Annotated in this window: 112 protein-coding genes (1 of these 112 running past the window's edge); 17 read left to right on the top strand and 95 right to left on the bottom strand. The window is 42.1% G+C overall.

Annotation, left to right across the window (positions count from 1 at the left end; translation table 11 throughout):
• Window positions 1–349 precede the first annotated feature (349 nt).
• The 7 genes from IGI82_RS08275 to IGI82_RS08245 form a co-directional block, all read right to left on the bottom strand.
• A complete protein-coding gene (locus tag IGI82_RS08275) occupies window positions 350–1,450 on the bottom strand; it encodes a glycerol dehydrogenase (RefSeq protein WP_034857973.1) in 1,101 nt (366 codons plus the stop codon).
• Between the two features lie 187 nt (window positions 1,451–1,637).
• Window positions 1,638–2,807, bottom strand: coding sequence for a molecular chaperone DnaJ (gene dnaJ / locus IGI82_RS08270; RefSeq protein ID WP_005225937.1), 1,170 nt, complete (start codon window positions 2,805–2,807; stop codon window positions 1,638–1,640).
• A gap of 126 nt (window positions 2,808–2,933) precedes the next feature.
• Window positions 2,934–4,763 (bottom strand): molecular chaperone DnaK, encoded by a 1,830-nt coding sequence (gene dnaK, locus IGI82_RS08265; protein WP_005225936.1) that lies wholly within the window; start codon window positions 4,761–4,763, stop codon window positions 2,934–2,936.
• Window positions 4,764–4,815: 52 nt separating this feature from the next.
• The gene (gene grpE / locus IGI82_RS08260) at window positions 4,816–5,403 is read right to left on the bottom strand and encodes a nucleotide exchange factor GrpE (protein WP_167822821.1); all 588 of its coding nucleotides are present in this window, start codon (window positions 5,401–5,403) and stop codon (window positions 4,816–4,818) included.
• 38 nt (window positions 5,404–5,441) lie between these two features.
• A complete protein-coding gene (gene hrcA, locus IGI82_RS08255; RefSeq protein WP_005225934.1) occupies window positions 5,442–6,485 on the bottom strand; it encodes a heat-inducible transcriptional repressor HrcA in 1,044 nt (347 codons plus the stop codon).
• Window positions 6,486–6,668: 183 nt separating this feature from the next.
• A complete protein-coding gene (gene hemW / locus IGI82_RS08250) occupies window positions 6,669–7,859 on the bottom strand; it encodes a radical SAM family heme chaperone HemW (protein ID WP_086295222.1) in 1,191 nt (396 codons plus the stop codon).
• Window positions 7,860–8,300: 441 nt separating this feature from the next.
• Window positions 8,301–8,948, bottom strand: a complete 648-nt coding sequence (locus IGI82_RS08245; protein ID WP_087627395.1) for a hypothetical protein — start codon at window positions 8,946–8,948, stop codon at window positions 8,301–8,303.
• Window positions 8,949–9,065: 117 nt separating this feature from the next.
• Between IGI82_RS08245 and IGI82_RS08240 the strand changes: the two genes are divergently transcribed.
• Complete coding sequence (locus tag IGI82_RS08240; RefSeq protein ID WP_438842029.1) at window positions 9,066–9,932, top strand: aldo/keto reductase; 867 nt, start codon at window positions 9,066–9,068, stop codon at window positions 9,930–9,932.
• Between the two features lie 137 nt (window positions 9,933–10,069).
• On the opposite strand, the gene iadA is transcribed toward IGI82_RS08240, so the two are convergent.
• The 4 genes from iadA to truB form a co-directional block, all read right to left on the bottom strand.
• Window positions 10,070–11,254 (bottom strand): beta-aspartyl-peptidase, encoded by a 1,185-nt coding sequence (iadA, locus tag IGI82_RS08235; protein ID WP_438842028.1) that lies wholly within the window; start codon window positions 11,252–11,254, stop codon window positions 10,070–10,072.
• 30 nt (window positions 11,255–11,284) lie between these two features.
• On the bottom strand, window positions 11,285–12,976 hold the full coding sequence (gene yfcC, locus IGI82_RS08230) for a putative basic amino acid antiporter YfcC (RefSeq protein ID WP_170927566.1): 1,692 nt from the start codon (window positions 12,974–12,976) through the stop codon (window positions 11,285–11,287).
• Between the two features lie 239 nt (window positions 12,977–13,215).
• Window positions 13,216–14,169, bottom strand: a complete 954-nt coding sequence (gene ribF / locus IGI82_RS08225) for a riboflavin biosynthesis protein RibF (RefSeq protein WP_170927522.1) — start codon at window positions 14,167–14,169, stop codon at window positions 13,216–13,218.
• Between the two features lie 2 nt (window positions 14,170–14,171).
• Entirely contained in the window at window positions 14,172–15,098 is a 927-nt protein-coding gene (truB, locus tag IGI82_RS08220) for a tRNA pseudouridine(55) synthase TruB (protein WP_438842027.1), read from the bottom strand.
• Between the two features lie 122 nt (window positions 15,099–15,220).
• Between truB and IGI82_RS08215 the strand changes: the two genes are divergently transcribed.
• The gene (locus IGI82_RS08215; protein WP_438842026.1) at window positions 15,221–15,799 is read left to right on the top strand and encodes a phosphatase PAP2 family protein; all 579 of its coding nucleotides are present in this window, start codon (window positions 15,221–15,223) and stop codon (window positions 15,797–15,799) included.
• A 51-nt stretch (window positions 15,800–15,850) separates the two neighbouring features.
• Here the strand turns inward: IGI82_RS08215 and rbfA are convergent, their stop codons facing one another.
• The 12 genes from rbfA to IGI82_RS08155 form a co-directional block, all read right to left on the bottom strand.
• Entirely contained in the window at window positions 15,851–16,201 is a 351-nt protein-coding gene (gene rbfA, locus IGI82_RS08210) for a 30S ribosome-binding factor RbfA (RefSeq protein ID WP_005225925.1), read from the bottom strand.
• Between the two features lie 33 nt (window positions 16,202–16,234).
• The gene (infB, locus tag IGI82_RS08205; protein WP_005225924.1) at window positions 16,235–18,967 is read right to left on the bottom strand and encodes a translation initiation factor IF-2; all 2,733 of its coding nucleotides are present in this window, start codon (window positions 18,965–18,967) and stop codon (window positions 16,235–16,237) included.
• Between the two features lie 12 nt (window positions 18,968–18,979).
• A complete protein-coding gene (locus IGI82_RS08200; protein WP_015509584.1) occupies window positions 18,980–19,282 on the bottom strand; it encodes a YlxQ-related RNA-binding protein in 303 nt (100 codons plus the stop codon).
• A complete protein-coding gene (gene rnpM, locus IGI82_RS08195) occupies window positions 19,275–19,571 on the bottom strand; it encodes an RNase P modulator RnpM (protein WP_005225922.1) in 297 nt (98 codons plus the stop codon). The genes IGI82_RS08200 and rnpM overlap by 8 nt, the downstream gene beginning before the upstream one ends.
• Before the next feature lie 16 nt (window positions 19,572–19,587).
• Window positions 19,588–20,802: a transcription termination factor NusA gene (nusA, locus tag IGI82_RS08190; protein WP_060792086.1), complete on the bottom strand. Its 1,215-nt coding sequence runs from the start codon at window positions 20,800–20,802 to the stop codon at window positions 19,588–19,590.
• Window positions 20,803–20,823: 21 nt separating this feature from the next.
• Window positions 20,824–21,297, bottom strand: a complete 474-nt coding sequence (gene rimP, locus IGI82_RS08185; protein ID WP_005225920.1) for a ribosome maturation factor RimP — start codon at window positions 21,295–21,297, stop codon at window positions 20,824–20,826.
• Window positions 21,298–21,504: 207 nt separating this feature from the next.
• Window positions 21,505–21,846, bottom strand: a complete 342-nt coding sequence (locus IGI82_RS08180) for a DUF2752 domain-containing protein (protein WP_225582180.1) — start codon at window positions 21,844–21,846, stop codon at window positions 21,505–21,507.
• Window positions 21,843–22,277 (bottom strand): DUF4234 domain-containing protein, encoded by a 435-nt coding sequence (locus IGI82_RS08175; protein WP_034857985.1) that lies wholly within the window; start codon window positions 22,275–22,277, stop codon window positions 21,843–21,845. The genes IGI82_RS08180 and IGI82_RS08175 overlap by 4 nt, the downstream gene beginning before the upstream one ends.
• Before the next feature lie 151 nt (window positions 22,278–22,428).
• Window positions 22,429–24,369 carry a threonine--tRNA ligase gene (thrS, locus tag IGI82_RS08170; protein WP_438842025.1) on the bottom strand — a complete coding sequence of 647 codons (1,941 nt, stop codon included), beginning with the start codon at window positions 24,367–24,369 and terminating at the stop codon, window positions 22,429–22,431.
• Between the two features lie 311 nt (window positions 24,370–24,680).
• Complete coding sequence (locus tag IGI82_RS08165; RefSeq protein ID WP_005225916.1) at window positions 24,681–24,857, bottom strand: 2-hydroxymuconate tautomerase; 177 nt, start codon at window positions 24,855–24,857, stop codon at window positions 24,681–24,683.
• 88 nt (window positions 24,858–24,945) lie between these two features.
• Window positions 24,946–25,443: an ASCH domain-containing protein gene (locus IGI82_RS08160; protein ID WP_081116852.1), complete on the bottom strand. Its 498-nt coding sequence runs from the start codon at window positions 25,441–25,443 to the stop codon at window positions 24,946–24,948.
• A complete protein-coding gene (locus IGI82_RS08155; RefSeq protein ID WP_438842024.1) occupies window positions 25,413–26,285 on the bottom strand; it encodes an aminoglycoside 6-adenylyltransferase in 873 nt (290 codons plus the stop codon). The genes IGI82_RS08160 and IGI82_RS08155 overlap by 31 nt, the downstream gene beginning before the upstream one ends.
• Window positions 26,286–26,425: 140 nt before the next feature.
• Here IGI82_RS08155 and helD point away from each other — a divergent pair, with 140 nt between their 5' ends.
• Window positions 26,426–28,705 carry an RNA polymerase recycling motor HelD gene (gene helD, locus IGI82_RS08150; protein WP_438842023.1) on the top strand — a complete coding sequence of 760 codons (2,280 nt, stop codon included), beginning with the start codon at window positions 26,426–26,428 and terminating at the stop codon, window positions 28,703–28,705.
• Window positions 28,706–28,762: 57 nt separating this feature from the next.
• Here helD and IGI82_RS08145 read toward each other — a convergent pair whose 3' ends face one another.
• From IGI82_RS08145 to fabT, 24 genes are all read right to left on the bottom strand, one after another.
• Window positions 28,763–29,422, bottom strand: a complete 660-nt coding sequence (locus tag IGI82_RS08145) for a hypothetical protein (RefSeq protein WP_005225912.1) — start codon at window positions 29,420–29,422, stop codon at window positions 28,763–28,765.
• A 215-nt stretch (window positions 29,423–29,637) separates the two neighbouring features.
• Entirely contained in the window at window positions 29,638–30,360 is a 723-nt protein-coding gene (locus IGI82_RS08140; protein ID WP_005225911.1) for a YebC/PmpR family DNA-binding transcriptional regulator, read from the bottom strand.
• Window positions 30,361–30,439: 79 nt separating this feature from the next.
• Entirely contained in the window at window positions 30,440–31,606 is a 1,167-nt protein-coding gene (locus tag IGI82_RS08135; protein ID WP_087627388.1) for a nucleotidyltransferase, read from the bottom strand.
• Window positions 31,607–31,633: 27 nt separating this feature from the next.
• Window positions 31,634–32,362 (bottom strand): class I SAM-dependent DNA methyltransferase, encoded by a 729-nt coding sequence (locus IGI82_RS08130; protein ID WP_087627387.1) that lies wholly within the window; start codon window positions 32,360–32,362, stop codon window positions 31,634–31,636.
• On the bottom strand, window positions 32,362–32,703 hold the full coding sequence (gene rsfS, locus IGI82_RS08125; protein WP_034695537.1) for a ribosome silencing factor: 342 nt from the start codon (window positions 32,701–32,703) through the stop codon (window positions 32,362–32,364). Before rsfS ends, IGI82_RS08130 begins: the two co-directional genes overlap by 1 nt.
• Window positions 32,704–32,714: 11 nt before the next feature.
• The gene (gene yqeK, locus IGI82_RS08120; protein ID WP_005225907.1) at window positions 32,715–33,314 is read right to left on the bottom strand and encodes a bis(5'-nucleosyl)-tetraphosphatase (symmetrical) YqeK; all 600 of its coding nucleotides are present in this window, start codon (window positions 33,312–33,314) and stop codon (window positions 32,715–32,717) included.
• Window positions 33,304–33,945: a nicotinate-nucleotide adenylyltransferase gene (locus IGI82_RS08115; RefSeq protein ID WP_005225906.1), complete on the bottom strand. Its 642-nt coding sequence runs from the start codon at window positions 33,943–33,945 to the stop codon at window positions 33,304–33,306. The genes yqeK and IGI82_RS08115 overlap by 11 nt, the downstream gene beginning before the upstream one ends.
• A 12-nt stretch (window positions 33,946–33,957) precedes the next feature.
• Window positions 33,958–34,269, bottom strand: a complete 312-nt coding sequence (gene yhbY, locus IGI82_RS08110; protein ID WP_005225905.1) for a ribosome assembly RNA-binding protein YhbY — start codon at window positions 34,267–34,269, stop codon at window positions 33,958–33,960.
• Between the two features lie 15 nt (window positions 34,270–34,284).
• Window positions 34,285–35,403 carry a ribosome biogenesis GTPase YqeH gene (gene yqeH / locus IGI82_RS08105; RefSeq protein WP_438842022.1) on the bottom strand — a complete coding sequence of 373 codons (1,119 nt, stop codon included), beginning with the start codon at window positions 35,401–35,403 and terminating at the stop codon, window positions 34,285–34,287.
• Between the two features lies 1 nt (window position 35,404).
• Window positions 35,405–35,929: a YqeG family HAD IIIA-type phosphatase gene (locus IGI82_RS08100; RefSeq protein WP_375820073.1), complete on the bottom strand. Its 525-nt coding sequence runs from the start codon at window positions 35,927–35,929 to the stop codon at window positions 35,405–35,407.
• A 359-nt stretch (window positions 35,930–36,288) separates the two neighbouring features.
• Entirely contained in the window at window positions 36,289–37,014 is a 726-nt protein-coding gene (locus IGI82_RS08095) for an amino acid ABC transporter ATP-binding protein (RefSeq protein ID WP_005225901.1), read from the bottom strand.
• 16 nt (window positions 37,015–37,030) lie between these two features.
• Window positions 37,031–37,720 carry an amino acid ABC transporter permease gene (locus tag IGI82_RS08090; RefSeq protein WP_005225900.1) on the bottom strand — a complete coding sequence of 230 codons (690 nt, stop codon included), beginning with the start codon at window positions 37,718–37,720 and terminating at the stop codon, window positions 37,031–37,033.
• A 22-nt stretch (window positions 37,721–37,742) separates the two neighbouring features.
• Window positions 37,743–38,588, bottom strand: a complete 846-nt coding sequence (locus IGI82_RS08085; protein WP_015509574.1) for a transporter substrate-binding domain-containing protein — start codon at window positions 38,586–38,588, stop codon at window positions 37,743–37,745.
• A 190-nt stretch (window positions 38,589–38,778) separates the two neighbouring features.
• Window positions 38,779–39,564 carry an acetyl-CoA carboxylase carboxyl transferase subunit alpha gene (locus IGI82_RS08080; protein ID WP_015509573.1) on the bottom strand — a complete coding sequence of 262 codons (786 nt, stop codon included), beginning with the start codon at window positions 39,562–39,564 and terminating at the stop codon, window positions 38,779–38,781.
• Complete coding sequence (gene accD, locus IGI82_RS08075; protein WP_005225897.1) at window positions 39,557–40,426, bottom strand: acetyl-CoA carboxylase, carboxyltransferase subunit beta; 870 nt, start codon at window positions 40,424–40,426, stop codon at window positions 39,557–39,559. The genes IGI82_RS08080 and accD overlap by 8 nt, the downstream gene beginning before the upstream one ends.
• Window positions 40,427–40,438: 12 nt before the next feature.
• The gene (locus IGI82_RS08070; RefSeq protein WP_005225896.1) at window positions 40,439–41,803 is read right to left on the bottom strand and encodes an acetyl-CoA carboxylase biotin carboxylase subunit; all 1,365 of its coding nucleotides are present in this window, start codon (window positions 41,801–41,803) and stop codon (window positions 40,439–40,441) included.
• A gap of 7 nt (window positions 41,804–41,810) precedes the next feature.
• Window positions 41,811–42,239 carry a 3-hydroxyacyl-ACP dehydratase FabZ gene (gene fabZ, locus IGI82_RS08065; protein WP_005225895.1) on the bottom strand — a complete coding sequence of 143 codons (429 nt, stop codon included), beginning with the start codon at window positions 42,237–42,239 and terminating at the stop codon, window positions 41,811–41,813.
• A 4-nt stretch (window positions 42,240–42,243) separates the two neighbouring features.
• A complete protein-coding gene (accB, locus tag IGI82_RS08060; RefSeq protein WP_438842021.1) occupies window positions 42,244–42,726 on the bottom strand; it encodes an acetyl-CoA carboxylase biotin carboxyl carrier protein in 483 nt (160 codons plus the stop codon).
• Window positions 42,727–43,965 carry a beta-ketoacyl-ACP synthase II gene (gene fabF, locus IGI82_RS08055; RefSeq protein ID WP_005235583.1) on the bottom strand — a complete coding sequence of 413 codons (1,239 nt, stop codon included), beginning with the start codon at window positions 43,963–43,965 and terminating at the stop codon, window positions 42,727–42,729.
• A 12-nt stretch (window positions 43,966–43,977) separates the two neighbouring features.
• Window positions 43,978–44,715, bottom strand: coding sequence for a 3-oxoacyl-[acyl-carrier-protein] reductase (gene fabG, locus IGI82_RS08050; RefSeq protein ID WP_008378189.1), 738 nt, complete (start codon window positions 44,713–44,715; stop codon window positions 43,978–43,980).
• Between the two features lie 9 nt (window positions 44,716–44,724).
• Window positions 44,725–45,648, bottom strand: coding sequence for an ACP S-malonyltransferase (gene fabD / locus IGI82_RS08045; protein ID WP_005225891.1), 924 nt, complete (start codon window positions 45,646–45,648; stop codon window positions 44,725–44,727).
• 123 nt (window positions 45,649–45,771) lie between these two features.
• Window positions 45,772–45,996 (bottom strand): acyl carrier protein, encoded by a 225-nt coding sequence (locus IGI82_RS08040; RefSeq protein WP_005225890.1) that lies wholly within the window; start codon window positions 45,994–45,996, stop codon window positions 45,772–45,774.
• Window positions 45,997–46,048: 52 nt separating this feature from the next.
• Window positions 46,049–47,011 carry a beta-ketoacyl-ACP synthase III gene (locus IGI82_RS08035; RefSeq protein ID WP_005235580.1) on the bottom strand — a complete coding sequence of 321 codons (963 nt, stop codon included), beginning with the start codon at window positions 47,009–47,011 and terminating at the stop codon, window positions 46,049–46,051.
• A 9-nt stretch (window positions 47,012–47,020) separates the two neighbouring features.
• Window positions 47,021–47,461: a fatty acid biosynthesis transcriptional regulator FabT gene (gene fabT / locus IGI82_RS08030; RefSeq protein ID WP_008378199.1), complete on the bottom strand. Its 441-nt coding sequence runs from the start codon at window positions 47,459–47,461 to the stop codon at window positions 47,021–47,023.
• Between the two features lie 320 nt (window positions 47,462–47,781).
• On the opposite strand from fabT, the gene IGI82_RS08025 reads away from it, so the two are divergent.
• Window positions 47,782–48,723: a GIY-YIG nuclease family protein gene (locus tag IGI82_RS08025; protein WP_438842020.1), complete on the top strand. Its 942-nt coding sequence runs from the start codon at window positions 47,782–47,784 to the stop codon at window positions 48,721–48,723.
• A gap of 68 nt (window positions 48,724–48,791) precedes the next feature.
• On the opposite strand, the gene IGI82_RS08020 is transcribed toward IGI82_RS08025, so the two are convergent.
• The 7 genes from IGI82_RS08020 to IGI82_RS07990 form a co-directional block, all read right to left on the bottom strand.
• Window positions 48,792–49,022, bottom strand: a complete 231-nt coding sequence (locus tag IGI82_RS08020) for a YkuJ family protein (protein ID WP_005225886.1) — start codon at window positions 49,020–49,022, stop codon at window positions 48,792–48,794.
• A gap of 83 nt (window positions 49,023–49,105) precedes the next feature.
• Window positions 49,106–49,981 (bottom strand): NAD(P)-dependent oxidoreductase, encoded by an 876-nt coding sequence (locus IGI82_RS08015; RefSeq protein WP_016610191.1) that lies wholly within the window; start codon window positions 49,979–49,981, stop codon window positions 49,106–49,108.
• Window positions 49,982–50,055: 74 nt separating this feature from the next.
• Window positions 50,056–51,288 carry a glycosyltransferase family 4 protein gene (locus IGI82_RS08010; protein ID WP_005225884.1) on the bottom strand — a complete coding sequence of 411 codons (1,233 nt, stop codon included), beginning with the start codon at window positions 51,286–51,288 and terminating at the stop codon, window positions 50,056–50,058.
• A gap of 31 nt (window positions 51,289–51,319) precedes the next feature.
• Window positions 51,320–52,330 (bottom strand): glycosyltransferase, encoded by a 1,011-nt coding sequence (locus tag IGI82_RS08005; RefSeq protein ID WP_087627382.1) that lies wholly within the window; start codon window positions 52,328–52,330, stop codon window positions 51,320–51,322.
• Between the two features lie 266 nt (window positions 52,331–52,596).
• Complete coding sequence (gene ptsP, locus IGI82_RS08000) at window positions 52,597–54,324, bottom strand: phosphoenolpyruvate--protein phosphotransferase (protein WP_005225882.1); 1,728 nt, start codon at window positions 54,322–54,324, stop codon at window positions 52,597–52,599.
• Window positions 54,324–54,590, bottom strand: a complete 267-nt coding sequence (locus IGI82_RS07995; protein WP_003126335.1) for a phosphocarrier protein HPr — start codon at window positions 54,588–54,590, stop codon at window positions 54,324–54,326. Before IGI82_RS07995 ends, ptsP begins: the two co-directional genes overlap by 1 nt.
• Window positions 54,591–54,750: 160 nt before the next feature.
• Window positions 54,751–54,942, bottom strand: coding sequence for a hypothetical protein (locus tag IGI82_RS07990; RefSeq protein ID WP_005225880.1), 192 nt, complete (start codon window positions 54,940–54,942; stop codon window positions 54,751–54,753).
• Between the two features lie 270 nt (window positions 54,943–55,212).
• On the opposite strand from IGI82_RS07990, the gene IGI82_RS07985 reads away from it, so the two are divergent.
• Both IGI82_RS07985 and IGI82_RS07980 read left to right on the top strand, forming a co-directional pair.
• Window positions 55,213–57,477, top strand: coding sequence for an AAA family ATPase (locus tag IGI82_RS07985; RefSeq protein ID WP_438842599.1), 2,265 nt, complete (start codon window positions 55,213–55,215; stop codon window positions 57,475–57,477).
• A 148-nt stretch (window positions 57,478–57,625) separates the two neighbouring features.
• Window positions 57,626–57,937, top strand: a complete 312-nt coding sequence (locus IGI82_RS07980) for a DUF1827 family protein (protein ID WP_005225878.1) — start codon at window positions 57,626–57,628, stop codon at window positions 57,935–57,937.
• 162 nt (window positions 57,938–58,099) lie between these two features.
• Here IGI82_RS07980 and IGI82_RS07975 read toward each other — a convergent pair whose 3' ends face one another.
• Together IGI82_RS07975 and IGI82_RS07970 are read right to left on the bottom strand one after the other, a co-directional pair.
• Window positions 58,100–59,419, bottom strand: a complete 1,320-nt coding sequence (locus tag IGI82_RS07975; protein ID WP_438842598.1) for a helix-turn-helix domain-containing protein — start codon at window positions 59,417–59,419, stop codon at window positions 58,100–58,102.
• 473 nt (window positions 59,420–59,892) lie between these two features.
• Window positions 59,893–60,360, bottom strand: a complete 468-nt coding sequence (locus tag IGI82_RS07970; RefSeq protein WP_438842019.1) for a hypothetical protein — start codon at window positions 60,358–60,360, stop codon at window positions 59,893–59,895.
• 1,031 nt (window positions 60,361–61,391) lie between these two features.
• Here IGI82_RS07970 and IGI82_RS07965 point away from each other — a divergent pair.
• A complete protein-coding gene (locus IGI82_RS07965) occupies window positions 61,392–61,901 on the top strand; it encodes a hypothetical protein (RefSeq protein WP_016610200.1) in 510 nt (169 codons plus the stop codon).
• A gap of 20 nt (window positions 61,902–61,921) precedes the next feature.
• Entirely contained in the window at window positions 61,922–62,980 is a 1,059-nt protein-coding gene (locus IGI82_RS07960; RefSeq protein WP_438842018.1) for a hypothetical protein, read from the top strand.
• A 182-nt stretch (window positions 62,981–63,162) separates the two neighbouring features.
• Here the strand turns inward: IGI82_RS07960 and IGI82_RS07955 are convergent, their stop codons facing one another.
• The 8 genes from IGI82_RS07955 to IGI82_RS07920 all read right to left on the bottom strand — a co-directional run bounded on the left by IGI82_RS07955 (window position 63,163) and on the right by IGI82_RS07920 (window position 72,371).
• On the bottom strand, window positions 63,163–63,777 hold the full coding sequence (locus IGI82_RS07955; protein ID WP_438842017.1) for a hypothetical protein: 615 nt from the start codon (window positions 63,775–63,777) through the stop codon (window positions 63,163–63,165).
• A 749-nt stretch (window positions 63,778–64,526) separates the two neighbouring features.
• Window positions 64,527–66,107 (bottom strand): peptide chain release factor 3, encoded by a 1,581-nt coding sequence (locus IGI82_RS07950; RefSeq protein ID WP_005225872.1) that lies wholly within the window; start codon window positions 66,105–66,107, stop codon window positions 64,527–64,529.
• Window positions 66,108–66,298: 191 nt separating this feature from the next.
• Window positions 66,299–67,114: a MetQ/NlpA family ABC transporter substrate-binding protein gene (locus tag IGI82_RS07945; protein WP_208773287.1), complete on the bottom strand. Its 816-nt coding sequence runs from the start codon at window positions 67,112–67,114 to the stop codon at window positions 66,299–66,301.
• A 5-nt stretch (window positions 67,115–67,119) separates the two neighbouring features.
• Window positions 67,120–67,788, bottom strand: a complete 669-nt coding sequence (locus IGI82_RS07940; protein ID WP_010748069.1) for a methionine ABC transporter permease — start codon at window positions 67,786–67,788, stop codon at window positions 67,120–67,122.
• Window positions 67,775–68,500 (bottom strand): ATP-binding cassette domain-containing protein, encoded by a 726-nt coding sequence (locus IGI82_RS07935; protein WP_438842016.1) that lies wholly within the window; start codon window positions 68,498–68,500, stop codon window positions 67,775–67,777. The genes IGI82_RS07940 and IGI82_RS07935 overlap by 14 nt, the downstream gene beginning before the upstream one ends.
• A 10-nt stretch (window positions 68,501–68,510) precedes the next feature.
• Window positions 68,511–69,527, bottom strand: coding sequence for a lipoate--protein ligase (locus IGI82_RS07930; RefSeq protein ID WP_438842015.1), 1,017 nt, complete (start codon window positions 69,525–69,527; stop codon window positions 68,511–68,513).
• Between the two features lie 239 nt (window positions 69,528–69,766).
• Window positions 69,767–71,143, bottom strand: coding sequence for a hemolysin family protein (locus IGI82_RS07925; protein ID WP_005225867.1), 1,377 nt, complete (start codon window positions 71,141–71,143; stop codon window positions 69,767–69,769).
• Between the two features lie 112 nt (window positions 71,144–71,255).
• Window positions 71,256–72,371: an AI-2E family transporter gene (locus IGI82_RS07920; RefSeq protein WP_077454400.1), complete on the bottom strand. Its 1,116-nt coding sequence runs from the start codon at window positions 72,369–72,371 to the stop codon at window positions 71,256–71,258.
• A 143-nt stretch (window positions 72,372–72,514) separates the two neighbouring features.
• Here IGI82_RS07920 and IGI82_RS07915 point away from each other — a divergent pair, with 143 nt between their 5' ends.
• Complete coding sequence (locus tag IGI82_RS07915) at window positions 72,515–72,949, top strand: GNAT family N-acetyltransferase (RefSeq protein ID WP_016610225.1); 435 nt, start codon at window positions 72,515–72,517, stop codon at window positions 72,947–72,949.
• Window positions 72,950–73,016: 67 nt separating this feature from the next.
• On the opposite strand, the gene IGI82_RS07910 is transcribed toward IGI82_RS07915, so the two are convergent.
• The 4 genes from IGI82_RS07910 to recX form a co-directional block, all read right to left on the bottom strand.
• The gene (locus IGI82_RS07910; protein WP_438842014.1) at window positions 73,017–73,979 is read right to left on the bottom strand and encodes an N-acetylmuramoyl-L-alanine amidase; all 963 of its coding nucleotides are present in this window, start codon (window positions 73,977–73,979) and stop codon (window positions 73,017–73,019) included.
• Window positions 73,980–74,139: 160 nt separating this feature from the next.
• Window positions 74,140–74,673, bottom strand: coding sequence for a nucleoside tri-diphosphate phosphatase (gene ntdP / locus IGI82_RS07905; RefSeq protein WP_005225863.1), 534 nt, complete (start codon window positions 74,671–74,673; stop codon window positions 74,140–74,142).
• A gap of 93 nt (window positions 74,674–74,766) precedes the next feature.
• Window positions 74,767–75,918, bottom strand: coding sequence for an A/G-specific adenine glycosylase (gene mutY / locus IGI82_RS07900; RefSeq protein WP_016610228.1), 1,152 nt, complete (start codon window positions 75,916–75,918; stop codon window positions 74,767–74,769).
• Entirely contained in the window at window positions 75,911–76,705 is a 795-nt protein-coding gene (recX, locus tag IGI82_RS07895; protein ID WP_034858009.1) for a recombination regulator RecX, read from the bottom strand. Before recX ends, mutY begins: the two co-directional genes overlap by 8 nt.
• A 114-nt stretch (window positions 76,706–76,819) precedes the next feature.
• Between recX and rlmD the strand changes: the two genes are divergently transcribed.
• A complete protein-coding gene (rlmD, locus tag IGI82_RS07890; RefSeq protein ID WP_081117300.1) occupies window positions 76,820–78,196 on the top strand; it encodes a 23S rRNA (uracil(1939)-C(5))-methyltransferase RlmD in 1,377 nt (458 codons plus the stop codon).
• 71 nt (window positions 78,197–78,267) lie between these two features.
• Here rlmD and IGI82_RS07885 read toward each other — a convergent pair whose 3' ends face one another.
• From IGI82_RS07885 to IGI82_RS07870, 4 genes are read right to left on the bottom strand one after another with little or no spacing between them, the layout of a single operon-like run.
• Window positions 78,268–78,822: a hypothetical protein gene (locus IGI82_RS07885; protein WP_438842013.1), complete on the bottom strand. Its 555-nt coding sequence runs from the start codon at window positions 78,820–78,822 to the stop codon at window positions 78,268–78,270.
• Between the two features lie 16 nt (window positions 78,823–78,838).
• Window positions 78,839–80,044 carry an ABC transporter permease gene (locus tag IGI82_RS07880; RefSeq protein ID WP_438842012.1) on the bottom strand — a complete coding sequence of 402 codons (1,206 nt, stop codon included), beginning with the start codon at window positions 80,042–80,044 and terminating at the stop codon, window positions 78,839–78,841.
• A complete protein-coding gene (locus tag IGI82_RS07875; RefSeq protein WP_438842011.1) occupies window positions 80,041–80,715 on the bottom strand; it encodes an ABC transporter ATP-binding protein in 675 nt (224 codons plus the stop codon). Before IGI82_RS07875 ends, IGI82_RS07880 begins: the two co-directional genes overlap by 4 nt.
• Window positions 80,699–81,928 (bottom strand): efflux RND transporter periplasmic adaptor subunit, encoded by a 1,230-nt coding sequence (locus tag IGI82_RS07870; RefSeq protein WP_438842010.1) that lies wholly within the window; start codon window positions 81,926–81,928, stop codon window positions 80,699–80,701. The genes IGI82_RS07875 and IGI82_RS07870 overlap by 17 nt, the downstream gene beginning before the upstream one ends.
• Before the next feature lie 244 nt (window positions 81,929–82,172).
• On the opposite strand from IGI82_RS07870, the gene IGI82_RS07865 reads away from it, so the two are divergent.
• Window positions 82,173–83,318: a sensor histidine kinase gene (locus tag IGI82_RS07865; protein WP_438842009.1), complete on the top strand. Its 1,146-nt coding sequence runs from the start codon at window positions 82,173–82,175 to the stop codon at window positions 83,316–83,318.
• A gap of 18 nt (window positions 83,319–83,336) precedes the next feature.
• The gene (locus IGI82_RS07860; RefSeq protein WP_005225854.1) at window positions 83,337–84,014 is read left to right on the top strand and encodes a response regulator transcription factor; all 678 of its coding nucleotides are present in this window, start codon (window positions 83,337–83,339) and stop codon (window positions 84,012–84,014) included.
• Window positions 84,015–84,159: 145 nt separating this feature from the next.
• On the opposite strand, the gene glyS is transcribed toward IGI82_RS07860, so the two are convergent.
• The 5 genes from glyS to IGI82_RS07835 all read right to left on the bottom strand — a co-directional run bounded on the left by glyS (window position 84,160) and on the right by IGI82_RS07835 (window position 91,468).
• Entirely contained in the window at window positions 84,160–86,232 is a 2,073-nt protein-coding gene (glyS, locus tag IGI82_RS07855) for a glycine--tRNA ligase subunit beta (RefSeq protein ID WP_213335162.1), read from the bottom strand.
• 1 nt (window position 86,233) lies between these two features.
• Complete coding sequence (glyQ, locus tag IGI82_RS07850) at window positions 86,234–87,145, bottom strand: glycine--tRNA ligase subunit alpha (protein ID WP_422700539.1); 912 nt, start codon at window positions 87,143–87,145, stop codon at window positions 86,234–86,236.
• 15 nt (window positions 87,146–87,160) lie between these two features.
• Window positions 87,161–87,400: a hypothetical protein gene (locus tag IGI82_RS07845; protein ID WP_015509542.1), complete on the bottom strand. Its 240-nt coding sequence runs from the start codon at window positions 87,398–87,400 to the stop codon at window positions 87,161–87,163.
• Window positions 87,401–87,698: 298 nt separating this feature from the next.
• Window positions 87,699–89,456 (bottom strand): glycoside hydrolase family 35 protein, encoded by a 1,758-nt coding sequence (locus IGI82_RS07840; protein WP_231473551.1) that lies wholly within the window; start codon window positions 89,454–89,456, stop codon window positions 87,699–87,701.
• Window positions 89,456–91,468 (bottom strand): beta-galactosidase, encoded by a 2,013-nt coding sequence (locus IGI82_RS07835; protein ID WP_438842008.1) that lies wholly within the window; start codon window positions 91,466–91,468, stop codon window positions 89,456–89,458. Before IGI82_RS07835 ends, IGI82_RS07840 begins: the two co-directional genes overlap by 1 nt.
• Before the next feature lie 121 nt (window positions 91,469–91,589).
• On the opposite strand from IGI82_RS07835, the gene IGI82_RS07830 reads away from it, so the two are divergent.
• A complete protein-coding gene (locus IGI82_RS07830; RefSeq protein ID WP_087627360.1) occupies window positions 91,590–92,396 on the top strand; it encodes an AraC family transcriptional regulator in 807 nt (268 codons plus the stop codon).
• On the opposite strand, the gene recO is transcribed toward IGI82_RS07830, so the two are convergent.
• The 9 genes from recO to IGI82_RS07785 form a co-directional block, all read right to left on the bottom strand.
• Window positions 92,390–93,163, bottom strand: a complete 774-nt coding sequence (gene recO / locus IGI82_RS07825) for a DNA repair protein RecO (RefSeq protein WP_005225847.1) — start codon at window positions 93,161–93,163, stop codon at window positions 92,390–92,392. The two genes, IGI82_RS07830 and recO, sit on opposite strands and share 7 nt — an antisense overlap.
• 93 nt (window positions 93,164–93,256) lie before the next feature.
• Window positions 93,257–94,156 (bottom strand): GTPase Era, encoded by a 900-nt coding sequence (gene era / locus IGI82_RS07820; protein ID WP_438842007.1) that lies wholly within the window; start codon window positions 94,154–94,156, stop codon window positions 93,257–93,259.
• A gap of 34 nt (window positions 94,157–94,190) precedes the next feature.
• Window positions 94,191–94,580, bottom strand: a complete 390-nt coding sequence (locus tag IGI82_RS07815; protein ID WP_170927563.1) for a diacylglycerol kinase family protein — start codon at window positions 94,578–94,580, stop codon at window positions 94,191–94,193.
• Window positions 94,564–95,040 carry an rRNA maturation RNase YbeY gene (ybeY, locus tag IGI82_RS07810; RefSeq protein ID WP_005225844.1) on the bottom strand — a complete coding sequence of 159 codons (477 nt, stop codon included), beginning with the start codon at window positions 95,038–95,040 and terminating at the stop codon, window positions 94,564–94,566. The genes IGI82_RS07815 and ybeY overlap by 17 nt, the downstream gene beginning before the upstream one ends.
• On the bottom strand, window positions 95,040–97,241 hold the full coding sequence (locus IGI82_RS07805; RefSeq protein WP_438842006.1) for an HD family phosphohydrolase: 2,202 nt from the start codon (window positions 97,239–97,241) through the stop codon (window positions 95,040–95,042). Before IGI82_RS07805 ends, ybeY begins: the two co-directional genes overlap by 1 nt.
• Window positions 97,242–97,262: 21 nt before the next feature.
• Window positions 97,263–98,237 (bottom strand): PhoH family protein, encoded by a 975-nt coding sequence (locus IGI82_RS07800; RefSeq protein ID WP_005225842.1) that lies wholly within the window; start codon window positions 98,235–98,237, stop codon window positions 97,263–97,265.
• Window positions 98,238–98,408: 171 nt separating this feature from the next.
• Window positions 98,409–98,858, bottom strand: coding sequence for a GatB/YqeY domain-containing protein (locus IGI82_RS07795; RefSeq protein ID WP_438842005.1), 450 nt, complete (start codon window positions 98,856–98,858; stop codon window positions 98,409–98,411).
• A gap of 33 nt (window positions 98,859–98,891) precedes the next feature.
• Window positions 98,892–99,068 (bottom strand): 30S ribosomal protein S21, encoded by a 177-nt coding sequence (gene rpsU / locus IGI82_RS07790; protein ID WP_002356740.1) that lies wholly within the window; start codon window positions 99,066–99,068, stop codon window positions 98,892–98,894.
• A 160-nt stretch (window positions 99,069–99,228) separates the two neighbouring features.
• On the bottom strand, window positions 99,229–99,660 hold the full coding sequence (locus IGI82_RS07785) for a Fur family transcriptional regulator (protein ID WP_005225833.1): 432 nt from the start codon (window positions 99,658–99,660) through the stop codon (window positions 99,229–99,231).
• 95 nt (window positions 99,661–99,755) lie between these two features.
• Between IGI82_RS07785 and IGI82_RS07780 the strand changes: the two genes are divergently transcribed.
• Window positions 99,756–100,643, top strand: coding sequence for a pyruvate, water dikinase regulatory protein (locus IGI82_RS07780; RefSeq protein ID WP_010748043.1), 888 nt, complete (start codon window positions 99,756–99,758; stop codon window positions 100,641–100,643).
• Between the two features lie 84 nt (window positions 100,644–100,727).
• On the opposite strand, the gene thrB is transcribed toward IGI82_RS07780, so the two are convergent.
• The 6 genes from thrB to trxB form a co-directional block, all read right to left on the bottom strand.
• On the bottom strand, window positions 100,728–101,597 hold the full coding sequence (gene thrB, locus IGI82_RS07775; protein ID WP_005225831.1) for a homoserine kinase: 870 nt from the start codon (window positions 101,595–101,597) through the stop codon (window positions 100,728–100,730).
• Complete coding sequence (gene thrC / locus IGI82_RS07770; protein WP_005225830.1) at window positions 101,594–102,652, bottom strand: threonine synthase; 1,059 nt, start codon at window positions 102,650–102,652, stop codon at window positions 101,594–101,596. Before thrC ends, thrB begins: the two co-directional genes overlap by 4 nt.
• 2 nt (window positions 102,653–102,654) lie before the next feature.
• Window positions 102,655–103,905 carry a homoserine dehydrogenase gene (locus IGI82_RS07765; RefSeq protein ID WP_438842004.1) on the bottom strand — a complete coding sequence of 417 codons (1,251 nt, stop codon included), beginning with the start codon at window positions 103,903–103,905 and terminating at the stop codon, window positions 102,655–102,657.
• Between the two features lie 116 nt (window positions 103,906–104,021).
• Window positions 104,022–104,315 (bottom strand): ArsR/SmtB family transcription factor, encoded by a 294-nt coding sequence (locus IGI82_RS07760; protein ID WP_005225828.1) that lies wholly within the window; start codon window positions 104,313–104,315, stop codon window positions 104,022–104,024.
• A 247-nt stretch (window positions 104,316–104,562) separates the two neighbouring features.
• Window positions 104,563–106,290: a phospho-sugar mutase gene (locus tag IGI82_RS07755; RefSeq protein ID WP_005225827.1), complete on the bottom strand. Its 1,728-nt coding sequence runs from the start codon at window positions 106,288–106,290 to the stop codon at window positions 104,563–104,565.
• 147 nt (window positions 106,291–106,437) lie between these two features.
• A complete protein-coding gene (gene trxB, locus IGI82_RS07750) occupies window positions 106,438–107,370 on the bottom strand; it encodes a thioredoxin-disulfide reductase (protein ID WP_015509534.1) in 933 nt (310 codons plus the stop codon).
• A 185-nt stretch (window positions 107,371–107,555) separates the two neighbouring features.
• Here trxB and IGI82_RS07745 point away from each other — a divergent pair, with 185 nt between their 5' ends.
• Window positions 107,556–108,941, top strand: coding sequence for an MATE family efflux transporter (locus tag IGI82_RS07745; protein ID WP_010748039.1), 1,386 nt, complete (start codon window positions 107,556–107,558; stop codon window positions 108,939–108,941).
• A 152-nt stretch (window positions 108,942–109,093) separates the two neighbouring features.
• A complete protein-coding gene (locus IGI82_RS07740) occupies window positions 109,094–109,564 on the top strand; it encodes a glutathione peroxidase (RefSeq protein WP_005225824.1) in 471 nt (156 codons plus the stop codon).
• A 234-nt stretch (window positions 109,565–109,798) separates the two neighbouring features.
• On the opposite strand, the gene IGI82_RS07735 is transcribed toward IGI82_RS07740, so the two are convergent.
• Both IGI82_RS07735 and IGI82_RS07730 read right to left on the bottom strand, forming a co-directional pair.
• Complete coding sequence (locus IGI82_RS07735) at window positions 109,799–111,232, bottom strand: 6-phospho-beta-glucosidase (protein ID WP_008378424.1); 1,434 nt, start codon at window positions 111,230–111,232, stop codon at window positions 109,799–109,801.
• Between the two features lie 20 nt (window positions 111,233–111,252).
• Entirely contained in the window at window positions 111,253–112,644 is a 1,392-nt protein-coding gene (locus IGI82_RS07730) for a 6-phospho-beta-glucosidase (RefSeq protein WP_005225822.1), read from the bottom strand.
• 260 nt (window positions 112,645–112,904) lie between these two features.
• On the opposite strand from IGI82_RS07730, the gene IGI82_RS07725 reads away from it, so the two are divergent.
• Window positions 112,905–113,825 carry a MurR/RpiR family transcriptional regulator gene (locus tag IGI82_RS07725; protein ID WP_438842003.1) on the top strand — a complete coding sequence of 307 codons (921 nt, stop codon included), beginning with the start codon at window positions 112,905–112,907 and terminating at the stop codon, window positions 113,823–113,825.
• Between the two features lie 78 nt (window positions 113,826–113,903).
• Here IGI82_RS07725 and IGI82_RS07720 read toward each other — a convergent pair whose 3' ends face one another.
• On the bottom strand, window positions 113,904–115,343 hold the 3' portion of the coding sequence (locus tag IGI82_RS07720; RefSeq protein ID WP_074535726.1) for a beta-glucoside-specific PTS transporter subunit IIABC. Its footprint extends 480 nt past the window's final position; only the last 1,440 of its 1,920 coding nucleotides appear in the window; the start codon falls outside the window, past its right edge; it ends in the stop codon at window positions 113,904–113,906.

Here is a 115,343-nt window from a genome sequence, read left to right as displayed (position 1 = left end):
ATTTGCAATCATCAGCCGTCGCCAATGAAAGCGGTAAAAAACAGCAAACAAAAAGGGGTACTGACTATTACATCAGTACCCCAAAAAAATGTCGTCTTATCCGGATAGAAGTGAATCACTAAAGAAACTTCAGCGATCTTATGCGACAAAGGAACTAATAATAGGCATGACAAATCGGTATGCTGCTTTTTGCACCATACAACAACAACAGGTAGTTTGTGTGTTGACGTTTGTCATGTCTTGTTCCCTCCTTTAATTTGCTTGTTATCAAAATAGCACGACTCTTTTTTATTGTCAAACGTTTTTTGAAATCACCGAGCACACATTGATGATCTTTAATAAAATAACATTATAGAGGATAGTAAGCACTCACATAGGCATCCACGGCTTTGATCGCTGCTGCAACATCTTCTGCAGAAACCGGAAATGGCATATTGTGGATCGTTTCCCCTTCGATGGTTGCTTGCTCGCCAATTTTTAATAGGTCTGCATCGCTGGCTTCCGCAAGATGCATGTCGGATAATGTCGTCGGTAATTCTAATGCCTGATACAATTCTATATATTGGTCGAGCTCTTCAGGATCTGCATTTTCCAGCATCAATTGTGTGAGTGTTCCGTAAGCAACCTTCTCACCATGGGTCAGATCATGAACGTCTCCTTCAAGGGCTGTCAAGCCATTATGAATCGCATGAGCTGCTGCCAGACCTGCACTTTCAAAGCCTAATCCACTAAGCAAAGTGTTTGCTTCCACGATTTGTTCAAAAGCTTCGGTAACGACTTGTTTTTTATTCGCTTGATAGGCTTTTAAGGCATTCTCAAAAAGGATCTCTTCGCATTTTTCAGCGATCGCCATGCTGGCAATTGGTTGCACCCCGCCGACCATATTTTTACTATGGCTTCGAGCAACAGCACGTGCCTCGACATAGGTTGCGAGTGCATCCGCAATACCAGCGGCTAGTAATTTGGCAGGCGCTTTGGCAATCACAGCGGTATCCACTAAGACAAGTTCAGGATTTTTGTTATAAAAACGATACTTTTCAAAACGACCTTCATCAGTATAAATAACAGAAAGTGCCGAAGTTGGTGCATCAGTGGAGGCAATCGTTGGCAAAACAGCAATCGGTATTTTCAATTCATCCGCAACAGCTTTCCCAGTATCGATGGCTTTCCCACCACCTAATGCGGCAATCACTTCGATTGATTCACTTTTGGCTTTAGAGACGATACGATCGATTTCATTTGCAGAAGCTTCTCCACCAAAAATTTCTTTTACCGGTTCTAACTCGGCTGCTTTCAGGTTCTCAAATAGTTCTTCACCGGCAATTTTCCAAACAGTTTCATCGGTCAAAAGAAGCACTTTCTTTCCTAAATCTTTGATATGGGATAACCCATGCTTCAAGACCCCTTTTCCTTGAACGTATCGTGACGGACTCGCAAATATTCTTTCCATTGTATCTCCTCCTTTAATTGGTCTACTTTTATTGTGACACACTAAGCAAGCGATTTCAAAGGAAAAGAAAAAAAGATGGCCAAGAAGATTCGATTCTTGCCCATACTGCACATTTATAGCCATACAAACACTCATGCCCTTATAAAACGGATGGTTTTATAAGGGCATGAGTTGGATTTTTTCATGGTTATTTCTTTTTCCCACCAAAAGCATCTTTCATTTTATCAAAAAATCCTTCTGGTTGTTGTTCGTTCGTTTCATGGCCACTGGCTTTTGCATAAGCCCGCAATGCCTCTTTTTGTTCCTCATTTAAGTTCTTAGGTGTGATCAGCTTCACTTTGACCTGTTGATCGCCATTGCCGCCTCCCCGTAAGCGAGGGGCTCCCTTACCGCGTAAGCGGAAGTTTGTGCCTGTTTGCGTACCAGCTGGAATTTTTAATTTCACATTCCCATGAACCGTTGGTACATTGACTTCGTCGCCTAAAGCAGCTTGGACAAAGTTTAACGGCAGTTCGTAATAAATTTCCGACCCATCACGGTCAAAAATATCACTTTCTTCCACTCGGAAAACAACGTACAGATCACCATAAGGACCACCATTGGTGCCAGCTTCTCCTTGACCAGACAAGCGCATTTGTTGTCCATCTTCGACACCTGCAGGTACGTTGACTTTCACACTGTGTTTTTTCTTTTCATGGCCAGTACCATGACATGTTGTACATGGTTCTTTGATTTCTTTCCCAGTTCCATGACAAACATCACAGGTTTGACGGCTCATCACACGACCAAGCGGTGTTTGACGTTCAACATTGATGGTACCTGCACCATGACATTTATGACAGGTTTCTGGTGAAGTACCTGGTTTTGCCCCGTTCCCACCGCAGGTATGACAGGTTTCTTCACGATTGTATTGAACAGTTTTTTCCACTCCGAAAATCGCTTCTTCAAAGGAAAGATCAACCGCATATTGCAAGTCCGCTCCTTGTCGAGGTGCATTAGGATTGGCTGCTCTGCCGCCTCCACCACCGAAAAACGATTCGAAAATGTCTTCAAATCCACCAAAACCGCCACCGGAGAATCCGCCACTGTTAAAGCCGCCGAATCCACCGCCATAACCGCCTCCGTAGTTCGGATCGGTACCAGCATGACCATACTGGTCATAAGCAGCTCTTTTTTGGGAATCACTTAATATTTCATAGGCCTCAGAAATCTCTTTAAACTTTGCTTCTGCATCAGGTTCTTTATTGATGTCTGGATGATATTGTTTTGAAAGCTTACGATAAGCTTTTTTGATTTCGTCATCCGAAGCCCCTTTTTGTAGACCTAAGACCTCATAATAATCTCTTTTGTCTGCCATTGGCTTCCCTCCACTATATTCTTGCGTCTCTCGTATTTTAGCATATAATTCGCTCTAGAAAAATACGTTTCGCAAATTCATAAGAAAAAGCCAAAGCGGTGACTTTGGCTTTTTCACAAACAGCGATTATTTATCGTCACCGTCTACTTCTTCAAAGTCGGCGTCAACCACATCGTCTGCGCCGCCTTGTGCAGCTTCTGGATTTTCTTGTGCTTGTTGTTGTGCTGCTTGTTCGTATAATTTAACAGTTAAGTTTTGTACGATTTCATTCAAAGCATCACGTTTCGTTTTCATTTCTTCTAAGTTGTTTGCTTCAAGTGCAGCTTTCAACTCATCACGAGCTTCTTCCGCTTTTTTGACTTCGTCTGCATCCACTTTGCCTTCAAGCTCTTTCAATGTTTTATCAACAGTGAACAACAAAGCATCGACGTCATTGCGTAGATCAACTTCTTCTTTGCGTTGTTTGTCGGCTTCAGCGTTTGCTTCAGCATCTTTTACCATGCGTTCGATTTCTTCATCTGATAAACCTGAAGATGATTTGATCGTGATTTTTTGTTCTTTTTGTGTACCTAAATCTTTTGCAGAAACATTGACGATCCCATTTTTATCGATATCAAATGTTACTTCGATTTGAGGGATGCCACGAGGTGCTGGTGGAATATCCGTCAATTGGAATCTACCTAATGTTTTGTTGTCAGCTGCCATTGGGCGTTCTCCTTGCAAGACATGGATATCAACGGCTGGTTGATTGTCTGCTGCAGTTGAGAAGACTTGTGATTTACTTGTAGGGATCGTTGTGTTACGATCGATCAGTTTTGTGAAGACGGCACCCATTGTTTCGATACCTAATGATAATGGTGTAACGTCTAGTAAGACGACATCTTTCACATCACCTGTGATCACGCCACCTTGGATCGCAGCACCCATCGCTACCACTTCATCTGGGTTTACTGATTTGTTTGGTTCTTTATTGGTTTCTTTACGAACAGCATCAACTACTGCTGGAATACGTGTTGAACCACCAACTAAGATGACTTCATCGATTTCTGATTGTGACAAGCCAGCATCTTTCAAAGCTTGGCGTACTGGAATTTTTGTCCGTTCGACTAGGTCTGCGGTCAATTCATCGAATTTCGCACGAGTCAAGGTCATTTCCAAGTGCAATGGACCAGCATCACCAGCTGTGATAAATGGCAAGCTGATTTGAGTACTTGTTACACCTGACAAGTCTTTTTTCGCTTTTTCAGCAGCATCTTTCAAACGTTGCAAGGCCATTTTGTCTTTTCCAAGATCAATGCCGTTTTCTTTTTTGAATTCTGCTACCATGTGGTCGATGATTTTGTTATCAAAGTCATCCCCACCTAGGTTGTTGTCCCCAGCAGTTGATAATACGTCAAAGACGCCATCCCCTAATTCAAGGATCGATACGTCGAAAGTACCACCACCTAAGTCAAAGACTAGGATTTTTTCATCTTTATCTGTTTTATCTAACCCATAAGCTAAAGCTGCGGCAGTTGGTTCGTTGACGATCCGTTCTACTTCAAGACCGGCAATTTTACCAGCATCTTTGGTTGCTTGACGTTGCGCATCGTTGAAGTATGCAGGAACAGTAATGACTGCTTTTTCAACTTTTTCACCTAAATAGTCTTCAGCAAATCCTTTGATGTATTGAAGAACCATTGCGGAAACTTCTTGTGGTGTGTAAGATTTGCCTTCAACTTCTACTTTGTATCCAGCTTCACCCATATGGCGTTTAATAGAAGAAATCGTATTCGGGTTTGTTACTGCTTGGCGTTTTGCAACTTCCCCTACTTGGATCTCACCGTTTTTGAATGAGACAACAGAAGGTGTGGTACGGTTTCCTTCTGGATTCGTAATGATTTTTGCTTCGCCGCCTTCAAGGACAGCAACAGCTGAGTTTGTTGTTCCTAAGTCGATACCGATAATTTTACTCATAAGTAATACACTCCCTTTTTTAATTTAAACATCTACTTATAGATAGAAAGAACTATTGTGCAACGATGACCATGCTTGCACGCAAGACACGATCATGCAATTTATACCCTTTTTGCAAGACAGTAACGATTGTGTCTGCCGGTGTTTCATCAGAGGCAGGTACAGTCTGCACCGCTTGATGCAAGTTCGGATCGAACATTGCACCTTCAGCAGGAATCTCTTCGATTCCCTCTTCTTTTAAGGCTTGACGCAGACTTTCAAGAACCATTTCAACGCCTTTTTTCAAATTCGCAGCTTGGTCTTGATCGACATCTGCTGCCATCGCTCGTTCCAAATTGTCGATTGCTGGCAACAGTTTTTTGCCAAGATCTTGCGAGCGGTATTTTTGTAAAAGTTCCCGCTCGTTGCGGTTACGTGAAGTGATATTTGCGATCTCTGCACGAGCACGCAGGAATTGATCTTCCAATTCGTTATTCTTTTCTTGCAAAAGTTCCAATTCGCTTTTTCCCACTGCTTCTTCCTCTGGTTGAGGAGTCTGTGCTTCAGTTTCAGTTGATTCATTTGAAGATTCAGTTGTTTCTGCGGTTTCTTCAGCAGTTTTATCTAATTCTTCATCTAAACGCTCTTCTTTTTCCGTCACGTTTCAACCATCCCTTCTACGATTTGTTTCATTGCCGCTTATTCATTGGCAGCGTCTAATGCGCGATAATAATCGGCCAATTTTTTTGCTAACTCGCCTCGAAAAACTTCCATCAATCCAAACATCCGTGAATACGGCATACTTGATGGACCTAATAAAGCGATCGTTCCTTGTCCATGACCTTCGATTTCATAGCTGGCTTGGATCAAACTCATATTTTGTAACAAGTCGTTGCCAAGCTCAGAGCCGATTCTGATTTGAATCGCAGAATCTCTTGGCGCCAGCAGCTGTGTCAGCTGATCTGCGTTTTTCATAAATGAATACATCGATTTGAACTGACTAACATCTTGCGTCGGTTCAAAATCCAGAAGATTCATTCGCCCGCCGACGAAGATTTTTTCTTCAAAAATATGGCTCAGCATCGTATCAAAGAGATCAACGATTCCGTCAGTCGTTTGAAAATACTTATGCAGAATCATAGGAATCTCGGTTCTTAATCGATGGTAGACCGTCATTAGAGGTTCACCGATCAATTTGTCGTTGATGATCCTTACCATTTTTTCCAAATCTTCGCTGCTCATCGATTCAGGAAGAGTAAAGACTTGATTTTCGACATTTCCTTTATCCGTCACGATGATCGCGATGATCTGTCGTGCATTCAAAGGGACGATTCGAAAGCCCGTCAATTTCCTTTCCTTCATATCTGGTCCGAGAGACAACGCTGTATAGCTAGTCAAGTTGGACAAGATCGTGGCAGACTGCTGGATGATTTCATTGATTTCATGAAAATCTTTTCCAAAAGAATGACGAATGGTTTGAATTTCGTTTTGGTCAACTTCAGATGGCTTCAATAAGTGATCAACGTAATAGCGATACCCTTTTATTGATGGCACACGCCCTGAAGATGAATGTGTTTTTAGCAGAAGTCCAGCTTCTTCCAGCGCCTTCATCTCATTACGAATGGTGGCAGAGCTAGCTTCAACCCCATCTTCCATCAATCGCTTCGAGCCCGTGGGCTGACCAGTATTCGTATAGTTTTGGATGATGAGGTGTAAAATCATTTGTTGTCTAGGTGTCAACATTTTATCCACTCCTCCGTTAGCACTCATTCCTATTAAGTGCTAACACGATTATAAATATACCATATTTGCTAGGAATGTCAAGTATTTGCATCACTTTTTTAGCACTCTTTCTAAGAGAGTGCTAAAAAAAGAAATCAAAAAAAGAAGTAGCGCGAAATGGCTACTTCTCTTCCTTGTTCTTTCTTATTTTTCTCCATCCAAGAGAAATGCTTCAAACACTTCGTTGCCAATGAACATCCCAGCTTTCGTTAAAAAGACACGATCACCTTGACTAGCCAACCAGCCTTTTTGAATCAACTGTTCGCTAGTTGAACCATAGATTTCCTGAAAAGACTTCCCGAATTTTTCTGCAAAGCGTATTTTTGAAATGCCAGCCTTTTTACGAAGGCCTAAAAACAGTTCCTCTTCCATTTGATTACTGGTTGTCAATTCTTCGGTTTCATGGATTGGCAATTGATTTTCCTGTAATGGTTTCAAATAATGCTGGATTGGACCTTTGTTCTTGTAGCGGGTCTGTCCAAGATACCCGCTGGCGCCTGCCCCAAAGCCAAAATAATGTTCATTGTTCCAATACACTAGATTATGCAAGGACTCATACCCTGGTCGTGCAAAATTACTGATTTCATATTGATTCAAGCCAGCTTTTGTCATCGCGGCGATCGCCTCATCAAACATCTGCGTTTCAGCTTCTTGAGAAGGCAGCGCCATTCTCCCTTGGCGAACCCAGTTCATAAACATGGTTTTGTTTTCTAAAATCAAGGAATACATCGCATAGTGAGGCAACCCGAGATCAATCGCTCGCGTCAGTGTATCACGGAAGCTTTCTATGCTTTGTCCCGGAAGTGCATAAATCAAATCGATCGTCACATTCTGAAAATCATGTTTTTCCAGCAGCTGAATGGTTGAATAAACATCTTCAGCGGTATGCTTGCGGCCAATTTTTTTAAGCAAGCGATTATCAAAGGTTTGGACCCCCATCGACAAGCGAGTGACTTGATGGTTTTTCAAAACCAGCATTTTTTCTTCACTCAAATCACCAGGATTTGCTTCCACGGTAAACTCTTTGGTTGTGTGGGTCGGCAGCAATTCATGCACACCTGAAAGCAATCGATCCAGCTGGTTCGCCGAAAGCGACGTTGGCGTCCCGCCGCCGATATAAATTGTTTCCGCCTCATTGATAGGCTGACGCAAGAGGGTCAGCTCAATTTCTTTTAGTAACGCTTCGATGTACTCATCCACTGGCTGCCCTTCTAAAAACACTTTGTTGAAGTCACAGTAATAGCAGATATGTTCACAGAATGGTATATGTATATACGCAGAAATATTTTGCGCGCTTTTTGTAGATGGATCGTTTATTGTTTGACCTTCAGGCATTCCTAAGTGATTCTCCTCTACCTTCTTTTTACTCCCATCGCTGAGAGCATCGGCACTCATTGTAGCATAGTTCTTAGAATTCTCCTATCACTTGGACTATTTTGGGCAAGAAAAAACACCACTTCCAAGAAGTGATGTCTTCAAATAGTCATAGCAAAAATTAAGAGCACTACTCTTATTAAGTACGGTAAAATACCGCTTTTGTTCTTATCCCACCCAGAAAAAAATCTGTTTGTTACAAGAACTAACACTTCCCCCAAACTGTTAGCGCCACAATAGATAAGCTGTTGCTGACGGCTTACTTAACAAGAGCAGGACTCTTATTCTTGAAAGACAATTGCTTGTCTTATCTGACTTAAGTATACCTTTTTTAAAAAATTAAGTCCTATCATCTTTTTCACCAGTCTATGAAAACGATGAGAATTATCCCCTTGGCGACCGTTATAGAATGTGCAGCAAAATATCGATCAGATAGCGGATCAACCGATACGCAATAAATAAGAAGAAAATATTTCCCAGCAAGAATTGAAAAACATTGCCGATCGATCCCTTAAAGGAGCGAAAGCTGAAATAACGCGACCAACGATTGAACCCGTTTTGGCGATTTCGTTTCAAACGATACGCTTCATCATACTTCATTTCCAAGAGGTCATAGTAAAAAATCATCAAGGGTTGTTGCACAAAGAAAACTTTTTTATAGCCTGCCATCAACGTGTACTGCTTATTATTGGAAGGGAAGTTGCGATTGCCGTTTTTCTTCACGCGCATCGTTGTTCCATCGTTCATTGGGAACGCATAATGATCCTCGAATTCTGTCAGTTGATGAATTTGCGGCACCTGATTTTCTTCTTCAAAAGCACGTACGACCTCACTCGCCTTCTGATAAAGTGAAACTAGCCACGCCATCATCCCTAGCAAAATACCTAACAAGATGATGTTTAAAAGCAAACTTTCTTGTAACAAAAATAAATAACCTAAGATAATCAAAATCGCCACACCAAGGGCAATCATTCTTCTACGGAAATAACTGCGATACATCAACTCAAAAGAGCGCCGATAATAGGCAAAATCTTCTTTTACAAAATCCATTTTTTCCACATCTTTCTGCGTTTAGGTTGCTGATAATGTATCAAAGATCCTTTTGAAAGTCAATTTACCGAAAAAGTTTCAGCGTCTGATTTGTTTCAAACAAGAAAACGTTTTATAATGGAAAATGTAACAAAAAAAAGCGATGAAAGTAGGTTGAGATACGTGATATTACAAGAAACATTTACCTTGCAGAACAAACTGACAATTCCTAAGATTGGCCTTGGAACCTGGCAATCTTCTCCAGAAGATGCTTACAACGCCACAAAATTTGCCATTCAAAACGGTTATCGACATGTCGATACAGCGGCAGCTTACAAAAACGAAGAAGCGGTTGGGAAAGCTGTGCGCGATTCAGGCGTTGCCCGCGAAGAAATTTTTGTTACCACGAAAGTACCTGCTGAGTTGAAGACCTATCAAGAAGCGGTTGATAGCATTGATGCTTCTCTAAAAAAACTTGACTTAGGGTATATCGATTTGATTTTGATCCACGCTCCTCGTCCTTGGAAAATCATGGGAAACAATCCAGAAAACAAAGATTTTTATCTTGAAAACATCGATGTTTGGAAAGCACTAGAAGAAGCCTACTTAAGTGGGAAAGTAAAATCAATTGGTGTTTCCAACTTCGATCAAAAAGATTTACAGAATATTTTTGATCATTGCGATGTGAAACCGATGGCCAACCAGTTTGTTTACCATATTGGACGCACAAATGAAGAGTTATTGGCATTTTGTAAAGACCACGAAATTTTAGTGGAAGGCTATTCTCCAATCGCCACCGGTCGTTTGCTCGATAACGATGCAGTGAAGACGATTGCGGAAGCTTATGGAAAATCTATTCCACAACTTTCAATTCGTTACTTGCTACAAAAAGACATTCTGCCATTGCCAAAATCCGTTCATGAAGAATACATTGCTGACAATGCTAAAGTTGACTTTGAAATTTCTGAAGAAGACATGAAGAAATTGGATGCGTTGCAAGCTTAAGAATGCTTACGTTTAATTGAAAAAAAGCAGTCCGATCAAGTCCAGTAAATGCTGGTCATGGATCGGGCTGCTTATTTTCTTCTACAACTCTGTTTAGAAAAACAACCGTTTCTTAGTTTGTCAAAGCTGGATTCTTCTTATGTTAGTTGCTCAAAGGTACCCCACACTTTCACTTCTTGTTTTTCTACCATCGTTCTGCCTTTCGCTAGAACCGTTTCTACTACTAATGTTTCTTTGTTCAGCAAGCAAATATCAGCATCCATCCCTGCTGCAAGACGTCCCTTTTGATCAAGCTTCAATACTTTCGCTGGATTAGAAGTGATTGCTCGAATGGCGATCTCCAATGGAATCTGCTCTTTTTGGACTGCTTCTTTAATGCCTACCATCAAGGCTCGCGAACTACCGACACCCAGACCTATGAATTGATTGTTTTCATCAAAGTACGGGAGGCTACCTTGCCCATCAGAGGTCATGGTAAATTGATCCAGCCCGATCCCTTCTGCTAACAAACGCTTCAATCCTTTACTGAAGCGAACCTCATCGTCTTCTTTTTCCCAGAAATCAGGATCCTCACTCGCCGTAAAATCAATCGTTCCACCCATTTTTGCAAAAGCAATACTTGCTTCGAAAAGCTCGCTGGTCCGATTGGCATGTGTCGGTAAAAATTGGCTGATTGGAATCTCTGTTTCTTCGATGGTTCGTAAAAGTAGCTCATATTTTCTCTTTCCTCCACCTAAGTGGACGTTTACGATGCCTGCTTTTCCAGAAAGCATCCCACCAACACGGGCATCCGCCACCGCGCGGGTAAATTCTTCGAAACTCGGTTGTGAAGAACGATGGTCAGAAACGGCAATTTCACCGATACCAATGATTTTGTCAATAGTCAAAAAATCTTGAATGATAGAATCGGTGACCGGACTCAATGGCAATCGATAAGAACCGTCATACAAGTACGTCGTGATGCCTTCTGCCTCTAGTCCACGGGCCTTACTGATCAAGGCAGTCATATCTCTGCCTACTCCGTCAGTACCCAAACACCCAACCACTGTCGTTACCCCCGCTGAGGTCAGCTGAGACAATTTCACTTCTGGTGTCCGGTTCTGAAAGCCGCCTTCCCCGCCACCTCCTAAGATATGAAAGTGGCAGTCAATAAAGCCGGGAACAGCAAGTAACCCTGTGCCATCGATTTCTTCAAGAGGAACCCCTGAGAATCCTCCTTCGATCGAATCTTCAATAGCAATGATCTTGTCTTCGCTTAAAAGAATATCTTTTTTTCCTAAATAGTCAGGCGCATAAACCTCCGCTTGTCTTATCACCTTCATGAGTGCTTCCTCCTCGTGTCTGATTGCTTCTTATTGCAAGCCGATCGCGACTGCAATAAAGATGAAGATCGTTCCTAATACAAATAAGAACCCTTGCATTTTGATCTGGAATTTCGCCCATTTCACCCATTCGATTCTTGCGACACCTAGCACACCGATCAGACTTGCCGATACTGGAGTGAAGGCATCCATGAAGCCTGAGCCTAATTGATAAGCCAATACAGCGATCTGTCTTGAAACACCTAAAAGATCAGCTAATGGCGCCATGATCGGCATGGTCAATGCAGCCTGACCTGAATTGGAGGTCACGATCAAATTGAAGAAGCTTTGGAAAATGTACATGAACCATGCCCCAATAAATGCTGGAACATTGCTTAACAAACCACCGATGCTGTGCAAAATCGTATTCAAGGCTGACGGCACGTTGGCATCAGAACCGCCGAGAACCAGAAGAATCCCTTTGGCCATCCCTACAACGATTGCAGTTCCCGCTAATTCTGAGGCCCCTGATTGAAAGGCACTCGCCACATCATTCAAGCCCATATTTTCTAATTTGAAAAGAACCGCTATGATTCCTGCCCCTAAGCCCATAACAAAGAATTGAGAAGCGATCTCGGGAATATAATAGCCTTTTTGTGTCACACCCCATACGATCCAGATCAAGACCGCCAGCATTTCAACCAAGATCAATTTATGACCTAATAAAAATGGTTTTTGCTCACTGGAGGTTTTTTCAAGATGATTTCGAAAATACGCATCTGATTGATACGTGAGCGATTTCTCAGGATTCTTGCGAATTCTTTCGGCATAGATCATGAGGTATCCTGCGGATAATGCGGTAACCACGACCCACATGATGATTCGGAACGTTGCGCCTGAAAGAACGGGAATACCTGCGATCCCTTGAGCCACTGCCACACTAAATGGACTCATCCACGAGGTGGCATTCCCAATCTGGGAGGCGACATAGGTGACAGTGACCGCCACGATCGAGTCATACCCTAATGCGATCACGAAAGGCACCATGACCATCGAAAACGGAATGACTTCTTCTGCCATCCCAAAAGTAGCACCACCAAATGAAAAAGCAAAGAACAACAGCGGCAATGCCAAACGTTCTAATCCACGGGTTTTGCTGATAAATGCAAAGATCCCCGCATCGATCGCTCCCGTTTGCATGATAATACCAAATGCACCACCGACCACTAAAATCAGTGCTGCAATCCCTACTGCTGAGCCGTATTTGTCGCCAGAAACCAACCCTTCAAAAACAAAATTTAAAAAGCCGAAACCGCCAAAGTCATCGGTTCCCCAAACCTTGGCTGTTTTATGCAGTTTTTCTGAAGTATCATAAATCTTTTCGCCATAAAGGCTGTAAAGGGTGTCATCCGTTAGCCCGACCTCATCTAATTGACTCTGGGACAACTCTTTAGGCCCTTCAGCTAGAACAGCTGCTAAAGCCTCAGGATCGACATCTAATTCTTCCAGCTCTTGTGGATCGTCTTCCAATTGATTCAACTGTTGATAGACGTATTCGTTATCTAACGGGTAGGCATAACGAAACGAATCTTGCATCAAGACCGTTCTGGTACTTATGTCCCCATTTGCATCGGTATACTCGATTTCTTGTGTACTAAATTTCCCAGCAGGAACTAAGAAAGTCAGCAACCATGCCAACAGCACGACCCCAAAAATGATGACATACGTATGCGGCGTTTTCATTTTGGTTAAATCTTTCTTTTCTTTCCCCTTTTTCGCTTTTTTTCCAATTGTCACTTTTTCTCTCCCTTTCCCTTTGCAGCGTACTGCATAAATTATCATTTTAGCCTATTTTTTAGTATATCGAAAAAACGTTTTTTCCTCATGGGGAAAGCATTAGAATTCAAATAAACTACGTTATAAAAAGAGAGAAAAAGAAAAAGTGAAAAGAAGCCAGAAACGCTTCTTTTCACTACGAATGACTAGTTTTCTTCAGAAAGCCCATCAAAATAAGCTTCAGTGTCTCGTTCATCTTGCTTTAATTGCTCGATCAACGCTTGTGCGCCATTGAAAGCGACTTGATCACGTAAGAAATGATGCCAACGGATCGCCACGGTTTCACCATAGATATCTTGGTGAAAATCGAGAATATAAATCTCTACTGTTAACTGGCGACCTTGACCAAACGTATCATTGTGACCAATCGATCCCATCGATGGATACCACTTGTCACCAACTTTGATTTCCGTCACATAGACGCCTTCTTTTGGCAACCGAACGGTGCTCTTCACTTTGATATTTGCGGTTGGAAACCCAAGTTCTCGTCCTCTAGCATCACCGTGAACGACGGTTCCTTCAAATTCATAAATATACCCTAACAAGCGATTGACTTGCGCCACATCACCATTTTGTAGTGCAGAGCGAATGCGTGTGGAGCTGACCTTTTCCTCATGAAACGATTCTTGCGCGACAGTCACGACTTCAAAACGTCCTTCTGCATAGGTTGGCAAAAGCGCCATGTTGGCTATCTCTTTCTTGCCATAGGTATAGTCAAAACCTGCAACAACAACTTTTGCATGCAGTCCGATCATGTATTCATCTACAAATACTTGCGGTGCCAAATTTGCAAAAGCAGAAGTAAATTCAATGATATAAAGAATATCTACCCCAAGTTGTTCCATGTGCGCTTCTTTTTGCGGCAAACTGGTCAGGTATTGCATTTTTTCAGGATCAACCTTTTGAAAAACGATCGAGGGATGCTGATTAAAGGTCATCAACGCCAATTTTAACCCTTTCTCCTCTGCAATCTTTCGTCCTGTTTCAATGACTTTTTGATGACCTAAATGCACGCCATCGAAAAAGCCTAAAACTAAGACGATCTCCTCCTCAGGAATCGCTGCGTGATCATAAGGGTGTCTTATTTCAATGATTTCCATATTCATTCTCCTATTTCTGTACGGATGACTTTTACCGGTTTCATCATATCCTGATATTTGTCATGAGCTTTATAGATACTGATCAATTGTTCTCGATAAAAAATCGCCACTAATTCCTCTGGGCGCTTTGGTAATCCAAACGCGCTGAAGGGCAAACGCATGCCATTTTTTACTTTCTGCCAGAGGTCTGCATCGATCGTCACTTGAAGAAATTCTGATACCCCGTATTCTAAAGGTAGTAGTAGTTCCGAAACACGTTGTTCATCGACTGCCTTTTGCACCTCTGCAATCGTGTAGGATTGTTCTTTTGAAAAACCACCGCTTTTTAGGCGAGTCAAATCAGACATATGCGCGGGTACACCCAGCAATTTCCCTGTGTCGACCGCTAACGTGCGAACATAAGTCCCTTTTCCACAAGAAACTTCAAAACGCCAGCTTTGCGTATTGTCCTCATGAAAAACCGGCTCTGAAATTCGTTTGAAGGAATAAATTTCTGCTTTGCGCTGTGGCCGCTCGACAGTTTCATTGTTGCGAGCATATTCGTAAAGTCGTTTGCCATTGACTTTGACCGCCGAATACATCGGCGGGATCTGGGTAATCGTCCCCGCCAACTGTTTCATTGCCTGATCGATCTCTTCCTTCGTAAAAGGACGAGTTAGTGCTTGTTGTTCAACGATATCCCCCGACCGATCTTCTGTAGTGGTACTGAAGCCCAAAGTGATTTCCCCGGTGTAGACTTTTCCAGAATCAACCAAGTATTCGACGATCTTCGTTCCTTTTCCGATACAAATGGGCAAGACACCATCCACGTCAGGATCTAGTGTGCCGCTGTGTCCGATTTTTTTTGTCTTTAATATTTTTCGTAATTTAAACACGCAGTCGTGACTTGTTTGTCCGCGCTCTTTCCATAATGGTAAAATCCCGTCCATCGTATTCCTCCATTTCACTTCAACTTGCTTATTATAACATATAAAAAAAATTCATTGCACGACAAAATCCTTTTCGCTCTTTCTCATTACATGATAAACTAAGCATATAAGGAGGTCCTAAAATGGTTGTTTTAACGATAGGGTCATTTATTGGATTTGCCATTTTTTTGATCATGATTCAGCTCGGCACGATGCAGCGTTGGGAAGAAGCGTTTGCTTTGCAGATCATCCAAAGCCGTACGCCCTCTTTGACGCGCATGATGCACTTTTTTACCAATTTAGGAAAAGCCTTTCCGACAGTTGCGATCGCTTTACTGTTGTTTGCCTTTCCATCATCGCGGGCGGATCTTGCACCAAAAACAGCACTCAGTATCTTCATAGTATCAGCAGCTGCTTACTTGATCAAACGAATCGTCCGACGAGATCGTCCTATTGATCATCGTTTAGTTGAAGAAAAAGATCACAGCTTTCCTAGTGCTCATGCTGCCACATCCGCTGCCATGTATGGAACGATCGCCTTGAATCTTGAACAATTGGTTCCCTCAGCTGTCATCCCGATGACCTTACTGGCAATTTTGCTTAGCTTTATGATTGGCTTTAGCAGAGTCTACTTAGGGATCCATTTTTTAACAGATGTGATCGGTGGTTGGCTCTTAGGGGCAGGTGTTGCTGGACTGGTTACTTTACTGATGAATTCCTGATGCTTTTTCCAAATAAAAAAGAACAGCTTCGACTGGAAGCTGTTCTTTTTTTTATTCTTCTGAGTGCAATGCGCGAATCATTTCATCAATTTTATTCCCGTATTGTACAGATTCATCCAACTCGAATTGGATTTCTGGAACTTTGTAGAGCGTTAGCGCTTGGCCTAGTTCACGACGAACCAACCCAGTTGCTTTTTCCAGTCCTGCTTGGGCTTTTTGCTTATCTGAAGCCAAGTCCGTCAAGGTGCTGTAAAAGATCGTTGCTTGCTGCAAATCTCCAGTTACTCGTACATCTGTGATCGTCACATCTTGCACGCGAGGATCACGAACTTTTTTACGAAGAATTTGATTGACTTCTTTTAAGATTTCTTGCGCCACTCGGCGATCTCGATAGTTAGCCATTCAAAAAGCCTCCTTGTATAGTTGTCATTTCGTTTATTTTGTTGGTACTTCTTCCATGACATAGCCTTCGATCACATCATCGACTTTTACGTCGTTGAATTTCTCGATCATCGCGCCACATTCAAATCCTAGCTTCACTTCTTTGACATCGTCTTTGAAGCGTTTCAAGCTGGCAAGTTTGCCTTCATAGATGACGATACCGTCACGAATCACCCGTACACCACTGTCACGGCGAATGCTGCCTTCCGTCACATAGCAACCAGCGATCGTACCAACTTTAGAAACTTTGTAGGTTTCACGAACGATCATTTGACCGGTGATTTTTTCTTCGAATTCAGGATCAAGCATCCCTTTCATCGCTGTTTCGATTTCTTCGATCGCTTTGTAGATAATGCGATGCAAACGAATATCGACTTCTTCTGCTTCTGCTTGCTGTTTGGCTTGCGGTGTAGGGCGGACGTTGAATCCGATGATGATAGCATTACTTGCTGCTGCTAGCGTTACGTCACTTTCATTAATGGCACCAACGGCTGAATGGACGATGTTTACTCGCACACCTTCAACATCGATTTTCTTCAATGACGCAGCTAACGCTTCGGCTGAACCTTGTACGTCTGCTTTGATGATGACGTTCACTTCTTTCAGTTCGCCTTCTTTTAGACTTTCAAACAAGTTATCCAATGTCACACGACTGCTTGATGCACGTTGTTCCATCAAGGCACGTTTTGCACGTTCTTCACCTGCTGCCCGAGCCGTTTTTTCATCTTCAAAGGTAACGAAACGGTCACCTGCTTGAGGGACATCGTTCAATCCTGTGATTTCGACTGGCGTTGCAGGTCCAGCTGCTTTATCACGACGACCTAAATCATTCGTCATCACGCGGACACGACCGAAAGTGTTCCCCACAACGATTGGATCACCAACATGAAGAGTTCCTTGTTGTACCAATAGTGTTGCTACAGGACCTTTGCCTTTATCAAGGCGCGCTTCAATAACGGTACCGATCGCCCGTTGGGTAGGATCAGCTTTCAAATCTTCGACTTCTGCTACTAAGAGGATCATTTCAAGCAATTCTTCAATGTTTTGCCCAAATTTCGCTGAGATTTCAACGAAGATCGTATCCCCACCCCAAGCTTCTGGGATCAACTCATGTTCACTTAATTCTTGCATCACATGTTGAGGGTTAGCACCTGGTTTATCGATTTTGTTAACTGCAACGATGATTGGCACTTTTGCTGCTTTCGCATGGTTGATCGCTTCCACCGTTTGCGGCATGACACCATCATCAGCTGCGACAACTAAAATCGTAATATCAGTGATACTTGCTCCCCGTGCACGCATACTGGTGAACGCCGCGTGTCCAGGAGTATCTAAGAAAGTGATTGGTTTGCCATTGATGTCGATTTGGTAAGCCCCAATATGCTGCGTGATTCCTCCAGCTTCACCACTTGTTACGCGTGAATGACGTAATGTATCAAGCAATGTTGTTTTCCCGTGGTCAACGTGACCCATGATGGTAACAACAGGTGGTCGTGATACTAAATTCTCTTCAATTTGTTCTTCTGCTTCGAAGAATTTATCGATATCTGCGATATCCACTTGAACTTTTTCTTGTGGTTCGATTCCGTAATCGGTAGCAAGCAGTTCAATCGTATCTTTATCTAAAGGTTGGTTTTGATTGACCATAACCCCCATCATAAAGAGCTTCTTGATGATCTCTGCTGGTTCACGGTAGATTTTTTTCGCGATATCCGCTACGTTCATGCCTTCTGTATATTCCAATACTTCTGGCAGTTCACGGAATTTACGTGCTGGAACTGGCGGTTTCTTTTCCGTCTGCTGACGGCCTTTTTTCCCTTTTTTGTTAAATTTATTGCGATTGTTGTTGTTGAAATTGTTATTGCGTCCACCGTAATTTGACTTGCCGCGGTTTTGATTTCCTCCACGGGAATCATTCGAGCCTTGCGTACGGTTGTTGTTGCGGTCTGCCCCTTGCGTATTTCCTGCAGATTGAGCGGCTGGACGGTTTTGTTGCCCTTGATTGTTCGGACGATTTTGTTGTCCTTGGTTGTTTGGACGGTTTTGCTGTCCTTGGTTATTCGGACGATTTTGTTGCCCTTGGTTGTTTGGACGGTTTTGTTGTCCTTGATTGTTCGGACGGTTTTGCTGTCCTTGATTATTCGGACGGTTTTGTTGTCCTTGGTTGTTTGGGCGATTTTGTTGCCCTTGATTATTCGGACGGTTTTGTTGCCCTTGATTGTTCGGACGGTTTTGCTGTCCTTGATTATTCGGACGGTTTTGTTGTCCTTGGTTTGTTGGGCGGTTTTGTTGCCCTTGATTGTTACGATTCTCTTGGTTATTCACTCGATTATGACTTCCTTGGTTATTTGGTCTGTTACTTCCTTGACTGTTCGTGCGCTCTACTTGTCCTTGACCAGCAGGACGGTTATTACTTTGCGTAGTTCGCTGTTGACTTTGATTGTTATGACGGTTTTGGAAGTTAGGATTATTTCTTTGCGTTTTAAATTTCTTTTGTTCTTGTTTTTCCGGCTGGTTGGCTGGTTTCTGATTTGCGGGATTTGAGTTTGCAGATGTTTTACCATTTGGATTGCCGCCTAATGACTGCTGCAATTTCTGCGCCTCTCCATCTGAGATCGCGCCCATATGATTTTTGACATCAAAGCCTAAAGATTGTGCTTTTTCAACAACCTCTTTGCTCGATTTGTTCCATTCTTTTGCAAGTTCATAAATTCTTTTTTTTCCCATGCAATCACCTTCCTAACCTAATATTAATTCCTGCACCTTCCTTGCAAATCCTTGATCTAAGATGCCAATGACCATTCTTGGTTTCCCAATGGCCGCACTGATTTCATCAGCAGAAAATGCATCTAGGAGCGGAATTTCGTAGTAAGAACTTTTGTCCTTAATTTTCTTTTGTGTATTTTTACCAGCATCACTGGCGACAATGACCAAAGCAGCTTTCTCATTGCGAATCTCTTTTAAGGTCATTTCTTCACCAGTCACTAATTTCCCAGCACGCATGGCTAGTCCTAACATATTTAATGCTTTGGTTTTATTCATTTGCAAATAACTCTTTTCGCGCTTTTTGGTGCGTTACATAGTCCAATAGTTCTTGGTAAAATTCATCTGTTAATTTCGTTTCCAGCACCCGATCCAAGATCCGCTTATCCCATGCTTTCTGGGCTTCAGCCGGTTCGATCGCTATATAAGCTCCTCGACCGGGCATTTTTCCTGTTGGATCGATGGAAACAACGCCTTCTTTTGAACGAGTGATACGAAGCATTTCTTTCTTAGGCAACATTTCGCCTGAAATCACTGATTTTCGTAAAGGAATTTTTCGTTTTTTCATCACGATCTCACCTCAACTATTTTTCGTCAAACTCAACATTTTCATAATCATCCGCAGTCATGTCTGATGAAAGGATCGCTTCATCAACTGTTTCTGCAGATTCTGTTGCTTCTGTGCTGCTTTCTTCAGCAGCTTCTGAAGCAGTTGCATCATACTCATCGATATAGTCGCCTTCATCCAGCTTCGCATAAAACTCTTCCATATCTGTTTCTGATTTGATATCGATTTTGAAGCCAGTCAATTTGGCTGCTAGACGAGCATTTTGTCCGCGTTTACCGATCGCCAATGATAATTGGTAATCAGGCACGACAACAGTACATGCCTTCGGATTATCAACGTCGAAAATAACGTCGCTGACTTCTGCTGGATTCAACGCATTGGCGATGAAGATCGCTGGATCTTCATTCCATTCCACGATGTCCATGTTTTCGCCTTTTAGTTCATTGACGATCGCTTGAACCCGTTGACCTTTAGGGCCGACACAAGTGCCGACTGGATCGACGTTGGCATCAAAGGAACGAACAGCGACTTTGGCACGATCCCCTGCTTCACGAGCAATACTTACGATCTCTACAGTACCATCATATACTTCTGGCACTTCTTGTTCAAATAATCGGCGTAGCAAATCTGGATGGCTACGGCTAACGAATACTTGAGGGCCTTTCGAAGTATTTTCAACACGAGAAACGAATACTTTGATCCGATCATGGGGTTGATAAAACTCATTTGGCATTTGGTCTTGTTTTGAAAGCACGGCTTCAATTTTGCCTAAGTTTACATAGATATAACGATTGTCTTGGCGTTCAACGATTCCTTGCAGAATGTCTTTTTCGTACGCACTAAATTCGTTATAAATAATGTTTCTTTCCGCTTCACGGACCCGTTGCAAAATGACTTGTTTTGCCGTTTGCGCCGCAATACGACCAAAGTCTTTAGGCGTTACTTCAAAACGGATTTTGTCGCCGATTTCATAAGCGGGATTGATTGTCATCGCTTCTTTTAATGAAACCTCTAGTTGCGAGTCCATGACTTCTTCTGTCACTTCTTTGACTGCATAGACGTGGATGTTGCCTTTTTTCTGATCAAATTCAACTTCCACATTTTGTGCTTGCCCGTAATGACGTTTGTACGCTGAAACCAATGCCGCTTCCAAGGCATCGATGACAATCTCTTTTGAAATGCCTTTCTCTGCTTCTAATGCATCCAATGCATTCAACATTTCTTTACTCATGATTCTTTCATTCCTCCGTGTTTAAAATTGAATGGCTAAACGAGCTTTGGCAATATTTTTCCGGTCGATCGTTCGTTCTTTTTCTCTGGTTTTGATTCGGGTCTTAATAACTAGCTGATTTTCGTCGAATGACTGTAAAAAGCCTTCGAACTGTTTTTCTCCATCAATCGGTTGATATAAAGAAACATGAATGTACTCGCCGACTGCCCGTTGATAATCTGCTTCTTTCTTCAATGGACGCTCGGCGCCAGGGGAAGAAACTTCCAAGAAATAGGCCTGTGGAATAGGATCAGGTTCGCATTGGTCTAATTGTTCACTAAGTTGTTCACTGACAAAGGCACATTCCTCGATATCGATTCCGCCTTCTTTATCGATGAACACACGAAGAAACCAATTTTTCCCTTCCTTCACGAATTCTACTTCAACTAATTCAAATTTTTGCGCATCCAGAATAGGGGTCACTATATCTGTAACAGTTTCCACTACCGTACTCACAACATCGCCTCCTTTATTTCTCAACGAAACGAACTTCATTCCATTAAAAAGAGTGAGCGAAAAAACCGCTCACTCACTCTAAGTATCATTACATTGTAAATATAACACAATTTTCATAAAGATTCAACTACTGTCGCATGTTCCCTTCGCTTTCAGAAAAAAACAAAGCATTTTCTTAAAGATTTTTAATGCTTGGGTGAATGGCTGTTAGTGAATCACTTGACCAATCCGGCGTAGTAGTTGTGGGAAAATGCTCTCTGGATCAAAGTCCATTGGCGCGTCATGTGGGAAATGAAGCCAGAGCCGACCACCATAAACCACTAGTACCAAAAGTGTCAAGGTCAGCCACAGGTTGTGACTGTGGTAAAGTTTGCTGATTTTCGGATTTTTTTTGAACAAAACGATTCCGAATACGATCGGCACTAACCAAAACAAGGGATGAAAATGCAGCGCACCTTCAAGATCACCCTGAAATAAGTGCAAGTAGGCGCGCGTCATGCCACAACCTGGACAAGGAAACCCCGTTAACCATTTAAACGGACAAATCAATAATCGACCCAATCATCTGAATCAGACGAATCGTTTGATGTAGCAGATGACATCATGGCATTTTGATCAGCTGCTTCCCACATTTGATTCATATCACCTTGTAAAATCGCCATGTTGATGAAATCAAAAGCAAAAAGGCTCAAGACGACAAAAAGGATTTTGTTGTCACTCAGACGAGGCATATTCGCTCGTTGTTGTGCACTCATAAAGATATCCGCAATTCGGTACCACCAATAAATTTGGTACAATCCGCAAGTAAGGATCGTGAGTAAAATCGACGTTTCTGGCGAAAGACGATTATCCCCGCTGTACTCTGCTAGCTCTTTGGTTGTTTGGTACATCCAAAAGAATGTATAAATGCCACAAGTAATAAATGTTAATAAAATGACCGATACAACCGATTTCTTTCTAACTCCGTAATTATAATTCATCACAAACTCCTTTTCTTTTTTTCATTTTTGCCACTTATCAATTATACTACAATATAATCATCATAACAAAACCTATTTATTTATTTTTATGAATTTAGACAAAAAAACACCATCTTAGAGAAGGTGCTTTTTCGCTTCATCCATCATAAAACTATTTTCGACTATAGTTTTTTACTTCTGCAGCCATTGCATCAACAAACAGATTCAATTCTTCGACTTGGGTCTCTTTGCTGCCGTAGCGACGGATATTGACTGTCGCGTCATTGAGTTCTTGATCCCCAACAACGATTTGGTAAGGAATTTTTTGGGTTTGTGATGCGCGGATCTTATACCCCATTTTTTCGTTGCGGTCATCCACTTCTACCCGCAGTCCTTGTGCCTGCAAGCGTTCTTTGATTTCGTAAGCATAGTCACTGTGAGCTTCGACTGAAACTGGAATGATCGATGCTTGGATCGGCGCCAACCAAGTTGGGAATGCGCCTTTATAGACTTCCGTTAGATAAGCCACAAAGCGTTCCATCGTTGAAACGATGCCGCGGTGGATCACCACTGGACGGTGGTTGTTTTCACCATCTTCACCAACATACGTTAGGTCAAACCGTTCAGGCAACAAGAAATCTAATTGGATCGTTGACAAGGTTTCCTCCATGCCTAAAGCTGTTTTCACTTGGACATCTAGTTTTGGTCCATAGAAAGCTGCTTCGCCTTCTGCTTCAAAATAATCCAATTCTAATTCATCCATAGCGGCTTTTAGCATCGTTTGCGCATTTTCCCACATTGCATCGTCATCAAAATATTTGTCTTTGTTTTGTGGATCACGATAACTTAGACGGAAACGATAATCGGTGATATTAAAGTCTTCATAAACACCGATCATTAAATCAAGTGTCCGTTTGAATTCTTCTTTGATTTGATCCGGACGGACGAATGTATGCCCATCGTTTAAAGTCATTTCCCGAACCCGTTGCAATCCAGATAATGCCCCTGATTTTTCATAGCGGTGCATCATGCCTAATTCAGCGATCCGAATAGGTAGCTCACGATACGAATGAATGTCATTTTTATAAACCATCATATGATGCGGACAGTTCATTGGTCGCAATACTAACATTTCCCCATCCCCCATATCCATTGGCGGGAACATGTCTTCATGGTAATGATCCCAGTGCCCTGAGGTTTTGTATAGATCCACGTTTGCCATGATTGGTGTATACACATGTTGGTACCCTAAGCTGATTTCTTTGTCCACGATATACCGTTCGATCGTACGACGGATCGTAGCTCCTTTTGGCAGCCAGAAAGGCAAACCAGCGCCGACTTCAGGTGATAACATGAACAATTCTAATTCTTTTCCTAATTTGCGATGATCGCGTTCTTTTGCTTCTTCCCGTAAACGGATAAATTCCTTCAAGTCTTTTTTATCGAAAAAGGCTGTTCCATATACCCGTTGCATCATCTGGTTGTCAGAGCTTCCACGCCAGTAAGCACCTGCCACTGATAACAATTTGTACACTTGGATACGACCAGTTGATGGGACGTGAGGACCGCGGCAAAGATCGACAAATTCACCTTGCTGATAGGCAGTAATCGTTTCATCATCTGGTAATTCAGTGATCAACTCTACTTTGTATGGATCTTCGGCAAAAAGGGTCAACGCTTCTTCTTTTGTTAACACGCGGCGTTCGATTGGCAGATTTTCTTTGATGATCTTCATCATCTCTGCTTCGATTGCTGGTAGATCTTCTGCAGTTACTGGGTTTTCCCCATTGTCTGTGTCATAGTAAAAACCAGAATCAATTGCAGGTCCTACCCCAAAATGGATCGATGGATAGAGTCTGCGCATGGCTTGAGCCATTAAATGAGCTGTCGAATGACGAAGTAAGCCTAAGGCGTCTTCATGATCGGGTGTCACGATCTCAATCGTTGCATCTTCTTCGATCGGACGTGAAAGATCGATCAGTTGTCCATTGACTTTTCCAGCTAAGGCTTTCTTTGCAAGACTTTTCGAGATACTTTCAGCAATCTCTTTGGTTGTTACCCCAACAGCAAATTCTTTTTTTGCGCCATCAGGAAATGTAATAAATAATGACATATGAATGTCCTCCTTTGATGATTTCAATCAATAAAAAAAGTCCTAGTATCGGTTACGATACTAGGACGATCACTCGTGGTTCCACCTATTCTTCAAAAACAGAAAAAGTCTGCTTTCCTCTTCATGAGATAACGGTTCAACCGCCTCCGTTTCAACAGAGGTCTTAAAAAAGTGGTCATCCTTTGGTTTTCTTCTAGGAAATTTTCAGCCAAGATTTCCCTCTCTTATCGAAGACTCTCAAATTCAGGTGTCTTTTTTATTGATCGATTATGGCTCAATTAAACCACTCTCTTGATAAAAAAGCAAGAGAATTATTTCCAATCGCCATTCACAGCATAGGTTCCTTGCTTCATTTCATTGATGATAACATGGATATGCTCTTTAGGGGCGCCTGTATTTTTATGGACCGCCTCAGTGATTTCTTTCATCATATTCGTCAGTTGCTCTTGCGAACGTCCTTCAACTAGTTCGACATGGATAAATGGCATACGACTTCCTCCTTTGTTTGCTTTTGATTATACACCTTTTTCAAAAAGACAAAAACTATTACCTTGGTTTCCAAAGAAAACCATGACTTTATTCTTCCTGATAAACGACACAAAACTTTTCGCAAACACACAGCATTTGATCGTGAAAAGACAACCCCGCTGAGGCATAAGCTCGTCGAAAAAAAGCTTCATGAACACGGCGCCAATAAGCTAAAGTGCGATCTCCTTCCCCTTCTAAAAAGGCAAAGTCTGCTGTCACCTCATCAAAAGGCACGATCGACACTGACTCTAAGTAAAGAACAGCTTTTGGTACATCCGACCCATTTAAAAGGACACTATAGGTTCCTGATTGCGGCAATGCTTCTTGCTCGATTTCATAGAGCGCAGCGGCAGATGTCGTTGCCGTCTTTTTGCCAGCTAAAACCAGTGCTGCCAGTTCATCGGCCATTTGTGGTGTATCACCAAAGGACCAAGCATCTTCATAGGTCAAAGGAGATTGATTTCTTGGATTTGCTTTTAAAAATCGCTGCCAAAACGCCTGAATCTGACAGTCTTTTATTTTTGATTCTCTGGTTTCATCTGCCAATTTTTTTCACTCCAATACTTCGTATATGTTTGGACATTCTCAGCTTCTTGCCAATCATAGGCCAGCCCTAATTTCTCGCTGATGTTCTTTGCTTGGCCATCAAAACGTTTTTGCATCTTCAAAAGTGACTGACCGCAGGCAGTGATCGTGGAAAAATCAAGCAATGAGGTCAATTCCCGCCACTCCTTTTCCGTTAGAAACGACTGTAGGTATTTATGATTTTTCCCTGTACTCACCTGAAATTGCTGAGCTTGGGCAACGAACAAATCTTCAATCCATAACAATTCTTGCCAACAAATAGTGTATAAATGATCCGCAGCATAAATCAGCTGCTTTCGAAGCAGCCCTTTCACGACATACGTGCTTACCCACCAAAATTCGTTGCAGTGTTCCTTAAAAGCGGCTTGGGTCGGGCGCTTGATCCAGTAATGCGAATGATTTGCTTGATTAGCAAAACTTAGTATTTGGTCTGGATCAAGCAGCGGATGCAAGCCTGGTTCGTTAGCCAGACGATCGACCAGTGCAAGAGGACATAGCATGAGATCGATTCTTACTCCGTCTAAAAAATGCATCAAGTACGTAAAACACCCGCCCAAACTTGACGGATAGATGGTGCTAGCTTCCGGTGTTTGCCTGATCATGATCGGTCCAAAGGCTTCTAACCATGAAGGATCATCGACCAAGGGCTGAATATCATCCATTACGTAAACCACATCAAAGTCTTGCAAAAAATCTTTTGGCGCCTGTGGATCGGTCCGTGAACCAGATAAACCGATGGCACGTGCCCCAACACGTTGCCCCACAGACAGGATCAATTGGTGCAATTCTGCTTCTTCCCTCACCGTCTCCACCTCTTTTTCGTTTCGTTTTTGAACACCTAAGCTCTTTTTATAAATATTAGCATAGTTTCTTTTTTTCCACGACATTCGCAGGGAAAATATGCTATAATTTTATGTCGCAATTTTTTTAAGGAGGATCCTTCGTGAACGAACGTCAAAAAGAACAACAACATGTCAATGAAACCATTGCTCTGATCCACAGAGAACAAGCGATCCTTTCGCAGCAAAAACAAGAGTTAGCCGCTAAAATGGATGATCAATTAAAAGAAATCGCCGATAAGAAAATTCGCGGGGGCGACAGTGAAGCCTTTTATGAATCAGTTATCGAGTACCAGCAGCATGAACAAGAATTGCTGATAAAATACCAAACCGCAGAATCACAAGAAAAACGCGTCAAAACCTTAACAACGATGGCGGGCAATCCGTATTTTGCTCGAATCGATTTCAAAGAAGAACAAGAAACCGAGATCCTCTATTTGGGGATCGCTTCATTGCGAGACAAAGATGAAGAAACGATCGTCATCGACTGGCGCGCACCGATCGCCAATCTTTATTATGAAGGAGAGCTTGGTGAGACCTTCTACGAAACAGACACTGATCGGTTTACGGTAGAATTGCTTTTGAAACGCCAATTTAAAATTCAAAATGGTGAAATCTTGTCGATGGTCGATACTTCGGAGATCATCAATGACGAATTTTTGTTGGAAATATTGGATGAAGCCTCTTCTTCTCAAATGCGTAACATCGTTTCGACGATCCAAAAAGCACAGAATCAAATCATTCGTGATACCACCAATAAATTCTTACTGATCGAAGGAATTGCTGGAAGTGGGAAAACCTCTGCTTTGTTGCAGCGGGTCGCCTTTTTACTTTATCGGAATCGCAAATGGTTGGACGAAAAACAAGTCTTGCTGTTTTCACCCAATCATTTGTTTTCTGACTATATTTCCATGGTCCTGCCTTCTTTAGGTGAAAGTGAAGTGCCCACAAGAACCTTCCACCACTTTATCCAATTGATTCTGACTGGCTATGAAGTGACGAAAGAAACCCAACAAGAAGAAACCTTTTTAAGCGGCGATGATGATGCCATTGAAAAAATCAAAAGTAGTCTTTTCTTGGTGGAAAAAATCAACCGTTATGTCCGTTCGATTGCACCGATCGGTCCCTTGTTCCGTGATCTAAAAATCCAAGGGCAAACCTATTTGACAAAAGAACAGATTCGCCGCTGGTATCAAGAAACCAATAACGAACTGCCGATTTACCAAAGAACCCAACTGCTTCAAACGAAATTATTAAAAAAAATCGGCGGCTTGGAAAAAGATGAAGCCAAAAAAGACTGGGTCAAAGAAGCGACCGAAGAACAATTGCAACAAGTATTTGCCAATGATCCTCATCAAGAATACAGCGAAGAAAACGAACGCCGTTTGCGGAAGAAACTTAGACAGCAGATCGTCCGCAAGAAGTTCCGTTCCTTGACGCGGGGAGTGAAAAACTTTCAGTTTATCAACCAAGCCAAGCAATACTTACACTTTTTACAATCGGTTGAGCCTGCTGCAGTCAAAGAAACTGGCATCGAGGCTGCGGCTTGGCAGCAAAGTATTGCCGATATTCGACAAGGCATGCGCCAAAGACAGATCAAACAAGAAGACGCCGTTTTGTTTTTCTTACTGATCAAACAGCTTTATCCTGTTCACGTCGAAGAAAAAGCTCGGTTTATCTTTATCGATGAAATGCAGGATTTTCCACCAGCACAAGTGGCTCTACTGCGTCAGCTTTATCCAAAGGCTGGCATCACTCTATGCGGCGATTTGAATCAAAAAGTGTATGGCAATGAAACGATCGTCGGGGCATTAGCAGAATTATTCCCCCGCGAAAGTGTGAAACGTTATCAATTGAAAACCAGCTATCGTTCGACTAAGGAAATCACAGATTTCGCCAATCAATTTTTAGTTGGCAGTGATCAAGTGGAATTGACGGCTCGTAAAGGGGCGGTACCAACAATTGTTAAAGGAACTGCAACTGAAAATCTGGCTTTCCTAGAAACCAGTATTCGTGACGCAGCTGAGAATCAGCGTTGGCGCACCGCGATCATTTGTAAAACCGCAAAGGATTGCCAGCAGTTATATGCCCAGCTGGCAGAAACAATGCAGGAACAAGTGCAGCTGATCACCTCTGAAGAAGACTTCATGAAACGCAATGTGATGATCTTCCCGGCCTTTTTAGCAAAAGGGCTAGAGTTTGACCAAGTATTTGTCTGGACACCAGGTGCCACTTTCGTGACTGAACAAGACCAATTGATTTTTTATACAATGGCGACACGGGCGATGCATCAGTTGACCGTCCTCACCCAAGAGGAATTGCCGCTTCTGGCAAAAGCTGATCCTACCACTTATCAGTTCCAAGAAGCATCAACGATCGGATAACAAAAAACATCACTTTCGGCGAGTTCCCAAAGGAAACAAGCCGATCGTGATGTTTTTTTAGCCTTTTAACTCGCCAATAAATAAACGGGTTTCTGGATAGCGCATCCCTACGATGGTTAAAATCATTTGCAGCTCAGAAACGTGTTCAGGATCTTCTGGAACGAATAATTTTGTATGTCGTCCAATACTGCCGTTATCGATCAAGCGATGGGTACGATTCCACTCACTAAATTCTTCAATCGTCGTAAAGCGACTAAGAGGAAAGCCAGCGCCATCCAGAATTTCTGTCAATCGAAAAAGTACATAGGAACTGTCGATGACAAATTCTTTTCTATGAGGCAAAGCACGCGTTCGTTTATAATCAATAATTGCTTTTTCTGGTCGGTGCTCTAAAAGCCAATCCAACAGCAAGAAGAACCCTTCCATTCGATACTCATCGATAAAGAGCCGTTCAGAGTATTCCGACATGCGAAAGACTAATGGAATCAAGAATCGCTCTTTATAAATTAATAAGGGTGCGCGATCAACGACGACATTTAAATAACGATTCAAATAAGAAGAGCCACGATAATCACCTAGACGATACCCTTCTACCCCATACTTTTGATATTTCCGACAAAGAGCCGAGCAGTCAGAAATCGATACAGACACTTCTGCTAGCTTTTCAAAACCACTTAAGATTCGATTAAATGGCTCTAAAACGATTTTTTCTTCCATGTCTGCCCCCCTAACGATTTGTTTGCTTATGTAGTAAATCATAACACATAAAATGTATAGAAACCAACTGAAAAGATGATCAACACAGAAGAATTTTCAGTAAATGAGCAACGCTACCGCTTCATTATTTCTCTTGCATAAGCGACAAAGCCTCTACATAAAAAAACATACTAAAAAAATGGCAGCCAGATTGTCTCTAGGCTGCCAAGTGACACTTATTCTTCCGCATCTGCCACATTGTGATAGACGTTTTGTACGTCTTCAAGATCTTCTAACACATCGATCATTTTTTCGAATTTTTCTAGATCGTCACCCGTCAAGGTTACTTCATTTTGAGGAATCATTTGCATTTCTGCAATTGAGAATTCAGTGATTCCTTTTTCTTTCAAGGCTTCTTGAATGGCATGAAAGTCACTTGGTTCACCGTGAACGATGATTTGTCCATCTTCTTCAACGACATCACGAACATCGATCTCTTTGTCCATCAAGTATTCTAAGATTTCATCCGCATCGTCACCGGCAAAGCCAAAGAGTGCCGTGTTATCAAACATATAAGCAACGGCCCCTGAAACACCCATATTCCCGCCGTTTTTACCAAAAGCGGCCCGAACATCGGCTGCGGTACGGTTGACGTTATTTGTCAACGTATCGACGATCACCATTGATCCATTTGGTCCAAATCCTTCGTATCGAAGTTCTGAGTATTGTTCATCGCCAGAACCTTTGGCTTTTTCAATCGCACGGTCAATAATGTGTTTTGGCACATTGTAGGTTTTCGCACGTTCGATAACAAAGCGTAATTTTTGGTTCGCGTGAGGATCAGGATCACCCGATTTTGCTGCTGCGTAGATTTCGATTCCAAATTTTGCATAAACTCGGCTATTGTTTGCATCTTTAGCAGTTTTTTTCGCTACGATATTTGCCCATTTACGACCCATGATTTCACTTCGCTTTCTTGTTTTTAAAAATCCTTATTCATTATACTTGTCAAATGGCGTTCTGTGAAGTAATTTTCACTTATTTATCAATAAAAAGCGGAATTCTTCGAAAATTTTGTTCTGTGATTTGAGGATTCCCTTGCTGATAGATCTGGTCGATCCGCAATGACAAGCCATAGCGCTGTGCTTCTTGCTTACCAAATTTAGCGATCAGCGGCAGGGTCAGCTCTTTTTTGACCTCTTTTAAATAGTGCTGCCCTTGCTTCGTATACCCTAAGACTCGAATAAAGGAATGTTCTTGAGCTTCCTTCATTTCAGCTTTTGTCACTTGGAACAATACATAACAAGCAAGACGCTGCAGCCGCGTTTGGGTATAACGTTTCGTCTTTAACAACTTGATAAAATCTGTAAAAGAATCCGCCGCCGTCACATATTGTTTTAGTCGATATTCTAATCCTTCTTCCATCTGGTAAATAGCAGCTAATTTTTCGATTGGGGCAGAGATGATCTGGTATTGAAGATACGGCCAAAAGGCTTCCCAGTCGACTGTTGCTTGTGAAAGAAAGGTTTGTGTGGCTTCAGGAACAAAATCCACAACAGCTGCACCTTGTTTGATTGCTTGGCGAATGGCTGTTGCACTGGCGATTGTTGGATGATCGAATTGTTCTGAATGATAAGACGCCGCAACGCGTTGGATGGGGACCAAACGCATTGGTTTTTCATAATGCAGCACTTCCCGTGCATAGGCCATACCCAACAGATGATTGGGCTGGTCTTTTTCTTCATGGTACTCAGGATATAGCTCACTGAGGACCGCACTCATTTTTTGACTATAGGTAGCATTTTGCCTCGCTAAGCGTTGAAATGCGTCATCGATCATTAGTTGATTTTCTTTTTCAAAGTGAGCAAACTTGGCATAGTCGAAGGGGTGTTTCGTATCTGTGCCAAAGCATAACAACTCACATTGCAGATCCTGCAGAATCCTAATCGCTCCCGATGCAAAAAAATCAGCAGAGTGGACGGCCCAAGCGGGGGGCAATTCGACGATCAAGTCTACCCCATGTTGTAGTGCTGCTTGAGCTCGCTGCCATTTATCGATGATTGCTGGTTCGCCACGCTGTAAAAAATTTCCACTCATCACCGCAACGACGACATCAGCATTCGTTACTTGCCGTGCTTTTTCCACATGGTATTGGTGTCCATGGTGAAAAGGATTGTATTCTACGACTAGTCCGCAAGCCTTCATCGACATCCCTCCTGTTTTACATAACGGTTACTTATGGCAGACAAAAAACCAGCGACGGCTTTTTTCATTTGGTTTCGTATCGATAAAATCAGCATAGCATTCAACATTAGCAAAACCAGCATTTTCTAACATTCTTAAATAGCTTTCAAGAGGATAGGTTCTTTCTTGATGAAGCTCATCTAAGCGTTCAAACAACCCATTCTCTTGTGCAACAAAAAAGGTCAAGAAGTGTTCAATGCTATGGTCTTTTTCTCCTTGATAGCTTTCCCAAAGAAAGGCAAATTCATCCGTTTGGTAATGGTAGCTATAATCAGGAAAGACTTCATCAATTTGATATAAGGAATGCACATCAAATAAAAAGACGCCATCTTCTTCTAAACAACTGTAAACACCATCAAACACTTGCTGCACACTCTGCTCGTCTTCCATGTAGCAAAGGGAGTCAGAATAGCAGGTAATTGCTTGATAGGTGCCAACATCTACGAGATCCAGCATGTCACCCGCAACAAATTGCACAGCCGCCTCTTCTTTTTCAGCCCGTTGACTAGCGATTATCAGCATCTCTTCTGAAAGATCTAACCCAGTCACGTCAAAACCAGCCTTGGCAAACTCAACGGCTAACGCACCAGTTCCACAAGCCAATTCTAACAGCTGTTTTCTTTTTCCTAAATGACGACAAGAAAAATCCAGCCACTTTTTATAGAGACTGGAATCCATTACTTCGTCATAGACAAATGCGAAGGTTTCGTAAGCCATTACGCCACGACCCATTCATTAAGATCCACAAGCGGCGCATCAGACCATAATTTTTCTAGGTTGTAAAAAGCACGTTCTGAGGCACTGAATACGTGAACGATCACGTCACCTAAGTCGATCAAGACCCATTTTCCACCATCTTTTCCTTCGACACGGCGAACAGATACTTGATTTTCTTCTTCTTTATCGATGACTTCATCAATGATCGCATTGATTTGACGTTCGCTATTTCCTGAACAGATCACAAAGTAATCTGCTAGCAAAGAGATTTCCCGCACATCTAATGCCATAATATCTTCGGCATGTTTTGAATCGGCGGCTTTTACAGCAATTTCTAATATTTTATGACTATCTATGGTAATTCCCTCCTATATTTGGCTACCCAAAAATTGTAGGTTTCGATCGTTTTTGGGTAGATAACTGCTTCTGTTTCGATCAAATGAAGCAAGGTATGTTTCGTTTCGTAAGCAACAGCGGCATCTAAGTCGATCATTGCGATTTCTCTGGCTTCAACGACTCCAGGAAACGTACGTCCGGGTTCGATATAATCTGCCACATAGATGATTTTATCTAACAGGCTCATCTTGGCAGCTCCGGTGGTGTGCAAACGGATCGCTTGTAAGATTTCTTCGTCATCGATTTCTAATTCTCGTTGAACGAAATCAGCACCGACGAGTCCATGCCAGATAGCATTGTTCCAGTTCAAGAGATCCAAGTCGAATCCGTCTCTACGAATGACTAATTGAAATTCTTCATCGCTGCGTTCCTTCGCATAATCATGCGTCAAGGCAGCGATACTGGCTTTGACCGGTGAAGCACCATATTTTTCCGCAAGGGCAACGGCCGTTTTTTCGACACCTAACACATGCTCAAAGCGCTTTTGACTCATCTGCATTTGGACCTTTTGCATCAAAAGTTCCCGTTCTGCTTGTGTGTAGTGTTCACTCTTCATCCAAGTACAACCCCTTTTCTTGAATATAGTGTAACACATTATCTGGCAATAAGTAGCGAACCGAACAACCTTGTTGCACTTTTTTACGAATTGTTGTTGAGCTGACATCCATTAGCGGGATATCGATCCAAATAATCGGGTATGGGCTATCGATCGGCACTTCTGGACGGCGAACCCCCACAAAAGTCACCAATTCCATCAGCTCATCGATTTGATGCCATTTTGGTAAATAGTTCACCATATCCCCGCCAATGATAAAATAATAATTGGTATCTGGATTCTTAGCTGTCAATTCCCGCATCGTATCAACCGTATAACTCTTACCTTTTCGTTCCAACTCAATGGTCTCTACAGCAAATCGCGGATTATCGGCGATCGCCAACTCCAACATCGCTAAGCGATGCTCCGCTGGGATCGTCTTTTTCTCATCAACATGAGGCGGTAAATACTCAGGCATGAAATAAACTTTATCCAGCCCTAATGCTTGCCCTACTTGCTCACCCATGACCAGATGTGCGTAGTGTACTGGATTAAAATTCCCACCAAGAATGCCCACTTGCTTTTTCGGTACCAGTTCTTGTGTTTGTGTCTCTAAAACCGTTTGTACCTTTCCAAATGTTTGTCCTTGCATGCCTTCTCCCTCCTAAATTGAACGAACTTTGCTTGAAATCGTTTGGTATTTTTCTTTGCTTGACGGTTTGAATAAAACGATCACTCGTCCGATGATCTGTACCACTTCACAGCCGACTTTCTCACGGATCGTTTCAGCTGCTTCGTCAGCAACCTCATCGGTATTTTGGAGCAATGAGACTTTGATCAATTCTCGTTTTTCTAGCGCTTCTTCAATTTGCGCCATCATCGCGTCATTCAAGCCGCCTTTGCCGATTTGAAAAATCGGGTTTAAATGGTGCGCTTCACTTCGTAAAAATCTTTTTTGTTTTCCTCGTAAGTCCATATTCTTCCTTCTTCCTTATACTAATGCTTTACGTCTAAGCACATCGACACCCTTTGGCGCCCACCCAGCGATGACACACGGTTTGGTGATCGTGATCCAGCCAAGTCCAGCAAAAACGATATCGGTTTTTTCTTTGATTGAAAATTCGAAACGGACGAGTTCAGGAAAATCCGCCACTTCATCTGCTCGCGGCGGCTGCAGCAGCCCACCAACATGTTTCTCATAAAACTCATCGGCTTTCGTTAATTTGGTCCGATGGATCGCCACATCATTTGCTACATAAGCAATAAATGAACTGCGTTCTCCTTGAATGAAATCAAATCGGGCAAGTCCTCCTAAGAACAAAGTTTGTTCTGGATTCAACTGATACACCTTTGGTTTGATCTCTTTGGCTGGTGCCACGATTTTTAGATCTTTTTTACCTAAATAATGCGCCATTTGATGACGATGAATGATTCCTGGTGTGTCGATCAAGAAGTGTCCGTCATCCAATGGAATCTCGATTTTATCCAATGTGGTGCCTGGGAAACGCGAAGTCGTGATCAATTCGTTGATCCCCGCTGTTTGTTTGATGATTTGATTGATCAATGTTGATTTTCCAACATTCGTCACACCCACCACATAGACATCGCGTCCTTCACGATACGTTTCGATCGCTTGCAGTAAAGCTTCCGTTTCACCTGGCTTCTTGGCACTCGTCAATAATACATCCACTGGTCTTAAACCAGCTTCATGAGCACGTTCCTTCATCCATTGGGTCATCTTCGATTTTTTCAAAGATTTTGGCAAAATATCCACCTTGTTGCCCACTAATAAAACAGGATTATTACCGACGAAGCGGTGCAGTCCTGGGATCAATGAACCATTAAAATCGAAAATATCAACGACATTAACGATCAAGGCTTCTTTTTCCCCGATTTCATTCAGTAGACGCAGAAAATCATCGTCGGTAAGGGAAACATCTTGGATCTCATTGTAATGGCGCAAACGGAAGCAGCGTTGACAATAGACTTCTCCTGATTGAAGTCCTTTTTCTAATGCGGATTGCGGGGTGTAGCCCAATTCATTGGGGTTCGTTGTCTGAATCACTGCCCCGCAGCCGATACAGTGAATTTCTTCGATTCCTTCTGTCATATTAAATTCCTCCACGCCATTTTAACTCTGTGTTGTGCTTCAATAAATAGTTCATGATTTTTCTTTCTGCGGCTCGATTAAATTGGGTTTTCCAAGAATCCGTTGGGATCACTGGTTTCACTAAAATACTGCGAACACCGGCACGATTGGCACCTCGTACATCCGTCATGATTTGATCGCCGATCATCACGACCTCTTCTTTTTTCAAGCCTAATTGTTGATAGCCTTGTTTGATCCCTCTTGAAAAGGGTTTTAATGCGCGGTGTACGTACTTTAAACCAAAGGGCGCAACTGCCCGTGCCACTCGTTCACTATTGTTGTTGGAAACGACAACTACCGGTATCCCAGCATTTTTCATTTCCAGTAGCCAGTTTTTTAGTTCTTCGGTTCCGTCAGGATTGTTCCAAGCAATCAAGGTATTATCAAGATCGGTCAAAATCCCTTTGATCCCCTGTGCCTTTAGTTGGCTAGGGGTGATTTTATAAATCGCATCGACCATCCAAGTCGGTTTATAATTTGAAAACATAAAATCTCCTTTGCTGCATGATTTCTTCACGTATTAAAAATCGGCGACTAGTCATCGATCCAAATTGTCGATCCTTAAAAAGAAACAGTCCGATCTGCCTACAATCACGCAGATGGTTTCTATCAAGATCAGACCTCTTCAACCTGTAATTATACAATAGAATCTTTTTGAATACTAGCAAGTGCGCCAGTTTCTGCAGGTTTCTTGTAAAAGAACTGAAAAAGGAACCTGCCAAGACAACCGTTTGTCCTATCACTTCTTTAAAGTAGTCTTTTTTCCGTCAAAAAAGCATCCTTTTACTGAAAGGATGCTTAGGAAAGGTCCAAATTTATCACTAACAACTGCGAACTTCTCGCAGTTTACAATACTTTACTCAAAAAATCAATGGTTCGTGGATTTTTCGGATGATCAAAGATCTGTTCTGGCGTTCCTTCCTCCATAATGATTCCCTGATCCATAAATAAAATCCGATCCGCGACTTCTTTCGCAAAGCCCATTTCATGAGTGACGATGACCATCGTCATTCCTTGCTGAGCCAAACGCTGCATGACGGACAATACTTCGCCAACCATTTCTGGGTCTAACGCTGAAGTCGGTTCATCAAAGAGCATCACGTCTGGTTCCATCGCCAAGGCACGTGCGATAGCGATTCGTTGCATTTGTCCACCAGAAAGACTTTGAGGATAGGCTTTTGCTTTGTCTGGTAAGCCAACATCATTTAGTAGTTGTTTTGCCAACTGATCAGCCGCCGATTTTGCTACCTTCTTGACTTTCGTCGGGGACAAAGTAATGTTTTCTAAAACCGTCATATTCGGAAAAAGATTAAAATTTTGAAATACCATACCCATTTTTTCACGCATCTTATACAAATCATTCTTTGGATCGGTAATATCGGTTCCTTCAAAAAAGATTTTTCCGCTTGTCGGTACTTCTAATAGGTTCAAACAGCGTAAAAACGTGCTTTTTCCTGACCCAGATGGCCCAATCACCACTACGACTTCTCCTTGATCGATCGTCGTTGTGATCCCTTTTAGCACTTGATTGCTGCCAAAGGTTTTGTGTAAATCTTGAATATCTAACATCATAGCTTGTCTTCTCCTTTTAACGACGATAGCCTTTGCCTAGTTTCTTTTCCCATAAACTCAATAGTCGCGAAGTCGTAAACGTCAAGATGAAGTAAATGACCGCCGCCACATAGAAAGGCGTTAATGGTTGGAAAGAACTGGTGACAACGATCTGCGCACTGTTCATCAGCTCGTAGATGCCGATCGTTGAAAGCAAAGAGGAATCCTTAATCAAAACGATAAATTCATTGCCTAGTGGCGGCAAAATGTTGCGTAGTGCTTGTGGCAATACGACATAACGCATCGTTTGAAAAGGCCGCAACCCTAAAGAACCAGCCGCTTCTGTTTGACCGTAATCAACGGCATTGATTCCCCCTCGGACGATCTCAGCAACATATGCCCCAGAATTAAGCGAGAGCGCAATGATCCCAGGAAATAGCCGCCCAAAATCAAGACTCAACACGCCGATCGAGACCGTCGGCAAGGCAAACATTCCTTGCAAAAGACCAAAAGCGATCAATATCTGCACCAGCATCGGTGTGCCGCGGATGACTTCAATATACGCATTAGCAAACCAGCGCAAAGGCGTCACTTTTGATAATTTCATTAGGGCAAAAATCACCCCTAGAATCGTTCCAAAGATCACGGTGATGATAGAGATCACGATGGTGATCACCACACCAGAAAGAAAATAAGGGTAATATATCGCTAAAAAGGATAAATCCATAATTGTGTCTACTCCGTTCTATCTATTGCGCCGCATTTTCGTTGGCTAGATCTGTGTTCTTTTGTACATACTCATCGATTGTACCATCTTCAATCAATTCTTTCAAAATACTGTTTAGTTCTTCTTGTAATTCGGTACTCCCTTTAGGTAAAGCAATTGCATAAGAATCGCCTTCAGATGCTTCTAATGCTACATCAGTGATCACGAGGTCATCATTTTGTGCAACATACGATTCAGCAACCGCACTTTCAAGGACCAAACCGTCGATCGAGCCTTGTTTCAATTCATTGACTAGATTCGGAACTTTGGCGATGGAAACCAATTGCGAATCAGCTAATTGATCTTGAACGATCATTTCTTGGATCGAGCCTTTTTGAGCGCCTACTTTTTTGCCAGACAAGCTTTCGATTGAATCAAATGTCGATTCATTGTTTTTATTAACAACTAATTTTTGTTCTGGTGTAAAATAGTTATCGGTGAAATCAAAAGTCTGTTTACGTTCGTCAGTTGCTGAGATGCCTGAAACAGCGATATCGGCTTTCCCTTGTTGCAAAGCAGTCAAAACAGCATTGAAATCAAGGTCCAAAATATTCACTTCGACACCAAGACGATCAGCGATCTCATTGACCATATCGATATCTGCGCCCACGATCGTATCTTTGCCATCGATCAAGGCATGAAATTCAAACGGGGCAAAGTCAGCAGAAGTTGCCACATTTAACACACCAGCTGCTTTGATGGCTTCCAATTGATTATCCGCCGAACCGCTGGCACTAGAACTTCCAGTACTCGATGAGCCGCCATTCCCACAAGCTCCTAAAACCAAAATCCCCGTCAATACAACAAGTGCTCCAAATAATTTTTTCATTAAAAACGCTCCTCTTCAAAACAAATATTTATGCAATATAATCTTCTTATATTCAGAATATATACATAATAGCACAGAATAATTAAATTTTAAACTAAAAACTTCGCCATTTGTACGATTTATTCAATAACACTTTTAATAAAAAAATACTAGGATACCCATCCTCTAATCAGAGTGGATATCCTAGTTTTTAAAATCGGCGAAAACGTTGATACCTTGCCTCAAGCAATTCATCTGTTTGCAAGGTAGAAAGTTCGGCAAGTTTCTTTGAAATTGCCGCTTTCATCTGTTCCATCAATTGCTCTTTCGGTAAAAAGGCCTCTTCATGGGTTTCTGCAATCACTTTTTCAATAACACCGAGTTCATATAATTCTTGAGCTGTGATCTTCATCAAGCCAGCAGCTTCTTTGGCACGGCTGCCATCTTTCCATAGGATCGAAGCAAAGCCTTCGGGAGATAAAATGGCATAGATCGAATGTTCCATCATCCAAACCTCATCGCCTAATGCCAGTGCTAAGGCACCGCCGCTGCCGCCTTCACCAATGATGATTGCCAAGATCGGCACCGTTAAATCGGACATTTCCATCAAGTTACGGGCAATCGCTTCGCCTTCTCCGCGCTCTTCCGCGCCAATACCGCAAAACGCCCCTGCTGTATTGATCAATGTGACCACAGGTCGCTGAAATTTTTCTGCTTGCTTCATTAAGCGTAACGCTTTGCGATAGCCTTCAGGATGTGGCGAGCCAAAGTTTCTGCGTAAATTTTCAGGCAGATTACGGCCTTTTTGAATACCGATCACGGTCACTGGCTTGCCATCTAAACAAGCAATGCCGCCAACAACGGCTTCATCTTCGCCAAACAGACGGTCTCCATGAAACTCTTCAAACTCAGAAAAAATGCCGTCAAAGTAATCCAGTGCCGTCAAACGGTCTTTGCTGCGAGCGAGTTCAACGATTTCGTGGGCTGCTCTAGTCATTGCGATCCCATCCTTTCCGCGTATGCAAAGAAATCAAATGGTGGATTTTCTCCCGCAAGTTCGTCCGTGGAACGATTTGATCGACAAAGCCATGATCTAACAGAAACTCTGCCTTTTGAAAGTCTTCAGGTAGTTCCTGACGAATGGTTTGTTCAATCACACGTCGTCCAGCAAAACCGATCAAGGCTTGCGGTTCTGCCAGGATGATATCCCCCTCCATCGCAAAACTAGCGGTGACGCCACCGGTTGTCGGGTCCGTTAAAACCGTTAGATAAAACAAGCCAGCTTTACTGTGGCGTTTTACCGCCGCAGAGATTTTTGCCATTTGCATCAGTGACAAAATTCCTTCTTGCATCCGTGCACCACCTGAAGCGGTAAAAAGAACAACGGGTAGCTGTTTTTCGATCGCACGTTCAAACAAACGGGTGATCTTCTCCCCCACGACCGTTCCCATACTGCCCATGATGAAATTCGCATCCATGATTCCGATCGCTAACGGCAATCCTTGAACTTTTGCTTCTCCTGTGAGGACAGCCTCATGCAACCCAGTTTTTTCTTGCATTTGTGCGACTTTATCCAAATATCCAGGAAAATCAAGAGGATCTTTTGTGGTTACATCTGTGTCCCATTCTTCAAAACTTTTCTCATCAATCGTGATAGCGATCCGTTCCCAGGCACTGATTCGGAAATTATACCCGCAGTGAGGACAGACTTTCTCTGCCCCCATCTCCTTCGTATAAAGCGTTCGTTTGCAACTAGGACATTTCGCCCAAAGATTATCTGGTACGACTGGTTCGTTCGTTGGCAGCTGACCTCGATTAGGATTGATGCGAATGTAGTTTTTCTTCTTAAATAAAGCCACTCATCTTCCCTCCTATTGTTCAGGTGTCCAATTTGGCAAAAATTCCTCTTGTAAAAAGGCGGTTGTATAGTCTCCCGCAATCACTTTCGGGTGACTGATCAAGTCCATTTGGAATTCTGCATTCGTAATGACACCATCGGTCACTAATTCGGCTAACGCCCGCTGCATCTTCATCAACGCTTCGAAACGGTTCTCGCCGTGAACGATCACTTTAGCGATCATAGAATCATAATAAGGTGGGATCGTGTAGCCAGAATACATGGCACTGTCTACACGAACGCCTAGACCGCCGCTTGGTAAAAACAAATTGTTGATCTTGCCTGGTGACGGTGCAAAATTGAAGGCTGGATTTTCTGCATTGATCCGACATTCGATCGCCGCTCCCGTCATCTTGATGTCTGCTTGCGTCAAGCCTAGCGGTTCACCACTAGCGACTTCAAGTTGTTTTTTGACTAGATCAATGTTTGTCACCATTTCGGTGATCGGGTGTTCCACTTGAATTCGAGTGTTCATTTCCATGAAATAAAACTCCCCAGTGTCCGCCATTAAAAACTCGATCGTGCCAGCATTACGATACCCTACCGCTTGTGCGGCACGCACCGCTGCTTCTCCTAGTTCTGCTCGCTTGCTTTCAGAAATCACCACAGAAGGGGATTCTTCCAACACTTTTTGGTTGTTGCGTTGTAGCGAGCAATCGCGTTCACCAAGGTGGATAATATTACCAAAAGAATCACCTAACACTTGCACTTCTATGTGTCGAGCAGGATAAATGATTTTTTCAATGTACATTTCATCGTTGCCAAATGCCGCTTTCGCTTCTTGCTGCGCCGAAGCAAAATGATGAGGCAATGCTTCTTTATCGGCGACTTTCCGTATCCCTTTACCGCCACCGCCGGCCGCAGCTTTGAGCATGACTGGGTAACCAATCTCTTCAGCGATCGTTAAAGCTTCTTCCACATCAGAAATCGCGCCTTTGCTTCCGGGAATGACCGGTACTTCTGCTTCGATCATCAAGCGTCTTGCATTGATTTTGTTTCCCATTGCATCGATAGTCTCACTCTTTGGCCCAATAAAGACGATATTGCATTCCTCGCACATCGCAGCAAAGCGGCTATTCTCTGAAAGGAAGCCAAATCCAGGATGGATCGCCTCAGCCTTTGTGACGATCGCAGCGCTTAGGATCTGCTGTACATTCAAATAAGAGTCGGCTGCTTTGGCAGGTCCGATACAAATCGCTTCATCGGCAAGCTCTGTGTGCAACGCTTCTTTATCTGCTTCTGAATAAACGGCGACCGTTTGAATACCTAATTCGCGACAAGCGCGAATGATACGTACGGCGATTTCGCCACGGTTTGCGATCAATACTTTAGAAAACATGTCTCACCTATCCAATCATGAAAGTCAATTCTGCTTCCGCCACTTTTTTCCCATCAACATAGGCAATTCCTTTGCCGATGCCAGCTGCAGATTTCACTTTGATTATTTCTACTTCTAAGATCAAGGTATCGCCTGGTGTTACTTTTTTTCTGAATTTCGCTTTGTCTAAACCGCCAAAGTAGGCAGTTTTCCCACGAAAATCTTCCAATGATAGCAATGCCACAGCACCTGCTTGTGCCATTGCTTCCACGATCAATACTCCGGGCATCACTGGTTCATGGGGAAAATGACCTTGGAAAAACGGCTCATTGATAGTAACGTTTTTCTTCGCAACGACCCGTTTGCCTTCTTCTAACTCCTCTACCCGATCCACTAAAAGCATCGGATAACGATGAGGGATGATTTCTTTGATTTCTTGAATCGTTAATGCGCTCATTGCTTTACCCTTCTTTCACACGGAATAATGGTTGATTGTATTCAACGATTTGTTCGCTTTCAACCAAGACTTCAACTAATTCGCCATCGACGTCGCTGACGATTTCATTCATGACTTTCATCGCTTCAACGATACAGAGAATATCACCTTTTTTCACGTGATCGCCGATTTGTTTGAAGTTGTCTTTATCAGGACTTGGTTTCAAATAAACGACACCCACTAATGGAGAGACAACTTCTTTGCCCTCTAAAACAGGTTTTGCCGTTTCTACTGTGTCCGGTGTTGCTGAGACAGCAGGCGTTGGTGCAACAGGAGTTGGCGCAGCATTCGCTGCAGGAGCAGATGCAGGTGCAGTGGATGCACTTTGTAGCCCACTTGTCGTATTTTTATTAAAATAAAGTTCAAATGTCTCTTTTTTTAATTGAAGCTCAGTTAACGTCGATTGATCGAATTGGCTGAGCAGCTCTTTTACCTCATGTGTTTCCAATTACGCTTCCTCCCAACGTTTCAGCAAGATCACTGCATTATGACCGCCAAACCCAAGTGAATTACTCATGGCATAGGTCAATTCTGCTGGTTGGCTTTGATTGATAACAACGTTCAAGTCGATCTCAGGATCTTGTTCTGTCACGTTGATGGTTGGTGGAATAAATTGATGTTGTAATGCTAATAGTGAAGCAATGGCTTCGATTCCACCAGCCGCCCCAAGCAAATGACCAGTCATTGACTTTGTACTGCTGACATATGGTTTTTTATAGTCTTCGCCCAATCCGTATTGGATCGATGTCGCTTCTGCACTGTCATTGGCAGGCGTGCTTGTACCGTGGGCATTGATGTAGCCAACTTCAGCCGGGGTGATCGATGCTTCTTGCATCGCCAATTTCATTGCTTTTCCAGCACCTGATCCATCTGGATTTGGCGCAGTCATATGGTAGGCATCACAGTTCGCACCATACCCTACGACTTCACCTAAAATCGTTGCCCCACGTTTTTGCGCATGCGCCAATGATTCTAAAATGAAGACACCAGCGCCTTCACCCATGACAAACCCACTACGATTTTTATCAAACGGAACGGAAGCTTTGTCAGGGTCTGATTCAGTGGTTAACGCCGTCAGAGACGCAAAACCAGCGATACCGATTTCACAGATCGTCGCTTCTGAACCACCAGCGATCATGACATCTGCGTAGCCATGCTTGATGTTCCGAAAAGCTTCACCGATTGAATGGGTACCAGAAGCACAGGCGGAAACAGTCGTCGTACAAATGCCTTTCGCACCTACCCGTAATGCAATGTTGCCGGCAACCATATTTACGATCGACATCGGTACGAACATTGGTGATACCCGATTTGCTCCTTTGTCATGCATCCGAATCACTTGGTCTTGAATCGTTGGCAAGCCGCCGATCCCTGAACCTACCATCACGCCAAAACGATCCACATCAATGGTTTCTGTATCTAACTTCGCCATTTCCATCGCTTCTAACGCCGCATAAATTCCATAAATGGAAAAAAGATCCATCCGCTTCGTATCTTTTTTAACGAAGTACTTTTCTAACGGAAAATCTTTGACTTCAGCGGCAACTGAGATCCCTGTTGCTTCTGCGTCAAATTTTGTAATCGGGCCGATGCCGTTGGTCCCGTTTTGTAAACTTGCTAAAAATGTTTCTGGGTCATTTCCGATTGGAGAAGTGACGCCGTATCCTGTAACTACTACTCGATTCATCTATTCTTCCTCCTACCCTTGCATTGCCATCCCGCCGTCAACACTGATCACCTGACCAGTGATGTAGGGGCTTTTTGCTAAAAAGACTGCTGTTTGCGCAACATCCTGTGTGGAACCAAAACGCTGTAATGGAATATTTGCCAATGATTGTTCTTTGACTTTATCCGACAGCACTTCAGTCATCTCTGTTTCGATAAATCCTGGGGCGATCGCATTGCAGGTGATCCCCCGAGCGGCACCTTCACGAGCGGCAGATTTCGTAAAACCGATCACGCCAGCTTTACTTGCCGCATAGTTGGCTTGCCCGATATTTCCCGTCAAGCCGACCACACTCGTCAAATTGATGATGCGGCCTTCTCGCAGCTTCATCATTTTTTTCAACGCGTGCTGCGTCATATTGAAGGTACCAGTCAAATTGATTTTGATCACTGAATCAAAATCTTCGGGTTTCATTCTCAACAATAATTTGTCATTCGTGATCCCGGCATTATTGACTAAAATGTGGATCGGTCCGACTGCCGCTTCTGCTTCTAAAAGCATGGCTGCCGCTTGATCAAAATCAGAAATGTCCCCATTGATCGCTACACATTTCACGCCGTAGCTGGTGATGCGATCGATCAGTGACTGGGGAATTTCTTTTCGTCCATTTAAAACGATATTCGCTCCTTCTTTGGCAAAGGCTTCCGCGATGGTAAAACCGATCCCTCGCGAGCTACCAGTTACAAAGACGTTTCTATTTTGCAGATCCATAAATTCCTCCTAGTTGAATCGGGCTAGTGTATCTGCCAACGTTTGGCTATCTTCTACACGCGCAGTCTGGATTTCTTTGTCTATTTTCTTCATAAAACCGCTCAATACTTTTCCTGGTCCGATCTCGATGACTTGTTGGATGCCAAGCTGCTTCAGTGTCGCAATGCTTTCGTAAAAACGCACTGGCGATTTCACTTGCAGCGTCAACAGTTCCTTGATTTGGTCTTGCTGCATTGGCTGCGCGGTCGTATTGCTGATGACAGGTACTTGTAACTCATCAAAGGTGATTTGAGCTAATTCCTGTGCTAATTGCTGCGATGCGGGTTCCAACAAAGCAGTATGGAAAGGACCGCTGACATTTAAAGGAATCACCCGTTTGGTTCCAGCAGCTTGTAACAATTCCACCGCTTTATCCACTGCCGGCGCTTCACCGCCAATGACGATCTGCTGCGGCGTATTGTAATTCGCTGGTGTCACGATCCCCACTTGACTTGCTTCTTTACAGATTTCTTCAATCGTTTCAGCGGGTGTGTTCATCACAGCGACCATTTTCCCAACACCTGCTGGCGCCGCACTTGCCATATACCGACCGCGCTTTTGCACCAATGCGACTGCTGTCTGGAAATCAAGTGCACCACTAGCGACTAGGGCTGTATATTCGCCTAAACTCAAGCCAGCAACAGCATCTGCTTTGATTCCTTGCGCATCCAAAAGTCGCCAAAAAGCCGTACTTACCGTTAAGATGGCAGGCTGCGTATATTCCGTCTGGTTTAAACGTTCGTTTTCAGTAAAGCATAGCTCGGCCATATCATATCCTAGAATGGTGCTGGCTTGTTCAAACGTCTCACGAACGATGGCTTCTTGGTGATAGAGCTCTTCTCCCATTTGGGGGTACTGTGCGCCTTGACCGCTAAATAAAAAGGCTGTCTTCATCTTGCACTCCTTCATTACTTTGATCGTTGTCGTTGGAGAACATGGCTTCTTGCAGTTCGTCTATGAATCAGCAAAAACACGTTCTTAAAAAGGAAAGGCTAGGCTGTCTGCCTAGCCTTTGTTTTATGCTTGTTGTTTTTCTACATATTTAACTAGATCTTCAACGGTTGTGATACCATCTTCTGTTTCGATCTTCACATCGAATTCATCTTCGATCTCGTTAATGATTTGGAAAAGATCCAAGCTGTCTGCTTCTAAATCTTCTTGGATGTTTGTGTTCAATTTGATTTCTTCTTTTTCTTTTCCTAATTCTTCTGCTACGATTTCTTGAATTTTTTCGAATACCATGTGTATATTCCTCCAATGTGTTTTTCAATAGTAATTTTGTTTCGTGAACAAGTTATAAGGTGGCTAACATAGTTCCCCATGTCAATCCGCCGCCAAAACCTGAGAACACCACTTTTTGACCACTGCCAAGTGACAGTGTACCTCGTTTGATTTCTTCATCTAGCAATAACGGAATCGAGGCTGCCGAAGTATTGCCATAATCTTGCATATTTTGCAAAAATTTCTCACGGGGCTGCTTCAGCTTGCGAGCAACTTTGTCTAAAATACGTGAATTTGCTTGGTGAAGCAAAAAATAATCGATTGCTTCATCTTGTATCAGATCATTGATCGAGGCGACCACATCACGCGTCGCAAAATCAAAGATTTCTCGTCCAATCATTTGCATACAAGCACTATACGCCGGAGCGTTTTGTGAAAAAGGATTCTCATTCGTTCGAAAACCAGATGTTAAGGACATGCCTCGCGTCCCATCTGCTTTTAAAGACTCTTTGAGCAAATGCTGCTCTGAAGATGCTTCCAGCAATAGACCGCCGGCACCATCTCCGAATAAAACAGCCGTCGAACGGTCGTTCCAATCCAAGACTTTTGAAAGTACTTCTCCACCGATGACCAATCCTTTTTTAGCGCCCGTTCGAATCAGTTTTTCAGCCATAGACAATGCATACACGAAACCAGCACATGCTGCACTGATATCAAAAGCAAAGGCATTGACTGCCCCAATCGCCCCTTGGACTTGGCAAGCAACCGCAGGTGTATTGAAATCCGGTGTGATCGTCGCTACCAAGATAAAATCTAGACTTTCTGCTGAAAGCTGAGCATCTTGCAAGAGCGTTTGAGCGACGCGAATACAAAGGTCTGAAGTGTTTTCGCCAACAGCGACTCTTCTTCGTTTGATTCCCGTGCGAGAATGGATCCATTCATCTGAAGTATCCATCAAATTTGATAGATCATCATTTGTTACGATTTTTTCTGGAACATAACTTGCAGTCGCGGTAATTTTTCCAAACATATTCATCCATTATTCTCACTTATAATCTTGTAAAAAGTCATGCAGATTTTTCAGTGCTTTCAACAGTGCCTGTTCCTCTTCAGGAGACATCTGACTCAAGACACCTTTCACCATCTCACGATGAAAATGCTGATGAACACGATAAAGGAGTTTTCCTTTTTTCGTCAAACCTAGTTTGACGACTCGCCGATCATCTTCACTGCGAATCCGTTCTACATATTCTTTTTTCACCAAACGATTGATCGCGATGGTCAAAGTCCCAACAGTGATCGAAAGCTCTTTGGCAACTTCAGTCGTGGTCTTTTTTTTGTACATCCCGATGGCTTCGATGGTATGCATTTCGGTAATTGAAAGGTCTTTGAATTGAGATTTTTTCAATTCAGATTCTTCAATCACTAAGATGTCATTAAAGACGCTGACTAAGTAGTCATTAACTGTTTCTAAATTGGGTTCCATAACCTTCACCATCCGAATACTTTGATAATCAAATCATTTGATAGTCAAACTATATCGGAAGTTATTGAGAAATGCAAGAATTTTTTCGAACTTTTTTTATTTTTAAGCGCATTTTTATTTAAGAATTGATTTTCTAAGATTTTAAAAGCTGCGAGTTGACAAAATAATCCGTTTCCGTTATAGAGAAATTTCCTTTGAATGTCAAAGTTTATCATTTTGTTGCCTCCACTCTATTTCTAATTTTTTCTTGTCGATAGCCAACAAACGTTGCTCTCTTACGCTTCATCTGCTACTCTTTGAAGGAAGGAGAGGAACGATCGATGAATCCGAACAAAGAGTTTCTAAAAAACAAAGCAAATGCACTGCCTGAAAAGCCTGGTGTTTATTTAATGAAAGATCAGCACAACGAAGTCTTGTATGTAGGAAAAGCCAAATCATTGAAACAGCGTGTCGTTTCTTACTTCCGAAAAAATCAGCAGCATGCCAATAAGGTGCTTCGACTTGTCTATAATGTCGTTGATTTTGAAACGATCGAAACAGATACAGAATTGGATGCACTATTACTTGAATGTCGTTTGATCCAAGCTTTTCATCCTATCTACAACCGACAAATGAACCATTCAGCCAACTATTGCTTTGTTGACTTGACGAATCATACCTTCACGATCACTCAAACACCACAAATTGGCAGTTATGGTCCCTTTCGGCAAACAAAAAAATTGCCAGCATTGTTTCAAGTATTGTCAGAAACCTTTCAATTGCCGACTGTCAACGAACTGACGCTATTGACCTTGCGTAAGCAACTCCCTCAAATGGATGCGTATCCCTTGGAACAGAAGTGGCGAGAAATCGGCTGTTTTTTTGCAGGAAAGAAGACCGACTGTTTTTCACTCCTTAAAAAACGCTTAGCATATCTGATTGATCACCTATTGTTTGAACAAGCTAGTGTACTGCAGCGCCAGATCCATTTAGCACAAAGCTTTTACCAAGAAATCGTGAGGGTCAATCAGTTTAATCAAGAACCAGAAGTGATTTTTTCTATTCTCCTTGACTTAGAGGAGCCAGGATCACAGACGACTCAAATCAAATACTATCAAGTTAGCTTTGGCAAGTTGATCCAAACAAACATTCTTTCTCCCGAGGAAACATTCCAGCCACTCCCGCCAGCAAGCGCTGCGCTTCCTTTAGCCCCGGAAGATCTCGATCCATTAGGGATCATCCTTAATCACTTGTATCGCCAAGAAAAAGCAGCAGATAAATAAAAAACAGCAAGCCCAAGTAGGCTTGCTGTTTAGAAATGAGAAAGCGACGACGAACGTCCCACTCATTCTTATTGGATCAAATCATAGATTTCCATGGCTACAATATCAACATTATCAAATTGATAAGATTGACTTGATTCTGCTTCCGTTAATTCAAACGTTTCTGTCGAATTGTCATAAGTAACGGTACATTTTTCGACGCCTTCTTTTTCAAAACGACGTACTTGAACTTCATTGTCTTGCGCTTCGACCATCGCTTCTAAACGTTTGATGATAGCGACTAATTGCGAACTTTTCATTCGTAAGCCTCCTTTTTCTGTCCGTTATATTGTATCAAAACATCCTCTATCTTGCATTGATTTTTCGTATTTTTTTTGTCATTTTAAGATTTTTTTCCATCTTGCCACCAAAGTTTAATCAGCGCCTGCGTTCCGTCATTTTCGAAGCCTTTTTCAGCTAACTGATCATACAATTTTTTAGCTAAAGCGGTGCTTGGCAAATCCAATCCCATCTTCTTGGCCTCATCCAAAGCGATCCCCAAATCTTTGATGAAATGTTTGACAAAAAAGCCTGGAGAATAATCCTCTTTTAGGATACGAGGACTGTAATTCGTCATGGACCAATTGGCTGCCCCACCGCCAGAAAGCGTGTCAATCACTCGTGGTAAATCAAGACCGGCTTGATTCGCATAGACCAGCATTTCTGTCATCCCCGTCATGGTTCCGGCAATCATGATCTGATTGGCCATTTTCGTATGCTGACCTTTCCCTGCCCCTCCTTGAAGTTGAAACGTCTTACCTAATACTTCAAAAAGTGGTTTTACTTGTTGGTAAGCTTCTTCATCGCCACCAACCATGATTGTTAGCGTAGCGTTTCTCGCACCAAGATCCCCACCAGAAACTGGCGCATCGATACTCGCTGCTCCTTTTTCCTTCGCTGTCTGGTAGATTCGTTCTGCCAAATCAGGTGTACTGGTGGTAAAATCCACCAATGTTTTGCCCGTCACAGCCGTTTGAAAAATCCCTTGAGGCCCATAGTAAACCTCTTCAACGTCGGATGGATAACCAACCATTGTAAAGATGATTTCACTTTCTGATGCAACTTCTGTTGGGGTGTCACACCAAATTGCTCCATTCGCAACGAGTTCATCAGTTTTTTCTTTCGTCCGATTGTAAACATTCACTGTATGTCCTGCAGCTAAGAGATGACCAACCATCGCTTGACCCATGACACCAGTACCGATAAATCCTAATTTCATGCAGATCCCTCCAAAATAAAAAAGTTCATGTCTTTAGTATACGCTAAAAACATGAACTTGCGAAAATTTTCTGTTTAATCGATCGTTCGGCGAAAGGCCTTTAATTTTACTTTGAATTTTTCTAGCGTCTGCTCGGTTTCTTTTTCGATGCGTTCTGTTTCATAATAAGCGACCATGTCATGGTAGAAAGATAGCATCGACTCACCGAAGCGCAATGCCGAGATCTCGTACATTTTTCTAGCAAGAACTTCGGGATCAGCAGGAATCTTTCGTTCATAATAATCAATAAATGCTTTTGCGAAATCCCGATCACTCTCATAGGTGACGCCTAAAGACGGATCGTCAATCAAGGTATTTAAGTAGTCATTGCCTTCAACGACTAATGGCGTTCCAGCAGCCATTGCTTCCGTGTAAGTCAGTCCTTGTGTTTCTGATGTGGATGCACTTACGAAGTAATCCGCAGCGTGGTAATAGATCGCCACTTTATCGTTTGCCACTTCGCCGACAAATTGAACATGGTCAGATAGAGCCATATCCACCACTTTTTCTTCTAATTTTTCTTTATGCGGACCTTTCCCAACGATCACTAATTGCGCATCAGGAATCTTCGTTAAAATTTCTGGCATGCCGTCGATGATTGCTTGGATATTCTTTTCATAAGAAATACGACTGAGGGAAAGCAGCATGGGTTGATTCTCAGTGATGCCCAATTTCTCCCGCAATTCTTTTTTCATGTCAGTTGTAATATCCGGTCGGCGAAACTTCTCAACTTCGATCCCTGTGGGGATGATCCGCATTGGTGAAACCACACCATACCCTCTCAGCGTATCAATGACTCGTTCACTTGGACAAACAACACCTGTCGAGTGGTTGGCAAATAGCCGTGAAAGATATTTCACGTGAGATGGTCGTAAGACCTTTCCGTTTGCGATGTAGTGCAAGTAATCTTCATACATTGTATGGTAGGTATGGATCACAGGAATCTGCAATTTACGCCCCACCATTTTCCCCAACATCCCAGAACCAAACTCTGTATGGGTATGGATCAATTCCAATTCTAATTCTTTGGCGATCAAATAGGCATACAACATGCCGCGAACCACGATTCGCCGATCTTTGAAGGACACAAACGGGACACTTGGCATGCGAATGATATCTTCTTCATCCAGATCAGCATTTGGATCGGTCGTTGTAAAGATATACACTTTATGGCCTTTTTTCTCAAGCTCTTCTTTCAATGTCTTGATCGATGTCGCCACACCACTTACCTGGGGGAAGTAGGTGTCTGTAAAAAATCCGATTTTCAAAACGGTACCTCCAAACTTTACATTAGTTTCTTCATTCCGTATTCATCACTTTTGTATAAACCTCTTGTAATTTAAACCCAATTTCATCAATACTCTTTTGCTTTGCTGTTTCATAACCCGCTTCACTCAATGGTGGTAACGTGCCTTCCACGATTCCTTTGATTTTCTCAATAAATCCTTCATTGGTTTTTTCCATGTATGCATTGCGCCCATTACTTAGCCACCCTTTATAAACAGGAATATCCCGAACAAGCACATTTTGGCGGCTGGCTAACGCCTCAAGGACTACGATCCCTTCTGTTTCTTCATAAGAAGGAAAGAAGAATAAATCGGCAGCGGAATATGCGCCTTCGATAATGTCTCCTTTGATATAACCTGGAAACAACACATTTTCTGGATGGTCTTCATTGACGAGGTCGCGGATCTGTTTAGGAATCGTCATCATTGGTGTATGACCAAACCAGATAAACGTATACTCAGGCAACTGTCTAGCTATCTCTACAAAATCAAGAATGCCTTTTCGTTCAAAAAATAAACCGACGGATATAATGACTTTTTGATCTGGTAAGAGATTGAAATACTCGCGAAAGGCTTTTTCTTTCTCTTGATCCGGCTGATATTTGTCAAGATCGATGCCGTTTGAGATCGCTTCGATCGGTACTTGGATACCATACCCTTCCAAAAGTTCTTTCGAATAAGGAGTCGGGGTGATCAACTGATCGGCTCTAGAATAAAGATTGATCAAATATTTTTTATATAATGGCGAAAGCTGATTTGAGCCGATAAATGAATTCCGAAAATCCTCTTCTGTAGAATGGGCATGGTAAATCACTTTTTTCCCTTGTCTTTTGGCTTTGTTGACCATGTGCATACTATTGATCCCATACGTGTTGATATGAAGGATATCATAGTCCTCATCATTTTTATCAAGAGTAAAAGGAATCCCGACAGATGCCAGTGCTCGTTGCTGATGGGCCAACGCTCGACCGATACCTGATTTAGCTAATAATTTTTCTCCTTCAAAATAAAGAAGTACTTTCAAAGATGATTCCTCCTTGGAAATGCTTATATCTGATATTAGTATACCATAGGCAATCGGAGACATACTCCTACCATGGTCCTAGATTTTGTTCCCCATTTAATCATGATACGTGAAAAACTTACGGAATCATAGCTTTATACAAAGATATGACAAAATTGTTCGTTTTCTGAAAAAACGAGCAGGCTATTGCAAGTCAAATCGAACAAGAAGGCTTCTTATAACAAAAAAAAAAGCAACAAGCAAAATTGCTTGTTGCCTAGAAATGATTAGTTTACATACTGTTCGATTAGCTCAACAACTTCTTCCATTGTATCGCAATCTTCTAAAGCACGTTTTGCTAATTCTTGCATGTCAGTCGTTGACAAGCGTTTCATTAAGCTACGTGTTTTCAGAACAGATGTTGCACTCATTGAGAACTCATCTAAGCCCATACCTACAAGAAGCGGCACAGCAGTTTGATCGCCCGCCATTTCTCCACACATACCAGCCCATTTGCCTTCAGCATGCGCTGAGTCGATCACGTTTTTGATCAAACGTAAAATTGATGGGTTGTATGGTTGGTACAAGTAAGACACGCGCTCGTTCATGCGGTCTGCAGCCATGGTGTATTGGATCAAGTCATTGGTACCAATACTGAAGAAGTCAACTTCCTTCGCAAACTTGTCTGCTAAGACAGCAGCTGCTGGAATTTCGATCATGATTCCGACTTGGATCTCGTTAGAAACCTCAACGCCTTCGTCAATCAATTTTTGACGCTCTTCTTCATACATTTTCTTCGCAGTACGGAACTCTTTCAATGTTGCCACCATTGGGAACATGATACGTAAGTTGCCGTGAGCAGAAGCACGTAACAACGCACGAAGTTGGGTACGGAACATGTCATCCCCAAGTTCAGATAAGCTGATACGCAATGCACGATAGCCTAAGAAAGGATTCATTTCATGAGGCAATTTTAGGTAAGGAAGTTCTTTATCGCCACCGATATCCATTGTACGGACAACCACTGGTTTGCCAGCCATTCCTTCTAAAACTGCTTTGTATGCTTTGTATTGGTCTTCTTCTGTTGGGAAATCAGGAGAATCCATGTACAAGAATTCAGTACGGTATAAACCGACTGCTTCTGCACCATTGTTGTGGACACCTTCTAAATCTTTTGGCGTTCCAATGTTCGCAGCTAATTCAAAGTGCTTGCCATCAGCGGTAACTGTTTCAGCATCTTTTAATTTTTCCCATTCTGCTTTTTGTTCTGCGTAGGCTTTCCCAGCTTCAACAAATTCAGCTGCTTGGTCATCTGTCGGGTTGACGATAACGTCACCGATAATACCGTTAACAGCTAAGATGTCGCCCGCTTTCACTTTTGCAGTGATCTCCATTGTTCCAACGATTGCTGGGATTTCAAGAGAACGTGCCATGATAGCGGAATGAGAAGTACGTCCACCGATATCTGTTACAAAAGCTTTTACAAAGTTGCGGTCTAATTGTGCAGTATCACTTGGTGTCAAGTCATGCGCAACAACGACTACTTCTTCGTTGATCATTGAAGGATTAGGCAAAGTCACATTCAGCAAATGCGCCAAGATACGTTTTGCGACATCTTTAATGTCAGCTGCCCGTTCTTGCATGTAAGCATTGTCATCCATTGCTTCAAACATACCAATATACATGTCAGTAACTTCTTTCAACGCAGCTTCTGCATTGACTTTGTTATCTGTCACGTTTTGTTTGATTTGACCAATCATCTCAGGATCTGAAAGAACCATTAAATGAGCATCAAATACTTGTGCTTCTGCTTCACCTAAAGTTTGCGCTGCTTTGTCACGGATTTGTTGTAATTCCGCTGTTGACTTCGCTAACGCATCATCTAAGCGTGCTTCCTCTGCTGCAGTATCTTCAACTGATACTTTTGAAAAAGATAAATCAGGTTGTACTAACAGGTAGGCTTTCGCAACGGCTACACCATCACTAGCAGCAATTCCTTTTAGCATCTCAACCATTATTCAGACAAACCTTCTTTTTTCATTGTTTCTACGATTGCAGCGATTGCATCTGCTTCGTCAGCACCTTCAGCAGTGATAGTTACATCAGAACCTTGGCCAACGCCTAATGACATTACGCCCATGATTGATTTAAGGTTTACTGATTTACCTTTGTACTCTAAGTTGATATCAGAGTTGAATTTGCTTGCTGTTTGAACCAATAATGTAGCTGGACGTGCGTGAATCCCTGTCTCAGCAACTACGTGAAAATCTTTCTTTTCCATATTGATCAATCTCCTTTATGATACGTTTTTTTGTGTGAAGGCAAAATTTCCATGCATGCAATGACACCCGAAAAAAATCGCCCTTTCAACTGTTAAGATTACCATTTTTTTCCTCGATAGACAACCGTTTTCTCTTAAATAAACGATTGAAATAAATGTCCTATTTATTTTCTTGCACATAACGGTAGATGATCTTCCCATTTAAGCCCGCTTCTCCGACAAAAGAAGACCGATCTTCCAACTGGAGCCAGACATCTCTAAACGCCAGGAATTCTGGCTGTTGGACAATCAATTCTTGGATCTCTCCATTGCGCAAACGCGTTATTTCTGAAGCAAAATCTCTGTTCTCCATCCTCAATTCTCACCTCTTTCTTTCTATTATAATGGAATTACTTTTTATTTAAAAGACGCTTCTGCTAATGAAAGAGCGGCAAAAATTTTTGCGAGTAAAATTCTTGCAGTCTGACAAAAAGTTAGTATAATAGAATTATGGTCAGTAAAGGTCAATAACACATTACCTCGAAGATGACCGTTTCTATGCACACAGCCCCTTTTCTTTTACAAGTGTAAAAAAGCGCCGTAAAATAAGGGTGTTGGAACAAATATGAAAGGTCGTGAATCTATGCTTTGTCAAAATTGCGGTAAAAATGAAGCGTCTATTCATTTATATGCCAGTGTCAATGGTCAAAGAAAACAACTCGATTATTGTCAAAGTTGTTACCAAAAATTAAAAGCTCAATCTGGGAATGCTGCAGCTTCAATGGCGCAAGATCCTTTTGGATTCGGCAATATTGATGATCTATTTCGTCAAATGTCTCGCCAGATGCAGCAAGGAAATACCCCTTATGAACAAACCCCTCCGACGCAAACCGGTGGTAACGGTTTTGTCGGCGGTCAGCCTCCACGCAATAACCAAGCACCTGCAGGTCTGTTAGGAGAATACGGTATCAATATTACCCAAATGGCTCGTGATGGCGAAGTCGATCCAGTCGTTGGTCGTGATTCAGAGATCAAACGAGTGATTGAGATCCTTAATCGTCGAACAAAAAACAACCCTGTGCTTATTGGTGAACCTGGGGTTGGGAAAACTGCCGTCGTTGAAGGGTTAGCCCAAAAAATCGTTGATGGTGATGTACCACAAAAACTGATGGACAAAGAAGTCATTCGTTTGGACGTTGCGTCTCTTGTTCAAGGCACAGGTATTCGTGGACAATTTGAAGAACGCATCCAAAAATTGATTGAAGAAATCAAGCAAGCAGAAAACGTGATTTTGTTTATTGATGAAGTTCATGAAATCGTTGGCGCTGGTGCAGCTGGCGACGGAAATATGGATGCTGGAAACATCTTAAAACCAGCTCTTGCCCGTGGAGAACTACAAATGGTCGGAGCAACGACGTTAAATGAATACCGCATCATCGAAAAAGATGCTGCTTTAGAACGCCGTTTGCAACCAGTACGTGTGGATGAACCTTCTGTGGAAGAAACGATCCGTATCTTAAAAGGTTTGCAACCACGTTATGAAGATTATCATCATGTGAAATATACTGATGAAGCGATCGCAGCTGCCGCTACCCTTTCTAACCGATACATCCAAGACCGATTCTTGCCTGATAAAGCAATCGATCTACTAGATGAAACAGGTTCTAAGAAAAACTTGACGATCCAAATCGTTGATCCAAAAACGATCGAAAAGAAATTACAAGAAGCAGAAGAACAAAAACAAGCTGCCTCTCGAGAAGAAGATTTCGAAAAAGCTGCTTACTATCGCGATCAAATCAATAAATTGCAAAAAATGAAGGAACGCCAAATCAGCGAAGAAGAAACGCCAGTCATTACCGAAAAAGACATGGAACAAATCGTTGAAGAACGGACAAATATTCCAGTTGGTGAATTGAAAGAAAAAGAACAAACGCAATTGAAAAATCTTGCGGATGACTTGAAAGCTAAAGTTATCGGACAAGATGAAGCGATCGATAAAGTAGCCAAAGCGATCCGCAGAAATCGGGTCGGTTTAGGCAAACAAAATCGTCCAATTGGCTCTTTCCTATTCGTCGGGCCAACCGGCGTCGGGAAAACCGAATTAGCAAAACAATTAGCCTATGAGATGTTTGGTTCTGAAGAATCGATGATTCGTTTCGATATGTCAGAATACATGGAAAAACACAGTGTATCCAAACTGATTGGCTCTCCTCCTGGTTACGTTGGCTATGAAGAAGCGGGTCAATTGACTGAAAAAGTTCGTCGGAATCCATATAGCCTGATTTTATTAGACGAAGTGGAAAAAGCCCATCCTGATGTATTGCATATGTTCTTGCAAATTCTCGATGATGGTCGTTTGACGGATGCCCAAGGACGTACGGTCAGCTTTAAAGATACGCTGATCATCATGACTAGTAATGCGGGAACCGGCAAAGTTGAAGCCAACGTTGGCTTTGGCGCAGCGCATGAAGGCATCACTCGTTCCGTGTTAAATCAATTGAACAATTACTTTACGCCAGAATTTCTCAATCGCTTTGACGGGATCATCGAATTCAAGGCACTTAGCAAGGAAAACTTGTTATCGATCGTGTCCCTTATGCTGCATGATGTCAATCAAACACTTAGTCATCAAAAATTGCATATCGATGTTCCACAAGACGTGCAAGAAAAACTGGTCGATCTAGGTTACAGTGCAACGATGGGTGCTCGCCCATTGCGCAGGACCATCCAAGATCAAATCGAAGACGGGATTGCTGAATATTATCTTGAGCATCCTCAAGTTCGTCAATTAAAAGCACAATTGGAGGATTCCGATAAAATCGTTGTAACTTCAGCCGAATCCTCTGCACTTCCTGAAGAAACACCTTCTGCTGAAGAGGAAAAACCATCGGAAACAGATGAGCAATAACGTGTCAAAACGGTGACCAAACCGTTCGTTTTGCCAGACAACCATGTTTTGCCAAAAAATTGGGTAATTCCGAGTTGTCTGGCTTTTCTTTTGAAAAAAAACGACCTATAATGTTATTAATAAATACATAGAATGTGAGGTGAGTCTGGTGAAATTAATCAACGTTACAAATAGCCATTCTCGACTAGTATTGAATCAACTTGAAAATACCGATGCAGAACTTGTAAAGGTTTACACTGCCGGAGACACGACCGTGATCTTTACCTCAGCGCCGAACCACAATGAAATTTTGCTGATCAATAAAAAACGGAATATTCGCCCGACGGAAGTAGAAGAAATCAAAAATTACTTCTTGAAAAAATTACCTGATGGCTCCTATGATCCTGCTACGATCTCTGTGATCCAAATGCCCGAAGTGGTAGAAATCTCCATCAAAAAAACGTTGTCTTCCTCACGTTAGCTTTGCCTAATCACGTGTTTAAAAAATATCTATAAAAGGTGACTGTCGCAGCCCTCTTTTATAGATATCTTTTTTTGTCTTCTCTCCTCCTTCTTTCGCCTAGTACTTCGACCAACGCTACCTGATAGTCAAGCAAAAAAAGAGAGCGTTACGCTCTCTTTTTCAAGTATATTTATTAGAAATCATCGACTGGATCATCACATGTAGATTGTGCCAATCCTTGGTACTATGAACATTGCCAAAAAATGTAAATTTCTGTGACTCATTATGGATCAGCACGCCATCAGAAACCAGTATGTCTGAGTCTCCTAAGTTCGAACTAAAGTGAATCACATTTTCATTGTAAATTTTCAATAGTTTGTTCTTAATGACCGGAATATATTCAGGGTGGTTCAAAAGAGAAATACCAATGCGAATCGGTTCCTCTTTTTGGATAGGTAAATAAGATGCTGTAATCTGAGCGATTTTCCTTAAGAAAAGGGCTTCTTTTTCTATTACAAACAAATGGCGCTGCAAGACGGTCGCAATCAGCTCCTCCACCTCTAATACGCGTTCGTTCGTAGAGGACAAATCTTCAGTAGATACAAAACTATCCAAAAAGAGATGAAGACAGCCCCATGTATTCATCACTAATTCATAGGTAAGAAACGCTTCGATCGCTTTGGAAAGATCATACTTTTGCGACAAGACAGCCACAACATCGGCAGAAAATTCGACCAATGGATTCCCCGAGAGGTTTCGCAGCTGTTTCCCCAAAAGAAGTTTCTCTTGATCCGAGATCGTTTCAGGTATGAAGAGAAAAACCCAGAAATGATAAAAAATCTGTTCTTTCTCGATATCTTGCTGACTTCTGATCGGCAGCAGCTTGATCACTTGCTTTTCCCCATTGAGTTGCTTGATTTGCTCATAAATAGCGATGGAAGCTTCGTCTAATTCATTGACGATATAGCCCCTCAACACCGCATTCTCAATGATTGAAAACATAATGTCGTGCTTCACTTTTGTAGTTTTCAACGGCTCATATTCTTTCGCAGCTAATTCAACGCTTGCACGGGTGCGCTGATTGATGTAAACATTGCAAGCCATGATCTCAACTAAATAATGGTACATCCGCACACAAGGCTCTGCCCCTGTCAGATCAATGGAATCTGTGTTGTTATTGATAGTAATCGGGACATTTTGGATAACCAGCATTTTTTTCAGATAGCTGATCAATTTATAACAATAAGAAATACTAAAAATCAATTCTTCTGAGATGTCCACCATACGGGTCTTTCTTTTTCTTAACAAATAGGATAATAGACGATAATAAGGAGATTCTAAGAAATACTTCTTCTTTAGATTCACAAAAATATGCAGGCTTTGTTCTTCGTTTAATTCTCGTGACAAATAAACGGTTCTCTTTTTCAACAAAAAAATAGACTCGTCAAAGGTCGTAAACTCTCTCATATCTTCGGCGATTTCATTGATCAATATTTTCACCTGATACAAAGATTTGTTTATCGTTTCACATATTTTATCAAGAGACAGCTGCTTCTCCAAAATGATATTTCTAATAATAGTTAATTTATCTACTTGTTTTTTGGTTAAATAAAACCTATACAACTTTTCTATATACTCCAAAATTTTTTACCCGCCTTATTTAAAAAGTATCCTAGTTTCCAATTATAGTAAAATAAACTTAAATTTGAGCCTCTTTTTTCATTAAACGGACAATTTTAATAAAAACTTCAGAAAAATCCCCGCTTCTTTCAAACAGTACGGGTGTAAAAAACTTGTGAAACGATTCTTACCTTTTGTAACAAAAAAGTATTGGAAACCATTAAAAAGATCCTGTGAATTAGCGGTTTCCATAAACTTAGAAAAAATTCATATTCTTTCATTGATTGGTAAGTGACTTGGAGAGTAAAATCATTTTCTAGCTGGACAAACTTCTTTGAGGAATCAAGTTCATTTCAAAGAGCTTGTAATAAAATATCTTCTCTTTTTAGCCAGCAATCTTTGTATTCATAAATGTTGATGATCGACAATTCATCACTCATCTCATTAATTGACCGCATAATTTCTTCATCATCCGAATCAACATTGCCAATGACATGCAAATCATAATGAATACCAGATTTATCCACGCACTCAACGATATAACTGATGACATCTCCCCAAAAATGTTCCAATCGATGCGTGCCTCCTGCTTTTTCTAGCCTTGAACGTTCAGCGATACACAAAACGCTTTTCGAAGAGTATTGCAAGATGTTGATTTCCCCTAGTGATTCTGCTAAGTAGTCAAGAACCGATTGACGATCATCCTCTTGATCCACAATTAAATTTCTCTCTAAAATCGTGTTCGTCTTGTTGCTGAAAAAGCGCACAGTCAACATGGTAGCATTCTTTTGTCCACTGAAATTTATTCTGGTTTGCAGCATTTTGATTCACTCCTTAAAAGAACTTTGATCCTCTGCTATTAAGGATATAGTAAGAACCAGCTGATTTTTATCGTCTTTTTTTCAAAAAAACTACAAATAAAATAATCATTGTCACTCTTTTTCTTTCTACTAACTAAAAGACCTGACGATTAGAAACGAGGGCAACTTCATAAAATTAAGAAAGACAAAAAAACTCTTTCAAAGCTTTCTTCAAAGAGTCTGATTGTATATTCCTAAAAAATTATGCTTCCTATTAAAATCTAGGGTTCATGAGATAGCCATCCCACACAGTTAGTTTTTTTGAGATTTCTTTATAATGAAACAAACATGAACGTTTATTAACACAGGAGTACCCCTTGATGTCTCTGTCGCTTGAAGCTAGAAGAATTGTAGGTGCAGATTACTAATTGAATGAAAACGTTAATTGATATTTTTTCATAAGTAACTTCGATATACCTATCCAATAGGAACGCATAAATAGAATCATACTTTTCAATCCCCACCCTACTCAACTGTTCATACGCGTAAAGCTACTGCCAACATAGTTTATTAAAAACGATAGAAAGTTGGTTTTTATTGAATTGCAGGGGTTCACTAAAGAAATATTAAACATGAATTTTCAGAACTGGTTTCTCTGACAGCGACTGATTCAGAGCAAATTCTCAGAGACTACGAATAACATTTTTTTCGTTTTTTAGGTCCAATCCTAGTTGGAACGACAATTCTTTCAACTCTGAGAAGACTTTGACTTAAAATAAAAGCCAAAATATAATCCTGCAACAAATTTACTTTCATAGTGATTATTACCGAATTGATAATTCATAGACAGAAAGATCGGTCGACTTGATAATCAACATCATTTGACCACTAGAATATTTTATTAAATTATTGTATAAAAAAATCAGTTTAATAAAATACTTTCTACTTTTTCATTAAAAATAGCGAAAAAACGGATAATAACATAATACACCATCATTGTATACTTTATTTAAGCAGTAAATCATCTGCAAAAATTAAAGTGAGGTTTTATTATGAAAAAAGTTATTTTGGGTACTACATTCATTGCATCTTTGTTGTTAGCCGGAGGAGTCAACGCGTTTGCCAATACCATACCCGCCTCAGAAGAGATTCAGATTGACATTGTTTATGGAGATGCAACATTCGAGTTTAATGAGATCTCTTTGACAGCACCAGTTATTAGTGAAAGTATATTTGAAGGACCTGTTGAAGGGACTATAAATGTAGGTGGTACTTTGACCAATTTAACTGCTTCTCAAGTAAGAGTTAATTTTGATGTTAACGCGCCTGATGACTTTGATGGAATCGTTGATGGAATCGTTGTCGACGCTACTAATCTTAACCCTTTAACTGCTGCCCCCGTTGATACTGCTTCCATTCCTGAAGGAACAGAAATAACTTTTACAATCAAACAAGAATTTGCACAAGCTTTTGCTGCATTAGAAGAAGGTGATGAGAAACCTATAATTACAATAAGAGCACAAGAAGATAATCCTGATAACGGTGACAATCTATCACTATAAATTTTAAAAGGAATAATTTCATGAATCATACATTCAAACACAGAAATCCGTTTCTAAGGATTTCTGTGTTGCTTCTCTTACTGACACTGATCAGCAATACAAACATCCGTAATGCAAATGCCGATGAGACGACGAACTCACTGAAACTTACTCTGAGAGAAACGGAGTACAAAATTTCAGATAATACCTTGAGTATTTCTCCGGAAAAGGAGACGGCGTATACTGTTGAAATTTTACTAGAAAATGTTGGATCTGGTGACTCATCCATTGTTGTCACGCCTTACACCTCTACTGCTCTCTCACGAGAATCAGCTATCATCTATAGCGATGACTTGACTTTACTGCTAGATGATAAGTATAACTTTTCAAATTATGCATTGATCGAATCAGAAGCATTAGATGACGATGATCAAATCGAGATTCTCCCAAATGAATCCGTTCTTGTGACCGTTACAATCACTCTTCCAGAGGAGCCTGCACGTGAAGGAACCGTGATGGGGGCAATCAATTTTAGTCAGATCATGGGTCTTGAAACAGCAGAAGATTCAGTTGGTATCAAATCTGTGTATGAGTCACTTATTTTTATCAACTTACTTTTTAGTGAAGTGGAAGAGATCAAAGATGTCGTTTATGAAGACTTCTCCTTTGTTGCGCTTCAAGATACGGCAAACCTACAATTTTACGCACTCAACTATAATCCTATTTTAGGCAACTTGAACAACGCTCTTTACGAACTAATAAATCCAAATGGAGAAACAATTGCCTCTGGAGAGTTAGCAGATTCCGTTCTTTTAACGCCGTTAACCAAATCAAGAATGCAGATCCCTTTAATAGACGATAGTGAACTTATTGAAGGAGAATACCGTTTAACTATAGAAACAACTAGAAAAGCGATCACGACTACTTTTTCTTATGAGAAAGAAGACTTGGATAACTTCAAAAAAGAGAACCGTCCAACGAACACTGCCGATGGTCAGACAAATAATCAAATCCTTATCTGGATCATCTTTGTTCTCGTTGCAGCGTTGGCAGCTGCAGGCATCTATATTTTTAAATCAAAAAGAAAAAGAGAGGGCTAGTGTTGTGACCCCAAAAGTTAGCTTTTAGGACTAACTTTTGGAGGTCGCTTCAAAGCTCCTTTTTTTAGTACCACCAATTAGTCACAAACTTGTTCCAGCAAAAGCACTTATCACCTAGTATTAGAAAAAGATGTGCAAAAAAACCGCTCCTATTCAGCTAAGCGGTTTTTCCTACACTGGTTTTAAATATATCTTTTATCAAAAATCACTTCTCCTGCAAAAATTGTCGCTATCTCGTACTGGCGTTCCTCCTCTAAACGATCCTCATGGACAGTATCATCATTGATATTCTCAAGTGATTCTTCTTGGCTGAATGAATCATTATCTAATGAGTCTTCTTCCTCTGGGCGCTCGGATTCATCTTCAATGCCATTGTCTTCTTGCTTTTCATCCTCTTGGTCTTCATCTGTCAAGTTTTCATCTGGAATCTCTTCTTTTTCCTCATCCGTCTGATTCATTTTTATATCTTTCGTAAAGGTCTCAGAATCATCAATTGCTGTAAACGTGACTGATAGGTAGTACTCAGAGTTGGCATCAAGATATTCCTTTATGTTCAATGTTGCGGCTACATTAAGAATCATTGATGCTTCATCAGTATCCTCAATCTGAATGATCTTCTCTTCCGAACCGTTCACGCTGTTTAATTCTGCTGAAAATGCTTCTCCGACAGCCGTGATCGTTACGCTAAAAGCACCTTCACTGCCGTTTCTATCGACAGACAGCTGAAGATCTTGTGTGGTTTTCAACAAATAATAGTGTTCGTCCTTAAAGTCAATCGTGTTCAAATCAAAAATCAAAGTTTCGGAAACCTCATCAGCTGCAGCCTCTATTGTTGGAAAGAAAAATATCGCCGAAAATATGAATAACAAACTTTTTAGCACTACATGGTCCCCTTTCTGGTTTCAGAAATCACTTTTATTTAATAAATAATCATTTGCTTTAGCAAAATCGATAGATAGATAACTGTAAACTAGCAATAAGACTAATTCATTTTTTGAGTCGCGAAGCCATGGTACACCAACTGAAAACTTAAACCATCTGTTAGAAGTGCTTCAAATGAAGTTTCAAGGGCAATCACCGATTCATGCTCAGATAAAGAAAGCTTAGGCTTCACTAGTAGCATCTGACAAAAAGAACATGTCCCTCGATCAAATGATTAAACGACCTCTATCACTGGCAATCTATTCTGTGCTTTCCCCCTACTTTCAAACAAGTGAAAATTTCCTGAATCATCAAATGTGCCTATAACATTTTTCTATTCATTTCAAATGCATTTCCTTGTGGTCACCTTTAATACTACGCTCTTTTTCCGACTCATTTTATCTTGTTTTAAAAGAATGTTTATGAATTAGGATAATTGTCTGATCATTGGACGATTGCCCCCAATCATGCAACCTTCCTTCTGTATCAAAAGCACGTTTTCAGCAAAAAAAAGCCCCTTCTTATTCATTTGGATAAGAAAGGACTTTCTACGATCGTTCAATTAAAAAGATCAGCCTTACGTACAAAGTTGCGCATACCTAGACAGTCTCGCGGGAAACAGCTCTTACATCAAACTCTTCAATTCGACGTCTGGGTACTTATCTGCGAACCAGCGCATCGCAAATTGGTTCTCAAACAAGAACAATGGCTGGTCGAAACGGTCTTTCGCTAAAATGTTACGACTGGAGCTCATACGCTCATCTAAGTCTTTCGGATCGATCCAGCGAGCGATCTTGTGGCCCATTGGGGTCATAATGACTTCGGCATTGTACTCATTCATCATGCGGTATTGGAAAACTTCAAATTGCAGTTGCCCGACAGCACCGATGATATACTCATCACTAAGATACGTCTTGTACAACTGGATAGCCCCTTCTTGGACCAACTGATAGATTCCTTTGTGGAAAGATTTTTGCTTCATCACATTTTTTGCAGTGACTTTCATAAAGAGTTCCGGAGTAAACGATGGTAGCTCTTCGTAAGCAACTTTTAGTTTTCCTTCATAGATCGTATCGCCGATTTGATAATTTCCCGTATCATAAACCCCGATGATATCTCCAGCGACTGCTTCTTCAATATTTTCTCGGGTATCTGCCATAAATTGTGTCACATTGCTGAGTTTCATTTTTTTGCCAGTACGCTCAAGTGTCACGTCCATGCCTCGTTCAAAGGTTCCTGAACAAATACGGACAAAGGCGATCCGGTCACGATGGGCAGGGTTCATATTTGCTTGGATCTTGAACACAAACCCAGACATTTCTGGTTCATAAGGACTGACTTCATCACCAGCCAAAGTTTTGTGACCGTAAGGCGCTGGTGCAAAGGACAAGAAGGTTTCCAAAAAGGTCTGCACGCCGAAATTCGTAAGGGCGGAACCAAAGAACACGGGTGTTTGATCGCCTCGTGCGATTTTTTCTGTATCAAAGGCATCACCAGCTTCTTGCAACAATTCCACTTCTTCTAAAACTTGTTGGAACAGCCCATCTTCGGCAAATGGATGATCTGCAGGAAATTGTCCATTTTCATCTAGGGCAACTAAACGTTCCCCACCGTGATTGTCTGGACGATAAAATTCGACCCGTTGGTTATGGATATCATACAGTCCTTCCAAGCCTTTTCCCATGCCGATCGGCCAATTCATTGGAAATGATTCGATCTCTAAAAGATCTTCTAGTTCTTCTAATAATTCTAATGGTTCGCGGCCATCACGGTCGAGTTTATTGATAAAGGTAAAGATCGGAATACCGCGTTTTTTAACGACCTGGAAGAGTTTTTTCGTTTGCGCTTCGATCCCTTTTGCGCTATCGATCACCATGACCGCACTATCCACCGCCATCAAGGTACGGTAGGTATCTTCAGAAAAGTCCTCATGCCCAGGGGTATCTAAAATATTGACCCGTTTGCCTTGGTAATCAAACTGCATAACAGAACTGGTAACGGAGATCCCCCGTTGTTTTTCAATTTCCATCCAGTCGGACTTTGCGAAATTCCCAGTCTTTTTCCCTTTGACCGTACCAGCTTGGCGAATCGCGCCACCGAATAATAATAATTGTTCTGTGATGGTTGTTTTCCCCGCATCCGGGTGGGAAATAATCGCAAAGGTACGGCGACTATCTACTTGTTGTTTTAATTTTGGATTATCCATTGATTTTATTGCTCCATTTCTTGTATTTACAATGCGAACAGTGATCATTTTAGACTGTCGCTAGTTTTCTGACCAAATCAGTATATCATGGATAAGGGTGATAAAAAAGCAAAAAAAGACAAGAACCCCCTTTGACTACTCTCTTTTACAGAGTTAGGCAAAGGGCGTTCTTTCCATTTGATGGAAATAAATTAAAATGCTGGCAATAAGGTATCGCTATGGTCGTTTTCTAAAAATTCGCGAACTTTATCGCTAGTCATGGCACGGCGCAAAACGGCGATTTTTTCAGAATCTTGATTGTCTTCTCGAGCAACCAATGAGATAGCAAAGCGATCATCGATCGTTTTTTCTAAGAAAAGGGCATCGGCTGGTTTCAAACCGATTTTCGCAATATAGGTTGGGTAGTTGTATACCAAGGATACATTCGGTTCATCATAGGCTTCCGCAAGATTCAGTAAATCAACAGATAACCATTCAAAGTTTTTGGGATTTTCGGTAACGTCTTTAAGTGTTCCATTAACACCAACGCCATCTTTGAGAGTAATCAACCCTTCTTCTGCTAAAATCGCTAATGCTCGACCTTCATTGGACACATCATTCGGCAATGCAACTTTCGTTCCTTCTGGAATATCATTGATATCCGTATACTCTTTGGAATAAAAACCGACTTTTGCATTGTAGATTTTATCTAATGCCACTAGGTTTGCATCTTTTTCTTCATTATACATTTGCATATATGGTTCATGTTGCGCAAAGTTGGCATCGACCTCGTCATTATTCAGCAGCTCATTGTACTGGATATTGTCATTGACTTGGACCAACTGGATTTCCCAGCCATCTTCCACTGCTTCCGCTGCAACCTTTACGACATCGGTCATTGGTGTCGTTTGCGAAGCGACCTTGATGATTTTCTCTTCGCTCGCCTCATCCGAACTCGTACCGCAAGCCCCCAATACACCTAATGCCAATACACTCAATCCTAAAACAAATCTTTTTTTCACTTTCATTCCTCCTATTTTCGTTTATCAAGTTTTCTTGCTGCTTGATTGCCAATCCCTTGCAGGATAAAGACCAAAAGAATCATGATGATAATTGCAAAATACATGACGCCATATTCATAGCGTTGATAGCCATAGCGGATCGCAAAATCGCCGATACCGCCGCCGCCAACGATCCCCATCACCGTCGAATAAGAAACCATACTGACTGCCGTCGTCGTTAAAGATAAAATCAAGCCGCTTCTAGCTTCCACCAGTAAAAACGACCAAACGTATTGCCATTGACTGACGCCAAGGGATTTCGCCAAGTAAGAAACTTCTTCTGGGACATCCAGCAGTACTTGCTCCGTCAAACGAGCAAAAATACTCATAGCAACGATGCTCAAAGGGAAACTGGCGGGAATTGGTCCAAATGAGCTACCTAAAAGCATTCGCGTCAGTGGAATCAAGGCTACGACAAATAATAGAAACGGAAATGAGCGGATAATCGTCACAACGAGATTCAAACCCTCATAAAGAAATGAGATTTTTTTCCCACGACTGCGGCTAAGAAAGAGCCAGACACCTAGCGGTAGTCCTAAGACAATGGCTGCGAGCATCGAAATCCCCATCATGATCGCTGTTTCTTTCAAAGACTGAAGTAATTCAGGTAAATAATACAAAATACTCTCACTGATCGTCATGCAGCAAACTCCTCTCCACTTTGTCCACATAAGAGCTTTCTTTGCGGACAATTGGCTGCGGATGATTGACAAATTCCGCCGCAAAGACGGCATCTTCCAATACAAACACACGTTGACAAATTTGTCTGACTGCGGTTAGCTCATGACTAACGAAAATGACTGCTGGCTGAAACGTCTGTTGAACTTTTTGCAGTAAAGCAAGTACATCCGCTTTGGTATCTTCATCCAGCGCACTGGTGGGTTCGTCACACAATAAAACTTTCGGCTCACGGATCAACGCTCGCGCAATAGCCACTCGTTGTTTCTCCCCACCGCTCAACTTGGCTGGATAGATGTCGGCTTTGTCTTCCATCCCAACAAACGAAAGCATCTCCAACACCTTCTCCGATGATTTCCCCATTAACTTCAAGGGCAAGTAGACATTTTCAAAAACGGTTCGATTGTGTAACAGATTGTAATTTTGAAAAATCATGCCGATTTCCTGCTGCGCATGTAGCAGCTGCTTTTTGTTAAAGGGATCGATTCGTTTCCCGTCAAAGAGCAGTTCCCCACTGTCAGGTGTCTCAATTAAGTTCAAAAGCCGAAGCAACGTTGATTTCCCTGAGCCGCTTTTGCCGACGACCCCAACGATTTCCCCCGGCTGAACAGCAAAAGAGAGACCATCTAGGACGTTTCGATCGTAACGCTTTGTGATGTTGATCGCTTCTAACATCTTTTTCCTCCTAATCAAACAGCAACGCAAGAAATTCAGCGTTAGTCATCTGATGGATAAATTGCTCGATGGCAATATCCTTTAGCAAGTGGCTGATGGTGTCTTGTTCAAAATCAATACCTTGCAGTATTGATTCAAGTTCACTGATCTCTTTTTGTCCAAAAAAATCACCGGTAATTTGAATCGCTGCAATCTTGCCTTTGTTGACAGTAAAATCGACTTCAACGATCCCAACCTGCGCAAACCGCTTTCTTTTTTGCCATTCAAAAGCAGGCGCTTCATTAAAAATCCACTCATTGTTCGCGTAACGTTCTTCAAACAACGTTTGGATTGCTTGGCGATCCGCATCCGTCAAGACGATCTCTTGCTCACTGATTTCATCAATCGATTCTACTTCATAGATTCGGCAAAGGAGTGTATCTCGAAATGCCTTGGTATCCATTGATTGGTATTGTTCTGCCAAATACGGTTTAATATTCGTCACACTTTTCCGTACGGATTTCGTTGCTTTAGAGGCAATTTTTTCTTGGGCAACGTGTAGGACTTTTGTTAATTCTTCTAGATCCACATCATACATCAATGTGCCATGAGAATACGTTCGACCTTTTTTTGTATACATCGCATTGCCAGAAAACTTTTTCCCATCAATGAACAGATCATTGCGGCCATGTACTTCTACCTCCTTGGCTCCCATTGCCGCTAAGCCTTTCATGATCGGTTGTGTTGCACTTTGGTAGTCACCAAAACTCGTGGCATCTTTTTTGGTGACAAAACTAAAGCTCATGTTGCCTAGATCGTCATAAACTGCTCCACCGCCAGATGTCCTGCGAGTCAACACGATATTGCGACTCCTTAAATAGTCAAAATCAATCTCTTGATACGCATTTTGATTTCTGCCGATTATAACACATGGTTTTTGTATGTATAACAGAAGACAAGGTTCTGAAACATCTACGTTATTCATTAAATACTCTTCAGTTGCCAAATTGTAACGGATATCATCACTAAGCATACGGTAAAATTTCATTTCAAGCCCCTCGTTCTCATTAGATTTCTATGGATATTCTCGCTTTTCTTACGGAAAATTGCAATCAAACTGCTTAACGATAAGATACACGTGTTTTTTTATCTGTTTTCAAACTGTATTATTGATTAGATTTATCGTAACCGTTTCTTACAAACAAATCAAGGGGAATAAGTAAAAAAAAGGAACAAAAAAGACCAAAGCAGATGCCTTGGTCTTTCTCATTTCATTCATGCGTAACTTTAACGGCGAGGCTCATCTTCCTCAAAATCTTTGCGGAAATAGCGGCGTTCTTCTTCTGGTTCCACTTCGCCTTCTTCTGGATCATGGAAGATTACACGGATCTTCAAGACACGTGATCCTTCCATTTCTTCAGAAATCAATTTCACGTTATCGACTTCAAAGGAAAGTTTTTCTCCTTCATCTGGAATCATTCCTAAAGCAGTGATCAGGTAGCCTGCCATCGTATCGACGTCGCTCATATGCAAGCTCATATTGAAAGCTTCATTGAAATCATCGATCAGCATCCGACCTTGGATCACGTATTCTTTATCAGAGATTTTTTCATAAAGCTCTTCGACCTCATCGGATTCATCATCGATCTCACCGACGATTTCTTCAAGCAAGTCTTCTAATGTAACTAACCCAACGACTCCGCCGTATTCATCAAGCAAGATCGCCATTTGGTTTTGGGTTTTCTTTAATTCATAAAGCAAATCATCGATAAAGACTGTTTCTGGAACAAACAGTGGTTCTTGCAAGATCTGCTTGATGTCCATTGTTTCAAAGCCGTATTTGTAGGCACATTTCAAAAGATTTTTGGTATGCAAAATCCCAACGACTTTGTCTTTATCTTCATTATATACAGGAATACGAGAATAATTTTCTGCTAAAATTTCAGTCAAAATTTCTTCTACTGAGTCATTGATATCCACCATAAAGGCAGAGGTTCGGGGAACCATGACTTCACGGGCGACTTTCGTATCTAATGAAAAGATCCCTTGCAGCATCTCTAATTCATCTTCTTCGAAGACTCCTTCTGTCTCCAACATATACCGCATTTCATCACGGGTCATCTTTGTGTCTTCATCGTCAAATTCCATTGGAGTGATCCGCGCCAATAAGCTTGTTGAAGCAGATAAGAACCAGACGAAGGGTTTTGCAATAATCCCGATCGTTCGAATCACACCAGAAGTGAACTGGGCAACTTCTTCTGATTTGTTCATGGCGATACGTTTTGGATACAACTCACCGAAAACGATCGACACATAGGTCAAGATCGCTAAAACGATAATGTTCGCTAAGCTTTTAGCCGCCGTTCCCCCACCTAATAAAGGTGCCAGACGGGTCGACAAGGTATCTGCCAGAGATGCCCCAGATAAGATATTCACCAAGGTAATCCCAACTTGGATCGTTGACAAGAAATTTGTTGGATTATCAATGATTTTCAATAATTTTTGTGATTTGACATTTCCTTCTTCCGCTTTTTGCTCCACACGGTTTTTGTTGACTGAGACGACTGCGATCTCAGAGGCCGCTAGAAAAGCGTTGATCAATGTCAAAACGATCAATAATAAAATTTGCGCTAGAAGCGACTGACTCTCGGGGTCAGCATTCATAATAGCATTCTCTCCTTATTTTTTCATATTCTAAAAAAAATCGTGGGCTTAGCCCACGATAAAATCCTATCACAAAGTTTTTTTCTTTGCAATAAAAAACACCAGTCATTGATTATTCAATCAACCGTTCCTGATTTTTCTTAATTTTGTCATCTTTGATTAGGCGAACAATAAAGACGACAATCGTTCGGCAAATCGCATAAAATGGCACACCTAAGAAAATTCCTAATAAACCAGCTAGATTACCAGCAACTAATAAGACCAAAATGATCGTTAACGGATGGATCGCCAATGATTTTCCGATCACATTCGGGTAAATAACATTTCCGTCTAATTGTTGGACGATCAGAACCACGATACAGCATAGTAGCGCTCGGAAAGGTTCATCAAAGACCGTCACTAATACCGCCGGAATCAAGCCAAGATAAGGACCTAAATATGGGATCAAGTTCGTAACCCCTGCGATCACACCGAATAAAAAGGCATAATTGACGCCAATCATCCAGTAACCGATGAAGGTGAAGGTACCAACAAAGATACATTCGATCGCTTGCCCACTGATGTAGTTGGACAATGTTTTGTTTAGGTCGCCCAGCAAGCCAACGATCTGCTCTCGTCTTCTTTCTGGAAAGACAGTTTTCAGATTAGGAACCAGCTTTTCCCCATCCTTCAGCATGTAAAACAAGATAAAAGGTACGGTCACGATGATCATTGTTGCGGAAGCGATCGTACTGACGATCGATCCTAAACTGGTGGATAATCCACTAAGAAACTGCTGTAGCAATGAGCCGTAAGAAAGATTTAGGTTTTCTAATTGCTGGGCGATATCGATTTGTTTGAAGAATGGATCATCTGCGATTCTTGAGATCCAGCTCTCCATATTCTTGGCAAATGTTGGAATATTTTCTGCCAATGAAGAAATCTGACTCACCAAATTAGGAATAACACTGACGAAAATCAAGATGATGGCTGCTACTAATAACAATAGAACCAATATGACAGCAAACAGTCGTTTTATTTTTGTGGTTTTCATCAAAAATAGGACGATTGGATTTAGCAGATAATACAGAAAGCCAGCAATCAATACTGGTGCAAATAAAGTAGAAAAAAACGTGCCGATCGGTGCAAATAGAAAATTGACTTTACTTAACACAAACACGAGTGTCACTAAAACCAATGCTTCCAATGACCAAAAGAACAGTTTTGATTGTTTGAATTTGTCGAACAAAAGATTCCCTCCCTTTTTTATAACATTATAGTTGATTTTGTAAAAAAAAGCTTGCGACTTTAGCCGCAAAAAAAAGAAATTTGTAAAAAAAGTGGTATACTAATAAAAATAACGGAGAAATCATAGCTGAGGTGAGTTTTTTTATGCATATCGCACAAACAAAAGATACGCTAAGTGAGATCTATTTGGCGTCATTGAAAATACGAAATCAAGTGTTCGTGAAAGAGCAAGGGGTTCCATTAGCATTAGAAGTAGATGAAAATGAGGCATTGGCTGTTCATTTCGTCTTATATGACGATGACAATGAAGCAGTCGCAACCTTACGTTTTTTACCGATCTCTGATCATGAGGTGAAATTACAGCGAATGGCGGTGCCAGCTGCTCATCGAGGTTCAGGCTACGGCAGGCAGTTGATCGAGGGAGCGGAAGCTTTCATTCAAAAACAAGGAATCAAAAAAGTCACGTTAGGGGCACAGTTAACTGCCAAAGAATTTTACTTGAAGTTAGGCTATCAGCCTGAAGGCGATGTTTTTTTAGACGCGGATATGCCCCATATCAAAATGAGCAAAACCTTTTAACGAGCAGTGATTACTTAAAATAGCGACCACAAAACAGATCCTTCCTCTGTTTTGTGGTCGCTGCTTTTTATTCCTCTGCTTCAACGATCTCTTCAATCGCTGTCAGCAACGCTTGCGCCACCCTTTGAGCATAGCCTTCACTTGTAATCACCGCTAAATCAGTGTCACTGTTCAAATAGCCTAACTCCAACAAAACTGCTGGAATATATTGCTCTCGTAAAACATAATAGTTACCAAAACGAGTGCCGTTGGAACTCAATGCCACTGAACTACTCAAACTGGAAGTGATCGTTTCTGCCATCTCTTTTGCCCCAGTATAGTAATAGTAAGTTGTCAGTCCTTGATTGCTGTTTGGTAGCTCTGAATTGTCGAAATGAATGCTGATAAATAGATCTGGTTCCTCCGAGAGTGAAGCTGCAGTAATTTCAGACAGCGCTAAATAGCGATCTTCGGTGCGTGTATAACTGACTTGAATTCCCGCTTGGGTCAGTACTTCGCCGATCGTTTGGACGGTGGCTAACGTCAAATCTTTTTCCATGATCGTTTGATCCGTTGACAGTGCCCCAGAATCTTCGCCGCCGTGCCCCGCATCAAGAACGACTTTAAAGTCTGACAATTTTTTTGGAGTCTCCGAAAGTGGAACTTCTTGGATGGATGCAGAATGCTTTTCAATGTAACCCGTTATTCCATCGTCTGTTTGGATTTCAACCATCTCTTCTGTTTGACTAAGTACGGTTGCCCAACTTCCACGGTGGATCTTCCCGATGACGGTTTCTTGACTTGTTGTCTGATAGATCGATACATAATCGTTCTCACTTTCAATCGCTGCATCGTATTCTGAGGGATCCACGTAAATTTGGACCATGCTTGCCGTTTGAGCGACCTCTTCTGCTTGAGCGTCCGACTCGGTTTGAGCCGTGCTTTCTTGGGTCTCTTCTTGAATAAAATGATCATTTCTCAACACGGCAAAACCTGCCGCAAAAAGTAGAATCATGGTAGTACCGATAACAAGCTTCCCTTTTTTCTTCATTTGCTTCCCCCACTTTTTTCTTGGTCTTTCTATCATGGGACTAGCAGCTTAAACAGAACTTAAAGGCAACTGCTAGAAGCAACCCTCTCACAGCACAAAAAAACTTCAACCGAAATGGTTGAAGTTTCTCGGGAAAAATGAGCGATCCGACCCATTTCACTTATTTTTGAGACAACTGCTTGTAGCGATCATACCAAATGTCCACATACCCTTGCGAAAAGGGTCCTTTGCCATTATTGATCCAATCTACTAAAATTTTGACATTTTCTTTCAAGATAAAATCAATGTCTTGCGGATATTGCATAATCTTACTGTGCAATTCATACTCATCCACATCTAGTAAACGTTTCTCGCCATCAGGAAATACTTTGATATCAAGGTCATAATCGATATATTTCAATGCCTCTTCATCAAGTAAATACGGTGAAGCAAGATTACAATAATAGGAAACCCCCTTTTCTCGAATCATTGCAATAACATTAAACCAGTATTTTTTATGAAAATATACAATTGCTGGTTCACGGGTAACCCAGCGTCTTCCATCTGATTCGGTCACTAATGTATGATCGTTGACCCCTATCACTGAGAATTCACTGGTCTTTAAGACCATCGTATCCCGCCACGTTCGATGCAAATTGCCGTCATGTTTGTAGCTTTGAATGCTGACAAACTCTCCTTCTTTTGGAACTCGCATAGCAACCCTTCCCTCAGCAAGAAAACTTGCGTTTTGTTTGGGTGTTCATTACACCGACATCGTTAATATTATAGCAATAAAAGAAAGCTTTGCCTAGAAATCTTTATCGAGTTTCTGATATTTCTTTAATTGATCCACCAATTTCTGCTGGGGTTTTGGGAAAACATAGTTTTGAAAGGATTCTTTTGCTGCCCATTCGCTGTCTTGTAACGTGAGCTCTCCACGTTTTCTGCCGTAAAATAAAAGGACGTGCCATTTCAAATGACTAAAGATATGAGTGATTTCGCCAAAATGTCGTTTTTGCCAAACGACAGGCAGATCAGGAAAAATCTCGAGCGCATCATCTTCGGCAATCAAATCCAACTGCAGCTGCTCCTCTTTTGCCCATGTTCGCTGCAGAGCCTCGTACTGTTCTTTCGTCACTTCTACCAAAGGAAAATGCCACATAGAAGCCAATAAGCCTGTTTCAGGTCGCTGCACGAGTAAAAACGAGCCTTGATCTTCGATGGCGCCTGCGATGTAATAGACATCTTTTGGCTTTGCTTTTTTCGATTTCACTGGAAAGTCTGTTTGTCGATTCTCCGCATAAGCAAGACAATACTGACTGATGGGACACTCTTCACATTTCGGTGTAGTGGGTGTACAGATTCGTGAGCCAAGATCCATCAAGGCTTGATTAAACTCACCAGGTTCATCGGGGGAAATGATTGTTCTCATCGCCTCGTCAAATGGTCTTCGGCTGCTGGCTTTCGCAATATCTGCTTCGATACAAAATAACCGACTGACGACCCGCATCACATTTCCATCGATTGCCGGTTCTGGCAAGCCAAAAGCAATACTGCCAATCGCTCCAGCTGTATAGGGACCAATTCCTTTTAATGAGCGAATCTCTTCAATTGATTGGGGCATTTCTCCGTCGAATTCGGCAACGATTTGCTGGGCGGCAGCCTTAAGGTTACGGGCACGAGAGTAATAACCTAAACCTTCCCAAACCTTTAAAAGCTTTTGTTCTTCGGCTGCCGCCAAGTCTTGGATCGTCGGGAATTGTTCCATAAAACGATAGAAATAGCCAATCACTGTTTCCACTCGTGTTTGTTGAAGCATGATCTCTGAGATCCAGATTGCATACGGATCGTTGGTCGCCCGCCAAGGCAGATTGCGTTTTTCTTTATGATACCAAGTTAAAAATGTTTCTTGGAACGTCTTGATTTTTTCTTCATCCCAAGTTTCCCATTGCTTACTCATCCATTACTTCCTCATCTAAGAATCGTTGTATATCATCGATGGCAAACCCTTTTTGATAAAGGCCTTGCTTGATTTTCATTTTTCGTTTCATCAACGGTAACCGCTGATGCCGCCGCATAAGTCGGGCCCCTTCTCTTTGGAGCGCTTCATTTTCTTGGTCCTCATCTTTTTCCATCGGTAATTCATCCAAAATCATCTGAATGACTCCTTGATGAAAACCTTTTTGCATCAAATGCATTTTTATCTTTTGGATCATTTCTTTATGGCTTTTGTTGTGAAAACGACGCATCGCTTTTTCAGCCGTATGATAACCGACTTCAAACTGCATTTCCTCGGTATACAAAGGCAATACTTCCTGAATCACGGAATCTTTTAATCCTTTTTTTCTCAATTGCTGACTGATGACCACGGGTCCTTTATCACTCATACGGACTTGGGTGCGAATGTAGCTTTCTCCGTAGTTTTTGTCATCGATCAAATTCAACTCTTTCAGACGTTCAACGACTAAGTCTCGGTCTTGTTTTTCGATTTCTTTGTCTTTCAAATAGGTACGGACTTCCATTTCAGAACGCAGCTGATAGCTGATATAGTTCATGGCTTGCTGCAATCCTAAATCAAACCCCGCACTTTTTTTGATTTCTTTTAATTCTTCTTCACTCAGTTCCTTGCCTTTTAATAGCCGAAAACGGACCAAAAGATCTTCTGAGACCCGCAGCGTTTCACCTTCTGATGTCGCCACTTCATAAAATGGTCCTTTTCCTTTATTGATACGAATAATTGTATTCATCTTCTTCACCTCGCGAACGTACATTCTATTTTACCACAACTACGATGAAATTCCTTCTAATCAAGCTGAAAAAATGTGGTAAAATGAACTGACTATTTTTTTTAAGGAGTTCACATGGCAAATACACAAGTCCAGCTTGGACAAAAACTACAACTAACGATCAAACGCTTGGGGATCAACGGAGAAGGCATCGGGTATTACAAAAAGCTGATCATCTTTGTTCCCCGTGTTCTACCGGGGGAACAGGTCATTGCCGAAGTCACCAAAGCATCTCCCCGCTTTGCTGAAGCTAAGATGACCAAAATCATCAAGCCAAGCAGCGATCGCATCCAACCACCCTGCAAGTTTTACGACCGGTGCGGCGGCTGCCAATTGCAGCACTTAGTCTACGACAAACAATTAGACTTCAAAAAAGACCTATTGAAACAAGCACTTGAAAAATTTAAGCCAAAAGGCTACCAACAGTTTGAACTAAGGGATACTTTAGGCATGGATGTTCCTTGGCATTACCGCAACAAAGCACAATTTCAATTGCGTTACAACAGTCAAACCAAACGAATCGAAGCGGGTTTATACGAAATGGAGTCTCATCGCTTAGTCGCCATTGATGATTGCCTCGTACAAGAACAAGATACGCAAAAAGTGATCAACGGCATCGTCCAATTGTTGAATAAATACCAGATCCCGATTTACGATGAACGCAAGAACAGCGGGATTCTACGGACATTGATGGTTCGTATCGGGATCGCGACTGGCGAAGTTCAAGTCGTGTTTATTACCAACTCTGTCAAACTGCCGCAAAAAAATGCGCTGATTCGCGAGATCAATCAGCGCTTGCCGCAAGTCGTTTCCATCATGCAAAATGTGCAAAACAAAAAAACGTCCGTCGTCATGGGAGAGGAAACGATTCATCTTTGGGGCAAAGAAGCGATCGAAGAACGGTTGAATGAACTGACCTTCGACTTGTCCGCCCGCGCATTCTTCCAGCTGAATCCACAGCAAACCAGCATCTTGTATCAAGAAGGGTTAAAAGCCCTTGACTTGAGCAAAAATGAAACAGTCGTTGATGCCTATTGCGGTGTGGGAACGATTGGGTTGAGCGTGGCTCCTTATGCCAAAGAAGTCCGCGGCATGGACATTATTCCTCAAGCAATTGAAAATGCCCAAGAAAATGCACGCCGCATTGGTGCCCAAAATACCCATTATGAAACGGGAACTGCTGAGGAGCTCTTACCAAAATGGTTCAATGAAGGCTTCAAACCTGATAGCATCATTGTTGATCCGCCAAGGACAGGCTTGGATGAACGATTATTGCAAGCTTTGCTGAAACAACCACCGAAGAAGATGGTCTATATATCTTGTAATGTTTCTACTTTAGCAAGAGACTTGGTCCAATTAGCCAAAGTGTTTCACGTAGAATATCTGCAATCAGTAGATATGTTTCCACAAACCGCCCGCTGCGAAGTAGTGGTAAAATTGACTCGCAAATAATCATTCGCCTGACAAATCATCTTGTGATTTGTCAGGCGAATATTGTTTTCGTTGTCTTTTAAGCATAACGATTAATTGATTTGTAAGACGAGGACTTTCGTGGCAATAAAGGTGTCCCCTACTCGCTGCCCATAAAGACTTACCGATCGTTCAAGCTGCAGATCCGCACGTGACCCCTCCACGATTCGAGAATTATGCGATTGTGCATCATATAGAATTACTTTTATCTCAGTCTCGCTAGTAATCGTAAAGGATAATCTTTCCTCAGATGCAATCGCCATATCAAAGACTTCGCCGTCTTCCCCTGTTCCTTGAGAAATGTTCGTCAATTCCATCTCAAAACGATCACCATCAATAAGAATGAGTGTGCCCGTTTCATCTGCTTGTGCCAATTCCTCATTCGCTCGCTCTGCATCAGTCTGAGTCACTTGTTGCGCTTTTGTCTGATCGGTTTGATCGTGATTATTTTGGGTCTCGTCTCCACTTTGACTTGTTTGCGTTTGCGGCGTATTGATTTGGTTGTTGGTCGGTACGTTGTCGTTGTTTGTCTGTGGGTCATTCGCAGCAACACCACAACCACTAAGTAATGCCACAAACAAGATAATTGCTGTTTGTTTTTTTATCATAAAAAACACCTTCCTTTTATTCATAGCGTAATGCTTCGATCGGTTTTAATTTCGACGCTTTATAAGCGGGTAAGTAACCAAAAATAGTACCGATCAGCATTGAAAATGACACACTGATCAAAATGGATAACAATGAGATTGTCATCGGATACTCTAACAGACGCAAGGCGATCAGACTGATCAAAAGACCGACGATGATGCCAATCAGCCCGCCGATCACCGATAAAACGATTGCTTCTGTCAAAAATTGCTGCAAAATCACTTTACGTTTGGCACCCAATGCTTTCTTCAAACCGATCTCTCTGGTACGCTCTGTCACACTGACCAGCATCGTATTCATTACACCGATCCCACCGACGAGTAAGGAAATGCTAGCAATCCCCCCCAGTAAAATCATATTCGATCGATTGATATCATCGGTCATTTTCTGCACTTCATCATAGTTGCGGATGGAAAAAACAAAATCTGAAGGCGGAATACTCTTGGTCAATTCATGGCTGGCTTGAACGACTGCTGATTCTAAGACGTCCGCATTCGTTGCCTGAAACAGCACTGTTGGCCTTTGGTTGAGCTTTCCTTCGACGAAACTTTGGCTGCCTCGAGGGATGAAGACATATTTTCCTGACAGTTGCTCCGTGTCAGAAACAGCTACGCCAACGATGCGAAAGGGCGTCCCATTGATTTCGATCAGTTGATTGATAGGATCACGATAGGAGAAAAAAATTTCCGCCAAATCTTTCGTAATCACCGCAACTTGCTTTTGTGTCTGCAATTCGGTTTCAGTCATTGCTCTGCCAGCAAGGATCGTATGGGGCAAAATTTCAAAGAACCCGCGATCCATGCCTAGCACTGTCGTATCGGTTTGCTGGTCTCTATGGAAAACTGTCAGATTAGCTTCATAGAACAAGCTAACGTTCTTGGCGTGATCAATGGTCAGCAACTTTTGCAGCTCTCCTTCTGATAGTTGCGAGGCATAATCAGGCGAACGATCATTTCTGCCGCTTTCGCCCGCTAAAAAAGCACTTCTGGCGTCATATTCAATCCGCATCGAGTTAGTATCACCACCAATCAGTTGCTTTTTCATGTTCTCAGTATTTCCGTTGATGATACTCACAATGGAAATGATGGAGGCAATCCCAACAATGATTCCTAGCATCGTCAACAAGGAACGCAAACGATGCTGGTAGATTGCGTGAATGGCTAAGCGAATATTTTCGGTCATCTTGTGCCCTCCTCAACAACTTCACCATCTTTAATGACGATTTGCCGCTTTGCATAGTCCGCGACTTCTTGTTCGTGTGTAATCAAAACCACTGTTTTTCCTAGATGGTTCAGCTTAGTAAATAGCGCCATGATCTCATGACTATTAGCGGTATCTAAAGAACCTGTCGGCTCATCCGCTAAGATCACATTTGCTTCTCCTGCTAATGCCCGAGCGATCGCTACTCGTTGTTTTTGCCCCCCTGACAACTGATTGATCCTAAAATCGATCCGATCCCTCAATCCGACACTTTCTAAGGCGTGAATAGCTCGAGACGTACGTTCTTCCTGATTGACACCAGCATACAAGAGCGGTAAGGCAGCATTTTGTAAAACGGATAGTTTGGGCAACAGTTCAAAATTTTGAAACACGAAGCCGATTTTTTGATTGCGGATCTCGGACAGTTCATCTTCACTCAATTGACTGGTATTTTTACCATCGAGTAGATAGCTGCCCGTTGTTGGCGTGTCTAAACAGCCAATAATATTCATCAAGGTCGACTTGCCTGATCCTGATCGGCCCATGATGGAAACAAATTCTCCAGCATTGATTGTTAAGTTGATTTTTTTCAAAACGTGAATCTCACTAGTGCCCTGTGGGAACGTTTTGCAGACATCAATCAGTTGGATCATTTGGTCTCACATCCATTCCTTCTTGGATCCGAACTGTTGGGAAGACGAGCGCCACTTGCATATCCAGTTCACTTTCTAACAGATACATGGCATCATCCGTTTCATCTTCCATGATTTCCACGGATAGTTTACTGATTTTATGGTCCTCAACGACGTAGATGAAGGGCCTATCTTCTTCATAAAACACGAAAGATTTTGGCAGCTTGATCGCGGTTTGCTCTTCCTCAATGCGTTCTACAAAACAATGGATGCCAATACTAGGTGGCTCTTCACTTTCATCCAAAACGACCTCAAAACTAAATTGCGACAAATTGGGGTTTGCGCCTTGTTCTTCAACCACTACCGAAGGCTCTTTCATATCACCAACTCGGGTGATCTTTCCAGTCCATCGCTGACTGCCGCCATTACGGTCTCTAAGTTCAACCTTTTGACCAGGCTCAAGTTGATTGCGGCGAAATTCATCCACAGTCCCTTTTAAAAAAAGCCGACTGGTATCAACGATCGTCATAAAAGGATTCTCTGGGGCCGCTTCACTTGCGCTTCGATTCATTTGTCGCTCGTCCACGTCTTTAACGATTCCATCAATTTCGGCTTCCACGACGTCTGAGCCATGTTGCTCTTTGACTGAACGTAGTTCTAATTCTGCCCGTTCCAGCTCTAATTCGGCATCGCCAATGCTGCTTTCCAAGTTTTGCGCTTCTAGCAGTAATTGACTTTGCTGCATTTCCAAATCGGTTTTACGATCTTCCAGCCCTTCTTTGTCCTCTTCTTCCGCACTGGCAATTTTTTGTTTCGTCTCCTCCAGCTGATTCGTGACCTTATTGTATTGTTCCCATTTTTGATTCGTTTGCCGTCTTGCTTGTTCCACAGCTCTCGAGCGATTTGCCGTCGCCTGTTCTGCTTCTTTAATGGCCAAAGCCCCCTCAGGGTTAGAGTAAACAAAAAGAGCTTGCCCTGCTTTGACTTGATCCCCTGCCTCTACTTTTTTCTCAACAACTGATCCTCTTGAGCTATCCACCTTGACTTCAACCGTTCTTGCTGGGTCAACGACTCCTACTAAGTAAAAATCTGCTCTCGGTTGCAGATCTTGCAAAGTTATTTGAGTGATGGAAGGTTCTTCACGACGAGCAATCCCCCAGGCACTCGTCCAGCCTAAACTGCCGATGATCAGTAAACTACTGATGATCATGAAACTCTTTTTTGATTTGTTCATATGCTTTCTCAAACATCTCACCTTCCTGATTGGTTAATCGAATGACCACCTTTATTTAACCATTGAATCAATTTCCGTTTTGAACGTTTCTCTTAATATCCGCTGAAGATTTCTTAAGAAAATAGAATTTTTCCATTCTTTTTTTATTAATATGAAGAATTCTTAAGAAGAATTAGCTATTCGCTCTTACTCCTCTTTGCTATAATCAAGAAAGAATCAAGAACGAGTTAGAAAGGACTGTTTCATGCGTAGTAAATATTCTTCATTTGTCTTTTTTCTGGTTGGCTTCTTCTTATTGGTAGGAGCCTTATGGCTATTAAAGGAAACGAGACTCATTCAAATGGTGCTGGATAATTTTTTTTCAAACTTCGTTTTACAGGAAGTTGTGGAATCAAGTGATGGCGAAGGCGGGATGATCCTTGGTACATTTGTCGACTGGCGCCCTGTTAAACAATTGTTCTTGGCATTCTCCCTCTTTCTCGTTTTTGCCGTTACCTTGATTTGCTATTTTATCTATCATTATGTTTCAAGGAAAAAAATTGCAAGGATCGCCGAAGGAATTCAGCTCTTTTTCTCTCAATCGGAAGCAAGTTCGACGAGCAGCCTAGCGATCGATCATGAATTATTAAAAATAAAAGATTCGATGAACCGCAATGAGGCTCTTTTAAAGGAAGAAACACAGCGCACCAAGGACTTGATCACCTATTTGGCGCATGACTTAAAGACTCCCTTAGCTTCAGTGATCGGCTATCTCAACCTATTGTTGGATACGAAAAACTTGACCAATGAACAAATGACGCAATCCTTGACGATTGCTTTAGAAAAGTCTGAGCGTTTGGAAACGCTGATGAATGAATTTTTCGACATCACCCGTTTTAATCTGCAAGACATCCAATTGTATCAACGGGAACTTGATTTCGTCTTCTTACTGAAGCAAATCCAAGAAGAATTCTATCCGCTGCTGAAAGAAAAAGAACAAACCATCTGCTACTCTGGACCAGAGAGCTTGAAATTAAAAGCCGATAGTGAACAGTTGGCGCGAGTGTTAAACAATCTGTTAAAAAATGCCATTGCCTATGCGCCTGATCAAACCACGATCACAATGCAGCTAACCGTGGACGAACAAGCAGCAACTTTTATCCTAGCGAATCAAAGTGAGCCGATCGAACAAGAACAATTGGAGGCATTATTTGAAAAATTTTATCGTCTGGATCAAGCTCGTTCAACCAAGACAGGGGGAGCAGGTCTCGGATTGGCGATCGCCAAAGAAATTATTTTGGCACATCAAGGAACGATCCGAGCTGCTAGCAAGAACAATAAGATTCAAATGATCGTCACATTGCCTTTAGCGACAAATCAACATGAAAAAACGAGAAAGTCAGTTAACTGAAAAGGAAGGTCAATACGAGTGGAAAAGATACTTTTAGTTGAAGATGAAAAAGAAATTTCAGATTTGATTGCCTTTTATTTACGAAACGAAAATTTTTCTGTCATCACTTGTGCAGATGGGCATGAAGCTCAGGTACAGATCGAGCAAAACAGCTTTTCTTTGGCGATTCTTGATGTCATGCTGCCAGATATCACAGGCTTTGACCTGTGTAAAATCATCCGCAAAAAGCATCATTACCCAATTATTATGTTGACAGCTAAATCCGAGGAGATCGATAAGATCACTGGTTTGACAATTGGTGCCGATGATTACATCACCAAGCCCTTTCGTCCGTTGGAAGTGATCGCTCGGGTGAAAGCTCAGATACGCCGCTCGACTCAATACAACGGCTCAGATCAAAACAAATTGATCGTGAGGGAATTGGAATTAGATGTCAATAAGCGAAAATGTTTCTTGCAAGAAGAAGAACTTTCCCTGACGCCCATCGAATTTTCCATTTTAAAATTATTGATGGAGCGAAAAGGCCAAGTGGTAAGCTCTGAGGAAATGTTTCAAGAGGTTTGGGGCGAAAAATATTACACGTCTTCCAATAATACCATCATGGTCCACGTTCGAAACCTTCGGGAAAAAATGCACGATACCCACAAGAAGTCCTCTTATATCAAAACCGTTTGGGGGATCGGCTATAAAATTTAACACCAAAAACCGTCCTTTCATTGTACGAAAAGGACGGTTTTCTTGGGACTGAACACAAGCAAATCGAGAAACATAGAAAAAAGCTAGAACAGCTTCTTTCAGTTCCAGCTTTTTTTATTTAGAAACGTGCAACTACAAGCTTCTTTTATTTCGTAATCAAAGCATCTAAACTAGCCACTGCCAGACTCATCTTCGCGATTTTATCCAACAAGGCAAAACGGTTGCGGCGAATCTGTTCATCTTCCACCATGACCATTGTTTGATCAAAATAAGCTTCGATCAATGGGCGCAGTGCCACTAAGCTTTGGTAGTTTTCTTCCATCGTTTGATGTGGGAACTTGTCCTCTACTGTTAAGACCGCTTCATACAAGGCAGTTTCAGAGTCGTTTTCAAACAAGGCAGGATCAATTGCTGCTTGATCCAATTCGGCTTTTTTCGCTAAATTGATCACCCGTGTCAAAGCTTCCATCGATGGTTTGAAGTCGTTGTCTTGCAGATGTTCTCTTAACATTTGAGCCGTTTCAAACAACGTACTGATGTCTGCTTGACGTGCGCCTAAGACAGCTTCGATGACATCATGACGCGTATTTTTGCTGAGTAAGAATTGACGCAGACGACCTTTCACAAAATCGGTCACTTGTTCTTGACCAGCGGCAAGTTGAATCCCAAAAACTTCTGGTTGAGCATTAATGGCTTCACGAATTTCTTCTTGCAACTGAGCAAATGGGAAGTACCAGCGCTTTTCAGCTAGGATGCGGATAATCCCGTAGGTTTGACGGCGTAAAGCATAAGGATCGTTTGAACCGCTTGGAACCATGTCAACAGCGAAGAAAGCAAGTAAGCTGTCTAATTTATCCGCAATCGCTAAAACAGCCCCGATTTTTGATTGTGGCAGCTCGCCTTCTGCTGAGATCGGCATGTAGTGTTCACGAATCGCTTGGGCAACTGCTGGTTTCTCTCCTTGGATCAGGGCATATTTTTCCCCCATGATCCCTTGCAACTCAGGGAATTCCCCTACCATATTGGTCACTAAATCAAATTTATAGATTTGAGCTGCCCGTTGAAGGTCGGTCAGTTCTTCTTGTGTTAAACCAACGGTCTTCCCGATGATTTGCGCTGCTAGTCCGACACGTTGCATTTTTTCATATAAGCTGCCGATTTTTTCGTGGAAGGTGACTTGCTTAAGTTTTTCCACGCAATGGTCAATGGTCAGCTTTTTGTCTTCATTGTAGAAAAACTCAGCATCTTCTAGACGAGCGGTCAGGACTTTTTGGTTTCCTTTGATGACATTATCGATTTTCACAGCATCCCCGTTGCGGGCAGAGATGAAGTGTGGCAGCAATTCTCCGTCAAGGGTGCGGACATCGAAGTAACGTTGATGTTCTTTCATAGAAGTAACTAATACTTCTTCAGGGACAGAAAGGTATTTTTCTTCAAAGTCTCCTACAAAGGCTGTTGGGTATTCAACTAGATTTGTCACTTCTTCTAGCAAGTCTTCATCTAAATCGATCCGCCAGTTGTTTTCTTGAGCGATCGCATTGATTTGTGCGGTGATCATTTGTTGACGTTCGCTTGGATCAGCGATGACAAATTGATGCTTCATTTTTTCCAAATAGTCGTCCGCATGATCAAATGTGACTGCCTCACCTAAGAAACGATGACCTTTTGACTCGCGACCGGTAACAATATCAAGGATTTGGAAAGGAATGACTTGCTCACCAAAGAGTGCTACGATCCAATGAATTGGTCGGATATATTCAAAATCGTAGTCTGCCCAGTGCATCGTTACTGGGAACGTCAAACTCGTGATTACTTCCTGCAATCCTTTCAATACCTCAACGGTTGGTTGACCTTGGGTATGTTTCGTTACATAGACATACTCAACACCTTTTAATTCACGGAAGGTGATGTCATCGGTTGTCAATCCTTGTCCACGAACAAACCCTTGAGCTGCTTTCGACCAATTGCCTGCATCATCTAACGCGATTTTTTTCGCTGGTCCTTTGACCTCTTCTTGCGTATCCGCTTGTTTTTCAGGAATACCGGTGACATAGACAGCCAAGCGGCGAGGTGTGGAATAGGCTTCGATCGTTGTATAAGGCAATGCATGAGCATCTAAGAAAGCTGCCGTTTTTTCTTGTAATTGTTTCATACTTGGGGTTACGACATGCGCAGGTAATTCCTCTAAGCCGATTTCTAATAATAGGTTTTGTGCCATCTTATTTTCCCTCCTCAATCAGTTTTTGCGCCACTTCTGGATCAAGCAATGGATAACCGAGATTTTTCCGTTCTGCTACAAATAGTTTTGCTACTTGACGTGCCATGTTACGGATACGTGCGAGGTACCCAGCACGTTCAGTGACGGAGACTGCGCCACGTGCATCCAACAAATTGAAGGTATGGCTGCATTTTAAGATATAGTCGTAAGCTGGATGAACTAAGCGTTCATCGATACAGCGTTTTGCTTCTTTTTCAAAACGATCGAAGTTCCCTAAAAGCAAGTCTTGGTCACTGACTTCAAAGGAATATTTTGAATGTTCATACTCAGGTTGGCGGAAAATCTCACCATATTTGACACCTGCAGACCATTCAAGATCGTAGACACTTTCAACTTCTTGAATATAAGATGCTAGACGTTCTAAGCCGTAAGTGATCTCTGATGTCACTGGCTTACATGCTAAGCCGCCGACTTGTTGGAAGTAAGTAAACTGAGTGATCTCCATCCCGTCTAACCACACTTCCCAACCAAGACCTGCACAACCCATTGAAGGATTTTCCCAGTTATCTTCGACAAAACGAATATCATGTTCTAATGGATCGATCCCTAAAAGACGCAGGCTTTCTAAATAAAGCTCTTGGATATTTTCAGGAGAAGGCTTCATCACGACTTGGAATTGGTGGTGCTGATACAAACGATTTGGGTTTTCCCCGTAGCGGCCATCAGCTGGACGGCGAGAAGGTTCTACGTAAGCGGCGTTCCATGGTTCTGGACCGATTGCACGTAAAAATGTATATGGGCTCATGGTTCCAGCCCCTTTTTCTGTATCATAGGCCTGCATCAGCATACAGCCGTTTTCGGACCAGAATTTTTGCAGGGTCAAAATCATCTCTTGCACAGTTAGTTTACTCATCTTTTTCTTCCTTTCTTATAACGCATTGACGACAGGATAAAATTCGACAACTGATCCAGGGATCAATTTCACTTCGACCACGACATCTGCTTCTAAAACATCCGATAAGTCGTAAAGCATTTGGTCTGGACTCGTTGTAAATTCATGTAAAAGCTGTTCATCCTTTAAAAGGCGAACTTGCAGTGGAATACTTGCTAATACTTTGAGCTTTTTTTCGGTAAACGCACTTGCTGGAATCGTCATATCAAATAACATAAAAACCCTCCTTTGTTTTTGACTATTCTTGGTGTGAAACATAAAAAAGTCCCTATATCTATACAAAGTGTATAGATATAGGGACGATACATTCGCGGTTCCACCCTACTTCCGACAAGTCGGCAGCTTCATTGATCATGCTCACGGACGCCTGCGAAATAAGGTTCCAACTTGGCTTTCACTCTCCCAAGTTCGCTTCATGGAATGGTCTTCTTTCTTTCTTCCGATCATAGCACGGATTCGATTACCCTTATGATAGTAGTTGAAGCTAGGGTTTGTCAATGATTAATTTGAACTTTTATGCTTCTGGACCTAAATCCGCCTGATCATGAAAGACGATCTCATCAGCGATTTTCCCATCACTTTCAAAAACGATGATCTCATTCATTCCGATTTTTAAAAACGGTGCTGGGACGTACAAGCGCTGCTGCGGTCCTTTTTCCCAAAAACGGCCGATCGTATGACCATTGACTTGGACAAACCCTTTACCCCAGCCTGGCAATTCGATAAAAGTATCTGCACATTCATCAAAAGCACATTCAAAGCGCGAGAAACTTGGTTGTCCTTTTTGCCATTTTCCTTGGAAATCAATGGCATGCAAATTATCCATCGGTAAGGGATAGATTTCCCAGTTGCTTTGGAAGGCACCATTGATGATCACACCGTCTTTGATGCCTTTGTGCTGATGGTTCATTTTTACGGAATAATTGACCCGCCCCATATTCTCCACTAAGATGCCCAACTCGTTTTCTGATTCTGATAAATCGAAACTGTAGGTTTGACCGATTTCTTGATCGTAATCGATGCGCAAAAGTTCCTGGTTGATAAACGTATGGGCACGATCCATCGTATTGATCAGACGGTAGTCGGCAATCTTCCGAGCAGGCCCAATCAGTGAGCGATAATAGATATAACCTGTCGCTTGATTGCAGGCTTCCATCGATAACGGGTAATTACTTATAATCGGTTGACTGATCGTGTCGATCGTCGAAAACAAGGAGACTCGTTCTTTCACTGAGAATGTTCCATAAGCTTTTCGCTCAATTTCCATACTCAAGGGAAACTCAGGAATTTCCGCATAGTCAGCGATCACCTTTTTGAAGGCTTGGTATTTGGCAGTAGGTTCTCCCCATTCTGTCAACAAGGCATCGTAATCATAGCTAGTGACATCCGGCGCTAAGCGTTCATAATAATTTGACCCGTTCATAAAGCCAAAGTTGGTCCCGCCATGAAACATATAGATATTGACAGAACCTAATGCTAAACAATCCTGCAATTCCTTTACTGCATCTTGTGTTGAGGTCGTATGGTGCTGGTCGTCACCCCAGGCATCAAACCAGCCGATCCAAAATTCCATGACCATCAGTGGCCGTTTTTCTCCGTGAAATTTTCGAAGTTTTTCAAAATTTTCCTTGATGTTGGAGCCACAGTTGATCGTAGGCAATGCCAAGTCTTTGATACTGCCGTTTTCTAGCATATCGTGCCAAGGTCCGTCAGAGGTCACTAACGGCGTTTCTACACCATGCTGCCGCATCGCAGCCACCATTTTCCGCAAATACTCTTTATCATTGGCATAGCTGCCGTATTCATTTTCTACTTGCATCATTATAATCGGACCGCCTTGGGTGATCTGCAGATCCCGCACTTGTGGAAACAAATGGGCGAAATAACGAGTGATTTTTTCCATAAATGGGGGATAATCAAACCGAAGCTTCATCATAGGATCTTGCAATAGCCAATAAGGCAGTCCCCCAAATTCCCACTCCGCACAAATATAAGGTGCTGGTCGCAAAATGACATAAAGCCCTACTTCTTGAGCCGTTTGGATAAATCGCCGCAAATCAAGGATCCCATCAAATTGATAGACACCTTCCTGTGCTTCATGAAGATTCCAAGGAACATAGGTTTCGACGGTATTGCAGCCCATCAAGCGTAGTTTCTCTAAGCGATCTTGCCAATATTCAGGAACGACACGAAAATAATGGATCGCTCCAGAGATCACTTTAAAAGGCTTGTTGTCTAAATAAAAGTCATCTTCAATAGCAAAAGTTCGCATCAGTTACGCCCCTCTTTGACGATATAGGTGGTGTATTGCGTCAGCATCATTTCTGAAGAAAGAACCTTACCCGTCAGAAGATCCGTTTTTCCAACAAACATTTCTGGCAGCGGTTGTGCTTCTTCGTGGAAATTGATGATGACGAAAAATTTCGCCTCTTCATTTTCACGACAGGCAATTTCTAGTTTAGTTGCCTCCTCGATCACTGGGGTAATATCGGTCTCTTTGACGATCGTTTTGAAAAGCTGATCTTGCAGCTGATCTTCCAACTGTCCACCAAAGTAATAGACGGTTCCATCGCCAAATGTATTTTTGGTCACTGCCGGCATTCCTGCATAGAAATTGCTCGTGTAATGCGCTAGCGCTTCGGCGTTTTCTAAATGGATCAAATCGCTGACTAAATTACTTGTTCCTGTAAGTTCTTCATTAACTAACGAAACCCCGTTTGATTGTTCTGGCGCTAATGCATCGATTTCTTCCACCCAGATGCCAGCTAACTCCCGCAAGGGGCCAGGGTAACCGCCTAAGTGAACATTGTCTGATTGATCAACGATGCCGCTCATATACGTTGTAAGTAAAGCACCGCCTTGCATAACGAAATCAGTTAGCCGCTCTTGCATCCCTTCTTTGATCATGTACAGAACCGGAGCTGCGACTAGCTTGTATTTTGATAAGTCAGCATCCACGGGAACCAAATCGACCGCAATATTTTGTTCGTAAAAATAGCGATAGTAGCGATGGATCTGTTCCACATATTTCAGATCAACCGTTGGACCACTCGTATAGTCTAAAGCCCAATAATTGTCCCAATCGAAAATCACAGCAACCTGTGCTTGGGTTTGCGTGCCAATGATGTCTGAAAGCTGCGCTAATTCAGCCCCAAGAGCTGCTGTTTCTCGGAAAACCCGCGTGTCTTCATGACCGACATGTTCGATGACCGCACCATGGAATTTCTCACAAGCACCAATGGAACGTCGCAATTGGAAGTATTGGATCGTATCTGCCCCATGAGCAATCGTTTGATAGCTTTGCGCCCGCATCTGTCCTGGTTTTTTTAATGAATTATAAGGCTGCCAGTTTTGTTGGGAAGGTGTTTGTTCCATCAGCATAAAGGGTTGCTGTTTTAACCCGCGCATCAAATCATGGGTCATGGCTACTAAGCTCCATGGCGTATTGTACGATGGATAATTATCCCACGAAACAAGGTCCATTTCCTTTGCCCACTTGAAATAATCCAGTCCTTTAAAGGTTCCCATCAAATTCGTTGTAATCGGTGTTGTGGGATCGATTTTCCGAATAGCGTCCCGCTCCATCATGTAGTTTTTTAAAAGACTATCCGAGTTGAACCGCCGGTAGTCAATAGAAATTCCTGCAAATGCCGTCTTGTTATAGCCGATTCCTTCTGACAGCGCATTTGGCAACACGATTTCATCCCATTCATACACGGTATGACCCCAAAATTCCATATTCCAGGCTTTATTCAGTGCTTCGATCGTATGATATTTATCCTTTAACCAGACACGAAACGCTTTTTCACAGTTGTCGCAATAACATTCGCCGCCGTATTCATTATTGATGTGCCAACAAGTCACTTGTGGATTTTCGCCGTAACGTTCGGCTAATTTCGTTGCCAAGCGTTCTGCGTATTTTTGATAAACCAAACTGTTGGGACAGGCATTGTGCCGTTGCCCAAACTTATGATGGCGTCCATCATAATCGGTGCGAGCGACTTCTGGATACTTCTTAAACATCCAAGCTGGCAAAGCAGCTGTGGAAGTGGCTAAGACGATGTCGAAACCTTCCGTACTTAATTTTCCGATGATTTGATCCAATTCCTCAAAATCATAACAATTTTCAGAGGGTTGGATCTTTGCCCATGAAAAAACATTGACGGTCGCGCTATTGATACTTGCTTTTTTAAAGATCCGAATGTCTTCTTCCCAAATCTCTTTCGGCCACTGATTTGGATTATAATCGCCGCCAAATAGAATTCTATCAAAAAATTTTGTCATGTAAGTGAACGCTCCTTTAAAATAAAATGATTTCTACTCTCTTATTGTAAGGCTTTTCATTCTGTTGTAGTATAATACATGAAACACTATTTTATAACTTTTCGAAACACGGAGGTACACTATGCCTATCTACTTTTATCAAACCAATCAGCAGCTGCCTTTATCTCTGGAAAGCATCGGCAACGATTGGGCGCAAGATGACGTCGCTCGTCCTGATGGCTATCCCTACTTCCATTGGCTGCAAACCGAGCAAGGGGAAGGCCGAATCACATTTGGTCAGGAATCGTTTATCTTACGTCCGAATGAAGGCATTTTGATTTTTCCTTTTACGCCCCATCGCTATTATCCATTGACTAACTGGAAAACATCCTTCGCCACATTCCAAGGCCCTTTGGCAGCTGAGGTGTTAAAGCAGTACACGAATCAGCCCTATATATTAGCTGAAGAGTCAGAAACCTTTTCTTATGTCACCTGGATCAATCAACGGATCAAAGAAGACCAACAAATCAGTTGGGACCCGCTACGGGCTTCTAGCGAATGTTACCGCTTTTTATTGGCGATCATGCAAGAACGCTCAGGCAATCCAACAGAAAAACACCCGCTGTTCCAACAATATCTGGTTCCCGTTATACAAGAAATCGAAACGAATTACGATCAGGCGATCACGATCAAAGAACTAGCAAGGCTCGTCTATGTGTCACCACAGTATCTCTCACGTCTGTTCCAACGTTTTTTGGGGCAATCTACTGCACAATATTTATTGAACTACCGCATGACCCGAGCCAAAGAGCTTTTGGTGGCACAGCCAGATCTGCCCATTCAACAAGCTGCCTTCGCAGTGGGGTTTCAAGATGCAAGTCACTTTACAGCATTATTCAAAAAAAGAGTCGGCTTAACTCCATTGAAGTTTCGCCAACTCTATCATTGATTTTTCGGTTTTAAGACGTCTTGCCATTGCCCCATCTGATCGATAAACTTCTTACTTTTTAAATGAATGCCCACATATTCATCATATAATAAATCAATCACTCGTCGGATCGCGGCTTTCGTTTCTGGCTTTAATTTGATTGAAGCAATCTGCTCGTAGGATATTTGCGAAAATAAGCGAATAAAATGGATCGCCCGAGAATCAGCATGATAACGACGTTCGTCCATCCCCCAGTGCTGTTCACATAAAATACCGCTATATTTTGAGGAATAATCAAACCGACCGTCGGTTTTTCCGCAGATCGCACAATGGGTCCAATTCGGGGTGATCCCGAAACGGTGCAAAATCTGGATCTCAAAAATATTGGTGATGATCTCTGCGTCGTTTTCTTGATCCATTAATTGCAAGGCCTCATGTAAAAATTGGTATAGATGTGGGTCATAGACTCGATCATCAATAGCAGAATCAGCCAAATTCAATAAGTAGGTTGCATAACCAGCAATAAAAATATCACTTTGGATCGTACGAAAAGGATGGATGTCTTTGGCATTGTTTAAAAAGGACAAGCCTTCCGTTTTGATGGTTCCCATGTAGGTGGCTTCAGTATAGGAGAGCAGCGCTGGTGCCAAGGGGTTATTTTTCCGATGGGCACCCTTGACATAAAACATTTGCTTCCCAGCAGATTCCGTAAAGATTTTGACTAGCTTGTCTTTTTCTTTATGGTCTTTTGAAAAAAGCAAGATTCCTTTTGTTTCAACAAGATTCATCGTCGCACCCCATTTCTTTAAAAAAACTGATCCAGTTCGCTAACTGCATCAGTTTTTCTTCATTAAAACAGATCATGTTTGATCTGCATGTCATCAATACTCATCTTTGCGATAGCCATAATCTGTTAAGAATGTTTGCTTGTCGCGCCAATCTTTTTGAACTTTTACCCATAATTCCAAGAAGACTTTGTCATCTAACAAGTGTTCAATGTCTAAACGAGCTTTCGTACCGATCTGTTTCAGCATTTTTCCGCCTTTACCGATGATAATGCCTTTTTGACTGTCACGTTCGACAATGATCGTCGCTTGAATATGCACCTTGTCATTGTGGTCTCGTTTCATGGAGTCAACCACGACCGCTACTGAGTGAGGTACTTCATCTCTGGTCAGTAGCAAGACTTTTTCCCGCACCAATTCGGAAACGATAAAGTATTCTGGATGATCCGTGATTTGATCCTCTGGGAAGTACTGAGGCCCTTCTGGCATTTCATCGATCAGTAGCTTCATTAACGTTTCGAAATTATTGCCTTCTATTGCGGAAATCGGTACGATCTCAGCAAAGTCCATTTGTGAGGAGTAGTCTTCAATAATTGCCAATAAGGCATCTGGATGGACTTTATCAATTTTATTGATCACGAGGAAAACCGGTGTCTGACTTTGGCGCAATCGTTCGATAATAAAATCATCGCCCTTGCCACGCTTTTGGTCCGCACTGATCATAAATAGCGTCACGTCAACTTCTCGCAGTGCACTATAGGCGGTTTCAACCATAAAATCGCCTAAACGGTGTTTGGGTTTATGGATCCCTGGTGTATCGATAAAGATCAGCTGTGCGTCATCCGTCGTGTAGACCCCTTGGATTTTGTTACGGGTCGTTTGCGCTTTGTCACTCATGATCGCGATTTTTTGTCCTACGACTCGATTTAGTAGTGTTGATTTCCCAACATTTGGCCGCCCGACGATCGCAACGAAGCCTGATTTGTGTGTTGTCATTGTTGTTCCCCTTTATCTTGTGTTTTGGTGCGCATCAGAAGAGCTGCAGCAATTTTGGCAAGAAGATGATCGCTGCGACGACTAACGCAAAAAATGCGGTCATCAGCACGGCACCAGCTGCCATATCTTTGATTTTTTTTCCGATAGGATGGAAATGGAAATCTGTAAACATATCTACGACGTTTTCAAAGACGGTGTTGATGATCTCAACGATCCAGACTAAGAAAACAGCTAGCAGCAACCAGAGCCATTCCATTTGACTCAAACGGAAAATAAAGCCTACAATGATCGCAACGATTCCTAGTGCAACATGTTTACGCATATTGCGTTCCTCTTTAAAGACGGTTTTTATACCAGTGAAAGCAAATTCGATCGACGAAATAAATTGTTTGTTTTTCCCAATATTCTTATCTTTTGAGTCCATAGGCATCCAGTATTTCCTTTTGCAATCCAAACATTTCCTTTTCATCTTCAGGTGTCATATGATCATAGCCATTGATATGCAAGAAACCATGTAACGCCAAGAAACCCAGCTCCCGATCATAGGTGTGTCCGTATTCAGCAGCTTGTTCTTTCGCTCGTTCAATGGAGATCATAATATCTCCAAGATCACGCGGCAGCTCTTCAAGGGCTTCGTCAAAAATGATCGACAGCTCTTCGTCTGTTTCTTCTTCAAAGGCAAAACTAATGACATCTGTTGGCATATCTTTGCCGCGGTACTCCCGATTGATTTCTTGGATCGCCGCATTGTCCATAAATGTGACGGACATTTCTGTATCCTCTGGAAGTTCTAAATGTCCTGCAGCAAATTGCAACAGTCCTTCGATCTCTTTGATCTTGGTTTCCCCCACTGAATTTGTCTCATCTAAAAAGGTAATCTCCATTAGCGCTCTCTTCTTTCTTGTTCTTCTTTCATTTTCTCTGCTTCCGACTTCATTTTTGGATATTTGATCCGTGAATGGAAGGTACTGCAAAGTCCGTTGACCAGTGATTTTTCAATCATTCGGATTTCTTTCAAAGTCAGGCCTGTTTCATCCAGTTGACCGTCTAAGATCCGATCATTGATGAGATTTGCAACAAATTCTTGAATCTTTTGATTTGTTGGATTTTCCATCGCTCGAACAGCTGCTTCACAACTATCCGCGATACTCACAACGCCAGCTTCTCGTGTTTGCGGTTTTGGACCAGGATAACGGAAATCTTCTTCCGTTACCTCGGGATTACGCTCTTTGGCTTTCACGTAGAAATACCGCATCAAGGTCGTGCCATGGTGTTGACGACAAATGTCGATCACCATGCGGGGCATTTTGGCTTCTTCGAGAATTTCCGCCCCATCGATCACGTGACCGAAGATAATTTGTTTGCTGTCTTCAGGCAACAAGAAATTATGCGGGTTTTCGGCACCAGCAGGTAAATTTTCTACGAAGAAATTGGCATGTTTGACCTTGCCGATATCATGGTAATAACAAGCCACACGAGTCAGTAAGCTTTGCCCGCCGATTTCGGCAACGGCATTGGCACTAAGATTGGCAACCATCATACTGTGATGATACGTTCCTGGCGCTTCTTCCAGCAACTGTTTTAATAATGGATGATTCGGGTTACTCAATTCATTTAACACGATCATACTCTCATCCGTCACCAACAATTCGATGTAAGGATGTAGTCCCATCGTTAGCAAATAGCTTAAGAGAGAGCCTGCTAAGCCACAAATGATCGTGGTCCAAGTGTTCCCGCGAGCAAAATCCATTCCTTGGAAAATCACCAGCACAAAACTCAGTAAGAGCGGAAAGACGATCACCCACGCTACTGCCGTTTTCCCTTGACTAGCGATGCGGGCGCGCTTGATCATCGTTCCCATCAAGCCAGAAAACAAATAGGTGACTAAGACGGTCGTCAACAAGTTGGTTCCGCTAGAATCAAAGTAAATAAAGAGTGCACTGATTACTTGGAAAATCGCAGACAAAATCCCCAAACGACGGCTGGAGAAAATACTCAGGATCAACGGTGTAAACGCAGCTGGGAAAAACAGCGGGATAAAGGTCACTAATTCAGATTGGAAAAGTTGGAAAAACTTCATGATCAAAATACTGAATGCCATTGCCAAAATATAAAACGTGACCGCATTCATCCGTTTTTCCACGTCTTTCGTCTGTTTCGTGTAATAAAACACCATAAGCATCTGTAAGACTGTTGCTAACACTAAAGCGATCAATGGAAAAACAGAAAAGGTCTGATTAGTCATTCCTAAAAGCTGCAGCTTCTCTAGGGCATTGGCATCGATCTGCGAGCCCTCACGGACAATGATCTCTCCTTGATAAATCATCACTGGAGGAACAGCATCCATGGCGGTTTGCCGTGCTTCTTCTGTCCGTTTTTCATTTGGGATATCGTTCACGACGATTCCTTGATTGACTAAGAAACGTAAGACAGAAGCCATATCTGAGCTAACATCTAAGAACTGGATCTTATCTTCCGCCTCAGAACGGAACGTACTTAATTCCGTTTGGCGGATCTGTTTCGCCATTTGTTCATCTATTAATTGTAGCGCATAGGTACGCACTGTATTTAATTCATCATCACTTAATGAGAACATCGTCGTCAAAAAATTATTGGTAAATGACTGATAAAAATCTAGTTCATCATCACTCATTTTTTCAAATTCTTGTTTTAAGGCTGCGATATATTCATCTTTACTAGGTTTAGGGATATTTTCATCCTCATCGGCTTCAGCCACTTTTTTTTCATGAGCTTCATCCACTGATTTTTTGACTGAAGCAACTAAGTCAAATAAATGATCGATACGATCATGCTGCGTTTGCGCCAGTGTATCCTGATACGTGTACTCTGGTGGTACAGCTTCGGCAGCCAGTTTACGTTTTTGTTCCGTCGCAGCGGTATTTTCGATCGTTTTATTGGCACGGATATTTTCTTCCGCCACTTGACCTTCGCTATAATCGACATTGTTTTGTTTGACGCTGGTGTACATGATACCAATCGAAAAAAGAAAGAAAAGGAACATCAAAACTGGTAGATAGAATTTCCCAAGTCTTTCTCTAAATTTCCGTAGTGGTTGAATGATCATAGTTCTCCTCCTAAAAGACGATCAGCGCTTGTCTTTAAGATCTGCTTCTTCATATGCGCGAATGATCTCGGCAACAACTGGATGCCGCACGACATCTCCTGCTTCAAAATTAGCAAAAGCAATTTTAGGGATCTCTTGTAACGTCCGTTCGGCGTGGATCAGGCCGCTTAAAGTCCCTTTTGGCAAATCGATCTGGCTGGTATCGCCATTGACGATCATTTTAGAGTTGAATCCTAAACGGGTCAAAAACATTTTCATTTGAGCGATCGTCGTATTTTGCGCTTCATCTAAAATGACAAAGGCATCTTCTAGCGTACGTCCACGCATATATGCCAAGGGTGCGATCTCAATGACGCCTCGTTCCATGAGACGGTTCGTATGATCCATCCCAAAAATTTGATACAACGCATCATAAACGGGGCGTAAGTAAGGATCGACTTTTTCTTTCAAGTCTCCTGGTAGGAAACCAAGATTTTCTCCTGCTTCAACGGCGGGACGTGTCAAAATGATTTTTTGCACTTGGCCTTTCTTTAGAGCTGCAATTGCCATTACGACTGCTAAGAAGGTCTTTCCGGTTCCAGCGGGGCCGACACCAAACACTACATCATGTTTACGGACGGCTTCGATATATTTTTTTTGCCCAGCATTTTTCGCTCGGATCGGTTTGCCGTTACGGTCTTTGATGATCTCTTCTTCATACATATCTTTGAAATAATCAAGACTGCCCTTATTCACCATATTCAACGCAGTGATCACATCAGGGGTACTGATATTGATGCCTCGTTTGATCAACTCTTGCAAAGCCCGAATCACGGATTGTGCCTTTTCAGCGGCTTCAGTTTCTCCTACGATTTGGATCAGCTCACCACGAGTGTGAATGACCGTTCCTGTGGAGTCTTCAATAATTTTGATGTTCTTATCGTGGGCACCTAATAATAAACGAACGTCATCGTTTTCACTAAGTGTTATCTCGATCGTTATTGTTTTGTCTGTCAAATATGTTACAGCTCCTTTTTTGGCGTTCTTATTAATAATAACATAAGATGGAAAAAAGAAAAATTACTTATCAAGCACAACAGTCGTTTCCCCTTGTCCTTATGCTTTTTTTAAGTTTTCGAAATCAGAAAAAAAAGCCGCAAGCATGTCATCCATACTTGCGGCGTGAGCTTACATTTGATCCAATAATTCTTTAACGATCGCATTGACTTGATTACCGTCTGCTTTGCCTTTAACTTGTGGCATTACAGCACCCATCACTTTTCCAAATTCTTTGGAAGAAGAAGCACCAGTCTTTTCAATCGCTCCAGCGACGATTTGGCGGATTTCCGCTTCATCTAGTTGTGCTGGCAAATATTTTTCAACAACTGCAATTTCAACTTTGACTTTCTCTGCTAGATCATTTCGGTCAGCTTTCTCAAACTCATTTAAAGAATCACGACGCTGTTTCATCTCACGAGACAAAACGGTCAACTCTTCTTCTTCATTCAAGTCAGAACCTTTTTTGATCTGCTCATTTTGAATTGATGCTTTCAACATGCGGATCACCTGCAAGGTTTCCTTGTCTTTGGCTTTCATCGCTATCTTCATGTCATCATTCAGTGTACTTAGTAGTGTCACACTACCAGCTCCAATTCTCAAAACAGTAGAAAATTAGAATTTTTTGCGTTTTCTAGCTGCTTCAGATTTTTTCTTACGCTTTACGCTAGGTTTTTCGTAAAATTCACGTTTACGAGATTCCTGTAAAGTACCCGCTTTTGACACGGAACGTTTGAAGCGACGAAGAGCATCGTCAAGTGATTCGTTTTTGCGAACGACTGTTTTTGACATGTAAATTCCCTCCCTCCGAGCTTAAAAAGTAACCGTAGTTGTTATTGAAATAAAATCCCAAAAAACACGACTGTCCTTTAAAAATTATAGCTAACCCCTGAAAAAGTGTCAAGGCATTCTGTTAAAAAAGTCTTCGATCCCATCAAGTTTGTTTGGGTTTTCATTGACATTCTTCACAACGGCCCAAAATCTCGAAGCGATGTCCCTCGATCAAGCAGCCAGGAAGCTGTTCTTGGAAGAAGTCCATCGGGCAAATATGCAGTTCTTTTGTTTTGCCACAAACCGTGCAAATGAAGTGATGGTGATGATGGTCCTCTAATTCTGCACAGCAGTTATAGCGAAACTTCATCTCCCCGTTCAGCTCTGTTTCTTCTAAAATACCGATCTCAGAAAAATCATGCAAATTACGGTAGATCGTATCATAGCTCAAGCCAGGATACTTTTCTGACATGTATTCATGAATTTCCTTGGCTGGCAAATAGCGATTGCGCTTCACTAAATAGGTGATGATCGCTTCTCTTTTTTTGGTATATTTAAAGCCATTTTCTTTCAATGTAGTCATGGCATGCTCAATAAGTGTTTGATTTTTCATCGTAGGCCCTCCTGATAAATCAAAATCATTCCGATTCTATCGATCTTAAGTATGGTATAATGAAATCAATAAAAAAGCAAGAGAGGATTTTTCTTATGAAGCCAACTGAACCTGAACAACCAGACTTGCAAGAAAAATTGCAAACCAGTGCCGCAGTGACGATGTTCGTGTTGTCGGACTCTGCCGGCGAAACGGCATCGAAGCTTGCACAAGCGACAATGGCCCAATACCCCAGCGTCGAATTTAACCTTTTTAGACGCACGTTTATCCACACAAAAGAGCATTTGATCAAAGCTTTGTCTGATGCAAAAAAACACAACGCCATTATTCTTCATACCTTGATCAAAGAAGAACTTGTGGATTTGACGAATCATTTTTGTGAAGAAGCTGACCTTTACCATTTCGACGTATTGACCCCTCCAGTAAGTGAAGTAGAACGACGAACTGGCGTAGCACCTTCACGAGAGCCAGGGGCTTTGCACCACTTAAACGAAAATTATTTCAAACGCATCAAAGCCATGGAATTTGCGGTTATGTACGATGATGGGAAAGACCCTCGTGGCTTCTTGGAAGCAGATGTCGTGTTACTAGGGGTTTCTCGGACGTCAAAAACGCCTTTGAGTCTATTTCTAGCAAACAAAAATTTAAAAGTTGCTAACCTGCCTTTAGTACCGCAAGCCCACATCCCAAAACAGCTCTGGGAAATCGATCCGAAAAAAATCGTCGGGCTAACAAACGATCCGAATGTGTTAAACAGTATTCGCAAAGAACGGATGCGCTCCTACGGCTTGAACCCAGATTCTGCGTATTCCGATATAGAAAAAATCAAAGCGGAGCTGACGTTTGCCAATGATCTGTATGAAAAACTAGGCTGTGTCGTGATCAATGTCGCTTCTCTTTCCATCGAAGAAACCGCCTCTATGATTTTAAATGCATTAAACTTAGAAGATCATAGCTATTACACGTCAGAAACGAAAGACTAACATCGATGAAGCAATGAAAAATGGTGAGCAGAAAATCTTCTGCTCACCGTTTTTGGTCTGTGGCTCATTTATTATTATTCTCTTTTAGAACACTTGCAGCCCTTCACGATCGATTTGTAATTGTTCGATATACGCATTGCTCTCCAAGGCATGCAAAAGTTTTGAGATTCGTTCTGCCCGTTCCTCTGGGACGATCGCTAAGACCGTGGGACCTGCGCCGCTTAAGAAACAGCCATAGCCGCCTTCTTCTTCGCAGATTTGGCGAATGGTCGACAAGTGCGGCACAAGCTTTTCCCTATAGGCTTCATGAAAACGATCCTGCTGCATCAATTTTCCTGCAAGAGGCAGATTGCCATTGATGACCGCTGCGATCATCACGTTGGCGATCGCACTGGCTTCGACAGCTTGCTCGTGCGAAAGGGTCTGCGGCAAGACTTGACGACTTGCTTCAGTCAACAGTTCTTCATGAGGAATATAGGCAATGATCTCGCACTCTGGAAAATGATGCTTGACTAAATACGTATGCTTGTGCTGATGGTCGTAAGCAGCAACCGCAAAATCTCCATAAATCGCTGGTCCAACGTTGTCAGGATGCCCTTCGATGGCAGTTGCGATCTCAAGCTTTTGTGCTGCACTCAGATTCATGTGGGCCATGCGGTTGGCTAGTTCAATCCCGGCGACGATCACCGAGGAACTGCTGCCTAAGCCTCGTGCCAAAGGAATGTCCGAACTCATTCGGATTTTCAAAGGCTTCATGTTTGGTGCTAATTTCAATGCCACACGCAAAAGCAAGTTGGTTTCATCCGTTGGGATCTCTGAACCTAGCTCATGGATGATTTCCCACGTATCGTTTTCTTTTAAAACTTCAATGAACAAATACTTTGACAGGGCAATCCCGCAGGAATCAAAACCAGGCCCTAAGTTCGCACTGGTTGCAGGAACGCGGATCTTCATAGATTGGCAACTCCTTCACGAAGATGCTGACGCATTTCTTCTAAATCACTCATCTTATTGATGGTTACTTCCGTCGCTTTGATAGCTGTATCAGGATCTTTCAGACCATTTCCAGTAAAGACGGCAACGACAGTCTCACCTGGTTTGATTTTCCCTGCTTTCACGTGCTGGATGACACCAGCCAGCGAGGCAGCTGAGCCTGGTTCAATAAACACACCATCTTGCGCAGCAATTTTACGGTAAGCATTCAAAATTTCCTCATCGGTTACTGCATCGATGTGTCCATTTGATTCATCACGAGCGGCTTCTGCTAACTGCCAGCTGGCTGGATTGCCGATCCGAATCGCTGTAGCAATCGTTTCTGGTTGTTCGATGACTTCACCACGGACGATCGCAGCAGCACCTTCAGCTTCAAACCCATGCATTCTTGGCAACGCGGTGCCTTTTTTCTCATGCCATTCTTTGAACCCTTTCCAATATGCCGAGATATTCCCTGCATTACCGACAGGAATCGCAAGAACATCCGGTGCTTGTCCTAATTGTTCGCATACTTCAAAGGCCGCTGTTTTTTGTCCTTCTAAACGATAAGGATTGACTGAGTTTACTAGCGCCACGGCTTCGGTTTCTGCAATATCTCGTACTGCTTTTAACGCTTCATCAAAGTTTCCTGGGATCGAAATGATGTCGGCTCCATAAACGATTGCTTGCGCCAATTTTCCCATAGCGATCTTGCCATCTGGAATAACAACATAGGCTTTGATCCCCGCTCTGGTCGCATAAGCTGCTGCTGCCGCACTGGTATTTCCTGTCGATGCACAGACGATTGCTTTGGCACCTTCTTCCACCGCTTTTGCCACCGCCATGACCATCCCTCGGTCTTTAAAAGAGCCTGTCGGATTCAGCCCTTCGTATTTTCCATACAATTGAATCCCTAATTCCTTGGAAAGGCTTGGTAAGGGAATCAACGGCGTGTTGCCTTCAGCCAGCGACAATGCTGGTGTATTTTCGTTGACTGGCAGATATTCCTTGTATTGATGCAATAATCCTTGATACATGTTTATTCCTCCATCACTTTCATTATTTGTATGTCTTGTGCATCGGTATAAGTTGCGAGTTTTTCTGTTAGCTCTTTTTCGCTCATTGGATTGGTGATTCCAGCTATTCGTTGGTCTGCTTCGTTGAACACCGTTTGCTCAAACGCAAACCATTCTGGAAGAGCGTTCCCTTTGATCTCTTGACTTGAAAAAGACACGTAATGCCGGCTAGGGACTTCTTCTACAGATGCTAATGCTGTTTCTTTTTCAAAAGTTAGAAAAGGTTCAACGATCCCAAAGCTTTTATTTTTTGCTAAAACGGTCAAATCCGCTACCACGCTGGTGGCCGTCGGTCGTGATCCTGCTCCTGGTCCATAAACCATTGATTGATCGATGCCTTCACTCTCGATAAAAATGCCATTAAACTCGTTTTGGATCGTCGCTAACGCATGGTTTTTCGGCACTAATACAGGTCCAACTGACACAGTAAGGGAACCGTCAACTGTCTTTTGTGCTGCACCGATCAACTTCACTTCATAACCAAAGGCTTGTGCCTGCTTAATATCTGCCACAGCTAAGCCGCGGATGCCTTTTGTTGCCACATCAGCAACATAGATCGTTTTCCCAAAAGCAAATTTGGTCAGGATCACCATTTTATAGGCCGCATCGATACCGTCAACATCATTAGTAGGATCTGATTCGGCAAAACCTTTTGCTTGGGCTTGTGACAAAGCATCTTCATAGGTCCTGCCATCTTCCGTCATTTTTGTCAGCATATAATTGGTCGTCCCATTGACGACACCAAAAATCCCAGTGATGGTATCAGGCAGATAGTGGGTGCTCAATGTACGCAAGATCGGAATGCCACCACCCACGCTGGCTTCATAATAAAGAGACACCCCGGCTTTTTCAGCGATTGCCAGCAGTTCAGGTCCATGGGTGGCAATCAAGTCTTTATTTGCCGTCACAACGTGCTTCTTATTTTCTAAAGCAGCTGAAATAAACGCTTTTGCCGGATCGATCTTCCCGATCAATTCCACAATTACGTCGATGGTCTCATCTTCAAACAACTCATTTGCCTCATTCGTCAACGCAAACCCGTACTTAGCCGCTAACGCAGACTTATCCTCGTAAGGCGAAGCTAATGCTTTCGTGATTTGCACACTGACTCCTGTGCGTGCCAGAATGGCTTCTTTTTGCTCTGCCAACACTTGGCATACCCCGCTGCCGACAACACCCATTCCTAATAATCCAATGTTCAATTGCTTACCCATAATGCCCCCTAACTGAAAACGTTATTAAAAACCGTTCATCTAATTTTAATATTTCCACTAGCATACCAAAAACAATAAGAAAAAACTAGGACTTTTGAGAAATTCTCGCCCTAGTTTTAACGGTGATGGATATGTTCGAATGTTTTTTGCAAAATATCCACAACATGTTTGTCATCAAGACTATAAAGGATGGTTTTTCCTTGTCTTTCCGACTTTACGATCCGATTATCTTTCAAAAGTTTCAGCTGATGAGAAACTGCTGATTGTTCCATATGTACTTGTTCTGCAATCGAAGTGACATTGCGCTCTCCTTCTTGAAGAGACAACAAAATTTTTAGTCTAGTGGGATCACTAAGCATTTTAAAAATCTGTGTTACTTGCTGAATTTCTTCTAGTTTCGGCGTAGTCATCGCGCCACATCCTCTCTTATTTCCTTTTGCATTTTAGCCCTTGATAGACAGCTTGTCAATCAATGCTCGACGATCAAGGAGAAGAAACGAGCTAAAAGACAAGAATAGATCCAAGCGTCAGAAAATTCCCTTTAGAAGCTTCGGTCCCTCAACACCTGTTTGCTGAGGGAAGCGAACGCTTCTTTTTCTACCACTCGGATCATTCAGTCAATTGCAATTTTTTTGATTATGAAGACATCAGATGACTTTATTCACCTGTGATTTCTTCGATCGCTGCTTGCAGATCAGCAATTTTTTGTTCTGCTGCTTCTGCCGTATCGCCTTTTACACCAATATAAAACTTGATTTTAGGTTCGGTCCCAGAAGGACGAACAGCAATCCAGCTTTCATCTTCCAAGGTGTATTTCAAAACATCAGAAGGCGGTGTGGTCATTTTTTGTTGGTGACCATCTAAGCCCACACGAGTCAACAATTTAAAGTCTTCTGTTTGCACGACAGGGGTTCCTGCGAAGACGGAAGGTGCTTTTTCACGGAAAGTCTTCATCAAGGCAGCAATCTTAGTTGCCCCTTCCATGCCGCTCATCGTTACAGAAATCGTTTTTTCTGCATAGTAGCCGTACTCTTCAAAAATATCTTGCAGACCATCATACAATGTTTTGTCTGATTGTTTGTAAAAAGCAGCCACTTCTGCTAATAAAACGAGCGCTTGGATCGCGTCCTTGTCCCGTACAAATGGTTTAACTAAGTAGCCATAGCTTTCTTCAAAGCCAAACATGAAAGTTTGAGAATGGTCTTTTTCAAATTGTTGGATTTTTTCGGCAATAAATTTAAAGCCAGTTAAAACATTGATCATATCAACATCGTAGGCTTTAGCGATCGCTGTTGGCAATTCACTAGAAACGATCGATTTTAAGACTGCTGCATTTTCTGGCAATGTTCCAGCTGTTTTATGGGCTTCTAAAATGTAACGGATCATCAATGCACCTAACTGGTTACCTGTCAAGACTTGGTAGTTGCCATCTGGCATTCTTACTGCAGCCCCTAAGCGATCGGCATCTGGATCTGTTGCGATCAATAAGTCAGCACCTTCTTTTTCTCCTAAAGCAATCGCATATTCAAAGGCAGAGTGCTCTTCTGGATTCGGTGATTTTACTGTGCTGAAGTTTGGATCAGCAACCGCTTGAGAGGGTTCAATAATGAATTGTTGGAAACCAGCTTGTTTCAACGCTTTCTCGCCAAGCATCCGCCCTGTTCCGTGAAGTGGTGTATAAACAAGTTTCAAATCTTTGCCCACCGTATCGATCAATTCTTGATCGATCGTGACTTCTTTGATTTCTTTCAGATAGGCAGTATCGATTTCTTCGCCAATAATAGAGATCAAGCCGCTGTTTTTGGCTTCTTCTTCACTTAATACAGGGATCTCCAACGGATTTTCAATTTCCCGAACAAATTTTGTCAATGCATCCGCATCTGCTGGTGGCATTTGCCCACCATCTTCCCCATATACTTTGTAGCCATTGTATTCGGCTGGATTGTGAGAAGCAGTGATCATGATTCCAGTAAAGGTTTTTAAGTAACGCACAGCAAAAGATAATTCTGGCGTCGGACGTAAGCTTTCAAAGACAAAGGCTGGAATATCATGTTTTGCCAATGTTTTTGCTGCTTCCATCGCGAACTCAGGTGAAAAATGACGGGAATCATAGGCAATCGCTACGCCACGACGTCTTGTTTCGGGATCTTGTGTATCCATAAAGCGAGCCAAGCCTTCCGTTGCTTGACGAATCGTATAAATGTTCATCCGATTGATACCAGGTCCTAAAATCCCACGCATGCCAGCAGTCCCAAATTCCAAAGGCATATAAAAAGCGTCTTCTAACATCGCAGGATCTGCTTCTAATGCGGTCAATTGTTCTTTTAATTGTGGATCTAAGTGTTCACTGTTTTTCCATTGATTAAATGTTTGTTCCCATGCCATAAAATAACCTCTCCTTTTTCCGTTAAAATGCTCTAAAATTAGTATAACACTACTTACAGATTTCTCAAAGAATAACCAAACGAAAAATAAAAAAAGCTGCTATCAAAAGTGATTGACACTTTAAAAATAACAGCTAATTCCATTAGATTATTTTGTTAATTGCGCATCCTTTTGTGTTTCAATAAAATCAAACACTTGTTGACCAGCAATACTGCCATCGCCGACTGCCGTTGTGATTTGACGCAAGCCTTTTTCACGAACATCGCCAATCGCGTAAACACCAGGAATTGAAGTTTCCATCTGATCATTTGTTAAGATCCAGCCAGCATCATTCGTGATACCGCTAGCTTTGAATGGTTCTGTCAACGGATCTAAACCAACATAGATAAAGACACCGCCAGCAGCTTCTTCTGTCACTTCATCCGTTTTTACGTTTCTGATTTGCACGCCAGTTACGACCATCTCATTGCCTTTGATTTCTTCCACAACAGAATCCCAAATAAAAGAGATTTTCTCGTTGGCAAATGCGCGGTCTTGGATGATTTTTTGTGCTCGTAATTCATCACGACGGTGAACGATCGTTACTTCAGAAGCAAATTGCGTTAAGTAGATCGCTTCTTCGACTGCTGAGTCACCTCCACCAACAACGATCAAGCGTTTGTTACGGAAAAAGGCACCGTCACAAACCGCACAGTATGAAACTCCGCGTCCTGCGAATTCTTCTTCGCCTTTGACGCCTAACTTTCTATGTACACATCCTGTGGCAATGATGACTGTTTTCCCTTGATAGGTTTTGTCTTCGGTGGCAACTTCTTTGAACTCACCTTGATCCGTGATGCTTTGAACGATCCCATAGGCATTTTCAACACCAAATTTAATGGCACCTTCATACATTTTAAATGCTAATTCAGGGCCTAAGATTGATTCGAAGCCAGGATAGTTTTCAACCTCAGCCGTATTGTTCATTTGTCCGCCAGGTGCTCCTCGTTCAATCATTAGTACTGATAAATTCGATCTTGACGCATAAAGCGCTGCTGTCATCCCCGCAGGGCCTGCGCCGATGATAATTACATCATACATATATTTCCCTCCAATTTGGACTACCCATACTTTACTTTCAAAAGCAAATTCTTTCAACTCATCTGCTTACAAAAAATAATAAGATATTCCTGCTTTTACTTTTGAAAATTACATTGACTTTCTTTTCAATTTTTGTAAAATTTTCACGATACGTCTATTATATAGAAAATAAGGAGTCCTTACAATTGAATAAGAAAAAACTTTTAGGAAAATCAGACCGTGAACTGATTTTTCTCAGCTGGCCGATTTTTGTTGAGCTATTTTTGCGGGTCGTTATTGGGAATGTCAACGTTTGGATGATTTCTCATTATTCCGAGCCAGCAGTAGCGGCCGTCAGTGCGGCCAATCAACTATTGAATTTAACGGTCTTTATTTACGGTTTCATCACCGTGGGTACTCAGATCATTATCGCACAATTGATTGGTGCGAAAAAACGCGACCAGATACCGAAAGTCATCAATACCGCTCTTTTTGGGTCATTGTTCATCGGGATTTTGATCAGCTTGATGTTCCTTTTCGGCTCAACCTACCTTTTGCGATTCATGGGCTTAGATGCTGAATTAGTTGCTTTAGGTCATGGATACTTACAAGTATATGGCGGAAGTCTGTTCCTTTCATCGATCACGGCAGTCATAATTGCTGTCATGCGTAGCCACAGTTTCACAAAACCTGCGTTATTGGTACCGATGTTTGCTAGTATCCTAGCCGTCATTGGCAATTACTTTGTCTTATACAGCCCCTTTGGTTTACCGAATTTCGGTGTGACTGGATTGGCATTTTCTAGCGTCTTTGGTAATTCGATCGGTTTACTAATTGCCGCCATGTTGCTGAAGAAACATGTGAATTTTTCTGTTTTATCTGCCCGTTTCTCGAATGTCTCTTGGGGCGTGATGAAAAACATTTTGACTTACGGATTGCCTTCTTCTGGCGAGTCTCTTTCCTATCAAGGAGCGCAAGTCGTGGTGACGATGATCGTGGCTCAACTTGGCGCAAGTGTCTTGATTGCAAAATCTTACGTAACAGCTATCACCCAATTTGTTTATTTGATCGCCTCCGCATTAAGTCAAGGAAACCAAATCATGATTGGCCGCAATGTCGGTGCGGGTGAATTCGATCGTGCGCATCAGCGAGGCATGCGCACGATGGTGATCGGCATCATCGCCTCGGTAACGATCTGCTTATTGACCTATCTATTTATTGAACCGATCATGGGGATCTTTACTTCCAATACCGAAGTAATCGAGATTGCTAAAGGTGTCTTTTTAGTAGAGATCGTCTTAGAAACAGCGCGTGCAGTCAATATGATCCTAGTTGGTTCATTAAATGCAAGTGGTGACGTGAAGTTCCCATTGATCTGCAGCCTAATTGTTCTATGGGTCATCAGCTTACCGTTTTCCTACTCACTGGCCATCGTCTTTAAATTTGGCTTGATCGGCGTTTGGATCGCTTATGCCATTGACGAAGCATTGCGCAGCGTCTTAATGATCTATCGCTGGCATTCTGGGGTATGGAAAACTAAATCTGTCGTTCATCCACAAGAAGCAGAACCTGAAGTCTTACCAGAAGCATAATAAGAGTCCAGTGGTCCCAACGGCCGCTGGATTTTTTGTTTTTTATAAGAAATAAAATGCGCCAAGAAGTTTGCTTGGTTTTTTTGAAGACTTTGCTCTATACTTGTCTCAGAAGCTATCGACTATGATTTACATTAAAAGGAGCGTTTGCTATGTCAATCTATGACTACCAAGCAACATTAGAAAACGGCGAAACTTATTCGCTAGCAAACTACGAAGGTCAACCGCTGGTGATCGTCAATACAGCTACAAAGTGCGGGTTGAGCCCGCAGTTCAAAGAATTACAAAGTCTTTATGAAACCTATAAAGACCAAGGGTTGGTCGTTCTAGGGTTTCCTTCTGACCAGTTCAAACAAGAAGTCGGCTCAGCCGAAGAAGCCGCAGCCGCTTGCCGAACCACCTATGGTGTCGATTTTCCGATGCACAAGTTAACGGTGATCAATGGCAAAGACGCAGATCCCTTGTTTCGCTATTTGGAAGCAGAAGCACCGGGCACATTAGGCAAAGCTATTAAGTGGAATTTTACGAAATTCTTGGTGGACCGCCAAGGTAAAGTCGTGGAGCGTTTTGCTCCACAAACCAATCCTCAAAAAATGATTCCAGAAATTGAAAAAGTTCTTTAAAAAATTGGATAAAGGCGACCTTAAGGACAAAACATGTCATGCTTAAGGTCGCCTTTTTTGTAATTGCTGCAACGCAAGCCTTTTACAACACTCTCATTGTCGGTTATCAATAATCTTGGAGCAGCCATTTCTACTTATAGAAATCATTCGTGACAATATTTTTAAAAAGACTTTAAAAAAACTGCAGTCGATCTACTTAGATTTCTCTAAGGGATCAACTGCAGCTTCTTATAATTAGTTATTCGATAAATCTTCACCGTTTGAAGCAATCACTTGTTTGTACCAATCAAATGATTTTTTCTTTGTTCGTTTCAAGGTGCCGTTTCCTTCATTGTCACGGTCCACATAAATGAAACCATAGCGTTTTTTCATTTCACCTGTTCCAGCTGAAACTAAATCGATACAACCCCATGTGGTGTAGCCCAATAAATCGACACCATCTTGCTCAACCGCATCTTTCATTGCTTGAATATGCTCTGCCAAGTATTGGATCCGGTAGTCATCTTCCACATAGCCATCTGCATCTGGTGTATCCACAGCTCCTAAGCCGTTTTCAACGATAAACAATGGTTTTTGGTAGCGATCATAAATGTCATTCATTGTGATGCGCAAACCAAGTGGATCAATCTGCCACCCCCACTCACTTGCTTCCAAGTATGGGTTTTTCACAGAGGCAAAAATATTGCCAGCCGTTTGTTCTAATAATTCAGCGTCCGTGGTTGATACGCGGGAAGAATAGTAAGAGAAGGAAATAAAGTCTACGGTGTGAGCTTTCAACAGCTCAAGGTCGCCTTCTTCCATTTTGATTTCGATCCCATTACGTTCCATTTCTTTCAGCGCATATTGTGGATATTCCCCACGTGATTGAACATCAATAAAGAAATAGTTTTCGCGATCTGCTTTGCGTGATTCCCAGACATCTTCTGGTTTGCTTGTATATGGATAGTATGCGCCAGCAGCTAACATACAGCCTACTTTGTTCTCAGGATCGACTTCATGAGCGATTTTCGTTGCAATCGCAGAGGCCAATAGCTCATGGTGAGCCGCTTGGTATTTCACTTGCTCAACGTTATCGCCTTCTTCAAAGTAAAGACCTGCTCCCATAAATGGCGCATGGAGAATCATGTTGATTTCGTTGAAGGTCAACCAGTATTTTACTAATCCTTTGTAACGGTTGAAAATCACGTTACACAAGTTTTCATAGAATCCGACCAATTCACGAGAACGCCATGCCCCGTATTTTTCAACTAAATGCATTGGGCAATCAAAGTGAGTGATCGTTACTAATGGTTCGATCCCATATTTGTGGCATTCTTTGAAAAGATCTTCATAGAACTTCAAGCCGTCTTCATTTGGTTCTGTTTCATCCCCTTTAGGGAAAATCCGACTCCAAGCGATCGACAAACGGTAGGTTTTAAAGCCCATTTCGCCAAATAGCGCGATGTCTTCTTTGTAGCGATGATACATATCGATCGCTTCTTTTGCTGGGTAGAAATGTTCGTCATCAAAATCGAACATTTTCATTTGACCAGTAATGACTGGAAAACGATCTTTGCCGATCGGTACCACGTCAACGTTTGCCAAGCCGCGTCCGCCTTCTTGGTAGCCTCCTTCACATTGATTGGCAGCTGTTGCGCCGCCCCATAAAAAGTCTTTTCTAAATGCCATGTTTCTTTCCTACTTTCTCTTTATTTAACTAGTTCGCGATCAAGTTCGCGGGCTACTTCATCTTGTACTTCTACGCCTTCTTTTTCAAGACGTGCGATCGTTTCCTTAAATTTAGGCAAGTGATCTTTGTGGGCAATAAACAGTTCGTCCATGACACGTTTTGCCGTATCACCTGATGGAACCAACGGGTTGATGGTGAAGGCTTGTAATGCGATATTGTAATCCCCCGTCACAGCTGCTTCGATCGTTAATAATTCCATTGCTTTCATTACCTGTAACCAACCTTTTTCAGCTGTCGGTAACTCACCAAAGGCAACATTTCTAGCCCCTTGTCCGCCAACGTAAGCTGTTACTTCGACTACGCAATCGGCAGGAAGATCTGGAACGGCGCCTTCATTTTTGGTTGAAACGACGATTTGGGTATTTTTATTAGCATAAATGGAAGCAATCGTTTCACACGCTGCATCTGAGTAGTAAGCACCACCACGTTTTTGCAGCTGTTCTGGTTTATGATCCAATTCAGGATCTTTGTACAACTCAAACAATTCGGCTTCGGTTTGTTTCACTTGCTGTGCGCGTGTACCGACAGTCTTGTACTCTTCGATCGCATGATTCAACATTTCTTCTTGACGATAGTAATAACGGTGATACCCGCAAGGAATCATCTTCATTTGTTCCAGCTGTTCTTTGTAAAATGGTACATCAAAGATATTCTTCGGTAAGCCATTGTCTTCTTCATACATTTTATCAATAATGTCCATCGTAACGTCATTGCCGTGTGAGTCGGTAACTTTGTGCCAGTGAAAGTGGTTCAATCCTGCAAATTTGTAAATCAATTCGTCAGGTTCTTTGCCAAGCAACGCAGGTTCAACCATCGTTGCCATGACAGGCACGTTACACAACCCGATGACTTTGTCCCATTTTCCGTAACGCACGATTGCTTCAGTCACCATACCGCTTGGATTCGCAAAGTTGATCAACCAGGCATCGGGACACAAGCGTTTCATGTCTTCAACGATTTCAAGAATGATTGGAACCGTACGAAACGCTTTGAACATACCACCAGGGCCGTTGGTTTCTTGACCAATCATGCCGTAATAGGCAGGAATTCGTTCATCTTTGATACGGGCATTCAGCAATCCTACTCGGAATTGAGTCGTAACGAAATCAGCATCTTTTAACGCTTCTTCTCGATCCAATGTCATGTGGATTTTTACATCGTAGGGTGACGCATCCCACATCCGTTGTGCCATCGCACCAACGATTGCTAATTTTTCTTTTCCTGCTTCGATATCTACTAGCCAAATCTCACGAATCGGCAATTCTTCATAGCGTTTGATAAAGCCTTCCATTAACTCCGGGGTATAGCTGCTGCCGCCACCAATGGTTGCAATTTTAATTCCTTTTGTCATTGTATTGCTCCTTTGCTATTTTATTTACATTCTTATTATCATTCATAAAAACATTTGATTCAATGTAAATAGCATATTTAGAAAAAGCGTTTGCAAATATCGCTTCTTCTTGCAGATGTTTTGTAAAAAAGATTTACAAAGAGTATCAAATAAGGAATAATTAGGATGTAAACGATTCGCTAGGTACTGAATAAAAACGAATTTCCGTAAAAAATATTTACAAATAATCATAAAAAAATGTAAAAAGGAGCATATATACCATGTTGTTACAAGAAAAAATGCGCCAAATCAAACTAGCACCCGCCGAACGATCGTTGATTGATTATTTATTAGCCAATCCGACCGCGATGGCGGATCAAACCATCAAGGAATTATCTGAAAAAACCTATGTTCATCCTTCTACTTTTATTCGGATCGCCAAAAAATTAGGCTTCAATGGTTGGCTCGACTTAAAAACGGCCTTTGTGGAAGAGCAAACATATATGAGCAGCCATTTTACCGATGTGGATGCGAACTTTCCCTTCTCTTCCCATGACGGTATTATGACCATCGCCAAAAAGTTGGCAAAGCTTGAACAAACAACGATCGAAGATACGCTTTCCTTGATCCATCATGATGAATTACAAAAAGCGAAACAATCGTTGCTCAATGCCAACCATATCAGGATTTTCGCCAGCAATGCCAACACCTTGATTTCTCAAGACTTTGTTTTGAAGATGCGGCGTTTAGGAAAAAGTATCTACGTCTGCGATACCTTCGGCGAAAGTGCCTATGAGGCATCCAACTGTACCTCCGATACGACCGCGATTTTGATTTCTTACACAGGTGAAAACAAAATGGTTAAAGAAATCGGTAAGATCCTCGCCGAACGGCAGGTCTCCATCATTGGGATGACTAGTATTGGCGAGAATGCGTTAGCGAAATTAAGCGATTGTGTCTTAAATATCACAACAAGAGAAAGGCTTTATTCAAAGATCGCGAATTTTACGATCAATACCTCAGTTTGCTACTTGCTAGATTTGTTGTATGCAGTCGTCTTTTCGGAGCACTATGAGAAAAATCTGCAGCATTTGATCGATATTGGGATGGCGTATGATAAGCGCCCCACTTCATCAACGATAATCGCTGAACCAACCTATGATAAAAACCTTCATTATAAGGACTCACTGTTTCCCAATTAAATGACTGTCAAAAAGCGATCGCGCCTTCACGACCGATCGCTTTTATCCTTATATAGCTGTTTTGCAGGAAAATGTTTCCTAAACTAAAGCCGTGATCAAATCATCGGAACAACCAACTTCTCGTTTGTCAGACTCGATGATATCCAAATAATCCGCTGAGTTGGTCACTAGCACTGGGGTCTCAATATTGAATCCTGCTTTGATCAATGCATCTTTATCAAAGCTGATCAATTTTTGCCCACGAGTGACTTTATCGCCTTGCTTCACATGCGCTTCAAAGAACTCACCATTCAATTGAACAGTATCCAAACCAATATGGATCAAAAGTTCTAAACCATTCTCAGAAATCAACCCGATGGCATGTTTGGTTGGGAACAATGTCATCACTGTACCATCAAAAGGAGCCACGACTTCGCCTTTTGATGGATGGATCAGGATGCCTTTTCCTAGCACTCCTTGAGCAAAAGCTTCATCTTTGGCACTGCTTAGTGGCGCGATCGTTCCTTCCACTGGAGAAGTGATCACTTCTTTTCGAACAGTCATCGCTGGTTGTCCTTCTGCGATTTCTTCTTCCACTGCATCATCTTTCCAGAAAGCCATGGTCAAACCAAAGCCAATCGCTGCAGCGATCAAGATTCCGAAGACAGAGAACCACATGCCACTAGCGTCGCCTTCTGGAGTGATGTAGTTGAAAATGCCAAAGACCCCTAACCCACCAGAGGTGTAGCTCGTTGTTCCATTGATCATCAAGAAGGCACCTGCGACCGCACCACCGATCATTGAGTAGAAGAACGGCATTTTTTTCGGTAACGTGATCCCATAAATCGCTGGCTCCGTTACACCGAAAAGCCCTGAGATAATAGCTGGTGGACATAGTGCTTTCAGTTTTTTATCTTTCAGTTTAAAGTACATCGCCATCACTACGGCTGTTTGAGCAAAGCTGGCACCAAACGTAGCTACCAAAATCTGACTATAACCAAGTTGCGTGATTTGCATAATGTGTAGCGGAACAACTGACCAGTGAAGACCGAAAATAACCAATACTTGCCAGAAAAAACCTAGCAACAAGCCATAGGCAACTGGTGAGAAGTCCATCAACGCTTCAAATCCTGAGCTCAAAAGGTCCGTCAACATACTGATTACAGGTCCAATCACCAAAAACCCAATTGGCAATGCAATCAAGAGAACCAAGAACGGCACTAAGAACGTTTGGACAACAGAAGGAATAATTTTTTTCGCAAATTTTTGAACTTGCGCAGCAAAGGCAATGATAAAGATGACCGGCACCACACTGCTAGTATACGTTGCGCCAACCCACGGAATTCCTAAAAACGTTTCGTACGCAGGCAAGCCTAACAAGCTATACGGTGCAGCAGCTCCCTCGCCAGCGCCTGCAAGAAATGCGGCTTGCAAAGCAGATCCTTGAATCGTTGGGTAACAAAGCGCTGACCCGATCACAATTCCCACCATTGGATTTAAGCGAAACTTTTTCGCTGACGTATACCCTAAAATCACTGG

Source organism: Enterococcus sp. AZ067, assembly GCF_051715005.1.
Lineage (GTDB): Bacteria > Bacillota > Bacilli > Lactobacillales > Enterococcaceae > Enterococcus_D > Enterococcus_D casseliflavus.
Note: the sequence above shows the minus strand (reverse complement) of the source record. Positions and strands in the feature narration are given on the sequence as shown.

What these genes read in the sequence shown, in the direction of transcription:
- IGI82_RS08275 (WP_034857973.1), bottom strand. Translation starts at nt 1,450, where the DNA reads ATGGAAAGAATATTTGCGAGTCCGTCACGATACGTTCAAGGAAAAGGG.
- dnaJ (WP_005225937.1), bottom strand. Translation starts at nt 2,807, where the DNA reads ATGGCAGACAAAAGAGATTATTATGAGGTCTTAGGTCTACAAAAAGGG.
- dnaK (WP_005225936.1), bottom strand. Translation starts at nt 4,763, where the DNA reads ATGAGTAAAATTATCGGTATCGACTTAGGAACAACAAACTCAGCTGTT.
- hrcA (WP_005225934.1), bottom strand. Translation starts at nt 6,485, where the DNA reads ATGTTGACACCTAGACAACAAATGATTTTACACCTCATCATCCAAAAC.
- hemW (WP_086295222.1), bottom strand. Translation starts at nt 7,859, where the DNA reads ATGCCTGAAGGTCAAACAATAAACGATCCATCTACAAAAAGCGCGCAA.
- IGI82_RS08245 (WP_087627395.1), bottom strand. Translation starts at nt 8,948, where the DNA reads ATGGATTTTGTAAAAGAAGATTTTGCCTATTATCGGCGCTCTTTTGAG.
- IGI82_RS08240 (WP_438842029.1), top strand. Translation starts at nt 9,066, where the DNA reads ATGGAAAATGTAACAAAAAAAAGCGATGAAAGTAGGTTGAGATACGTG.
- iadA (WP_438842028.1), bottom strand. Translation starts at nt 11,254, where the DNA reads ATGAAGGTGATAAGACAAGCGGAGGTTTATGCGCCTGACTATTTAGGA.
- yfcC (WP_170927566.1), bottom strand. Translation starts at nt 12,976, where the DNA reads ATGAAAACGCCGCATACGTATGTCATCATTTTTGGGGTCGTGCTGTTG.
- ribF (WP_170927522.1), bottom strand. Translation starts at nt 14,169, where the DNA reads ATGGAAATCATTGAAATAAGACACCCTTATGATCACGCAGCGATTCCT.
- truB (WP_438842027.1), bottom strand. Translation starts at nt 15,098, where the DNA reads ATGGACGGGATTTTACCATTATGGAAAGAGCGCGGACAAACAAGTCAC.
- IGI82_RS08215 (WP_438842026.1), top strand. Translation starts at nt 15,221, where the DNA reads ATGGTTGTTTTAACGATAGGGTCATTTATTGGATTTGCCATTTTTTTG.
- rbfA (WP_005225925.1), bottom strand. Translation starts at nt 16,201, where the DNA reads ATGGCTAACTATCGAGATCGCCGAGTGGCGCAAGAAATCTTAAAAGAA.
- infB (WP_005225924.1), bottom strand. Translation starts at nt 18,967, where the DNA reads ATGGGAAAAAAAAGAATTTATGAACTTGCAAAAGAATGGAACAAATCG.
- IGI82_RS08200 (WP_015509584.1), bottom strand. Translation starts at nt 19,282, where the DNA reads ATGAATAAAACCAAAGCATTAAATATGTTAGGACTAGCCATGCGTGCT.
- rnpM (WP_005225922.1), bottom strand. Translation starts at nt 19,571, where the DNA reads ATGAAAAAACGAAAAATTCCTTTACGAAAATCAGTGATTTCAGGCGAA.
- nusA (WP_060792086.1), bottom strand. Translation starts at nt 20,802, where the DNA reads ATGAGTAAAGAAATGTTGAATGCATTGGATGCATTAGAAGCAGAGAAA.
- IGI82_RS08175 (WP_034857985.1), bottom strand. Translation starts at nt 22,277, where the DNA reads ATGAATTATAATTACGGAGTTAGAAAGAAATCGGTTGTATCGGTCATT.
- thrS (WP_438842025.1), bottom strand. Translation starts at nt 24,369, where the DNA reads ATGTCATTATTTATTACATTTCCTGATGGCGCAAAAAAAGAATTTGCT.
- IGI82_RS08165 (WP_005225916.1), bottom strand. Translation starts at nt 24,857, where the DNA reads ATGCCATTTATCCATGTCGAACTAGTTGAAGGACGTTCGCAAGAGCAA.
- IGI82_RS08145 (WP_005225912.1), bottom strand. Translation starts at nt 29,422, where the DNA reads ATGGAAGAAAAAATCGTTTTAGAGCCATTTAATCGAATCTTAAGTGGT.
- IGI82_RS08140 (WP_005225911.1), bottom strand. Translation starts at nt 30,360, where the DNA reads ATGGGTCGTAAATGGGCAAATATCGTAGCGAAAAAAACTGCTAAAGAT.
- IGI82_RS08135 (WP_087627388.1), bottom strand. Translation starts at nt 31,606, where the DNA reads ATGAAGGCTTGCGGACTAGTCGTAGAATACAATCCTTTTCACCATGGA.
- IGI82_RS08130 (WP_087627387.1), bottom strand. Translation starts at nt 32,362, where the DNA reads ATGGCTTACGAAACCTTCGCATTTGTCTATGACGAAGTAATGGATTCC.
- yqeK (WP_005225907.1), bottom strand. Translation starts at nt 33,314, where the DNA reads ATGAAGAGTGAACACTACACACAAGCAGAACGGGAACTTTTGATGCAA.
- IGI82_RS08115 (WP_005225906.1), bottom strand. Translation starts at nt 33,945, where the DNA reads ATGCAAGGACAAACATTTGGAAAGGTACAAACGGTTTTAGAGACACAA.
- yhbY (WP_005225905.1), bottom strand. Translation starts at nt 34,269, where the DNA reads ATGGACTTACGAGGAAAACAAAAAAGATTTTTACGAAGTGAAGCGCAC.
- yqeH (WP_438842022.1), bottom strand. Translation starts at nt 35,403, where the DNA reads ATGACAGAAGGAATCGAAGAAATTCACTGTATCGGCTGCGGGGCAGTG.
- IGI82_RS08100 (WP_375820073.1), bottom strand. Translation starts at nt 35,929, where the DNA reads ATGTTTTCAAATTATAAACCGACTTGGATGGTCGATGCGATTTATAAA.
- IGI82_RS08095 (WP_005225901.1), bottom strand. Translation starts at nt 37,014, where the DNA reads ATGATGTTAGATATTCAAGATTTACACAAAACCTTTGGCAGCAATCAA.
- IGI82_RS08090 (WP_005225900.1), bottom strand. Translation starts at nt 37,720, where the DNA reads ATGGATTTATCCTTTTTAGCGATATATTACCCTTATTTTCTTTCTGGT.
- IGI82_RS08085 (WP_015509574.1), bottom strand. Translation starts at nt 38,588, where the DNA reads ATGAAAAAATTATTTGGAGCACTTGTTGTATTGACGGGGATTTTGGTT.
- IGI82_RS08080 (WP_015509573.1), bottom strand. Translation starts at nt 39,564, where the DNA reads ATGACTAGAGCAGCCCACGAAATCGTTGAACTCGCTCGCAGCAAAGAC.
- IGI82_RS08070 (WP_005225896.1), bottom strand. Translation starts at nt 41,803, where the DNA reads ATGTTTTCTAAAGTATTGATCGCAAACCGTGGCGAAATCGCCGTACGT.
- fabZ (WP_005225895.1), bottom strand. Translation starts at nt 42,239, where the DNA reads ATGAGCGCATTAACGATTCAAGAAATCAAAGAAATCATCCCTCATCGT.
- fabF (WP_005235583.1), bottom strand. Translation starts at nt 43,965, where the DNA reads ATGAATCGAGTAGTAGTTACAGGATACGGCGTCACTTCTCCAATCGGA.
- fabG (WP_008378189.1), bottom strand. Translation starts at nt 44,715, where the DNA reads ATGGATCTGCAAAATAGAAACGTCTTTGTAACTGGTAGCTCGCGAGGG.
- fabD (WP_005225891.1), bottom strand. Translation starts at nt 45,648, where the DNA reads ATGAAGACAGCCTTTTTATTTAGCGGTCAAGGCGCACAGTACCCCCAA.
- IGI82_RS08040 (WP_005225890.1), bottom strand. Translation starts at nt 45,996, where the DNA reads ATGGTATTCGAAAAAATTCAAGAAATCGTAGCAGAAGAATTAGGAAAA.
- IGI82_RS08035 (WP_005235580.1), bottom strand. Translation starts at nt 47,011, where the DNA reads ATGAATATGTTTGGAAAAATTACCGCGACTGCAAGTTATGTTCCAGAA.
- fabT (WP_008378199.1), bottom strand. Translation starts at nt 47,461, where the DNA reads ATGGAACCCAATTTAGAAACAGTTAATGACTACTTAGTCAGCGTCTTT.
- IGI82_RS08025 (WP_438842020.1), top strand. Translation starts at nt 47,782, where the DNA reads ATGAATCCGAACAAAGAGTTTCTAAAAAACAAAGCAAATGCACTGCCT.
- IGI82_RS08020 (WP_005225886.1), bottom strand. Translation starts at nt 49,022, where the DNA reads ATGAAAAGTTCGCAATTAGTCGCTATCATCAAACGTTTAGAAGCGATG.
- IGI82_RS08015 (WP_016610191.1), bottom strand. Translation starts at nt 49,981, where the DNA reads ATGAAATTAGGATTTATCGGTACTGGTGTCATGGGTCAAGCGATGGTT.
- ptsP (WP_005225882.1), bottom strand. Translation starts at nt 54,324, where the DNA reads ATGGTTGAGATGCTAAAAGGAATTGCTGCTAGTGATGGTGTAGCCGTT.
- IGI82_RS07995 (WP_003126335.1), bottom strand. Translation starts at nt 54,590, where the DNA reads ATGGAAAAGAAAGATTTTCACGTAGTTGCTGAGACAGGGATTCACGCA.
- IGI82_RS07990 (WP_005225880.1), bottom strand. Translation starts at nt 54,942, where the DNA reads ATGGAGAACAGAGATTTTGCTTCAGAAATAACGCGTTTGCGCAATGGA.
- IGI82_RS07985 (WP_438842599.1), top strand. Translation starts at nt 55,213, where the DNA reads ATGCTTTGTCAAAATTGCGGTAAAAATGAAGCGTCTATTCATTTATAT.
- IGI82_RS07970 (WP_438842019.1), bottom strand. Translation starts at nt 60,360, where the DNA reads ATGCTGCAAACCAGAATAAATTTCAGTGGACAAAAGAATGCTACCATG.
- IGI82_RS07965 (WP_016610200.1), top strand. Translation starts at nt 61,392, where the DNA reads ATGAAAAAAGTTATTTTGGGTACTACATTCATTGCATCTTTGTTGTTA.
- IGI82_RS07960 (WP_438842018.1), top strand. Translation starts at nt 61,922, where the DNA reads ATGAATCATACATTCAAACACAGAAATCCGTTTCTAAGGATTTCTGTG.
- IGI82_RS07950 (WP_005225872.1), bottom strand. Translation starts at nt 66,107, where the DNA reads ATGGATAATCCAAAATTAAAACAACAAGTAGATAGTCGCCGTACCTTT.
- IGI82_RS07945 (WP_208773287.1), bottom strand. Translation starts at nt 67,114, where the DNA reads ATGAAAGTGAAAAAAAGATTTGTTTTAGGATTGAGTGTATTGGCATTA.
- IGI82_RS07940 (WP_010748069.1), bottom strand. Translation starts at nt 67,788, where the DNA reads ATGACGATCAGTGAGAGTATTTTGTATTATTTACCTGAATTACTTCAG.
- IGI82_RS07935 (WP_438842016.1), bottom strand. Translation starts at nt 68,500, where the DNA reads ATGTTAGAAGCGATCAACATCACAAAGCGTTACGATCGAAACGTCCTA.
- IGI82_RS07930 (WP_438842015.1), bottom strand. Translation starts at nt 69,527, where the DNA reads ATGAAATTTTACCGTATGCTTAGTGATGATATCCGTTACAATTTGGCA.
- IGI82_RS07925 (WP_005225867.1), bottom strand. Translation starts at nt 71,143, where the DNA reads ATGAATGCTGACCCCGAGAGTCAGTCGCTTCTAGCGCAAATTTTATTA.
- IGI82_RS07915 (WP_016610225.1), top strand. Translation starts at nt 72,515, where the DNA reads ATGCATATCGCACAAACAAAAGATACGCTAAGTGAGATCTATTTGGCG.
- IGI82_RS07910 (WP_438842014.1), bottom strand. Translation starts at nt 73,979, where the DNA reads ATGAAGAAAAAAGGGAAGCTTGTTATCGGTACTACCATGATTCTACTT.
- ntdP (WP_005225863.1), bottom strand. Translation starts at nt 74,673, where the DNA reads ATGCGAGTTCCAAAAGAAGGAGAGTTTGTCAGCATTCAAAGCTACAAA.
- mutY (WP_016610228.1), bottom strand. Translation starts at nt 75,918, where the DNA reads ATGAGTAAGCAATGGGAAACTTGGGATGAAGAAAAAATCAAGACGTTC.
- recX (WP_034858009.1), bottom strand. Translation starts at nt 76,705, where the DNA reads ATGAATACAATTATTCGTATCAATAAAGGAAAAGGACCATTTTATGAA.
- rlmD (WP_081117300.1), top strand. Translation starts at nt 76,820, where the DNA reads ATGGCAAATACACAAGTCCAGCTTGGACAAAAACTACAACTAACGATC.
- IGI82_RS07885 (WP_438842013.1), bottom strand. Translation starts at nt 78,822, where the DNA reads ATGATAAAAAAACAAACAGCAATTATCTTGTTTGTGGCATTACTTAGT.
- IGI82_RS07880 (WP_438842012.1), bottom strand. Translation starts at nt 80,044, where the DNA reads ATGACCGAAAATATTCGCTTAGCCATTCACGCAATCTACCAGCATCGT.
- IGI82_RS07875 (WP_438842011.1), bottom strand. Translation starts at nt 80,715, where the DNA reads ATGATCCAACTGATTGATGTCTGCAAAACGTTCCCACAGGGCACTAGT.
- IGI82_RS07870 (WP_438842010.1), bottom strand. Translation starts at nt 81,928, where the DNA reads ATGAACAAATCAAAAAAGAGTTTCATGATCATCAGTAGTTTACTGATC.
- IGI82_RS07865 (WP_438842009.1), top strand. Translation starts at nt 82,173, where the DNA reads ATGCGTAGTAAATATTCTTCATTTGTCTTTTTTCTGGTTGGCTTCTTC.
- glyS (WP_213335162.1), bottom strand. Translation starts at nt 86,232, where the DNA reads ATGGCACAAAACCTATTATTAGAAATCGGCTTAGAGGAATTACCTGCG.
- glyQ (WP_422700539.1), bottom strand. Translation starts at nt 87,145, where the DNA reads ATGAGTAAACTAACTGTGCAAGAGATGATTTTGACCCTGCAAAAATTC.
- IGI82_RS07845 (WP_015509542.1), bottom strand. Translation starts at nt 87,400, where the DNA reads ATGTTATTTGATATGACGATTCCAGCAAGTGCGTTTACCGAAAAAAAG.
- IGI82_RS07840 (WP_231473551.1), bottom strand. Translation starts at nt 89,456, where the DNA reads ATGCGAACTTTTGCTATTGAAGATGACTTTTATTTAGACAACAAGCCT.
- IGI82_RS07835 (WP_438842008.1), bottom strand. Translation starts at nt 91,468, where the DNA reads ATGACAAAATTTTTTGATAGAATTCTATTTGGCGGCGATTATAATCCA.
- IGI82_RS07830 (WP_087627360.1), top strand. Translation starts at nt 91,590, where the DNA reads ATGCCTATCTACTTTTATCAAACCAATCAGCAGCTGCCTTTATCTCTG.
- recO (WP_005225847.1), bottom strand. Translation starts at nt 93,163, where the DNA reads ATGAATCTTGTTGAAACAAAAGGAATCTTGCTTTTTTCAAAAGACCAT.
- era (WP_438842007.1), bottom strand. Translation starts at nt 94,156, where the DNA reads ATGACAACACACAAATCAGGCTTCGTTGCGATCGTCGGGCGGCCAAAT.
- IGI82_RS07815 (WP_170927563.1), bottom strand. Translation starts at nt 94,580, where the DNA reads ATGGACTCAAAAGATAAGAATATTGGGAAAAACAAACAATTTATTTCG.
- ybeY (WP_005225844.1), bottom strand. Translation starts at nt 95,040, where the DNA reads ATGGAGATTACCTTTTTAGATGAGACAAATTCAGTGGGGGAAACCAAG.
- IGI82_RS07805 (WP_438842006.1), bottom strand. Translation starts at nt 97,241, where the DNA reads ATGATCATTCAACCACTACGGAAATTTAGAGAAAGACTTGGGAAATTC.
- rpsU (WP_002356740.1), bottom strand. Translation starts at nt 99,068, where the DNA reads ATGTCAAAAACAGTCGTTCGCAAAAACGAATCACTTGACGATGCTCTT.
- IGI82_RS07785 (WP_005225833.1), bottom strand. Translation starts at nt 99,660, where the DNA reads ATGAAAAATCAAACACTTATTGAGCATGCCATGACTACATTGAAAGAA.
- IGI82_RS07780 (WP_010748043.1), top strand. Translation starts at nt 99,756, where the DNA reads ATGAAGCCAACTGAACCTGAACAACCAGACTTGCAAGAAAAATTGCAA.
- thrB (WP_005225831.1), bottom strand. Translation starts at nt 101,597, where the DNA reads ATGAAGATCCGCGTTCCTGCAACCAGTGCGAACTTAGGGCCTGGTTTT.
- thrC (WP_005225830.1), bottom strand. Translation starts at nt 102,652, where the DNA reads ATGTATCAAGGATTATTGCATCAATACAAGGAATATCTGCCAGTCAAC.
- IGI82_RS07765 (WP_438842004.1), bottom strand. Translation starts at nt 103,905, where the DNA reads ATGGGTAAGCAATTGAACATTGGATTATTAGGAATGGGTGTTGTCGGC.
- IGI82_RS07760 (WP_005225828.1), bottom strand. Translation starts at nt 104,315, where the DNA reads ATGACTACGCCGAAACTAGAAGAAATTCAGCAAGTAACACAGATTTTT.
- IGI82_RS07755 (WP_005225827.1), bottom strand. Translation starts at nt 106,290, where the DNA reads ATGGCATGGGAACAAACATTTAATCAATGGAAAAACAGTGAACACTTA.
- trxB (WP_015509534.1), bottom strand. Translation starts at nt 107,370, where the DNA reads ATGTATGATGTAATTATCATCGGCGCAGGCCCTGCGGGGATGACAGCA.
- IGI82_RS07740 (WP_005225824.1), top strand. Translation starts at nt 109,094, where the DNA reads ATGTCAATCTATGACTACCAAGCAACATTAGAAAACGGCGAAACTTAT.
- IGI82_RS07735 (WP_008378424.1), bottom strand. Translation starts at nt 111,232, where the DNA reads ATGGCATTTAGAAAAGACTTTTTATGGGGCGGCGCAACAGCTGCCAAT.
- IGI82_RS07730 (WP_005225822.1), bottom strand. Translation starts at nt 112,644, where the DNA reads ATGACAAAAGGAATTAAAATTGCAACCATTGGTGGCGGCAGCAGCTAT.
- IGI82_RS07725 (WP_438842003.1), top strand. Translation starts at nt 112,905, where the DNA reads ATGTTGTTACAAGAAAAAATGCGCCAAATCAAACTAGCACCCGCCGAA.